The organism is Ruegeria sp. N4, from assembly GCF_056531425.1.
Genome location: NZ_JBQFLT010000012.1, coordinates 1 through 111,611 on the forward strand (window position 1 = coordinate 1; position 111,611 = coordinate 111,611).

At 59.9% G+C, this 111,611-nt stretch carries 111 protein-coding genes and 1 tRNA gene (2 of these 112 only partly in view); 57 read left to right on the forward strand and 55 right to left on the reverse strand.

The features are described from left to right. Positions 1-130: 130 nt before the first annotated feature. Both ACR0LW_RS16610 and ACR0LW_RS16615 read right to left on the reverse strand, forming a co-directional pair. Complete coding sequence (locus ACR0LW_RS16610; protein ID WP_480883392.1) at positions 131-1,051, reverse strand: manganese-dependent inorganic pyrophosphatase; 921 nt, start codon at positions 1,049-1,051, stop codon at positions 131-133. 106 nt (positions 1,052-1,157) lie between these two features. Further along, the gene (locus tag ACR0LW_RS16615) at positions 1,158-2,099 is read right to left on the reverse strand and encodes a TraB/GumN family protein (RefSeq protein ID WP_480883394.1); all 942 of its coding nucleotides are present in this window, start codon (positions 2,097-2,099) and stop codon (positions 1,158-1,160) included. Between the two features lie 152 nt (positions 2,100-2,251). Between ACR0LW_RS16615 and ACR0LW_RS16620 the strand changes: the two genes are divergently transcribed. From ACR0LW_RS16620 to ACR0LW_RS16645, 6 genes are all read left to right on the forward strand, one after another. Next, complete coding sequence (locus ACR0LW_RS16620) at positions 2,252-2,926, forward strand: DUF2161 domain-containing phosphodiesterase (protein WP_480582635.1); 675 nt, start codon at positions 2,252-2,254, stop codon at positions 2,924-2,926. Positions 2,927-3,078: 152 nt separating this feature from the next. Next, entirely contained in the window at positions 3,079-3,366 is a 288-nt protein-coding gene (gene groES, locus ACR0LW_RS16625) for a co-chaperone GroES (protein ID WP_170352338.1), read from the forward strand. Between the two features lie 55 nt (positions 3,367-3,421). Then, complete coding sequence (groL, locus tag ACR0LW_RS16630; protein ID WP_170452676.1) at positions 3,422-5,065, forward strand: chaperonin GroEL; 1,644 nt, start codon at positions 3,422-3,424, stop codon at positions 5,063-5,065. A 176-nt stretch (positions 5,066-5,241) separates the two neighbouring features. Beyond that, a complete protein-coding gene (locus ACR0LW_RS16635; protein ID WP_480582633.1) occupies positions 5,242-6,084 on the forward strand; it encodes a DMT family transporter in 843 nt (280 codons plus the stop codon). A 38-nt stretch (positions 6,085-6,122) separates the two neighbouring features. After that, positions 6,123-6,896, forward strand: coding sequence for an alpha/beta fold hydrolase (locus tag ACR0LW_RS16640; RefSeq protein ID WP_480883397.1), 774 nt, complete (start codon positions 6,123-6,125; stop codon positions 6,894-6,896). Further along, positions 6,893-8,044, forward strand: a complete 1,152-nt coding sequence (locus ACR0LW_RS16645) for an alpha-D-ribose 1-methylphosphonate 5-triphosphate diphosphatase (RefSeq protein ID WP_480883399.1) — start codon at positions 6,893-6,895, stop codon at positions 8,042-8,044. Before ACR0LW_RS16640 ends, ACR0LW_RS16645 begins: the two co-directional genes overlap by 4 nt. A gap of 64 nt (positions 8,045-8,108) precedes the next feature. On the opposite strand, the gene ACR0LW_RS16650 is transcribed toward ACR0LW_RS16645, so the two are convergent. The 4 genes from ACR0LW_RS16650 to ACR0LW_RS16665 form a co-directional block, all read right to left on the reverse strand. Beyond that, complete coding sequence (locus ACR0LW_RS16650; RefSeq protein ID WP_480883401.1) at positions 8,109-9,179, reverse strand: 5-(carboxyamino)imidazole ribonucleotide synthase; 1,071 nt, start codon at positions 9,177-9,179, stop codon at positions 8,109-8,111. Positions 9,180-9,181: 2 nt separating this feature from the next. Then, positions 9,182-9,937, reverse strand: a complete 756-nt coding sequence (locus tag ACR0LW_RS16655; protein WP_170736464.1) for an NAD(P)-binding domain-containing protein — start codon at positions 9,935-9,937, stop codon at positions 9,182-9,184. Beyond that, positions 9,934-10,419, reverse strand: coding sequence for a 5-(carboxyamino)imidazole ribonucleotide mutase (purE, locus tag ACR0LW_RS16660; RefSeq protein WP_170452665.1), 486 nt, complete (start codon positions 10,417-10,419; stop codon positions 9,934-9,936). Before purE ends, ACR0LW_RS16655 begins: the two co-directional genes overlap by 4 nt. A 64-nt stretch (positions 10,420-10,483) precedes the next feature. Beyond that, positions 10,484-10,708 (reverse strand): DUF465 domain-containing protein, encoded by a 225-nt coding sequence (locus tag ACR0LW_RS16665; protein ID WP_170453145.1) that lies wholly within the window; start codon positions 10,706-10,708, stop codon positions 10,484-10,486. A gap of 163 nt (positions 10,709-10,871) precedes the next feature. Here ACR0LW_RS16665 and ACR0LW_RS16670 point away from each other — a divergent pair, with 163 nt between their 5' ends. From ACR0LW_RS16670 to ACR0LW_RS16680, 3 genes are all read left to right on the forward strand, one after another. After that, complete coding sequence (locus ACR0LW_RS16670) at positions 10,872-11,285, forward strand: Hsp20 family protein (protein ID WP_058275530.1); 414 nt, start codon at positions 10,872-10,874, stop codon at positions 11,283-11,285. Between the two features lie 5 nt (positions 11,286-11,290). Beyond that, positions 11,291-11,515: a DUF1150 family protein gene (locus tag ACR0LW_RS16675; protein WP_050604806.1), complete on the forward strand. Its 225-nt coding sequence runs from the start codon at positions 11,291-11,293 to the stop codon at positions 11,513-11,515. A 102-nt stretch (positions 11,516-11,617) separates the two neighbouring features. After that, positions 11,618-12,493, forward strand: a complete 876-nt coding sequence (locus ACR0LW_RS16680; protein WP_480582627.1) for a PhzF family phenazine biosynthesis protein — start codon at positions 11,618-11,620, stop codon at positions 12,491-12,493. An 86-nt stretch (positions 12,494-12,579) separates the two neighbouring features. Here ACR0LW_RS16680 and ACR0LW_RS16685 read toward each other — a convergent pair whose 3' ends face one another. The 3 genes from ACR0LW_RS16685 to trxB form a co-directional block, all read right to left on the reverse strand. Continuing rightward, positions 12,580-14,298, reverse strand: coding sequence for a bifunctional sulfate adenylyltransferase/adenylylsulfate kinase (locus tag ACR0LW_RS16685; RefSeq protein ID WP_170736461.1), 1,719 nt, complete (start codon positions 14,296-14,298; stop codon positions 12,580-12,582). Positions 14,299-14,494: 196 nt separating this feature from the next. Next, positions 14,495-16,186, reverse strand: coding sequence for an adenylate/guanylate cyclase domain-containing protein (locus tag ACR0LW_RS16690; protein WP_480883405.1), 1,692 nt, complete (start codon positions 16,184-16,186; stop codon positions 14,495-14,497). A gap of 129 nt (positions 16,187-16,315) precedes the next feature. Continuing rightward, positions 16,316-17,257, reverse strand: coding sequence for a thioredoxin-disulfide reductase (gene trxB / locus ACR0LW_RS16695; RefSeq protein WP_480883406.1), 942 nt, complete (start codon positions 17,255-17,257; stop codon positions 16,316-16,318). 215 nt (positions 17,258-17,472) lie between these two features. On the opposite strand from trxB, the gene ACR0LW_RS16700 reads away from it, so the two are divergent. After that, positions 17,473-17,973: an Lrp/AsnC family transcriptional regulator gene (locus ACR0LW_RS16700; protein WP_170452655.1), complete on the forward strand. Its 501-nt coding sequence runs from the start codon at positions 17,473-17,475 to the stop codon at positions 17,971-17,973. Between the two features lie 116 nt (positions 17,974-18,089). Here ACR0LW_RS16700 and ACR0LW_RS16705 read toward each other — a convergent pair whose 3' ends face one another. From ACR0LW_RS16705 to lgt, 4 genes are all read right to left on the reverse strand, one after another. Continuing rightward, positions 18,090-18,872: a Hint domain-containing protein gene (locus tag ACR0LW_RS16705; protein WP_480883409.1), complete on the reverse strand. Its 783-nt coding sequence runs from the start codon at positions 18,870-18,872 to the stop codon at positions 18,090-18,092. Between the two features lie 729 nt (positions 18,873-19,601). Then, the gene (gene pgeF / locus ACR0LW_RS16710; RefSeq protein ID WP_170452652.1) at positions 19,602-20,360 is read right to left on the reverse strand and encodes a peptidoglycan editing factor PgeF; all 759 of its coding nucleotides are present in this window, start codon (positions 20,358-20,360) and stop codon (positions 19,602-19,604) included. Further along, the gene (locus tag ACR0LW_RS16715; protein WP_480883411.1) at positions 20,357-21,424 is read right to left on the reverse strand and encodes a class I SAM-dependent methyltransferase; all 1,068 of its coding nucleotides are present in this window, start codon (positions 21,422-21,424) and stop codon (positions 20,357-20,359) included. The genes pgeF and ACR0LW_RS16715 overlap by 4 nt, the downstream gene beginning before the upstream one ends. Further along, entirely contained in the window at positions 21,421-22,308 is an 888-nt protein-coding gene (gene lgt / locus ACR0LW_RS16720; protein WP_480883413.1) for a prolipoprotein diacylglyceryl transferase, read from the reverse strand. The genes ACR0LW_RS16715 and lgt overlap by 4 nt, the downstream gene beginning before the upstream one ends. A 96-nt stretch (positions 22,309-22,404) precedes the next feature. On the opposite strand from lgt, the gene ACR0LW_RS16725 reads away from it, so the two are divergent. The 5 genes from ACR0LW_RS16725 to ACR0LW_RS16745 all read left to right on the forward strand — a co-directional run bounded on the left by ACR0LW_RS16725 (position 22,405) and on the right by ACR0LW_RS16745 (position 25,600). Continuing rightward, a complete protein-coding gene (locus ACR0LW_RS16725; protein ID WP_050604795.1) occupies positions 22,405-22,653 on the forward strand; it encodes an accessory factor UbiK family protein in 249 nt (82 codons plus the stop codon). Positions 22,654-22,963: 310 nt separating this feature from the next. Further along, positions 22,964-23,464, forward strand: coding sequence for a YbjN domain-containing protein (locus ACR0LW_RS16730; RefSeq protein ID WP_170452647.1), 501 nt, complete (start codon positions 22,964-22,966; stop codon positions 23,462-23,464). A gap of 39 nt (positions 23,465-23,503) precedes the next feature. Further along, positions 23,504-24,319 carry a pyrroline-5-carboxylate reductase gene (gene proC / locus ACR0LW_RS16735; protein ID WP_480626350.1) on the forward strand — a complete coding sequence of 272 codons (816 nt, stop codon included), beginning with the start codon at positions 23,504-23,506 and terminating at the stop codon, positions 24,317-24,319. Beyond that, positions 24,312-24,650: a tRNA-binding protein gene (locus tag ACR0LW_RS16740; RefSeq protein WP_170521714.1), complete on the forward strand. Its 339-nt coding sequence runs from the start codon at positions 24,312-24,314 to the stop codon at positions 24,648-24,650. The genes proC and ACR0LW_RS16740 overlap by 8 nt, the downstream gene beginning before the upstream one ends. Then, positions 24,650-25,600 (forward strand): 2-hydroxyacid dehydrogenase, encoded by a 951-nt coding sequence (locus ACR0LW_RS16745; RefSeq protein WP_480883416.1) that lies wholly within the window; start codon positions 24,650-24,652, stop codon positions 25,598-25,600. The genes ACR0LW_RS16740 and ACR0LW_RS16745 overlap by 1 nt, the downstream gene beginning before the upstream one ends. Here the strand turns inward: ACR0LW_RS16745 and ACR0LW_RS16750 are convergent. After that, the gene (locus tag ACR0LW_RS16750; RefSeq protein ID WP_170452639.1) at positions 25,597-26,175 is read right to left on the reverse strand and encodes a thymidine kinase; all 579 of its coding nucleotides are present in this window, start codon (positions 26,173-26,175) and stop codon (positions 25,597-25,599) included. The two genes, ACR0LW_RS16745 and ACR0LW_RS16750, sit on opposite strands and share 4 nt — an antisense overlap. Positions 26,176-26,534: 359 nt before the next feature. Here ACR0LW_RS16750 and ACR0LW_RS16755 point away from each other — a divergent pair, with 359 nt between their 5' ends. Further along, positions 26,535-26,996, forward strand: a complete 462-nt coding sequence (locus ACR0LW_RS16755; protein ID WP_170452637.1) for a hypothetical protein — start codon at positions 26,535-26,537, stop codon at positions 26,994-26,996. A 136-nt stretch (positions 26,997-27,132) separates the two neighbouring features. Here ACR0LW_RS16755 and ACR0LW_RS16760 read toward each other — a convergent pair whose 3' ends face one another. Further along, a complete protein-coding gene (locus ACR0LW_RS16760) occupies positions 27,133-28,257 on the reverse strand; it encodes a beta-ketoacyl-ACP synthase III (RefSeq protein ID WP_480883418.1) in 1,125 nt (374 codons plus the stop codon). 165 nt (positions 28,258-28,422) lie between these two features. Here ACR0LW_RS16760 and ACR0LW_RS16765 point away from each other — a divergent pair, with 165 nt between their 5' ends. Genes ACR0LW_RS16765 through ACR0LW_RS16775 form a run of 3 tightly spaced genes read left to right on the forward strand, consistent with a single transcriptional unit; the run spans position 28,423 to position 32,986 of the window. Further along, positions 28,423-28,890: a MarR family winged helix-turn-helix transcriptional regulator gene (locus ACR0LW_RS16765; protein WP_480883420.1), complete on the forward strand. Its 468-nt coding sequence runs from the start codon at positions 28,423-28,425 to the stop codon at positions 28,888-28,890. Next, positions 28,887-29,924 carry an efflux RND transporter periplasmic adaptor subunit gene (locus ACR0LW_RS16770; protein ID WP_480883422.1) on the forward strand — a complete coding sequence of 346 codons (1,038 nt, stop codon included), beginning with the start codon at positions 28,887-28,889 and terminating at the stop codon, positions 29,922-29,924. The genes ACR0LW_RS16765 and ACR0LW_RS16770 overlap by 4 nt, the downstream gene beginning before the upstream one ends. Positions 29,925-29,935: 11 nt before the next feature. Next, entirely contained in the window at positions 29,936-32,986 is a 3,051-nt protein-coding gene (locus ACR0LW_RS16775) for an efflux RND transporter permease subunit (protein ID WP_480883424.1), read from the forward strand. A gap of 58 nt (positions 32,987-33,044) precedes the next feature. Here ACR0LW_RS16775 and carB read toward each other — a convergent pair whose 3' ends face one another. After that, positions 33,045-36,389, reverse strand: a complete 3,345-nt coding sequence (gene carB / locus ACR0LW_RS16780) for a carbamoyl-phosphate synthase large subunit (protein ID WP_480883426.1) — start codon at positions 36,387-36,389, stop codon at positions 33,045-33,047. Positions 36,390-36,566: 177 nt separating this feature from the next. Here carB and ACR0LW_RS16785 point away from each other — a divergent pair, with 177 nt between their 5' ends. The 4 genes from ACR0LW_RS16785 to aspS all read left to right on the forward strand — a co-directional run bounded on the left by ACR0LW_RS16785 (position 36,567) and on the right by aspS (position 40,817). Then, entirely contained in the window at positions 36,567-37,694 is a 1,128-nt protein-coding gene (locus ACR0LW_RS16785; RefSeq protein WP_480883582.1) for an aminodeoxychorismate synthase component I, read from the forward strand. Then, a complete protein-coding gene (locus ACR0LW_RS16790) occupies positions 37,649-38,296 on the forward strand; it encodes an aminotransferase class IV family protein (RefSeq protein ID WP_480883428.1) in 648 nt (215 codons plus the stop codon). The genes ACR0LW_RS16785 and ACR0LW_RS16790 overlap by 46 nt, the downstream gene beginning before the upstream one ends. Further along, positions 38,293-38,964, forward strand: a complete 672-nt coding sequence (locus ACR0LW_RS16795) for a CPBP family intramembrane glutamic endopeptidase (protein WP_480707760.1) — start codon at positions 38,293-38,295, stop codon at positions 38,962-38,964. Before ACR0LW_RS16790 ends, ACR0LW_RS16795 begins: the two co-directional genes overlap by 4 nt. 77 nt (positions 38,965-39,041) lie before the next feature. Further along, positions 39,042-40,817 (forward strand): aspartate--tRNA ligase, encoded by a 1,776-nt coding sequence (gene aspS / locus ACR0LW_RS16800; protein ID WP_480883430.1) that lies wholly within the window; start codon positions 39,042-39,044, stop codon positions 40,815-40,817. Positions 40,818-41,089: 272 nt separating this feature from the next. Here aspS and ACR0LW_RS16805 read toward each other — a convergent pair whose 3' ends face one another. Beyond that, positions 41,090-41,809 (reverse strand): response regulator, encoded by a 720-nt coding sequence (locus tag ACR0LW_RS16805; protein ID WP_480883432.1) that lies wholly within the window; start codon positions 41,807-41,809, stop codon positions 41,090-41,092. A gap of 135 nt (positions 41,810-41,944) precedes the next feature. On the opposite strand from ACR0LW_RS16805, the gene mce reads away from it, so the two are divergent. Then, complete coding sequence (mce, locus tag ACR0LW_RS16810; RefSeq protein WP_170452613.1) at positions 41,945-42,349, forward strand: methylmalonyl-CoA epimerase; 405 nt, start codon at positions 41,945-41,947, stop codon at positions 42,347-42,349. Between the two features lie 24 nt (positions 42,350-42,373). After that, on the forward strand, positions 42,374-42,646 hold the full coding sequence (locus ACR0LW_RS16815) for a DUF1467 family protein (RefSeq protein ID WP_170452611.1): 273 nt from the start codon (positions 42,374-42,376) through the stop codon (positions 42,644-42,646). Positions 42,647-42,652: 6 nt separating this feature from the next. On the opposite strand, the gene ACR0LW_RS16820 is transcribed toward ACR0LW_RS16815, so the two are convergent. The 3 genes from ACR0LW_RS16820 to ACR0LW_RS16830 all read right to left on the reverse strand — a co-directional run bounded on the left by ACR0LW_RS16820 (position 42,653) and on the right by ACR0LW_RS16830 (position 44,394). Further along, entirely contained in the window at positions 42,653-43,363 is a 711-nt protein-coding gene (locus ACR0LW_RS16820; protein WP_480883434.1) for an EI24 domain-containing protein, read from the reverse strand. After that, positions 43,348-43,926, reverse strand: a complete 579-nt coding sequence (locus ACR0LW_RS16825; protein WP_170521736.1) for a nitroreductase family protein — start codon at positions 43,924-43,926, stop codon at positions 43,348-43,350. Before ACR0LW_RS16825 ends, ACR0LW_RS16820 begins: the two co-directional genes overlap by 16 nt. 219 nt (positions 43,927-44,145) lie before the next feature. Next, positions 44,146-44,394 (reverse strand): hypothetical protein, encoded by a 249-nt coding sequence (locus ACR0LW_RS16830; RefSeq protein WP_170452608.1) that lies wholly within the window; start codon positions 44,392-44,394, stop codon positions 44,146-44,148. Between the two features lie 121 nt (positions 44,395-44,515). Between ACR0LW_RS16830 and ACR0LW_RS16835 the strand changes: the two genes are divergently transcribed. The 5 genes from ACR0LW_RS16835 (at position 44,516) to ACR0LW_RS16855 (ending at position 46,470) form a co-directional block, all read left to right on the forward strand. Then, a complete protein-coding gene (locus ACR0LW_RS16835) occupies positions 44,516-45,223 on the forward strand; it encodes a M48 family metallopeptidase (RefSeq protein WP_480883436.1) in 708 nt (235 codons plus the stop codon). Further along, the gene (locus tag ACR0LW_RS16840; protein WP_480883438.1) at positions 45,220-45,588 is read left to right on the forward strand and encodes a YigZ family protein; all 369 of its coding nucleotides are present in this window, start codon (positions 45,220-45,222) and stop codon (positions 45,586-45,588) included. Before ACR0LW_RS16835 ends, ACR0LW_RS16840 begins: the two co-directional genes overlap by 4 nt. 69 nt (positions 45,589-45,657) lie before the next feature. Then, the gene (locus ACR0LW_RS16845; RefSeq protein WP_170452601.1) at positions 45,658-45,909 is read left to right on the forward strand and encodes a DUF6455 family protein; all 252 of its coding nucleotides are present in this window, start codon (positions 45,658-45,660) and stop codon (positions 45,907-45,909) included. A gap of 13 nt (positions 45,910-45,922) precedes the next feature. Next, positions 45,923-46,192: a DUF6455 family protein gene (locus ACR0LW_RS16850; RefSeq protein WP_480582581.1), complete on the forward strand. Its 270-nt coding sequence runs from the start codon at positions 45,923-45,925 to the stop codon at positions 46,190-46,192. Then, positions 46,192-46,470, forward strand: a complete 279-nt coding sequence (locus tag ACR0LW_RS16855) for a DUF6455 family protein (protein ID WP_170521744.1) — start codon at positions 46,192-46,194, stop codon at positions 46,468-46,470. The genes ACR0LW_RS16850 and ACR0LW_RS16855 overlap by 1 nt, the downstream gene beginning before the upstream one ends. Here ACR0LW_RS16855 and ACR0LW_RS16860 read toward each other — a convergent pair. Further along, the gene (locus ACR0LW_RS16860; RefSeq protein ID WP_170452595.1) at positions 46,453-46,695 is read right to left on the reverse strand and encodes a CDGSH iron-sulfur domain-containing protein; all 243 of its coding nucleotides are present in this window, start codon (positions 46,693-46,695) and stop codon (positions 46,453-46,455) included. The two genes, ACR0LW_RS16855 and ACR0LW_RS16860, sit on opposite strands and share 18 nt — an antisense overlap. 229 nt (positions 46,696-46,924) lie before the next feature. Between ACR0LW_RS16860 and ACR0LW_RS16865 the strand changes: the two genes are divergently transcribed. Then, on the forward strand, positions 46,925-47,110 hold the full coding sequence (locus tag ACR0LW_RS16865; protein WP_170452593.1) for a hypothetical protein: 186 nt from the start codon (positions 46,925-46,927) through the stop codon (positions 47,108-47,110). 76 nt (positions 47,111-47,186) lie between these two features. Further along, positions 47,187-47,618, forward strand: a complete 432-nt coding sequence (locus ACR0LW_RS16870; protein ID WP_480883441.1) for a hypothetical protein — start codon at positions 47,187-47,189, stop codon at positions 47,616-47,618. Positions 47,619-47,695: 77 nt separating this feature from the next. On the opposite strand, the gene rimO is transcribed toward ACR0LW_RS16870, so the two are convergent. Further along, positions 47,696-49,084, reverse strand: a complete 1,389-nt coding sequence (gene rimO / locus ACR0LW_RS16875) for a 30S ribosomal protein S12 methylthiotransferase RimO (RefSeq protein WP_480883443.1) — start codon at positions 49,082-49,084, stop codon at positions 47,696-47,698. A 95-nt stretch (positions 49,085-49,179) separates the two neighbouring features. Between rimO and ACR0LW_RS16880 the strand changes: the two genes are divergently transcribed. Next, positions 49,180-51,132, forward strand: a complete 1,953-nt coding sequence (locus ACR0LW_RS16880) for an AsmA family protein (RefSeq protein ID WP_480883445.1) — start codon at positions 49,180-49,182, stop codon at positions 51,130-51,132. Between the two features lie 31 nt (positions 51,133-51,163). Here the strand turns inward: ACR0LW_RS16880 and ACR0LW_RS16885 are convergent, their stop codons facing one another. Genes ACR0LW_RS16885 through ACR0LW_RS16900 form a run of 4 tightly spaced genes read right to left on the reverse strand, consistent with a single transcriptional unit; the run spans position 51,164 to position 55,738 of the window. Further along, positions 51,164-52,660, reverse strand: a complete 1,497-nt coding sequence (locus tag ACR0LW_RS16885; protein ID WP_480883447.1) for a phosphomannomutase/phosphoglucomutase — start codon at positions 52,658-52,660, stop codon at positions 51,164-51,166. A 15-nt stretch (positions 52,661-52,675) separates the two neighbouring features. Next, complete coding sequence (kdsA, locus tag ACR0LW_RS16890; protein WP_480883449.1) at positions 52,676-53,509, reverse strand: 3-deoxy-8-phosphooctulonate synthase; 834 nt, start codon at positions 53,507-53,509, stop codon at positions 52,676-52,678. 5 nt (positions 53,510-53,514) lie between these two features. Continuing rightward, positions 53,515-55,101, reverse strand: a complete 1,587-nt coding sequence (locus ACR0LW_RS16895; protein WP_170521756.1) for a capsule biosynthesis protein — start codon at positions 55,099-55,101, stop codon at positions 53,515-53,517. Further along, on the reverse strand, positions 55,079-55,738 hold the full coding sequence (locus ACR0LW_RS16900) for an ATP-binding cassette domain-containing protein (RefSeq protein ID WP_170452578.1): 660 nt from the start codon (positions 55,736-55,738) through the stop codon (positions 55,079-55,081). Before ACR0LW_RS16900 ends, ACR0LW_RS16895 begins: the two co-directional genes overlap by 23 nt. A 151-nt stretch (positions 55,739-55,889) precedes the next feature. Here ACR0LW_RS16900 and ACR0LW_RS16905 point away from each other — a divergent pair, with 151 nt between their 5' ends. Together ACR0LW_RS16905 and ACR0LW_RS16910 are read left to right on the forward strand one after the other, a co-directional pair. Then, the gene (locus ACR0LW_RS16905) at positions 55,890-56,477 is read left to right on the forward strand and encodes a uracil-DNA glycosylase family protein (protein WP_480780181.1); all 588 of its coding nucleotides are present in this window, start codon (positions 55,890-55,892) and stop codon (positions 56,475-56,477) included. Further along, positions 56,470-57,258: an SseB family protein gene (locus ACR0LW_RS16910; RefSeq protein ID WP_480883452.1), complete on the forward strand. Its 789-nt coding sequence runs from the start codon at positions 56,470-56,472 to the stop codon at positions 57,256-57,258. Before ACR0LW_RS16905 ends, ACR0LW_RS16910 begins: the two co-directional genes overlap by 8 nt. 57 nt (positions 57,259-57,315) lie before the next feature. On the opposite strand, the gene yghU is transcribed toward ACR0LW_RS16910, so the two are convergent. After that, positions 57,316-58,194 (reverse strand): glutathione-dependent disulfide-bond oxidoreductase, encoded by an 879-nt coding sequence (gene yghU, locus ACR0LW_RS16915; protein ID WP_170452572.1) that lies wholly within the window; start codon positions 58,192-58,194, stop codon positions 57,316-57,318. 239 nt (positions 58,195-58,433) lie between these two features. Between yghU and ACR0LW_RS16920 the strand changes: the two genes are divergently transcribed. Beyond that, positions 58,434-58,952: a YHS domain-containing (seleno)protein gene (locus tag ACR0LW_RS16920; RefSeq protein ID WP_170622905.1), complete on the forward strand. Its 519-nt coding sequence runs from the start codon at positions 58,434-58,436 to the stop codon at positions 58,950-58,952. A 60-nt stretch (positions 58,953-59,012) separates the two neighbouring features. On the opposite strand, the gene ACR0LW_RS16925 is transcribed toward ACR0LW_RS16920, so the two are convergent. Continuing rightward, positions 59,013-59,663: a J domain-containing protein gene (locus ACR0LW_RS16925; RefSeq protein WP_480883455.1), complete on the reverse strand. Its 651-nt coding sequence runs from the start codon at positions 59,661-59,663 to the stop codon at positions 59,013-59,015. Positions 59,664-59,897: 234 nt separating this feature from the next. Beyond that, positions 59,898-60,764: a methylenetetrahydrofolate reductase [NAD(P)H] gene (metF, locus tag ACR0LW_RS16930; RefSeq protein ID WP_170622907.1), complete on the reverse strand. Its 867-nt coding sequence runs from the start codon at positions 60,762-60,764 to the stop codon at positions 59,898-59,900. A gap of 94 nt (positions 60,765-60,858) precedes the next feature. Between metF and ACR0LW_RS16935 the strand changes: the two genes are divergently transcribed. Together ACR0LW_RS16935 and ACR0LW_RS16940 are read left to right on the forward strand one after the other, a co-directional pair. Continuing rightward, on the forward strand, positions 60,859-61,764 hold the full coding sequence (locus ACR0LW_RS16935; RefSeq protein ID WP_480883457.1) for a LysR family transcriptional regulator: 906 nt from the start codon (positions 60,859-60,861) through the stop codon (positions 61,762-61,764). 98 nt (positions 61,765-61,862) lie between these two features. Then, positions 61,863-62,648, forward strand: a complete 786-nt coding sequence (locus tag ACR0LW_RS16940; protein ID WP_170622909.1) for an inositol monophosphatase family protein — start codon at positions 61,863-61,865, stop codon at positions 62,646-62,648. A 7-nt stretch (positions 62,649-62,655) separates the two neighbouring features. Here the strand turns inward: ACR0LW_RS16940 and ACR0LW_RS16945 are convergent, their stop codons facing one another. Then, positions 62,656-63,399, reverse strand: a complete 744-nt coding sequence (locus tag ACR0LW_RS16945) for a rhomboid family intramembrane serine protease (protein WP_170521763.1) — start codon at positions 63,397-63,399, stop codon at positions 62,656-62,658. A gap of 42 nt (positions 63,400-63,441) precedes the next feature. Next, positions 63,442-66,840 carry a bifunctional proline dehydrogenase/L-glutamate gamma-semialdehyde dehydrogenase PutA gene (gene putA, locus ACR0LW_RS16950; RefSeq protein ID WP_480883459.1) on the reverse strand — a complete coding sequence of 1,133 codons (3,399 nt, stop codon included), beginning with the start codon at positions 66,838-66,840 and terminating at the stop codon, positions 63,442-63,444. Positions 66,841-66,943: 103 nt separating this feature from the next. Here putA and ACR0LW_RS16955 point away from each other — a divergent pair, with 103 nt between their 5' ends. Both ACR0LW_RS16955 and ACR0LW_RS16960 read left to right on the forward strand, forming a co-directional pair. Beyond that, entirely contained in the window at positions 66,944-67,429 is a 486-nt protein-coding gene (locus ACR0LW_RS16955; protein WP_480883461.1) for an Lrp/AsnC family transcriptional regulator, read from the forward strand. A 30-nt stretch (positions 67,430-67,459) separates the two neighbouring features. Further along, positions 67,460-68,026, forward strand: coding sequence for a tetratricopeptide repeat protein (locus tag ACR0LW_RS16960; protein WP_480883463.1), 567 nt, complete (start codon positions 67,460-67,462; stop codon positions 68,024-68,026). On the opposite strand, the gene ACR0LW_RS16965 is transcribed toward ACR0LW_RS16960, so the two are convergent. Together ACR0LW_RS16965 and ACR0LW_RS16970 are read right to left on the reverse strand one after the other, a co-directional pair. Continuing rightward, the gene (locus ACR0LW_RS16965) at positions 68,023-68,847 is read right to left on the reverse strand and encodes an IclR family transcriptional regulator (RefSeq protein ID WP_480883465.1); all 825 of its coding nucleotides are present in this window, start codon (positions 68,845-68,847) and stop codon (positions 68,023-68,025) included. The genes ACR0LW_RS16960 and ACR0LW_RS16965 overlap by 4 nt on opposite strands. 111 nt (positions 68,848-68,958) lie before the next feature. Next, positions 68,959-69,732, reverse strand: a complete 774-nt coding sequence (locus ACR0LW_RS16970) for a FadR/GntR family transcriptional regulator (protein WP_170452553.1) — start codon at positions 69,730-69,732, stop codon at positions 68,959-68,961. A gap of 335 nt (positions 69,733-70,067) precedes the next feature. Here ACR0LW_RS16970 and ACR0LW_RS16975 point away from each other — a divergent pair, with 335 nt between their 5' ends. The 4 genes from ACR0LW_RS16975 to dld all read left to right on the forward strand — a co-directional run bounded on the left by ACR0LW_RS16975 (position 70,068) and on the right by dld (position 76,191). After that, the gene (locus ACR0LW_RS16975; RefSeq protein ID WP_170521774.1) at positions 70,068-71,117 is read left to right on the forward strand and encodes a TRAP transporter substrate-binding protein; all 1,050 of its coding nucleotides are present in this window, start codon (positions 70,068-70,070) and stop codon (positions 71,115-71,117) included. 118 nt (positions 71,118-71,235) lie between these two features. Then, the gene (locus tag ACR0LW_RS16980) at positions 71,236-73,299 is read left to right on the forward strand and encodes a TRAP transporter large permease subunit (RefSeq protein ID WP_480883468.1); all 2,064 of its coding nucleotides are present in this window, start codon (positions 71,236-71,238) and stop codon (positions 73,297-73,299) included. A 12-nt stretch (positions 73,300-73,311) separates the two neighbouring features. Further along, positions 73,312-74,463 (forward strand): alpha-hydroxy acid oxidase, encoded by a 1,152-nt coding sequence (locus ACR0LW_RS16985; RefSeq protein ID WP_480883470.1) that lies wholly within the window; start codon positions 73,312-73,314, stop codon positions 74,461-74,463. Positions 74,464-74,481: 18 nt separating this feature from the next. After that, complete coding sequence (gene dld, locus ACR0LW_RS16990; RefSeq protein ID WP_480883472.1) at positions 74,482-76,191, forward strand: D-lactate dehydrogenase; 1,710 nt, start codon at positions 74,482-74,484, stop codon at positions 76,189-76,191. Between the two features lie 269 nt (positions 76,192-76,460). On the opposite strand, the gene gph is transcribed toward dld, so the two are convergent. After that, entirely contained in the window at positions 76,461-77,123 is a 663-nt protein-coding gene (gene gph / locus ACR0LW_RS16995; RefSeq protein ID WP_480883474.1) for a phosphoglycolate phosphatase, read from the reverse strand. Positions 77,124-77,347: 224 nt separating this feature from the next. Between gph and hemP the strand changes: the two genes are divergently transcribed. Together hemP and ACR0LW_RS17005 are read left to right on the forward strand one after the other, a co-directional pair. After that, on the forward strand, positions 77,348-77,515 hold the full coding sequence (hemP, locus tag ACR0LW_RS17000) for a hemin uptake protein HemP (RefSeq protein WP_170736394.1): 168 nt from the start codon (positions 77,348-77,350) through the stop codon (positions 77,513-77,515). Next, on the forward strand, positions 77,512-77,988 hold the full coding sequence (locus ACR0LW_RS17005) for a hypothetical protein (RefSeq protein WP_170521784.1): 477 nt from the start codon (positions 77,512-77,514) through the stop codon (positions 77,986-77,988). The genes hemP and ACR0LW_RS17005 overlap by 4 nt, the downstream gene beginning before the upstream one ends. 41 nt (positions 77,989-78,029) lie before the next feature. Here ACR0LW_RS17005 and ACR0LW_RS17010 read toward each other — a convergent pair whose 3' ends face one another. From ACR0LW_RS17010 to ACR0LW_RS17040, 7 genes are all read right to left on the reverse strand, one after another. Continuing rightward, positions 78,030-81,128 carry an aminotransferase class III-fold pyridoxal phosphate-dependent enzyme gene (locus ACR0LW_RS17010; RefSeq protein ID WP_480883476.1) on the reverse strand — a complete coding sequence of 1,033 codons (3,099 nt, stop codon included), beginning with the start codon at positions 81,126-81,128 and terminating at the stop codon, positions 78,030-78,032. A 69-nt stretch (positions 81,129-81,197) separates the two neighbouring features. Continuing rightward, positions 81,198-82,070, reverse strand: a complete 873-nt coding sequence (locus tag ACR0LW_RS17015; RefSeq protein ID WP_480883478.1) for an NAD(P)-dependent oxidoreductase — start codon at positions 82,068-82,070, stop codon at positions 81,198-81,200. Between the two features lie 96 nt (positions 82,071-82,166). Continuing rightward, complete coding sequence (cueR, locus tag ACR0LW_RS17020; RefSeq protein WP_170452536.1) at positions 82,167-82,556, reverse strand: Cu(I)-responsive transcriptional regulator; 390 nt, start codon at positions 82,554-82,556, stop codon at positions 82,167-82,169. Continuing rightward, the gene (locus tag ACR0LW_RS17025; protein ID WP_480883480.1) at positions 82,553-85,024 is read right to left on the reverse strand and encodes a heavy metal translocating P-type ATPase; all 2,472 of its coding nucleotides are present in this window, start codon (positions 85,022-85,024) and stop codon (positions 82,553-82,555) included. The genes cueR and ACR0LW_RS17025 overlap by 4 nt, the downstream gene beginning before the upstream one ends. Positions 85,025-85,165: 141 nt before the next feature. Then, entirely contained in the window at positions 85,166-85,312 is a 147-nt protein-coding gene (locus tag ACR0LW_RS17030; RefSeq protein ID WP_480883482.1) for a hypothetical protein, read from the reverse strand. 63 nt (positions 85,313-85,375) lie between these two features. Further along, positions 85,376-85,996: a pyridoxamine 5'-phosphate oxidase family protein gene (locus tag ACR0LW_RS17035; protein ID WP_480883484.1), complete on the reverse strand. Its 621-nt coding sequence runs from the start codon at positions 85,994-85,996 to the stop codon at positions 85,376-85,378. Between the two features lie 11 nt (positions 85,997-86,007). Further along, the gene (locus ACR0LW_RS17040; RefSeq protein WP_170452529.1) at positions 86,008-86,472 is read right to left on the reverse strand and encodes a nuclear transport factor 2 family protein; all 465 of its coding nucleotides are present in this window, start codon (positions 86,470-86,472) and stop codon (positions 86,008-86,010) included. A gap of 303 nt (positions 86,473-86,775) precedes the next feature. Here ACR0LW_RS17040 and ACR0LW_RS17045 point away from each other — a divergent pair, with 303 nt between their 5' ends. The 3 genes from ACR0LW_RS17045 to ACR0LW_RS17055 all read left to right on the forward strand — a co-directional run bounded on the left by ACR0LW_RS17045 (position 86,776) and on the right by ACR0LW_RS17055 (position 90,097). Beyond that, a complete protein-coding gene (locus ACR0LW_RS17045) occupies positions 86,776-87,339 on the forward strand; it encodes a TetR/AcrR family transcriptional regulator (RefSeq protein WP_480883486.1) in 564 nt (187 codons plus the stop codon). 112 nt (positions 87,340-87,451) lie between these two features. Then, complete coding sequence (locus tag ACR0LW_RS17050) at positions 87,452-88,609, forward strand: acyl-CoA dehydrogenase family protein (RefSeq protein ID WP_480883488.1); 1,158 nt, start codon at positions 87,452-87,454, stop codon at positions 88,607-88,609. A gap of 216 nt (positions 88,610-88,825) precedes the next feature. Next, positions 88,826-90,097, forward strand: coding sequence for an NAD(P)/FAD-dependent oxidoreductase (locus ACR0LW_RS17055; RefSeq protein WP_480883490.1), 1,272 nt, complete (start codon positions 88,826-88,828; stop codon positions 90,095-90,097). A gap of 4 nt (positions 90,098-90,101) precedes the next feature. On the opposite strand, the gene ACR0LW_RS17060 is transcribed toward ACR0LW_RS17055, so the two are convergent. Continuing rightward, positions 90,102-90,806: an SDR family oxidoreductase gene (locus ACR0LW_RS17060; protein WP_170521802.1), complete on the reverse strand. Its 705-nt coding sequence runs from the start codon at positions 90,804-90,806 to the stop codon at positions 90,102-90,104. 104 nt (positions 90,807-90,910) lie between these two features. Here ACR0LW_RS17060 and ACR0LW_RS17065 point away from each other — a divergent pair, with 104 nt between their 5' ends. From ACR0LW_RS17065 to ACR0LW_RS17085, 5 genes are all read left to right on the forward strand, one after another. After that, complete coding sequence (locus tag ACR0LW_RS17065) at positions 90,911-91,762, forward strand: LysR substrate-binding domain-containing protein (RefSeq protein WP_480883492.1); 852 nt, start codon at positions 90,911-90,913, stop codon at positions 91,760-91,762. 162 nt (positions 91,763-91,924) lie between these two features. Further along, positions 91,925-92,791, forward strand: coding sequence for an FAD binding domain-containing protein (locus ACR0LW_RS17070; protein WP_480582526.1), 867 nt, complete (start codon positions 91,925-91,927; stop codon positions 92,789-92,791). After that, complete coding sequence (locus tag ACR0LW_RS17075; RefSeq protein WP_170452503.1) at positions 92,788-93,267, forward strand: (2Fe-2S)-binding protein; 480 nt, start codon at positions 92,788-92,790, stop codon at positions 93,265-93,267. The genes ACR0LW_RS17070 and ACR0LW_RS17075 overlap by 4 nt, the downstream gene beginning before the upstream one ends. Beyond that, the gene (locus tag ACR0LW_RS17080; protein ID WP_480883494.1) at positions 93,267-95,522 is read left to right on the forward strand and encodes a xanthine dehydrogenase family protein molybdopterin-binding subunit; all 2,256 of its coding nucleotides are present in this window, start codon (positions 93,267-93,269) and stop codon (positions 95,520-95,522) included. The genes ACR0LW_RS17075 and ACR0LW_RS17080 overlap by 1 nt, the downstream gene beginning before the upstream one ends. Further along, positions 95,515-95,760 (forward strand): MoaD/ThiS family protein, encoded by a 246-nt coding sequence (locus ACR0LW_RS17085; protein ID WP_170521810.1) that lies wholly within the window; start codon positions 95,515-95,517, stop codon positions 95,758-95,760. Before ACR0LW_RS17080 ends, ACR0LW_RS17085 begins: the two co-directional genes overlap by 8 nt. Here the strand turns inward: ACR0LW_RS17085 and ACR0LW_RS17090 are convergent. Next, on the reverse strand, positions 95,757-96,464 hold the full coding sequence (locus tag ACR0LW_RS17090; protein ID WP_170521813.1) for a DUF374 domain-containing protein: 708 nt from the start codon (positions 96,462-96,464) through the stop codon (positions 95,757-95,759). The genes ACR0LW_RS17085 and ACR0LW_RS17090 overlap by 4 nt on opposite strands. A gap of 142 nt (positions 96,465-96,606) precedes the next feature. On the opposite strand from ACR0LW_RS17090, the gene ACR0LW_RS17095 reads away from it, so the two are divergent. Then, a tRNA-Trp gene (locus ACR0LW_RS17095) sits at positions 96,607-96,682 on the forward strand. A 484-nt stretch (positions 96,683-97,166) separates the two neighbouring features. Here ACR0LW_RS17095 and ACR0LW_RS17100 read toward each other — a convergent pair. Together ACR0LW_RS17100 and ACR0LW_RS17105 are read right to left on the reverse strand one after the other, a co-directional pair. Continuing rightward, positions 97,167-97,631, reverse strand: a complete 465-nt coding sequence (locus ACR0LW_RS17100; protein ID WP_170521815.1) for a hypothetical protein — start codon at positions 97,629-97,631, stop codon at positions 97,167-97,169. Positions 97,632-97,982: 351 nt separating this feature from the next. Next, the gene (locus tag ACR0LW_RS17105; protein ID WP_480883497.1) at positions 97,983-99,167 is read right to left on the reverse strand and encodes a hypothetical protein; all 1,185 of its coding nucleotides are present in this window, start codon (positions 99,165-99,167) and stop codon (positions 97,983-97,985) included. 397 nt (positions 99,168-99,564) lie between these two features. On the opposite strand from ACR0LW_RS17105, the gene lptF reads away from it, so the two are divergent. After that, entirely contained in the window at positions 99,565-100,704 is a 1,140-nt protein-coding gene (lptF, locus tag ACR0LW_RS17110) for an LPS export ABC transporter permease LptF (RefSeq protein ID WP_170521817.1), read from the forward strand. A gap of 2 nt (positions 100,705-100,706) precedes the next feature. Here the strand turns inward: lptF and ACR0LW_RS17115 are convergent, their stop codons facing one another. Next, entirely contained in the window at positions 100,707-101,534 is an 828-nt protein-coding gene (locus ACR0LW_RS17115) for a LysR family transcriptional regulator (protein ID WP_480883499.1), read from the reverse strand. 100 nt (positions 101,535-101,634) lie between these two features. Between ACR0LW_RS17115 and ACR0LW_RS17120 the strand changes: the two genes are divergently transcribed. Next, entirely contained in the window at positions 101,635-102,225 is a 591-nt protein-coding gene (locus ACR0LW_RS17120) for an HD domain-containing protein (RefSeq protein ID WP_480583144.1), read from the forward strand. Here ACR0LW_RS17120 and speB read toward each other — a convergent pair. Next, positions 102,222-103,064, reverse strand: coding sequence for an agmatinase (gene speB / locus ACR0LW_RS17125; RefSeq protein ID WP_480883501.1), 843 nt, complete (start codon positions 103,062-103,064; stop codon positions 102,222-102,224). The two genes, ACR0LW_RS17120 and speB, sit on opposite strands and share 4 nt — an antisense overlap. Next, positions 103,061-104,230 carry a carboxynorspermidine decarboxylase gene (gene nspC, locus ACR0LW_RS17130; RefSeq protein ID WP_480883503.1) on the reverse strand — a complete coding sequence of 390 codons (1,170 nt, stop codon included), beginning with the start codon at positions 104,228-104,230 and terminating at the stop codon, positions 103,061-103,063. Before nspC ends, speB begins: the two co-directional genes overlap by 4 nt. Before the next feature lie 76 nt (positions 104,231-104,306). Continuing rightward, the gene (locus tag ACR0LW_RS17135; RefSeq protein WP_480883505.1) at positions 104,307-105,518 is read right to left on the reverse strand and encodes a saccharopine dehydrogenase family protein; all 1,212 of its coding nucleotides are present in this window, start codon (positions 105,516-105,518) and stop codon (positions 104,307-104,309) included. Positions 105,519-105,537: 19 nt separating this feature from the next. Next, positions 105,538-107,427 carry a biosynthetic arginine decarboxylase gene (gene speA / locus ACR0LW_RS17140; RefSeq protein WP_480883507.1) on the reverse strand — a complete coding sequence of 630 codons (1,890 nt, stop codon included), beginning with the start codon at positions 107,425-107,427 and terminating at the stop codon, positions 105,538-105,540. Positions 107,428-107,528: 101 nt separating this feature from the next. Next, complete coding sequence (locus ACR0LW_RS17145; RefSeq protein WP_480883509.1) at positions 107,529-108,614, reverse strand: DUF1513 domain-containing protein; 1,086 nt, start codon at positions 108,612-108,614, stop codon at positions 107,529-107,531. A gap of 3 nt (positions 108,615-108,617) precedes the next feature. After that, complete coding sequence (locus ACR0LW_RS17150; RefSeq protein WP_480582509.1) at positions 108,618-109,631, reverse strand: imelysin family protein; 1,014 nt, start codon at positions 109,629-109,631, stop codon at positions 108,618-108,620. Position 109,632: 1 nt separating this feature from the next. Beyond that, complete coding sequence (locus tag ACR0LW_RS17155; RefSeq protein ID WP_480883511.1) at positions 109,633-111,138, reverse strand: di-heme oxidoreductase family protein; 1,506 nt, start codon at positions 111,136-111,138, stop codon at positions 109,633-109,635. 16 nt (positions 111,139-111,154) lie between these two features. Next, positions 111,155-111,611: the 3' portion of a bacterioferritin gene (bfr, locus tag ACR0LW_RS17160; RefSeq protein ID WP_170452473.1), read on the reverse strand. 29 nt of this gene lie beyond the right edge of the window; the window shows 457 of its 486 coding nt (coding positions 30-486); its start codon lies off the right edge, out of view — the gene reads right to left on this strand; it ends in the stop codon at positions 111,155-111,157. Next, a protein-coding gene (locus ACR0LW_RS17165; protein WP_170452471.1) for a (2Fe-2S)-binding protein crosses the window boundary here: on the reverse strand, positions 111,588-111,611 show its 3' portion. 270 nt of this gene lie beyond the right edge of the window; only the last 24 of its 294 coding nucleotides appear in the window; its start codon lies off the right edge, out of view — the gene reads right to left on this strand; its stop codon occupies positions 111,588-111,590. The genes bfr and ACR0LW_RS17165 overlap by 53 nt, the downstream gene beginning before the upstream one ends.

The following is a 111,611-nucleotide window of genomic DNA, read 5'->3' on the forward strand; positions in this document are numbered from 1 at the left end:
TATTTAGTGCCAGCCGAAGCAAGGGATCCTTTATTCATCTGGCCAAAAATATCCCGGAGCGTGAGGCAGAGCCTCGCAAAAAGAAAAAGGCGCCCGGTTCGGGCGCCTTTCACACGGGTATGGCAGAAGATCAGACCTTCAGGTTCGGGATGATCTGTTTCTTGCGGCTCATGATGCCGGGCAGGACGACGGCGTCGCCATCGACCGATGCACCAAAGCTTTTCTCGGCGACGGTTTTGACCAGATCGTTCGGGACCAGCAAGGTGGCCTCTTCGTTCAGGATGTCCACGACGAACAAAAGCACCTGATCAACACCGTCTTCCTTTGCCACATCGACCATGGATGCAGCCAGGCTGTCTTTTCGGTCCAGCACAACGCCCGGCGCGGTGGTTTCCAGAACAGAAACGCGGAACTTGGTGCCGTCGACTTCGTATTCCTTGCTGTCCATGCGGATCAATTCGGCGTCCGAGAACGAGGACACATCCGACTTCGCCGCGAACATGTCAGCCGCATAGGCCGAGACGTCCAGACCCAGTTCAGCCGCCAGTTTCTCGGCCACGGCGCGGTCATGCGCGGTGGTGGTGGGTGAGCGGAATTCCAGCGTGTCCGACAGGATGCAGGTCAGCGCCGCGCCTTTGACGGCCTCGGGCATCTTGGCGGCATCGTCGCCCATCAGGTCAACCATGATGGTTGCAGTGCAGGCCAGCGGGCGCACGGTGATGTCGATCGGGCCTTTGGTTTCCAGGCCACCGACCAGCTTGTGGTGGTCGATGATGGCGCGGATGTCGGCGCTGTTGACGCTGGCGGGAAGTTCCGCCGGGTTGTTGGTGTCCACGATAACAACCGGCGCGTCGGCCTCGACATCGTCGATGATACGCGGCTTGGGCAGGTCCCAGCGTTGCAGCATAAAGGCCGCTTCGGTGTTGGGTTCGCCCAGCAGAACGGGCTCGGCCTGTTCGCCTTTCACTTCGTTCAGGTACCACGACCACAGGATCGGAGAGCCGGTCGAGTCTGTGTCGGGAGATTTGTGGCCAAATACGAGGGTTGTCATGTCAGCTATCCTGAGGATTGGAAATTTGCGCGCCTTATAGGGCGCAAGGCACCGCTTGTCACCCGGTTGCGGCCTGCTGCGACTGTTGGTCTGCTATGCGTCTGGGTCAGAACGGCGCGCGGGTCAGCGAATACCCTTCCTGTTCCAGCAAAGCGAGAAGACCGAAATCATGGCTGAGATGCCCGGCACCCACGGCGATGACGGCGGTTTGATTCTGAATGGCCAGAATATGCCTCATCCAATTCGCGTTGCGGGTCACCAGCAGTTTCTGTTCGAACTGGTCCCATTCCGCGTTGTATTCGGTTTCCGACAGGCCCGAGGCCTCAAGCCCCTGCAACCGCGCCAGTTGCAGGATCTGGGCGTGCTGTTCCTCCAGATAGGCATTGGCCATGGTGGTCAGATGATTGGCGTCGCTTTGCATCGCCCCGGCCAGTCGCACCAACGAGTCCACCTGCTGATCCAGCGGCAGATCGTCGAACATGGTCATCAGGTCTTCGATCTGTTCCAGCGAGTGCTGGGGGATGCCGTTGGCCTCGGCCAGATCTGTCAGACGCGCGTCCATGCCGTATTTCGCATCGGGGTTCTGCATCAGGCAGGGCGGAATGCCCAGCATCATGCTCAGAAACCAGGGCCGCATCTTGGCGGCCATCCAGCTTGGAATGCCCCGTTCCGTCAGCGACCCTGACAGGGCGGCCCAATCCTCGGCACTCATCAGCTCAATCAATGTGGGCCCCGAAGTGATCATTACCGGGCTCAGGTCCTTGGCCAAGCCCTGCTCAAACGTGTTCATCTCGGCCTGAGTGACCTCGAAATAAAAGGCGTCGGCCCGGCTCAAGGTTGGCGCCAACCTCTCGACCACCGCATCCATGCGCGCGTCGTTTGTGTGCAACGTGCCGATCAGATGCAGCGTGGTGTCGCCCTTGCGGGCGATCCAGTGGTTGCCTTCCGGATAGGGGATGTCAGCCAGTGCCTGATGCAATTCCGAGCGGTCCGCTTCGGACATAAGCGGGCGCAGATCATGCCCCTCGCAGGCGGCGCTGGCCGTCATGGGGAGTAGCAGAAAACCGAGCAGGGCCAACAGACGCATGGATGAACCTCAGAGATTTGTCAGGCGGGACGACCAAGGATGTAGTCATGCAAATGCAGCATATTCAAGGCAACCCGTCTGGCATTTCAGCCCAAAACGCATAGCATGGGCGCATGGAGCGCGAGCAGGATCTTTACCCCCCGATCAAGGCAATGTTGGAGGGGCAGGGCTATACCGTCAAAGGTGAGGTCGGTGCAGCCGATATTGTCGCCATGCGCGACGAGTCCGAGCCGGTGATCGTCGAGTTGAAACTGCGGTTCTCACTGGCCTTGTTCCATCAGGCTGTCGCGCGGCTGCGGATCAGCGATCAGGTGTATCTGGGCGTCAGTAAGCCCACGGGGCGCACGGCCCGGCGTGCCTTGCGGGACAATCTGGCCCTGTGCCGCAGGTTGGGGCTGGGCTTGATCACCGTGCGAAACGACGGGGTTGTCGAGGTTCAGTGCGATCCCGGCCCTTACGCTCCGCGCAAGAACAAAGCCAAGGCCGCGCGGATGTTGCGCGAATTTGACCGGTTGGAAGGGGATCCAAACGCGGGCGGCGCAACCCGCCACGGGATCGTTACGGCCTATCGGCAGGATGCGCTGAAATGCGCCGCCCATCTGGCGGAACATGGTGCCACCAAGGGGGCCGAGGTTGCATCGGCCACCGGCGTGCCCGCTGCCACCCGTTTGATGCGCGAAAACCATTACGGCTGGTTCGACAAGGTCGAAAAAGGCATCTATGCATTGTCGGATGCAGGGTCCGAGGGCCTGAAACACTGGGCTTACAGTTGGGAACAGGCCGACTGATCCCTTGTGGCAAAAAATCCGTATCCGCTTGTTGACTCGGGGTTTCAGACCCCCTAGCTATGCGTCGTTATCACTCACACACCCCGAGTGCTAACGCCTCACCAGCCGGTGAGGGGAGGATAGATAAACTTTGAGCCCAAGGAGCTGCAAAGATGGCATTGAAACCGCTTCATGACCGTGTGCTGGTTCGCCGTACAGAAAGCGAAGAGAAAACCGCAGGCGGCCTGATCATTCCTGACAGCGCAAAAGAAAAGCCCAGCGAAGGCGAAGTCGTCGCAACCGGCGAAGGCGCGCGCAAGGACAGCGGCGAGCTGATCGCAATGGCTGTGAAAGCTGGCGACAAGATCCTGTTCGGCAAATGGTCGGGCACCGAGGTTCAGGTCGACGGCGAAGAGCTGCTGATGATGAAAGAAAGCGACATCATGGGGATCATCGAGTAAGCCCAAGCGCTTTCTCTGATCTTCATTTCCAACTTATTTCTCAAGGAGAAACGACATGGCTGCAAAGGACGTCAAGTTCGACACCGATGCCCGTAACCGCATGCTGGCAGGTGTGAACATCCTGGCCGACGCTGTCAAAGTGACCCTGGGCCCCAAAGGCCGCAACGTGGTTCTGGACAAATCCTTCGGCGCACCGCGCATCACCAAAGACGGCGTTTCGGTTGCCAAGGAAATCGAACTGGAAGACAAGTTCGAAAACATGGGCGCGCAGATGGTGAAAGAAGTCGCCAGCCGCACCAATGACGAAGCCGGCGACGGCACCACCACCGCAACTGTTCTGGCACAGGCCATCGTTCGCGAAGGTCTCAAGCAGGTTGCAGCTGGCCTGAACCCGATGGACCTGAAGCGCGGCATCGACCTGGCAACTGCCAAGGTTGTTGCGGGCATCAAAGACGCATCGCGTGAAGTCAAAGACTCGGCCGAAGTTGCTCAGGTTGGCACCATCTCGGCCAACGGCGAAGCCGAGATTGGCCAGCAGATCGCGGATGCGATGCAGAAGGTTGGCAACGAAGGCGTTATCACCGTCGAAGAAAACAAAGGTCTGGAAACCGAGACCGATGTTGTCGAAGGTATGCAGTTCGACCGCGGCTACCTGTCGCCCTACTTCGTCACCAACGCAGACAAGATGATCGCAGAGCTCGACGACTGCATGATCCTGCTGCACGAAAAGAAACTGTCCTCGCTGCAGCCGATGGTTCCGCTGCTGGAGCAGGTGATCCAGTCGCAGAAGCCGCTGCTGATCATCGCAGAAGACGTTGAAGGCGAAGCGCTGGCGACTCTGGTTGTCAACAAACTGCGCGGCGGCCTGAAAATTGCTGCTGTCAAAGCACCGGGCTTCGGCGATCGCCGCAAGGCCATGCTGCAAGACATCGCGATCCTGACCGGCGGTCAGGTCATCAGCGAAGATCTGGGCATGAAGCTCGAGTCCGTCACCATGGACATGCTGGGCACCGCCAAGAAGATCGAAATCACCAAAGACGAAACCACCATCGTCGACGGTGCTGGCGAGAAAGCCGAGATCGAAGCCCGCGTTGGCCAGATCCGCACTCAGATCGAAGAAACCACCAGCGACTACGACCGTGAGAAGCTGCAAGAGCGTGTTGCCAAACTGGCAGGCGGTGTTGCCGTGATCCGTGTCGGCGGCATGACCGAAGTCGAAGTGAAAGAGCGTAAGGACCGTGTGGACGATGCTCTGAACGCGACCCGCGCTGCTGTGCAGGAAGGCGTTGTCGTAGGCGGTGGTGTTGCTCTGGTTCAGGCCGGTAAAGCACTGGAAGCTCTGGAAGGCGCAAACGCTGACCAGAACGCAGGTATCAACATCGTTCGCAAGGCCATCGAAGCGCCGCTGCGCCAGATCGCTGAAAACGCAGGTGTTGACGGTGCGGTTGTTGCTGGCAAGGTCCGTGAATCGTCGGACGCTGCATTTGGCTTCAACGCTCAGACCGAAGAATATGGCGACATGTTCTCGTTCGGCGTGATCGACCCGGCCAAAGTTGTCCGCACCGCTCTGGAAGATGCGGCATCGGTTGCTGGCCTGCTGGTCACCACCGAAGCAATGGTTGCCGACAAGCCTGCCAAAGAAGGCGCAGCACCCGGTGGCGGCATGCCCGACATGGGCGGCATGGGCGGCATGATGTAAGACGTCGTCTTTTTGGAAGACTGAGTTATGGGGTCGCCTTTGGGCGGCCCCGTTTCGTTTTGAATAGCCGCTGCGCGGCTATGCCTCCGGCGGAGGTATTTTTGAACAGAAGAAGATTTGGGTCGGCTGAGACAATGTGAGTGTGCAAACCCAGCGGAACCAGCTATGCGGTTGGAATGAGACTGCTTCTGTTGACTGCCCTGACCATGTGCGCCTTTGCGGCGAACTCGATCCTGAACCGGCTGGCGATTGACAGCGGCGCCAGTGACCCGGCCAGCTTCGCGGTGTTTCGCGTTCTATCTGGGGCTGCAGTTTTGTGGGTGCTGGTACTGCTGCGCGGCGCCGCAATGCCGCTGCGGTCGCGCAGGCGGATTGTGGGGGCTGGATCGTTGTTCCTTTATATGATCGGGTTTTCGCTGGCCTATTTGACCCTCGACGCGGGTCTGGGCGCGTTGATCCTGTTTGCGGTGGTGCAGATCGCCATGTTTGCCGTCGGCGCAATCATGGGGGCGGCGCCGACCGTTCGGCAGGTTGCAGGGGCCGGGATCGCGTTGGCGGGACTGACCTTTGTGCTTTGGCCCAGTGGTTCGGTTCAGGTCGATGCGCTGGGCGCGGGGCTGATGGTTGCGGCCGGGTTGGGCTGGGCCATGTACTCCTTGGCGGGACGGTCCGAACCGGACGCGCTGGCAAGCACGGCTGCGAACTTTGTGGTTGCCTTGCCGATCACAGGTCTGGTGCTGGTCGGTATGGGTGGCAATTGGCAAATGAGCGGTTTGGGCTACCTGCTGGCCGCGCTGTCTGGGGGCGTAACATCGGGCCTGGGCTATGCGCTTTGGTACCGTGTGCTGCCGCAGCTGTCCCCGTCGGTCGCGGCGGTGGTTCAACTCAGCGTGCCGGTGATCGCCATCGTCGGAGGTGTTGTCTTGTTGGGCGAGGTTGCTGGCCCGCGCCTGATGGCGGGGACAGCATTGGTTCTGGGCGGAATCGCCCTGGCCGTTCTGCGCCGGACCCGAGGGTAGGTCTTTCCACAGCTTCAGATCGGCGCTATTGGGCGGGTATGAGACTTCTGTGCGCCCTGATTTTCCTGTGTCTGCCTGCCGCCGCCAGCGCGAAATGCGTGATCCTGTTGCATGGGCTGGCACGGACCGAGGCGTCGTTTTCAGTTATGGAGCAGCTGTTCAAGGCCCATGACTATACGGTCGTTCGGCCCGGATACCCGTCGACCGATATGGGTATCCCCGAACTGGCCGAACAAACCCTGCTGGACGCGTTTGCGGCCTGTGGCGAGGACAAGGCAAACGTTGTGGCGCATTCGATGGGCGGCATCCTGTTGCGCTATTGGCTACAGGACAACCATCCCGAAAACATGGGTCGCGCAGTCATGCTGGGCCCGCCCAATCAGGGCAGCCAACTGGTCGATGAACTCAGTGCATGGGAAGTGTTCGGCTATCTGAACGGCCCTGCCGGATTGCAACTGGGAACGGGGCCGGAAGGCATCCCGCGCAAGCTGCCTGCCGTGGATTTCGATCTGGGCGTGATCGCGGGTGAGAATTCTCTGAACCCTCTGTTCTCATCACTGATCGACGGCCCCGATGATGGCAAAGTGTCGGTTGAGACAACGAAGGTCGATGGCATGGCAGATCACATCGTTTTGCCGGTCACGCATACCTTCATGATGAACAACCCACGCGTCATGGCGCAGGCGCTGCATTTCATCGAATTCGGACAGTTTGATCCGCAAATCACGTGGCTCGACAGCGTGCTCGACGTCATCGAAGAAATCTGCATCGGCGAAGACTGTTCCGAGCCTGACTCGGAACCGACACGATGACCCGACTAAACCTTACGCTGACCGGCGCAGAGGTGCTGTTGCCGCAAGAGAGCCTGTCTCGCGCGCCGCTTTCGATCGCCGATGGGCAGGTGCAGGAAACGCAGGTTGGGCGCGAAGTTGACCTGTCCGGCTATGTCGTTTTGCCGGGGATCATCGACCTTCACGGCGACGGATTCGAACGCCACATCGCCCCGCGTCGTGGTGCGATGAAGCAGATGAACGAAGGCATCCTGTCCGTCGAGGCCGAACTGGCCGCAAACGGGATCACGACCGCCGTGCTGGCCCAGTTCTACAGCTGGGAAGGCGGTGTGCGGGGGCCGGAGTTCGCGGGGCAGGTGTTTGAGGCGATCCGGGCCGTCAAAACCGACACGGTCACCGATCTGATCCCGCAATTGCGGTTCGAGACCAATATGCTCGACGATTACGCTGGTATGGCCCGGCGCATCGCCGATTGGCAGGTCCCTTACGTGGTGTTCAACGACCACTTGCCACATGACCGGCTGGCCCAAGGCAAAAAGCCGCCGCGCCTGACCGGGCAGGCGTTGAAAGCCGGACGCAATCCTGACGCGCATTTCGAACTGCTTCTCGACATGCACGCGCGCCGGGGTGACGTTCCCGCAGCGGTTGAGGCGCTCAGCGCCGAGCTCTCGGAAATGGGTGTTCGTCTGGGCAGCCATGACGACGCAACCGCCGAGACCCGTGCCTGGTGGCGGGATCAGGGTGCCCTGATCGCCGAGTTTCCGGAAACGCTGGAGGCGGCCGAGGCCGCGCGCCTGGCCGGTGATCACGTCATACTCGGGTCGCCGAACGTTGTGCGCGGTGCGTCACACAAAGGGAATGCAAGCGCGGTCGAACTTGTCGCGATGGGCCTTTGCGACGCTCTGGCGTCGGACTACCACTATCCCAGCCCCCGCCGTGCCGCGCTGATGCTGGCCAAGTCTGGCGTTCTGGATTTGGCAGGCGCGTGGGGCCTGATCTCGTCCGGTCCCGCAAGTGTTCTTGACCTGACGGATCGCGGCACGCTTGAACCGGGCAAACGCGCCGATCTGGTCATTCTGGACGCGCAAACCTACCGTGTCTCCGCGACGCTGGCGGCAGGGCGCGTCAGCTACATGTCCGGAGATATCGCGGCCCGGTTCATCACCTGATCCCGGCCCGCCTTCTTCTGTTCAAAAATACCTCCGCCGGAGGCATCGCGCGTCAGCGCGATTTTCAGCCCCGAACGATCCGGTTGAAATGACCCATCTTGCGGCCCGGCTTGACCTCGGCCTTGCCATACAGATGCAGGGCGACATCCCGTTCCTGCGCCAATTCAGGTACGCGGTCCATGTCGTCACCAATCAGGTTCTCCATCACCACGTCCGAATGACGTTGGCCATCACCCAGAGGCCAGCCAGCTACTGCCCGGATATGCTGTTCGAACTGATCCACGACGCAGCCATTCTGCGTCCAGTGGCCCGAGTTGTGGACGCGCGGGGCGATTTCATTCACGATCAGGCCCTCTGGCGTCACAAACAGCTCGACACCCATCACGCCGACATAGTCCAACGCGTTCAGAATATTGGCCGCCAGCAGGATCGCGTCGCTGCGTTGCGCAGGCCGCAGTCGGGCAGGGATGGTCGTTGTACGCAGAATGCCATCGCGATGGACATTTTCGCCGGGATCGAAACAGGCCACCTGACCGTCCAGACCGCGCGCCGCGATGATTGATACCTCGTGGCTGAAATTGACGAAGCCTTCCAGAATCGCAGGTGCTCCGGCCATGTCGGCCAAAGCCGTCTCGGCATCCTCGGGCGTGCTCAGGCGCGCCTGTCCTTTGCCGTCATAGCCAAAGCGGCGGGTTTTCAGGATGGCAGGCGCGCCGATCTGGTCAATCGCGGCCTCAAGGCTGGCCATATCGGTGATGTCCGCAAAGGGCGCAGTGTTCAGTCCCAGATCCTGAAGAAATGTCTTTTCGGTCAGGCGGTCCTGACTGACCCGCAGTGCCTCGCGTCCGGGGCGAATGGGGCGGTGGGCTTCCAGAATGTCCAGCGCCTCGGTGGGGATGTTTTCGAATTCATAGGTGATGACATCGACCGATTCCGCGAAGGCTTTCAGCGCCTCGGCATCGTCATAGGCCGCCGTTGTCACCCGATCTGCGACCTGTCCCGCAGGCGGGTTTGCGCCGGGCTCGTAGATATGGCTGACAAAGCCCAGCCGTGCCGCCGCAACCGATAGCATCCGGCCCAATTGACCGCCGCCCAGAATTCCAATCGTTGCGCCGGGGGCGAGCATCTTTGTCATCATCAGGTCTCCAACCGTTTGCCAATCGCCGCCAGAGCCGCGTTCAGCGCGTCATGTGCTTTGCCCGACCGCAAACTCTCGGTCATTTGCAGGCTTAGCGTTCCATCGGTGGCCAGCGCATCTCGTTCGGCCGCCAGTCGCCCCGCTTTGCCCTTTTCCATCGCGGAAAGAAAGCCCGAGAACAGCTGTGTCGCATAAAATTCCGCACCGTCTGCGTCGCCTGTCTGCCCGGCCAGCCATTCCGACCCGGTTGCCATCAGATCCAGCAGGCCCGGCACCATGGCGCAAATCGCGAAATGGGCATTCAGGGCGGCCTCACTCTCGACCCTGATCACGGGGTTTTCCGGCTCGAACAGATCGGCCAGAAGGCGATCATTGCCCAATGCGGCCAGAGGGCACCCGCCGGTTTCCAGAAAGCCCAGAGGAATGGTTTGAACAAAATCCTTCGCAGGTGCGCAAAGCTCGGCCAGTTGATCCGAAGGGACTGCAGCCATGACCGACACGATTTGCTGATCGGCGCGGAACGTCAGCGGGGTCAGAATGTCGGCGGCCACATGAGGGCGCAGGCACAGAAAGACGATCTCAGAGGCGTCAATCACGGTTTGCGGGTCCGTGACTGTCACGCCGAGTTCCGATTTCAGTTGCGAGGACACCTCGGCGTTGCGCTGGGTGACGCAGATGTCATGCCCCTTGGCCGCCAGAAAACGCACCATCGGCGCTGCGATGTGCCCGGTTCCGACAAAGCCGATGCGGCTCATCCCTCGGGCTCTTGAGCGATTGAGGCTGACAGGGCCGCGCGCCACGCATCCAGCCGTTCGGCCAAAGCGTCATCCTGCAGGGCCAGAATACCGGCAGCCATCAGCCCCGCATTTGCGCCGCCCGCCGATCCGATCGCCATGGTAGCAACAGGAAACCCCTTGGGCATCTGCACGATGGAATAAAGCGAATCGACCCCCGACAAGGCCCGTGTCTGCACCGGAACTCCGATCACCGGCACGCGGGTTTTCGACGCCATCATGCCCGGCAGATGCGCTGCACCGCCTGCACCGGCAATAATCACGCTCAGACCACGTTCAACAGCGGTTTTGCCATAGTCCCAAAGACGGTCCGGTGTGCGATGGGCCGACACGATGCGCTTTTCATAAGCCACACCCAACTCGTCCAGAATATCTGCGGCTTCTTTCATCGTGGGCCAGTCCGACTGGCTGCCCATGATGATCCCGACCTTGACGTTACCCATCCGCTAAATCCCCGCCCGTTTGCAGAGCGCGCACTATATCCAAATCCGCCTTCGTGGCAATGCGTTAGGCGATGATGTCCGGGGTCAAGCGATCCTCGATCAGACGGATAATGTCTTTCAGCCGCAATTTCTGCTTTTTCAACCGTTTGATCGTCAGTTGATCCGCCGTTCCGGTGGATTGCAGCGCCTCGATAGCTTCGTCCAGATCGCGGTGCTGTCGTCGGAAAACCTCAAGCTCAACCCGCAGAACGTCATCTGTTTTCATCGAAAGGTCGGTGGGCGCGTTCATTGGCGACTCGGGCTGGTTGTGGTGCGTCATCAACAAGATAGTGTGTCAGACGTTATCGCGCCAGACCTTGTGGACATCCTGGTTTCTTCCCATATTCTATTATGCGCGGTTGCCGGAACGGGGCCGCACAACACGTCGCTTTGGCAATAAAGGACGAGAAAACGTGTCAAAACTTACTCTTGGCTCTTACCCGCATCTTTTGGGGTTCGAGCAGTTGGAACGCCTTCTGGAACGGTCTGCAAAGGCTGGTAATGAAGGGTATCCGCCCTACAACATCGAACAGACCTCGGACTTTTCGTACCGCATCACTCTGGCGGTGGCCGGGTTCGCGGAAGAGGATCTGTCGATCACGATCGAGGATCGCCAGCTGGTGATCCGGGGCCGTCAACGCGACGACAGCGAGGGGCGCATATTCCTGCACCGTGGCATCGCGGCGCGTCAGTTTCAGCGCATGTTCGTGCTGGCGGACGGTGTCGAGGTCGGTGAGGCGATTATGGAAAACGGTCTGCTGCATGTGGATCTGACCCGCGCCGTGCCGGAAACCGTGGTTCAGACAATCAACATACGGAAGGGGTAAGAGCAATGAATACACCGATTGAGATCAACACCGAAGGCGACCGTATCGTTTATGTCAAAACGGTCGAGGTGGCCGATCTGCCGCGTGATCTGCGCGATCAGGCAGGCGATCTGGATCAGCTTTATGCGGTACACGACTCGGATGGCCAGCAATTGGCGCTGGTGGCCGACCGCAAGCTGGCCTTTGTGCTGGCCCGACAGCATGACCTGTCCCCGGTGGCCGTTCACTGAACGGCCCCTTCACACCGGATAGGGCGTGACATTCCCAGCGACACGCGCGACACATGACCACAGGCGGACGCCGCCGCATCATCTGTGTCAGGGAGTTTTCGCATGAGCTGGTTTGACTTCGATTGGGTAGACGCGTTCAGCGACCGGGCCTTTGGCGGTAACGGCTGTGCCGTGGTGCACGAAGGCGCGGAACTGCCCGAGAATGTGTGCATGGCCTATGTCCGGGAAACCTCGCTGGTAGAATGCACCTTTACCGGCCCGTCCGAGGTGGCCGATATTCGCGTCCGGTACTTTCTGGCCAGCCGTGAGATTCCCTTTGCCGGGCATCCGACAATTGCGACAGTTGCCGCGATGCGGTCGCGCGGGATGATTTCGGGCGATGCGCTGACCTTGGAAACCGGGGCCGGGATTGTGTCGATCCGGTTGATCGGGGACCAGATCGAAATGACGCAAGTCGCGCCGCAGTTCGGCGTACATGTTCCAGCGGAATTGGTGGCCTCGGCCATCAGCCTGCCGGAAAGTGCCATTATCTCGCCGCCGCAACTGGTTTCCACCGGGTTGCCGTTCTGTATCACGGTCCTGCGCGATCACGATGCCCTGCGCGCGGCACGGCTGGATGAAGGGCCATTGCGAGAAGTAGCCGCCGCCGCTGGCTATTCGGGCTCGGATATGGCGGAACCGTTTCTGGTGACGCTGCAAGGCGCGACATCTGCGGGGGACACGTTCTCGCGCCTGTTGCTGGCACCGCCCAGCCCGCCCGAGGATCCGTTCACCGGATCAGCAACCGGCGCGATGGCGGCATATCTGTGGAAATACGCCTTGATGGACAAGGACAGTTTCATTGCCGAGCAGGGCCACGATATGGGCCGCCCCGGTCAGGCGACCGTCACCCGCGTCGGGTCGCGTGATGCCATGACCGGGATCAAGGTGGCAGGCTGCGGTCATATCCTGATGCGCGGACAGGTCGATTTGGGCTAAGGCTCAACGAAACTTGGCTCGGTGACAGTTTGGAAACAAAAAAGCCCCCGGCGAACCGGGGGCTTTTCATTCAGTATGCCTTTAGATCATGTTGCGGCGATCAGGCCCATGCTTTCCAGCTTCAACAAAACCTGATGGGCGCAGTTGTCCACATCCACATTCTCGGTCTCGACCGTCAGCTCGGGGTTCTGGGGCACGTCGTAGGGGTCTGAAATGCCGGTGAATTCCTTGATCTTGCCCTCACGCGCCAGTTTATACAGGCCCTTGCGGTCGCGCCGTTCGCATTCCTCGATGCTGGTGGCCACGTGAACCTCGCAGAAGGCACCGAACTGCTCGACATCTTCGCGCACCGCGCGACGGGTGGTGGCGTAGGGCGCAATCGGAGCACAAATGGCGATACCACCGTTCTTGGTGATCTCGGACGCGACATAGCCGATGCGGCGGATGTTCAGGTCGCGATGCTCTTTCGAGAAACCAAGCTCGGATGACAGGTTCTTACGAACGATGTCCCCATCCAGCAGCGTGACCGGGCGGCCACCCATCTCCATCAGCTTGACCATAAGCGCGTTGGCGATGGTGGATTTGCCCGAGCCCGAAAAGCCGGTGAAGAACACGGTAAAGCCCTGCTGGCTGCGCGGCGGCTTGGTCTTGCGCAGCTCGGCCACAACCTCGGGGAAGCTGAACCATTCCGGAATTTCCAGCCCTTCAGCCAGACGGCGGCGCAGTTCGGTGCCCGAGATGTTCAGGATCGTGACGTTATCCTTGTCGGCGATCTCGTCATTCGGTTCGTACTGGGCGCGTTCCTGCACATAGACCATGTGTTTGAAGTCGACCATTTCGACGCCGATTTCATCCTGGAACTGACGGAACAGGTCCTGTGCATCATAGGGACCATAGAAATCCTCACCGGCGGAATTCTTGCCGGGGCCAGCGTGGTCGCGGCCGACGATGAAATGGGTGCAGCCGTGGTTGGCGCGGATCAGGCCGTGCCAGACCGCCTCGCGCGGGCCAGCCATGCGCATCGCCAGATTCAGCAGCGACATCGAGGTGGTGGATGCGGGATATTTGTCCAGCACCGCCTCATAGCAGCGGACGCGGGTAAAGTGGTCCACATCGCCCGGTTTGGTCATGCCGACCACGGGGTGAATCAACAGGTTGGCCTGCGCTTCCTTGGCGGCGCGGAAGGTCAGTTCCTGATGCGCGCGGTGCAGCGGGTTGCGGGTTTGGAACGCGACGATGCGGCGCCAGCCCAGCTTGCGGAAATAGGCGCGCAACTCATTCGGCGTGTCGCGGCGGGCGCGGAAATCATAGTGTACCGGCTGCTGGATGCCGACAACGGGGCCACCCAGATAGACCTTGCCGGCCACGTTGTGCAGATAGTTCACCGCAGGGTGCGCGTCGTCATCGGCGCCAAACACCTTTTCAGCCTCGCGTGCCTTGTCCGGGGTCCAGCGGTCGGTCACGGTCATGGTGCCCAGAATGACGCCTTCCTGATCGCGCAGGGCAATATCCTGACCCAGCTCGATGCTGTCTGCAAAATCCTCGCTGACGTCCAGCGTGATCGGCATCGGCCACAGGGTGCCATCGGCCAGACGCATGTTTTCGACGACGTTGTCGTAATCGGCCTCGGACAGGAAGCCTTTGAGCGGGTTGAACCCGCCATTCATCAGCAGTTCCAGATCGCAGATTTGGCGCGGGCTCAGATCCCAGCTGGTCAGATCGGCGGCGTCGACCTTCAGTTTCTGTGCCGACTCGTAGGACACATACAATTCAGGGATCGGGGCCAGATTACTTAACATCGTCATCAGAATACTCTTGTCGCAGTGTTGGATTGCCGGTGATTCTCGGTCTTTTGAGGGGCGTTTGCCCCGACTTTTGCCCGAAGTCCACAAGCGGTTGTGAAACAAAGGACGATATGCGCTGATTTCCTCCGAAATGGAAGGATTTTCCATATGCTACGTCGGATTGCGACCGCGGTTCCGGGCCGAATGCGATTTCGGGTCAGCCAGAGTATGCCTGTTCTTGTGTCACCGATGCCTCGCGCAGGTCGGCGGCACGGATGACCGGCAGCGCCGGTACGGGTTGGCTGACGCCGCGCAATTGGAACAGGCGGATGCGATCGGGGTTGATTGTCAGATCAGCCGCTTGCAGCAACTCGTCCGACACCAACAACTCGACACCCAGCGCCTTGGTTTCGCTTTCCAGGCGGCTGGCGACGTTGACCGCATCGCCGATAATCGTTTGCGAGGCATGGCCCGCTGCGCCGATCTCACCCAACACCAGATCGCCCAGATGCAAGCCCATGCCGATGCGGATGCCGGGGCTGCCTTCAGCCTCGAGCCGTTGATTGAAGCTGTCCAGCGCCAGGCTGATCTCTATCGCCGCCCGCAACCCGGCCTTCGCTGACGCCGTTGCGTCGGGCTTGTTGAACACCGCAAGCAGGCCATCGCCCATGTATTTGTCGACAATGCCGCCTGCGTCGGTAATGGCTGGAACGATTGCATCGAAAAACCGGTTCAACAGAAAGACGATGTCATAGGGCAATTGGCCGGTCGTGCGGGCCGTGAACCCGCGCATGTCCAAAAACAGAACGGCCAGTTGCCGTTCCTGCCCTTGGCTTGCATGGCCCCGATTGCGCCCGCCATCGGGGCGAAACACGCGAAAGACGGTCAGCGGCTCGGTCGGGCGAATCTGGCACGCCAGCCGTGTTTGCGCAGAGGCCCCGACCGCTGCCAGACTGCGGGCCTCGACATCGCTGGGGGCCTCAAGCTGGGTGCCGCCCTCTTCGACAATGACGCGACAGGTAGTGCACCGCCCCTTGCCGCCACACAGCGCGGTGTGGGGAATGCCATTGGCTTGTGAAATTTCCAGCAAGGTCATGCCCTTTTCTGCGACGACCTCGGGCCCACGTGCATATTTGATGCGAACCGAATGCCTGCGACGCCAAAGCTTGCGCCCGACAAAGATGGCCCCGCAAGCGCCCAGAGTGATCAGAAAGGCCAGAACCGCGTTATCCTTGACCGTGAACATGGTCTGGAAGGCTTCGGGTGAGGGCCAGTTGTAATGCTCGATATATTGCTGTCGCAGAAACTCATCCGCGAAATCCGCCCAGATGCGCCTGCCCTCGGTCAGAACGCCCGCCAGCGCAAACGACGGAACAAAGACCGCAACGCCGATCAGGTAGGGTACGGTCTTCGACCACCACGATGTCAGGCGCAGCCACATGTGCAACCCGATACAACCATGGACCCATACAATCAACAGCAGCAGGCTTTGCATCCAGACTGCCGTGCTGGGCCACATCAGGATGATGATATAGCCCATCTCATCATTGACGCCGTAAATCTCGTGGGCGACACGCGTGTGAATGATGTGGGAAATCAGTTGCAGCGGGATCAGCAGGCCCAGCACGATCTGCAACGCTGTGCTGAGCGGCATCCTGAGCGTTCTGCGCTGCGCGATCGAGGCCAGCGACAACCCCGCATGCACGATCAGCGCGGCATAGAGCAAGACGCTGACGACATCATGCCGTGTGACCGCTTTTCGGCCATCCTGCATTCCGTGCAGATAGTCGGTGTGAAACAGGCCCAGACCGATATTGATGAAATGGAAGAAGGCAAAGACAAACAGGACCAGACCGCTGCCGATCCTGAGCCGGGTTGCCCACCCGCCGCGCCAGAGTGCGTTGTCCAATGCCAGTACCCGCAGATGCTTCGTCAGGGCCGAGTGTGCGGGGCCGCCCGGCAAGGGTCAAGCCGACCTGCATAGGTGCGGGAAAAACGGCCAGGGGTGTGGGGTTAAGCCACACCCTTGGCCCCGGACTTATTCCTGTTCCGCCAGAAAACGTTCCGCATCCAGCGCGGCCATGCAGCCCATTCCGGCGCTGGTCACGGCCTGACGATAGATGTGGTCGGTCAGGTCGCCCGCCGCAAACACGCCCGGCACGGACGTTTCGGTTGAGCCCGGCTTGGTCACGACATAGCCGCCCATATGGGTGTCCAACGTGTCCTTGACCAACTCGTTCGCGGGCGCGTGGCCGATGGCGACGAAGACGCCTTTGCAGGGGATCTCGGTGATCTCGCCGGTCTTGACGTTTTTCACGCGGACACCCTCGACGCCTAAAGGTGCATCGGTGCCAACCACTTCTTCCAGTTGGTGGAACCACAGCGGCTCGATCTTTTCGTTCTTTAACAGGCGATCCTGCAGGATCTTTTCGGCCCGCAATTCGTCACGGCGGTGGATCAGCGTCACCTTGCTGGCGAAGTTGGTCAGGAACAGCGCCTCTTCCACGGCGGTGTTGCCGCCGCCGATCACAACGATCTCTTGCCCGCGATAGAAGAACCCGTCGCAGGTGGCGCAGGCCGAGACGCCGAATCCTTTGAATTTCTCTTCCGACGGCAGGCCCAGCCATTTGGCGCGCGCGCCGGTTGCCAGAATGACAGCGTCGGCTGTGTATGTGGTGCCGCTGTCACCCTTGGCGGTGAAGGGGCGCTGGCTGAGGTCCAGATCGCTGATGATGTCACCGATCACCTCGCAGCCCATCGCCTTGGCGTGGTCCTGCATGCGCACCATCAGATCGGGGCCCTGAACCTCGGTATCGCCGGGCCAGTTTTCAACCTCGGTCGTGGTGGTCAACTGCCCGCCGGGCTCGATTCCCTGCACCAGAATGGGTTCCAGCATCGCCCGGCTGGCATAGACGCCTGCGGTATATCCTGCCGGTCCAGATCCGATGATCAGAACCTTGGTGTGTCGTGTGTCGGCCATTGTACCCCCGCTCGAACTGCCTGAATTGGGCCGTTTGCCCGTCGCCCCGATATAGCGACGCGGGGGCAGGGCTTAAAGCCCTTTCCTGTCCGGGCTTATTTTCCCAGACGCGGGCAAATTCGCGACCCGTCACCGAATAATATTGCGCCCCTGCGAAACATTATTGCGCACTCGGTGGGTGCTGATATAAGAACCGAAAAAATCAGGAGCATTTTATGGTCACGACGCGGCTGGATGAGATTGATCGTAAGATTCTGGCAGAGTTGCAGGCAGACGGTCGCATGACCAATGTCGAACTGGCCAAACGCGTCGGGATTTCGGCCCCGCCCTGTTTGCGCCGTGTGCGCACGCTGGAGGAATCCGGCTATATCACCGGATACCACGCCGAAGTCAGCGCGCGCGAACTGGGGTTCGAAGTGCAGGTTTTTGCAATGGTCGGTCTGGACAGTCAGGCCGAAGCCGAGCTGCGCGCCTTTGAAGACCGGTGCCGTGAATGGCCATTGGTCCGCGAATGCCACATGCTGAACGGCGAGGTAGATTTCATTCTGAAATGCGTGGCCCCCGATCTCAGCAACTTTCAGCAGTTCCTGACCGGAGAGTTGCTGACCACGCCGAACGTGGCCAGCGTTAAAACGTCGCTTGTTATCCGCGGCGCAAAAGACGAACCAGGCGTGCCATTCGACGTTCTGGAAGAACGCATGAACCGGACGGCGTGAACCGCATCTGATTCTGATGTGTTTGACAGGGCGGCAGCATTGCTGCGACCGCCAAGGATACAATCCAACTTAGTAATATCTGCATAATGCCCCCAGGATGCAGTAATCGTTAACGTTTACGCAGTGATCGCGTCCACCTCTCCGTCTCCGGCGCGCGGCATCAGCAGCGGGCCAAAATCGCTCAGCGATTCGATATGCGCGAACAGGTTCAGATAAATCGACCGCAAGGAATGATTGATCATCCGAACCGCGTTTACTCCTGGGTGATAGGTTTCGAACTGTAAACCATCAACCCGAATGACCGAATGTTTTCTGAGGCAAATGTGAAACAGTTCCACCGGAGTCGGCGGCATTGTTTCAATCACGCTCATCCCATCCTGAAATTCCGCAACGGGCGTCAAAACCGGCGCGTCGCCATGCAGGTGTCGCAAATGCGCAGGTGTCCCCAGCAAACGCGCCGCCGGGCCTGCGATAACGCCTGACATCGGCTTTTGCATTCCAAACGTGTCGGCCATGATTCGCGTCAGGGGTCGTGTGCGCCCCCGCGAATCCTCGCGTCCGGGGATCAGAGTAACTGACCCTTTCCAAACGATGGTTTCCGATGTGCCATCCTGCGTCAGGACCGTATCCCCCGGCAACAGATCTTCGATTGCCATCGGTCCTTGTTCTGTCTCGACCAGCGAGCCGCGCGAAAAGGCGCAAAACGCGTCTTCGAACATGGGCAGAGCTGGTGCGATGTGGCGTGTCTGCGCGATATCCCCGTTATCGAGCAGCGTGCAAACCTCGTATCGGCGCAGTTGCGCCTTGGGTTTGGCGGTTGTTCTTGGAGCCTCGCGCAGTAAAGCCGACGTTTCGACGGCATTTCTGGCTGCGCGGGCCAGTGAATTAGGAATAGTCATTAATATTCCTTCCCCTCTAATCTCCGAACAGACGGGGCGTACCCCCGTGCAGGCCCGCCTGACGGAACAGTTCTTTGCCTTGAAATGAATGAGAGACCTTTGGGCACCCGTAATCGCAGTGCACAGCGAGAAAAACGTCGCATTCCATTGGTCAACACATTGACCCCCCAGACAAACTCGTACTTTGCAGGCTGAAATTGCCCGCACACACACCCCTGAACCAAAGGCCGCATAGCGTTATGCGACCGAACGCACATCAGGTCGGAGCATCCCTGACACGCGTTTCCCAGAAGGACCGGCAGCTTGGTCCCGAGGGCTTCTTTTTCAGCGACGCGCTGCCAACCGGCGGGCGACCCTGACAGAATTGCTAAAAACTCGTTTCCACGGCATTTCCAGTTTCTGGTCCTGCGCGGCCGCAACAACCGCGCTGAGAAAACGAGACTTCGATTTCATTTCTGATCCTGCTCTGATGCGGGGTCTGACGCCCCTTTTTCCTTTTGTAACCCTTATGTGACGCAGATTTGCGGCAGTGATGTGACGTATCCGGGAAAATATCAGGACAGAAGGTGAAGTTTGACAGTTCCTCCGTGTTGAGGTGCCAGAATTCACATGTCTGAAAGTCAGATAACCATCTGAGTACTGGCAAAAAATTACGCTACGATTCTGCCTTCAGGTAAACACAATGAATGTGGCGGAAAGGTGGCGGAATTGCCTTAATCGAGGCCAATTCTACAATCTGATCGCAGAAATCAGACGTCCGTAATCGGCTTCTTTTGCATGCGTCGCACGGCGGTAGGAATAAAAGCGATCCGGGTCGGAATAGGTGCAGTGACGGGTCCATTCGGCGTGCCCGACACCGGCCTGTCGCAGCCGGTGCAGGCCGAACGCGGGCAGGTCGAACTGCAGCCTGTCTTCGTGACCATTGGCGAAAAACCGGCTGTTTTCGGGGGAATCGGCCAGAAAGTCGTCCAGAAACTCGGGCCCGACTTCATAGGCGCGCTGCGAGATTGACGGCCCGATGACAGCACGGGTGTTTTCGCGTGTCGCGCCGAGTGATTCCATGGCTTCCAGAGTGGCTTCGAGCACACCATCCAGCGCGCCGCGCCACCCGGCATGGGCGGCCCCGATCACATTGGCGTCAGGATCGGCAAACAGCACCGGTTGGCAATCTGCGGTCAGAATCGTCAGGGCAAGGTTTGGCGTTGCGGTGACGACCGCATCGGCCTTGGGTTTCTCGCCTTTTATCGGGGCGTCGATGGTCAGAACGGTTGGGGAATGCACCTGATGAACGCCGACCAGTTCGTCAGGCGTCACCTCCATGGCTTCGGCCACACGTCTGCGATTCAGCGCGACCACTTCGGTTTGGTCCGACGACCCATGGCCGCAATTCAAACCCGAAAAGATCCCGGACGACGCACCGCCCCTGCGGGTAAAGAAGCCGTGGCGCACGGGCGCGAGCATTTCAGAGGTCAGAATTTCCAGTGTCATGGCTCCAGTCCCGGCGGTGGCGCTGAATGTGATGGATACAGGCCCAGCACTTTGAACAGGTTTCCCATTTCATCGGGATGCGTCAACCGGCGATGTGCAGCAATCACCTGTTCTTGCGTTGAACCGTCCACGGCTTTCGTCAGGGCCTTCGCCCGGGCCGTGATTCCCAACCGTTCAAGGAAGACGCCCTGAGGGGTCAGCCGCGTATGCGCGCAACCTGCCGCGCGTGTGGCAACGGCCAGCGGTTCAAAATCCACATGCGCCGTCAGATCGCACTGCCCCGGATCGGTCAACGGATCAGACCGTTCATGCGCCTTCAACGCCTGCAACGTGTCGCCCAGTGAATGCCAATCGCCATAGTCAATGATCAAAGCGGCCCCGCCATGAGTTGCGACGCGACTGGCGAGGACCGTCATGATCGGGATTGCAGCCGCGCAGAGTTCGACAAGATCGCCGTCTTTGGTGTCGCCTAGCCTGTCCTTTAACGCGACCTGAGGCGCATTCGGGCCCAGACCAAAGGCAAGCGCGTCATCCGCCTCTCCGATCAGTCGTTCGCGCCAGCCGTCGCCGTCACGGATGAACTGACGAACGGGAAGGGCGTCGAAAAACTCGTTGGCGATCAGGAATAAGGGCTGTTCAGGCAGGTCGGCGGTGTTTTCAATCCATTCGGGCGTGTACTGGTACAGCGTTTCGGCCTGAACTTGCCGCAATGCAGGCGACGCTTCCAGCAGGCAGACCTTAGCCGCTGCATGGAATCCGGGGACTTGCCGCGTTGCGCGCAGCGCGTCGGCCATCAGCGTGCCGCGTCCGGGGCCAAGTTCGGCAAGGGTAAAAGGCGCGGGGCGTCCCTGATCGATCCAGCTTTGAGCCAGCGACAACCCGATCAGTTCACCAAACATCTGGCTGATCTCGGGGGCGGTGATGAAATCCCCCTGCGCCCCAAGCGGGTCGCGGGTGCTGTAATAGCCCAGCTTGGGATGCAACAGGCAGTCGGTCATGTATTCAGCCACGCTGATCGGGCCATCCTGACGGATGCGCGCGATCAGGTGGTCCGACAGACTCATGCCGAGCGCCGCGCGCGAAGGACGAACCATAGGCCCAGCGCGATCATGGGCAGGCACAGCAACTGCCCCATGGTCAGGCCATAGCCGCCGACATGCCAGGCCAGACCCAGCGGATTGCCGGGCGAGACAAATTGTGCGTCCGGTTGCCGAAAGAACTCAACGATAAAGCGGGAAGCGCCGTACCCGGCCAGAAACACCCCCATGATCCGGCCCGGTGCGTGAAAGGCCCCGCGACGGTAGACCAGCCACAGCAGGACCGCGCCCAGCAAAACGCCCTCAAGCGCGGCCTCATAAAGCTGCGAGGGGTGGCGGGCGCACATTCCCGCGACGACGCCGGGGCAATCCTGCGCGGCCATGCCGGGGAAGATCACGGCCCATGGCAACTCACTGGGTCGGCCCCAAAGCTCGGCATTGACGAAATTGGCCAGCCGCCCCAGCAGCAGGCCGGGCGGAACCGTGTAGGCGACCAGATCGCCCAGCGACAGGATCGGGATTTTGTGACGCCGACCGTATAGATAAGACGCAAGGATGACGCCCAGCAATCCGCCGTGAAAGGCCATACCGCCTTGCCAGACCTTCAGAATCTCGGCCGGGTGCGACAGGTAGTAAGCCGGTTGATAAAACAGCACAAACCCAAGCCGACCGCCAAGGATGACACCGACAATGATCCATGTCAGCAGGTCGTCCAGCTGTTCGGGCTTCATCGGCGGCGTGTCATTGGGCCACAGCGCGGGACGGCGCAGGGCGACAACGGCCAGCCGCCAGGCAATCAGAATACCCGCGATATAGGCCAGCGCGTACCATCTTAAGGCGAACTCCATCCCAAAGAGTGAGATCGAGAACAATTCGGGTGACAGATCGGGGAAATTCAGAACAGCCTGCATGTGCGTCTCATTGCCCGGGGTTTACGGGGCAAGTCAACCTTGAGCCTGCGCCAATCATTCCCCATATAGGGAAAAGCCCGCAATCGGAGAATAGCCATGCAGACCCGCAACAAGATCCTCGACGATGTTTCCCAGCTGATGACCAACGCCATGGGTGTGGCGCAGGGCGCGCGGGAAGAGGCCGAGAATGCGATGAAGTCCATGATCGACCGCTGGCTGGCCGACCGCGACTTTGTTACCCGTGAAGAATTTGATGCCGTGCGCGCCATGGCCCAGAAGGCCCGGGAAGAGAACGCAGCACTTGAGGCGCGCATCGCCGCGCTTGAGGCGAAACTGGACAAGTAACGTCCAAATCGAAGTTTTTCAGACAAAGCGAAAGCCGCGCAATCCAACTCCGGATTGGGCGGTGGTGTGTATCTTGCCGTCTTGCAGGAATTAATCAAGACAAAGCTGGCGCAAGTGCCAATATTTTGTTCGCCGTTGCTGACTGTCCACAACTTATTGCTGTTATCCCCAAGAAATAGGGTTGCCAGATTCCATCCAGCGGCGCACCATATTTAGTACAGGCCCATGGGGGAAGCCCGGCTTGTAGAGCAGGCAACTAGCGCTGGGGCGCTGCCAGCCCCGAAATGCTAGAGATTAGTGAGGTGGCATTATGGCCCTTTCCGAGCAGTTTCTCGAAGAAGACCTTCATCCGATCGATATTGTTGAACATCTGGCCGAACATCACGACTGGGATTTTGACCGCATCGGCGACGATCAGATCGCCATGGCTGTTGAGGGGCAGTGGCGGACGTATTCCATTACTCTGGCGTGGTCCAACTATGATGAAACGCTGCGCATGGTCTGCTCGTTCGAGATGGAACCACCGTCCGAGCGTGAGAGCGAGCTGTATGAGCTGCTGAACAGGATGAATGATCAGTGCTGGGCGGGGGCGTTCACATATTGGGCGAACCAGAAGCTGATGGTTTACCGCTACGGATTGGTGCTGGCCGGTGGCCAGATGGCAAGCCCGGATCAGATCGATACGATGATCACCGCCGCCGTCATGAGCGCCGAACGCTACTACCCGGCGATCCAGCTGGTGACATGGGGCAATCGCGACCCGGAAGATGCGATGCAGGTTGCCATTGCAGAGGCTTACGGCCGGGCGTAAAGCTTTGCCCCGAACCGTTACGTCAGGGAAGGGGCAATCATGGACATGTCGCGCGTGGCCGAACACGGCCTGGTGCTGTTGGGATGCGGAAAGATGGGGTCCGCGATGTTGGCGGGTTGGCTGGAACACGGCCTGCCCGCCTCATCCGTTTGGGTGATCGATCCGTACCCGTCAGAATGGCTGAAGGCGCAGGGCGTCCATATCAACACCACATTGCCGGAAGCACCCGCCGTGGTTCTGGTGGCCGTCAAGCCGCAGATGATGGGCGACGCATTGCCCGCCATACAGGCGCTGGGCGGGGGCGGCAGCCTGTTCGTGTCTGTCGCGGCAGGTACATCGATTGCCACGTTCGAGGATGTGCTGGGTGCAGGCACCCCGATTGTGCGGGCGATGCCAAACACGCCTGCCGCGATCCGTCAGGGTATTACGGCGATGATCGGCAACACCCATGCATCCGAAGATGATGTGGCGCTGGCAGAAAACCTGCTCTCGGCCATCGGTGAGACTGTGCGCCTGTCGGCCGAAGCGCAGATTGATGCGGTGACCGGCGTCAGCGGTTCGGGGCCGGCTTATGTCTTCCACCTGATCGAAACGCTGGCCGCCGCGGGTCAGGAGCAGGGCCTGCCGCATGATCTGGCGATGAAACTGGCCAAATCCACCGTGGCCGGGGCAGGGGCCTTGGCGATGGCGGCGGAAGAGGACCCTTCGCAACTGAGGGTCAATGTGACATCACCCAACGGCACCACGCAGGCCGCGCTTGAGGTTCTGATGCACGAGAAGGAAGGGTTCCCCGATCTGCTGCACCGCGCGGTCAAGGCTGCGACCGACCGATCCAGGGAACTGTCCGGTGAGTGAGATTTCCTTCGACGACTTCATGAAAGTCGATATCCGCGTTGGCGAGGTCATCCGGGCCGAGCCCTACCCCGAAGCCCGCAAGCCCGCGATCAAGATGTGGATCGATTTCGGCGATGAGATTGGCGAGCGTAAGACCTCGGCCCAGATCACCGCGCATTACGATCCGGCAACTCTGGTCGGCAAGCAGGTCATGGCGGTGGTCAACTTCCCTCCGCGCCAGATTGGCAAGTTCATGTCCGAGGTGCTGGTCTTGGGCCTGCCCGACGAAAACGGCGAGATCGTGTTGATCGGACCGGACGGAAAGGTCCCGCTGGGCGGACGGATGCACTGATGAAACTGTGGATCACCCGTCCCATGACGCCAGCAGTTGAGGCGCGGGCAAAGGCCGAGTTTGAGGTCGACATCCGCAGCTCCTCCTCGCCGCTGTCACAGGATGAGATGAAGCGGGCGTTGGAAGACTACGACGTGGTGGTGCCAACTTTGGGCGACCAATTCTCTGCCGCCGTGTTTGCGGATGTGCCTGCGCCACGCTGCAAGCTGTTGGCCAATTTCGGTGTGGGCTACAACCATATCGACGTCGAAGCGGCGAACGCGGCGGGGGTCACGGTCACGAACACGCCGGGCGCCGTCACCGATGCCACCGCAGACATCGCGATGACTCTGCTGCTGTCCACCGCACGCCGCGCGGGTGAGGGGGAACGTCTGGTCCGGTCTGACGCGTGGCAGGGCTGGCATCCCACTCAGATGCTGGGGCATCACGTTACCGGCAAGCGCGTCGGTATCGTGGGTATGGGGCGCATCGGTCAGGCCATTGCCCGACGGTGTCATTTCGGGTTCGGGATGCAGATTGCCTACCAGTCCCGGAGCGCCAAGCAGTTGGATTTCGATGCAGAATACTTTGCGGATTTGGCTGCTTTGGCCGCGTCGGTCGATTTTCTGGTTCTGGCCGTGCCCGGTGGGGCCGAAACCCGCCATTTGATCAACGCGACGGTGCTGGAGGCCATGAACCCGGCAGCCATTCTGGTGAACATCGCGCGCGGAGAGGTGGTGGACGAAGCCGCCCTGATCGCTGCCCTTCAGGCGGGTCAGATCGCCGGGGCGGGGCTGGACGTCTACGAATTCGAACCTGCGGTCCCTCAGGCCTTGCGCGATATGGAGAACGTCACCCTGTTGCCCCATCTGGGCACCGCGACCGAAGAGGTTCGGACCAGCATGGGGCACATGGCGCTGGATAACGTGGCGGCGTTTGTTGCGGGCCGGGACCTGCCCAATCGCGTCTAGTCGCCGACGGCTTCGCGCCAGTGTTTGCGGCAGAGTGAAACATAGGTCTCGTTCCCGCCGATCTGAACCTGTGCGCCTTCGGTGATGGCCCTGCCGTTCTCATCCTGACGAATCACCATCGTGGCTTTGCGCCCGCATTTGCAGATGGTGCGGACTTCGCGCATCTCATCGGCCAGCGCCAGCAAAGCGGCGGATCCGGGGAACAGTTTGCCCTGAAAATCCACCCGAAGCCCGTAGGCCAGAACCGGGACGCGCAGGTCGTCAACGGCGCGCGCCAACTGCCAGACCTGATCTTCCGACAGAAACTGCGCCTCATCGACAAAAACGCAGGCGACAGAGCCTTGTTTCAGCCGGGCATCGATCATGGAAAACACATCTGTGTCAGGCCGGAACGTGTCGGCCTGTTCGGAAATGCCGATACGTGACGCGATGCGACCTGTTCCCGCGCGCCCGTCAACAGCGGCAGTCATCAGGTAGGTGTCCATGCCGCGCTCGCGATAATTGTGCGAGGCCTGCAGCAACACGGTCGATTTGCCCGCGTTCATAGTAGAGTAGTTGAAATACAGCTTTGCCATGCGCCGGGTCTAAAACGCATCCGCCAAACGGACAAGGGTTCAAAATGCCTGAAAAGAATCGACGTCGCCATTGCAGTTGCGAAGGCCGAGCACATGCTCTTTGGGGATGGAACCACCACTCTCACAACAGCGACGCCGTCGGCCAACATGCGGCCTTAACGGTGTGAGGCTAAACAATCCTGCCCCACGATCACTCATTACCGGCAGGAACTGCCGCCACTCACTCACAAAATCCCTCGCATATCTGAGGGATAGCCAATGTATGACATTTCAATTATGACTCTGTTATGGGAAATTTCCCGAGGCTTTCCCCCAACAACAGGGGTGGAACAGCGCGTGCAGGTAACAAAGGTAAAACAATGGCAGAGATCGGGGCTTATCTGAAGAAACACACCGAGGCGCTTGTCAAAGACGTCGGAATCGAAGCGGCGTGCGAGATTACGGGTAAATCAAAGGCGACTCTGGGCCGGTATTATTCTGACAATGCGGAACATGCCGACAGGTTCATGCCAGTTGACGCCGTGGCCCGGCTAGAGAATGCGGCGGCCTATCCGCATGTGACCTCGGCTTTGGCTGATCTCAAAAATATCACCCTGTCCTATGATGGGCGCAACACAGACAAGCCACGAACCGGCGGCGTGAATTCGGATGTCATTGCCCTGAGCCAGCGCTTTGCGATGCTGATGACCGAATATCAGGCCGCGATCGAAGACGGCATCATCACGGTGAACGAAGCCAAGCGTTTGCTGAAAGAAACCAGCCTGCTGCAACAGGTTCTGATCGAGATGAAACTGCATCTCGAGGAAGAAAGCGTCAGCTAAGAACGGATGAAGTCCTTGACGCGTCTCGTGCGCGCTGGGTGCTGGGCAGATTAACTCAACGACGCGCGGAAACGTTTTGGACGCAATGCGTTGCCCCCGGATCGCAAAGCGGGTCAGGCGGGTGTTGCAAGGCCCATCAATCGTGCCGCTTCACGATCACCGATCCGACCGAATAGCCAGCCCCGAAGGAACAGATCAGCCCGACGTCTCCGTCCTGCAAGTCATCCGAATACTTGGAGAACGCGATGATCGATCCGGCGGATGAGGTGTTGGCATAGTCCTGCAGGATGTTCGGCTGCTCACCGGCTTCCGGCTCGCGGCCCAGCACTTTCTTGCCAATGAAATCATTCATCGTCTTGTTGGCCTGATGCAGCCAAAGGCGTTTCAGGTCATCGCTGCTGACGCCTTCGGCGTCCATGTGGTCGCCGATATGCTTGCTGACCATCGGCAGCACTTCTTTGAACACTTTCCGCCCGTTCTGCATAAACTGCATATCCCGACGGTCCACCATGCCTGCCGGGCGTGACCGGCGCAGGAAGCCGTTGTTGTTGCGGATATTGTTCGAGAAGGCCGTGGCGCAACGGGTCGACAGGACCTCGAAATGCGGGCCTTGGGCGTCTTCAATCCGTTCGATCAGCGTGGCGGTGGCAACGTCGCCGAAGATAAAGTGGCAATCGCGGTCGCGCCATTCCAGATGGCCCGAGCAGATCTCGGGGTTGACCACCAGCGCCGCCCGGACCGAGCCGGACCGCACCATGTCCGCCGCCGCCTGAATGCCGAAAGTGGCCGAGGAACAGGCCACATTCATGTCAAACCCGAACCCGTCAATGCCCAGGGCCTGCTGAATCTCGATCGCAATCGCCGGATAGGCGCGTTCGTGGTTCGACGCGGCACAGATGACCAGATCCACATCCGCTGCCGTACGACCGGCCTGCGCCAGCGCCTTGTTGCAGGCATCCACTGCCATCTCGGTCATAATCCCCGGCTCGTCATCGCTGCGCTGGCGCAGGGCGGGGTACATCATGTCCGGATCCAGAACGCCGGTCTTGTCCATCACATAGCGGTTTTGAATGCCCGAGGCCTTGACGATGAACTCTTCCGAGGAATGCTGCATCGGTTCCATCTGACCGGCGGCGATGGCCTCGGCGTTTTCGGCATTCTGCTTATCGGCATAGGCGTTGAATGCTTCCACAAGCTCAGCGTTTGTGATGACGTTTTCTGGCGTGAAAACACCGGTACCGGTGATGGCGGGCGTATACATGACGGGTCCTGAAGGTTTCGAATCCGCCTAAAATGCAGTCACAGCGGCATTTGATCAAGAGTTGTTAACCTAAGGGAATACACTCTGAAGGGTCGATTTCAACTTCATATCTTGAATAGTTCAAATTTTGAAGTATATGGCCAGCAATCACGCAGGAGACGCACCGTGCAGGACGACATTAGCACAAGGTTGGGCCGCCTTAGCCCCGAGATACAGGCGATCATGGGCGTCTATGCGCTGTACTGGAAACTCGAAGAAGTTTTCGATTCGATGGAGACCGATCTGAGCCATCCGGAATGCCATATGCTGATCAAACTGGATCGGCCCAAGCGCATGGGGGTGCTGGCCACGGACATGCTGACCGTGCCCTCGACCATTACGGCGACGGCGGACGGTCTGGAAAAGGCGGGGTATCTGACACGCGAACGTGACCCGCAGGATCGGCGGGCCTGGTTGCTGGTGCTGACCCGGCAGGGTGAAGATGCCCGCAATATGCTTGTGGCCGAAGCGGGGGCGCTGTTTCACCGCGCGTCCGGCCTGAACGAAGAAGAAACCGCTCAATTCGCGCATCTGGCGTGTAAGATACGTGACACCATTCTGAAAACGGGAATTCCCGAGGGATTGAAGAAATGAAACTGCTGACTTCTTTGGGCCTTGCGGTGGCGGTTCTGGCATCGCCAATCGCCGCGCAAGAGATTGCAAAACCGGTCAAACTGATGCTTGTGCAGGAAACCACGCCGGGGTTTTCGCGCCAGTTCTTTGGCCGAGTAGCGGCGCGGCAGACGGTTGATCTGGCGTTTCAGGTGTCAGGCCAGATTATCGAAATGCCTGTCACCGAAGGCTTTGTGATCCCCAAAGGCGGGCTGATCGCCCAGCTTGATTCCGAGCCGTTCCAGCTGCGTCTGGACCGGGCGCGCCTGCAAAAGGAACAGGCAGACCGGACCGAGGCGCGCCTGTCGCGGCTGCGGGGCACCACGGCCAGCCAGGTCGCCGTCGACGACGCCGAGACCGAGGCGCAACTGGCCGCTATCGCCGTGCGCGATGCAGAATACGAACTCGAACACGCCACGCTGACCGCTCCGTTCGATGCGCTGGTCTCCAGCCGCACGGTCGAGGCGTTTACGACCGTCTCTGCAGGCACACCAATCGTGCGAATCCACGATATGTCCGAGTTGCGGATCGAAGTGGATGTTCCTGAGATTTTGTTCCAACGCACCGGCCAGCAGGACGACATCACGATCACTGCCAAGTTCCCCGCCAGTGATGAGGTCTTTCCGCTGGAAATCCGAGAATTCGATGCTGAAACCTCCAGCGTGGGTCAGACCTTCCGAATCCAGTTCGGCCTGACCCCGCCAGAAGGGTTGCAGATTCTGCCAGGATCCTCCGTCACCGTGAATGTTCAGGTTCAGGACCAGCGCGTTGGCATCATCGTACCCACCACCGCCATCGTCGCAGATGCGAGCGGAGAGTTGGGCGTCATGGTCTATTCACCGGTTGGCGCGGAAGAAGGAACCGTTCGCCGCGCCCCCGTGACCATCGAGCCGACCCAGTTGGGTGGTGTTCGGGTGCTGACCGGCCTGTCTGGCGGGGAAGAGATTGTTGTCGCAGGTGGCGCCGCCTTGGCCGACGGTCAAACCGTGCGCCGGTTTTCCGGCTTTGGGAACTAAGGGGCTGAGATATGAACATCGCGCGCGCCTCGATCGACAGGCCACTCTATACGTGGTTGATCATCCTGATTGCCTTGTTTGGCGGTATCTGGGGCTTTCTGTCTCTGGGTCGTCTCGAAGACCCTGCATTCACCATCAAGAACGCCGTCATCATCACCCAATATCCCGGCGCAACAGCTGAGCAAGTGGCGCTTGAGGTCTCGGAACCGCTTGAATCCGCCATCCAGCAAATGGGCGAGGTGGACACGATCACCTCGGTCAACCAACCCGGTCGGTCGCTGATCGAGGTCGAGATCAAGTCCACCTATGACGGTGACGAACTGCCCGCCATCTGGACCCGTTTGCGCGCCCAGATCCGCGATGCGGCGCGCGGCCTGCCCTCGGGCGTCGGCCAGCCTTACGTGAATGACGGCTTCGGTGACGTCTTTGGCCTGTTCTACGCGGTGACGGCCAAGGGGTATTCGGACGCGGAAAAACACGAACTGGCTACGTTTCTTCGGCGTGAGCTGCTGACCGTCAGCGGCGTCGCCGATGTCGAGGTTCAGGGCCTGCCGCAAGAGGCGATCTTTATCGAGCCCGACCTTGCCATCTCGGTGAATCAGAACGTGCCGATTCAGGCAATTAACGAGGCGATCTCGAACGCGGATTCGGTGAATTCATCCGGCTCGCTGCGGTCTGCTGATGATCGAACCACAATCCTGACCGCCGAAGGTTCGGACAGTGTGTCCGCCATTGCCGGGCTTTCGGTCGGCTCTCAGGGGCAGGTGATCAACCTGTTCGATATGTCCAACGTCTACCGCGCGCGCCAGACCGACCCGGACATCATGATCCGCTTTGACGGGGTCGAGGCGTTTACCCTGGGCATCGCCGGATTGTCCAGCGAGAACATTGTCGAAGTCGGCAAGCGCGTGGATGCCAAGTTTGACGAGTTGGACACCGCGATCCCCTTTGGCGTCGAAATCCTGCCGATCTACCAGCAGCATGTGGTGGTGGAACAAGCCTCGACCGACTTTCTGGTCAACCTTGCCATGTCCGTGGCCATCGTGGTCGCGGTGCTGGGCCTTTTCATGGGCTGGCGTGCGGCGGTTGTCGTGGGTTCGACGCTGCTGATGACGGTGGTCGGAACGCTGCTGTTCATGGCGATGTTTTCGATTGAGATGGAGCGGATCTCGCTTGGTGCACTGATCATCGCCATGGGGATGCTGGTCGATAATGCCATCGTCGTGGCCGAGGGGATGCAGATCGCCATGCTGCGCGGCAAATCCTCGCGCGATGCGGCGGAAGATGTGGCTGCGAAAACGCAAATTCCCCTGCTGGGGGCCACGGTGATCGGCATCATGGCTTTTGCGGGCATCGGTCTCAGCCCCGATGCAACTGGCGAGTTTCTGTTCTCGCTGTTTGCGGTGATCGGCATCTCGCTGCTGCTGAGCTGGGTGTTGGCCATCACGGTCACGCCGATGCTGGGGCACTACTTCTTCAAACAGGGCAAGGAAGGCGAAGTGGACGCTTATAGCGGCATTCTGTTCCGCATCTACGGCTCGGTTCTGCGCGGTGCGTTGCGGTTTCGCTGGCTGGTGGTCGTGGGGCTGGCTGCGGTTACGGTGGTTTGCTACGCGGGCTTCGGGCTGATGAAGCAGCAGTTCTTCCCGGATTCGAACACGCCCCTGTTCTTTGTGCACTACAAGCTGCCGCAGGGCACCACCATCGCCCGCACCGCCCAAGATATGGCCGTGTTTGAAGAGTGGCTGAATGACCGTGACGACGTTGTGTCCGTCACCACCTTCGTGGGGCAGGGGGCCACCCGCTTCATGCTGACCTATGCCGCCGAAGATCCGAACCCAAGCTATGGCCATATGATCATCCGCACCGAAACGCTGGACGATATCCCTGCTTTGCAGGCGGATCTTGAGGCGTTCGGCTCGGTGCAGTTTCCCGAAAGCGAGTTCCGCACCAGGCGCTTGGTCTTTGGCCCCGGCGGCGGCGATCCGATCCAGGCTCGGTTCTCGGGCAGCGACCCGGAAGTTCTGCGGCGATTGGCGGATGAGGCGGTCCGGCGCATGGCCGCCGCCTCGCCCAACGCGCTGCATGTCCATCACGACTGGCGTGAAAAGGAACTGGCGGTGCAGCCAATCTATGCGACCGAACGCGCCCAGACCGCTGGCGTGTCCCGCGAAGATATTGCTGCCACGCTGCAATTCTCGACCGATGGGATCACCGGCGGGGTCCTGCGCGAGCGTGACCGCCTGATCCCGATCATCCTGCGCCGCCCGGCGGACGGGGATTATTCAATCGTCGATCAGGTCGTCTATTCGGATCAATCGCAACGTTTCGTGCCCATCGAACAGATGGTGGACGGGTTTGAATACCAGGCCCTGAACACGCTGGTCCACCGGCGCGACCGGGTTCTGACCATCACGGTCGGAGCCGACATCCCGGCGGGCTTTACCGCCGCTCAGGTCCATACCGAAGTGCGCGCCGCGATTGAGGCAATCGATCTGCCGCCCGGCTACAAGATGGAGTGGGGGGGCGAGTTCGAAAACTCGCGCGACGCGCAGGAAAGTCTGGGCAGGCAATTGCCGCTAAGCTTACTGATCATGGTGCTGATCTCGGTCCTGCTGTTCAATGCGATCCGTCAGCCGATCATCATCTGGCTGCTGGTGCCGATGTCGGTCAACGGTGTGGTGATTGGCCTGCTGGGAACCGGCTTGCCGTTCACCTTCACCGCCCTGCTGGGCCTGCTGAGCCTGTCGGGGATGTTGATCAAGAACGGCATTGTTCTAGTCGAGGAAATCGATCTGGTCCGGGCCACCGGTAAACCCCTGCAAGAGTCGATCATCGAAGCCTCGGTCTCGCGTCTGCGCCCGGTCATGCTGGCCGCGATCACCACGATCCTTGGGATGGCCCCGCTGCTGACAGACGCGTTCTTCGTCTCGATGGCCGTGACGATCATGGGCGGTCTGGCCTTTGCCACAGTCCTGACCATGGTCGCCGCGCCAGTGTTCTACCTGCTGTTCTTCAGGCGGGAGGAGGCAAGGCAAATGGCCGCGCAATCCGCTGTTTAATTGAAAAACCCCCGGTCACGGACCGGGGGTTTTGCTTTGTTCCCTTTGGTGTGAAGGATCACCCCTGCAGCGACATCACCTCAACATCCCCTTCGGCCTGCGCCTTGATGGCCAGCGCGGCGGCGTGGCTGGCGGCGGCGGTGGTGAAGTAGGGGATCTTGTCATAGAGCGCGATGGAGCGGATGACCTTGCTGTCTTCGACCGCCTGCGCGCCTTCGGTGGTGTTCATCACCAGCTGCACCTGACCGTCTTTCAGCATGTCGGCCACATCCGGGCGGCCTTCGTAGACCTTGTTGACCAGATCGCAGGCAACGCCTTGTTCGGCCAGCCAGCTTTGTGTGCCACGGGTTGCCACAAGGACAAAGCCCTGCGCGGCCAGAACCTGTGCGGCCTCAAGCATCGCGGGGGTCTTGTCGGCATCTTTGATCGAGATGAACGCACGACCCGAGGACGGCAGGACCATACCCGCGCCCATCTGCGCCTTGAGGAAGGCGCGCGGGAAGTCGCGGTCCCAGCCCATGACCTCGCCGGTCGAACGCATTTCCGGGCCCAGGATCGTGTCGACGCCGGGGAAGCGGGCAAAGGGCAGGACCGCCTCTTTCACCGAGAACCACGGCATGTTCGGGTCGGCCAGCGTCATCTGGTCGGCAATTTTTGTATCCTGACCTTCCTGATAGGGCGGGCGCATCGGGAAGTTCGACAGCTTCTCACCCGCCATGACACGCGCGGCGATGGAGGCAATCGCGCTGTCGGTCGCTTTGGCCACGAAGGGCACGGTGCGGCTGGCGCGCGGGTTCACCTCGATCAGGTAGATCTCATCATCCTTGATGGCGAACTGCACGTTCATCAGGCCGACGACGTTTAGCGCTTTGGCCAGTTTGAACGCCTGATCCTTGATCTGTTCCAGAATCTCATCCGACAGCGAATAGGGCGGCAGCGAACAGGCCGAGTCGCCCGAGTGCACGCCCGCCTCTTCGATATGCTGCATGATGCCCGCAACGTGAACATCGGTGCCATCACACAGCGCATCCACGTCCAGTTCCACCGCACCGGCCAGATAGCTGTCCAGCAGAACCGGGCTGTCGCCCGAGACCACCACGGCCTCGTTGATGTAGCGCCGCAGCTGATCCATATCGCGCACGATTTCCATCGCTCGGCCACCCAGAACGTAAGAGGGGCGGATCACCAGCGGGAAGCCGATCTCGTCGGCAATCTCCAACGCTTGCGCGTCGGTCGAGGCGATGCCGTTTTTGGGCTGTTTCAGACCCAGATCATTGACCAGCGCCTGGAACCGCTCACGGTCTTCGGCCAGGTCGATGGCGTCGGGCGTGGTGCCGAGGATCGGGATGCCTTCGGCCTCCAGCGCGTTGGCCAGTTTCAGTGGGGTTTGACCGCCGAACTGCACGATCACACCATGCAGCGTGCCGTTTTCCTGCTCTTTCGTCAGGATTTCCATGACGTGCTCAAAGGTCAGCGGCTCGAAATACAGCCGGTCCGAGGTGTCATAGTCGGTCGAGACTGTCTCGGGGTTGCAGTTGACCATAATGGTCTCATAGCCCGCTTCGGTCAGCGCGAAACAGGCGTGGCAGCAGCAATAGTCAAACTCGATGCCCTGACCGATCCGGTTCGGGCCACCGCCAAGGATGACGACCTTTTTGCGGTCGCTTGGGCGGGCTTCGCATTCGACCTCGCCCATCATCGGGGCTTCGTAGGTCGAGTACATATAGGGCGTCTGCGCCTCGAATTCGGCCGCGCAGGTGTCGATGCGTTTGAAGACAGCATTGACGCCCAAATTGCGGCGAGCGCGGCGGACGTTGTCTTCGTCGCGGCCAGTCAGATTGCCCAGACGCGCATCGGTGAAGCCCAGCATTTTCAGCTTGCGGATGCCATCCTCGGTCACGGGCAGGCCGTCTTTACGGACCTGACGTTCCGCATCGATGATCTCGCGGATGCGGGCCAGGAACCACGGGTCGAACTTGGTGACACCGAAGATTTCGTCGTCACTCAGACCGTGGCGCATGGCTTGCGCGATGGTGCGCAGGCGGTCGGGCGTTTGTTTGCTGATCGCCTTGATCACTGCGGCCTTGTCGGTGGCCTCGTCCCAGACACCGACATTCAGGCCGGGGATTTCGACCACGTCAAAACCGGTCAGCCCGGATTCCATCGAAGCCAGCGCCTTTTGCATCGATTCGTGGATGGTGCGGCCGATGGACATGGCTTCACCCACCGACTTCATCGCGGTGGTCAGGTAAGGTTCCGAGCCCGGGAATTTCTCGAACGCGAATTTCGGGATCTTGGTGACGACGTAGTCGATGGTCGGCTCGAACGAGGCGGGCGTGACCTTGGTGATGTCGTTGTCCAGCTCGTCCAGCGTGTAGCCCACTGCCAGCTTGGCCGCGATCTTGGCAATCGGGAAACCGGTCGCCTTGGACGCCAGCGCCGAAGAGCGCGACACGCGGGGGTTCATCTCGATCACAACCATGCGACCATCGACCGGGTTGATCGCCCATTGCACGTTCGAGCCGCCAGTTTCCACGCCGATCTCGCGCAGCACGGCAATCGAGTGATTGCGCATGATCTGGTATTCTTTGTCGGTCAGCGTCAGGGCTGGGGCCACGGTGATCGAGTCGCCCGTATGTACGCCCATTGGATCGACGTTTTCGATGGAACAGACGATGATGGCGTTGTCGGCAGTGTCGCGCACCACCTCCATCTCGTATTCTTTCCAGCCCAGCAGGCTTTCGTCGATCAGGATCTGACCCACGGGGCTGGCATCCATGCCCGAGCGGCAAATATGGATATAATCCTCGCGGTTATAGGCCACACCACCGCCGGTGCCGCCCAGCGTAAAGGCAGGGCGGATGATCGCGGGCAGACCCACCGTTTCCAGGGTTTCCAGCGCCAAGGCGACAGCGGCATCCAGGTCTTTCTTGCCGTCTTCGTCCTTGGGGGCGGTCACGATCTCGGCCTTGGGGTTTTCGATCCCCAGCCGGTCCATCGCCTCGCGGAACAGGGCGCGGTCCTCGGCCATTTCGATGGCGTCGCGCTTGGCGCCGATCATCTCAACCCCGAACTTCTCAAGCACGCCCATCTCTTCCAGCGCCAGCGAGGTGTTCAGGCCGGTCTGTCCGCCCATCGTGGGCAGCAGGGCGTCGGGGCGTTCTTTCTCGATGATCTTGGCGACAACCTCGGGCGTGATCGGCTCGATATAGGTGGCATCCGCCAGACCGGGATCGGTCATGATCGTCGCGGGGTTCGAGTTCACCAGAATGACCCGATAACCTTCCTCGCGCAGCGCCTTGCAGGCCTGAGCGCCGGAATAGTCGAATTCGCACGCCTGCCCGATGACAATGGGGCCCGCCCCGATGATCATGATCGACTGGATGTCGGTTCTTCTCGGCATGGCCTTGTTCCTTCGATTGTCCGCGAGTCAGGGCACCGCCCCAGCGCCCAAATTGTCCTGCGTTATAGGGACCGCGCGAAAAGGTGCAAGAGGTATCGGAAACAGGTGCGAAATTGCCGCTTTCCCCTCTTTCCCTTGGCGGCGTATTCTCTATATCGCGCAGCACGGCTTATGAGGATGCACTTGCGTATTCGTTTCGATCAGGGGCCAGCCGGTCCGGGAACCCGGTTCGACCGGCCATCCCACATCATCCGCGCGGACACGGCGGACGAGGTGCCCCAGGCGCTGGCGGCATTGGATGAGGCGCGCGCAGCAGGTGGTTGGCTGGCGGGGTATGCCTGTTACGAGCTTGGATATGCGTTGGAGCCGCGCCTGTTGTCCCGTCTGCCGGGCGACCGGACACTGCCGTTGCTGTGTTTCGGGGTCTATGACCAACCGGATCAAAGCGATCTGCCCAAAGCGTCGGGCGGCATTGCCCAGTTCCAGCCGCGCTGGGATGAGGCACGATACAGCCGGGCGTTCCGGGCCGTGCATGACGCCATCGGGGCCGGGGACATTTATCAGGCCAATCTGACCTTCCCAATCGATCTGACGGTTGAAGGGGACAGCGCGGCGCTTTACGCGGCCCTGACATCTGGGCAACCCGTTGGCCACGGCGCTTTGATTCAGCAAGAGGGGTTGCCCGACCTGCTCAGCCGCTCGCCCGAACTGTTTTTCCGCACGGATGAGACCGGGCGCATCGAGACCCGGCCGATGAAGGGCACTCAGCCTCGCAGTGAGGATATGGCCGAGGATGCCCGTCGCCGCAACTTCCTGTCCAGCGATGAAAAGAACCGGGCCGAAAACCTGATGATCGTCGATCTGCTGCGCAACGATATCAGCCGCGTGGCCTTGCCCGGATCGGTTCATGTGCCCGAACTGTTCAAGGTCGAAACCTATGCCACCGTGCATCAGATGGTGTCGCTTGTGCGGGCGCAGCTGCAGATCGGGGCCGGGTTATCCGACATTCTGACCGCTTTGTTCCCCTGCGGATCCATCACCGGAGCGCCCAAGATCCGCGCGATGGAGATCCTGTCCGACCTAGAACCCTGGCCCCGCGACATCTATTGCGGCACGATCGGCTGGGCTGCGCCGGACGGACGGTCCGAGTTCAACGTTGCCATCCGCACGCTGATGGTGGACGGTGCCGCTGCAACGCTGAATGTCGGCGGTGGGGTGGTCTGGGACAGCACGGCCCCGTCTGAATACGAGGAAGCCCTATGGAAAGCCCGCTTTGCCCGCCAGTTGAGCCTGATTTCCGCCTGATCGAAACTCTGGGCTTCAGGCCCGGGCAGGGGTTTGTCCGACAGGACCGGCATCTGAACCGAATGGCGCGCACTGCCAAGACCTTGGACCTGCCCTTCGACCGATCTGCCGCTGTGGCGATGTTGTCCGAAGGGGCCAGTGAGGCCCCCTTGCGCTGTCGTCTGACCATGGATGTTTCGGGTCAGTTCGACCTGACCACCGCCCCGCTGGCGGAAAACCCGCCGCTCTGGCGGTTGGGGGTGTCGGAGACCCGCCTGACCTCGGGCGACATATGGCTGCGCCACAAAACCACCCGGCGTGATCTCTATGACACCGCCCGCGCTGCGATGCCTAAGGGTGTCGATGAATTATTGTTCCTGAACGAACGGGATGAGCTGTGCGAGGGCTCCATCACCAACCTGTTTATCGAAACGCGCGAAGGGCAACGGCTGACTCCGCCCCTGTCCAGCGGGCTTTTGCCGGGTATCCTGCGCGAAGAATTGCTGGAACAAGAAGAGTTTTCCGAGGCGGTTCTGACCTTGAATGATCTGAAAGAGGCCCAATCTGTTTTCATGGGAAATTCGTTACGCGGCCTGATACCGGTGGAGTTGGTGAACCTGTGAGCAAAGACAGCACGATGGTCGCCCCGCCGGTCGCGGCAGCGCGATTACGGATTGAGTTTGGCCTGTTTTTCATCATTGCTCCGCTGGTGATCGCGGTGCTTTTTCCACCCAACTGGATGTTCCCGGCGCTGTTTGCCTTTACCGGTTTGGGCATCGTTCTGCTGCATGCAACGCCCGGCTTTCAGTGGGCAGAACTGCGATACGAATGGGCAAACTGGTCATTTCGCGAACTGGCGGTATTCACACTGGTGACTGCTGCATTCTGTACCGCGCTGATCTACCTGACCCGGCCAGATGCGGCCTTTTTTCTGCTGAGAAACCGGCCCGAGATGCTGGCCTTCATCTGGATCGGCTATCCGCTTCTGTCTGCCCTGCCACAAGAGTTGCTATTCCGCCCGCTGTTTTTCCGCCGCTACCACGCCATCCTGCCGGACGGGCGCAGGGCCGACCTGCTGAACGCGGCTATCTTCGCCTTCGCGCATTTGATGTATTGGAGCTGGATTGTCGCCATCATGACCTTTGTTGGCGGGTTGCTGTTCAGCTGGGCCTATCGCAAGCGCGGCTCGTTCTTTTACGCCGTTCTGCTGCACGCGATTGCGGGGAACATCATCTTTGCCGTGGGGCTGGGTGTTTATTTCTATTCAGGCAATGTGCAAAGGCCGTTTTGACGGCGCGACCTGCCTTGACTTTCCGGGCCTGACAGGGTGTATCGGCGCGACGAATTCTGCGCCCGAAGGGATATTCCATGCACGCCTATCGCAGCCACACCTGCGCCGCTCTGACCGCCGCCAATGTCGGTGAAACCGTTCGCCTGTCCGGTTGGGTGCATCGGGTCCGAGATCACGGCGGCGTGCTGTTCATCGATCTGCGCGACCATTTCGGAGTAACACAGGTATTGTGTGACGGCGACAGCGCGGCCTTTGCCGAGCTCGAGAAGGTGCGTTCGGAATGGTGCATCCGCATCGACGGCACCGTCAAAGCGCGTGACGCGGATCTTGTGAACCCCAAGCTGCCCACCGGCGAGATCGAGGTTTACGTGCGTGAACTGGAAGTGTTGGGTGCCGCCGACGAACTGCCGCTGATGGTGTTCGGCGATCAGGAATACCCCGAGGAAACCCGCCTGCGCTATCGCTATCTGGACCTGCGCCGCGAGGCGATGCAGCGCAACATGACACTGCGCTCGGACGTTGTGGCCTCAATGCGCAAACGAATGTGGGATCAGGGCTTTCGCGAGTATCAGACGCCGATCATCACGGCATCCTCGCCCGAAGGCGCGCGCGACTTTCTGGTGCCCTCGCGCCTGCATCCGGGCAAATTCTACGCCCTGCCGCAGGCCCCTCAGCAGTTCAAGCAGTTGATCATGGTCTCGGGCTTCGACAAATATTTCCAGATCGCGCCCTGCTTCCGCGACGAAGACCCGCGCGCCGACCGCTCGCCCACCGATTTCTACCAGCTTGACCTTGAGATGTCGTTTGTCGAGCAGCAGGACGTGTTCGACACCATCCAGCCCGTTCTGACCGGCGTGTTCGAAGAGTTCGGAGGTGGCCGGAAGGTTGACCAAGAGTGGCCGCAGATTTCCTACAAGGACGCGGCCTTGTGGTATGGCACCGACAAGCCCGACCTGCGCAATCCTATCAAAATGCAAGTGGTCTCCGACCACTTCCGCGATAGTGGCTTTGCGATTTTCGCGAAGCTGTTGGAGCAGGACGGCACCGAAATCCGCGCCATCCCTGCGCCGACCGGCGGCAGCCGCAAGTTCTGCGACCGCATGAATGCATTCGCCCAGAAAGAGGGTCTGCCCGGTATGGGCTATATCTTCTGGCGCGATCAGGGGCAGGGGATGGAGGCTGCCGGTCCGCTGGCCAAAAACATCGGTCCCGAACGCACCGAGGCGATCCGTCAGCAACTGGGACTGGGTGTCGGTGATGCGGCGTTTTTCCTGGGCGGCAAGCCGAAAGCCTTTGAAAAGGTCGCAGGCAAGGCGCGCGATGTGATTGGTGACGAACTTGGCCTCACCGAAAAAGACCGCTTTGCCTTTGCCTGGATCGTGGATTTCCCGATCTATGAACAGGACGAAGAAACCGGCGCGATCGATTTCGAACACAACCCGTTCTCGATGCCGCAAGGCGGTATGGAGGCGCTGCAGGGCAATCCGCTGGACGTGCGCGGCTATCAGTACGATCTGGCCTGTAACGGGTACGAGCTGGTCTCGGGCGCGATCCGGAACCACAAGCCCGAGATCATGCTGAAAGCCTTTGAACTGGCGGGTTACGGCGCGGATGAGGTCAAATCTCGCTTTGGTGCCCTGTTCAACGCGTTCCACTATGGCGCGCCGCCGCACGGAGGCTGCGCGGCTGGCATCGACCGGATCGTGATGCTGCTGGCCGATGAGGCGAACATTCGCGAAGTCATGATGTTCCCGATGAACCAGCGCGCCGAAGACCTGATGATGGACGCGCCGTCCGATCCGACCTCGGATCAGTTGATGGAACTGGGTCTGCGGATCATTCCGCAGGATTAAGCCCGTCGGTCGCGGCTTGCCGTTTGTCTGGTGATGAGCGCACGTATTGCGCGGCGCAAACCGTATGACGACTGAACCGTCCGCTACGCGCGGGCGGTTTGCGTTTGTCACCTGTGTCTAAGGCAGACCGGCAAACGCAACGTCAAGGGATTCAATCAATCCCTTTGCCCAGCTTCTGCCGGTTCACGCGAATGGATCGGGCGCTCTGCCGGGTTTGCCGGTACATCCACCCGAACACCAGGGATGCGGTGATGAAATAGGCGGTGGCCATGTCAGATCGCCTCCCGCTGTTCCAGCCGGTTTTGAACTAGCCCGGCAACCTGCGCGGCCTGAGCGGTGATCGGATTGCCTTGCGCCCGGGAGAGTGATAGTTTCCGCGCCGCATCCGCCAACACCGTATCGTTGGCCTCACGCGCAACGCCGTGAAGAAACTGGGCAGCATAATCCAGCATGCGCGGATCGGTCGGCCCTGCCAGAACGTCCGCGATATGGGCCATGTCGTCCTGATAGGCCAGTGGATCGGGGTGAATGACTTCGTCCCGAACGGCGTGCAACCCGCTGGGTCGACGGTCCTCGGGGAGGCGTTCCAGAATGGCTTTTTGAAAATAAGACATGGATTTTAGGGGTTTGGGCAAAAAACCGTCAGCCCCGGCCCCAAGGGCCGCAGACTCGGTGCATGTATCACCGGACATCGCCAGAATGACACTGATCCGGGGCGAGGCCTGGGTCAGCTCAGCAATCAGATCGGCCCCGGACCCGTCAGGCAGACCCATATCCACAAGAATGACCGAGGGGCGATAGATCTGAAGGTGACGCCGTGCGGATTTCAGGCAATCGGCACGTCGGATCCTTGCCCCGCTGTGCAGGCACATCAGGCGGATCGCGTCGCAGGCATAACGGCTGTCCTCGACAACCAGAATGGTCTGTCCCAGCAAAGGCCGCGTCGCCGTGGGCGTAGCGATAGTTGTGGCGAAAGGAACCGAATCGTCCATGTCAGATCTCCTATCCAGCAGATGCCTCACGCTAGAAACTTCTGGCTAACACAGGGTTAACGGGCGATTTGGCGCACTTGTCCTTTGCCGGAACTGCCCCCATAACCCACCCAATGCAGAACAGAGGAGTTTACTATGATCGGACGACTGAACCACGTCGCCATCGCCGTGCCGGATCTTGAGGCCGCATCCGAGCAGTATCGCAGCGCGCTGGGCGCCAAAGTGGGCGCGCCGCAGGACGAGCCGGATCATGGTGTGACGGTGGTGTTCATCGAACTGCCCAACACGAAGATCGAGCTTCTGTACCCGCTGGGCGATGACAGCCCGATCAATGGCTTCCTTGAGAAAAACCCGGCCGGTGGCATCCACCATGTGTGCTATGAAGTCGAAGACATCATCGCGGCCCGCGACCACCTGAAAGAAAGTGGCGCACGTGTGCTGGGTAGCGGAGAACCCAAGATCGGCGCGCATGGCAAGCCCGTTCTGTTCCTGCACCCCAAGGATTTCAATGGCTGCCTGGTCGAACTGGAACAGGTGTAACCCCACAAGCCCGGAGGGCCCGAAATGACCATCACTGCCGCATTGGTGCTGTTTGCAGTCATCTGGTTTCTGACCCTGCTGATCGTTCTGCCCATTCGCATCAAGACTCAGGGCGATCTGGGCGAGATCGTTCCGGGCACCCATGCGGGTGCGCCAGAGGTGCATCACATGAAGAAGAAGATGTGGATCACCACGGGCATTTCGATCGTCTTATGGGCCATCATCGCCGGGATTATCCTGTCCGGGGTGATCTCGGTTCGGGATTTCGACTGGCTGAACCAGCTTGAGCCGCGCTGAGCCGTGTCAGGCCGCGCGGCCTGACACATTATGATAGATATGGGTGAAGGTGGCGACACCGATGATCGGGATCACCAGATTCACCAGCGGCACTGAAAGCGGGATCGCCATCAGCGTCCCGGCAAGCCAGATAGTTGCCGTGTGTTTCGCACGCAGCTGGCGCGCACCCTCACGCCCCAATCTGCGCATCGCGGCCAGCGTGAAATATTCCCGGCCCAGCAGAAATCCGTTCATGCCCCAGAAGATAAACAGCGCAAGGGGCGTGAAGATCGCATACAGGATCAGCGCCAGCAGGTTTGCCACGATCAGAACGCCCATAAAGCTGAGACCATCCTGAATGGACTCGCCAAGCGGGATTTTGGGGGCCGGGGGCAGATGCGCGTAGTTTTTGTCTTCGACCGCCTGCGCAACCTCTTCCAAAAAGATCGACGTGATTGCCGAGGCGACGGGCACCATCAGGAACACCGGCAACACCAGAACCAGCAGGATGCCGGAATAGTTCAGCACATCGTTCAGCCACGACACTGTTCCAACAAAGGGCAGTGAAATCTCGTCGCCAGACAGCGCGTTGATGAACCAGATCGCGGCAGCACAGGCAAGGATCAGCAACAGGATCGTCAGACCGATGCCGCGAAACAGGACTGAGCGGAACTTGGGGTCTCCGATCTGACCAAGGGCCGCGAAGAACGCGTTCAGAATGATCATTCCGTGAGCCATTCAGTCAGGGCGGCAACGTCCGGCCGGGGGCGTTCTGGCGGGGCGGTCCCTTCGGTTGCGATATGGATCACGCCGGCCAGTCGTTCGTTTTCGGCCAACCCAAAGGCGGATTTGCAGAAATCCCGGTCATGCGATTGCCAGCCGGACAGCCAGTTCGCGCCCCATCCGGCGGCGAGGGCCGCGTTCAGCAGGGCCAGACAGACGGCACCGGCAGAGTAGGTTTGTTCAATCGCCGGGATCTTTTCCGACGGTTTCTGAACCTCGATCACGGCCACGGCCAGATGTCCCATGTCGAACTGGCTGCGGGCCTTGGCGATGTCTTCCGGCGATTTGTTCAGCGCCTTGCCACAGGCTTCGGTCAGGTCGGCAAGACGCGCCATCGCGCCCTTTTCGATCACGATAAACCGCCAGGGTTCCAGTTTGCCATGATCCGGGCTGCGGGCGGCGGCGGTCAGCAAAGGCAAAAGCTCGTCCCGTGTCGGAGCCGGAGCAATCAGTGTTTTGGCCGGTCTGGACCGGCGCGACTGTAAAAACTCCAGGGCGGCAGGGTTTTTCAGGGACATATGTTAACTTCCTTTACATCAGCCATCTGTATCTTGGGCGGTACGGCTGGCGATTCAAGGGCGGGCCGTTGGATTTTGGGGATCATTTTCATTCCGGCACGCCGGGTGCAAGCGCAATGACGCTAGAAGGGGGGATTGGCGGCTTATGACAACTTAAAACCCAACGGTCACGGATTTTGGACTCCGCGTCGTCTGGCCGGAACCGCCACAGGTCGAAGCCTACGAGCCCTGATCCTGCGTTTCGCGAATCTGATAGACTCCTTCTGGCAAATCCAGCGCTGCAGCCAGATCGCGGACCTGTTCGGGCGACAGGGTGATCTTCTGGATCTGATCCGTACGAGGGTCCATTTGTTCCAGCGTCACGCACTCGGCGAAGCTGTTGATCACCACATCCTCTTGCAAAGGCTTGGGGCCTTCATCCACGAGGGTAATGACTGTCGAGTCGAATTCATGCTCAATCGAAAACATGGGGCCAGAGTGCAGGTCACCGCCCGCCAATGCAACCCGTCACAGGCCGAAACCGCGGTGGTACTGCCCGGTTGGTCCGGCTATGTTGGGAACAACGCCTGATCGGCTAATAGGACCCTTGATGCGCCTTCTCTTATTTCTGGTTTTTTCCCTGCTTCTGTCGGCCTGTGCAACAGACAGGTTGCGCGTGATTCCCGCAGAAGACTGGCGTGGGCTCACGGCAGAAGAAGGCACCAGCGCCGCAGCTTTTCGCAAGGTCAGCCGCGAGGTCGGGGGCGAGGCGCGGGCCCAGTGTCTGAGGTCTTCCAAACCGCAAAGCTGCGATTTCAGAATTCTGGTCGACCTGAACCCGACCGCGCCCGCAAATGCCTTTCAGACTCTGGATGACAAGAAACAGCCCGCGATCATCTTCACGCGATCCATGATCCGCTCGACCCGGAATGCGGATGAATTGGCCTTTGTGATGGGGCACGAGGTGGCGCATCACGTTTTGGATCACATCGGGCGGCAAAGCGAAAACGCTCGTGTTGGCGCAGCCAAGTTCGGAGAGGCCGAGCGGCAGCGCGGCAAAAGCGACGCCGCTGTTGAAAAGGCACAGAAGATAGGGGCAAAGGTGGCCGTGCAAGCCTATGCAAAAGACTTTGAGCTTGAGGCGGATCAGTTGGGAACGCTCATCACCTATTATGCCGGATACAACCCGCTGATCGGTGCGAAGTATTTTGCCCGCATTCCCGATCCGGGTGACCAGTTCCTGGGATCGCACCCACCCAACGCGCAGCGGGTCGAAATTGTACAGCAAACCGCGCGAAAGCTGGGTGTCACAGAATGACTGAACTGGTGCGGCTGGGCGTGATTCTGACCGATCGCGGATCGAAATACGCGGTGTCTGGGGCAACTGTGACATCGCGGGATCAGATTGACGCGGTGCTTGCCGAGCTGAAGACGGATAAAGCCTATGCAAAGGCCACGCACAATACCTGGGCGGCGACGTTGCCAACCGGGGCGCTCAAGGCCGACGATGGAGAAAGCGGGGCGGGCATGGTCATCCTTCGCATGATGGAGCGTGAGGGGTTAGAGAACCACGTCATCATCGTTACGCGCTGGTATGGCGGCAAAAAGCTGGGCGGGGACCGTTTTCGCCGCGTTCAGGACGCAACGCGTGCTTATCTCGACCAAATTGGGGCCTCTGCTTGACCTGAATCAAGGATTCCCCCTGTCCACCAACTACGCTCTGACCAAAGCGCGACAGGGAAAGGACAGGACATGCCCAGCCGAGAGACTTTGCGATTGCACGCCGGTTTGGTCGATGACATGGCGCGGATGCTGGATATCGATTTGCAGGAATCCGCCATCGAGGGTGCCGTATCAATCGACCAGATTTCAGACGCCGTGGTCCGGTGCACAGATTGCCCGAACCCCGGACATTGCCAATCCCTGTTGAAAGAAGCGTCTGCGCTTAGCCGCGCCCCGGAGTACTGCCGCAACTACACTTTGCTGGAAAAACTCAGACCGTAAACGCGAGGGGCCTATGCCACGTCTCGGAGATATCATGACCCATATGCGTCTGGTTCTGCGAATGGGTCAGGCGACGGGCGCGGATATCGTTGCAGCACATCACGCTTGCCACCTGAGCCAGGAAGACTGGGCCGAGATGGTGCAGTTCTGTCGTGGTTGCGCATGGGCAAAGGACTGTCCCGAATGGCTGGATCAGCATCAGGCTATCGCAAATGCGCCTGAAACCTGCCCGAATCGGGCGCGATTCGCGGCCCTGAAATCCGCTCAGGTCGGGGGCGGTTGATGCCACAGGTCGCCCTTGGAGAGATCGAAAAACACTTTTGGCTGACGCGTTCAGTGGCCCGTTGCCTGGGTATTTCGCTGACCGAGGCAATGGCCGAGGGGCAACTTTCCGCCGAAGGCTATGCCGAACTCGTCACCCGATGCCGGGCGTCAAATTGCTGTGGGCAATGTGCGATCTGGTTGTCCCAGCAACAACAACTTGCCGATGCTGCCCCCGAGTTTTGCGCCAATGCCCAAGCCTTGAACCGGCTTCGCCGCCCGTCAAATTCGCGCGTGTGATCCGTCGCATAACGGCGCCTTGCCGGTGTGCTTGCAGCAGCAGAAGAACACTTTTTTACTTGCTTCAGCCGTGTATTTTAAGGGTTCAAAGTCGGTGCCTTTGTGCGATCCGTCACAAAACGGCTGCTTCTTGGATCGGCCGCAAGCGCACCAGAAATAACTCTTTCCTTCGACAACTTCGACCGCCATGGGCTCTTTCTGGGCGATGATCGGGGCGTCGGACATATGGCTTCTCCGTTCTTGGCTGATGTCAGGTCACGAGTTTAGGGCAATGCGCCAAAAAAGGTAGCGCGCGTCGTTGACGGTGTTGCGATCCAGGGCGTCCCAAGCGTGGTTTCGCCTTCGTTCACAAGGATGTGATCGATTCTGTTGCCAGATTGCCGATCAACCCGTATCCTGAACCCGGCCCCGAAAAACTGGGCAATATCAGAAAAGTAATAGAGGATTGACGGACATGAAAATCAAACTCGCTGCTGTTGGAGCCTTTGCGCTGATCCTGACTGCCTGCGCGCAGCCGGAACCCACCCCTGTTTATATTTCGCCCAGCTATGACAAAGCCGGTACCCCAAGCTGTGCCGCCGGGTATGAACTGGCGACCACCGAAGCAGGCGAGACTGTCTGTAACCCGGTTGCGGGATAAACCCTTTGCAGGCGGTCCTGATTTGGACCGCCTGCCCAAGATTTGAGAATGTGATGCCGCCCTAGGGGCGGTTTTTTTGATCGCCGGACGCGTTGCGTCGAACGACTACCAATTGGTCCGCCGATTAGTGCTTTCTAAAGCGAAACCCGTGCCTGTGTTTGAAGGCGTGATGCCTGTGCCCGCGGTAGGATCGATGCGGGTGGTACCTGTAAACCTTGCGCTTGTGACCCGCGTGGACGTGCGGTTTGTGCGCCCTTTTGCGGTGTTTCTTGATGTGATGCCCGGATTTGGGCGCAAAATAGGGGCGGTGATGCGGGTGAACACTTCGGACATGGAAATTGAATTTCTTGCCGCCGACATAGACGATTTCAGCCGACGACCGGCCAAAACCTTCAGCGATGGCAGGGGTCGAAAGCATCATGGCCGACAGGGCGACCACCATGCTGCGTTTGGCAAAATGAGTTACTCGAAACATGAAAACCTCCGTTTGGCTTCATGTTCAAGGTGAGAGCGGGGGCGCACGTTCTCCAATAAACTCGGGTCACGCTTTACCGATGGGCCGTGTTCCGGCACGGCCCGAAGCGGTCAGGCAAGCTGTCCCCATAGGTCGTACTCACCGGCTTCGTCCACGGTGACCGAAACGATATCGCCGGGTTTAAGCCCCTCGAATCCTTCGTCAATGAACAGGTTTCCGTCGATCTCGGGCGCGTCTGCCTTGGTGCGGCAGGTGGCGGCCTCATCGTCAATTTCGTCAACAATGACGTCAATCGTCTGTCCGACTTTAGCCTGCAGCTTCGCCTCGGAAATCGCCTGCGCTTTTTCCATGAAACGATCCCAGCGCTCTTGCTTGACCTCGGCGGGCACATGATCCGGCAAGTCGTTCGAGCGTGCGCCATCCACGTTTTCGTATTGAAAACAGCCGACACGGTCCAGTTGCGCCTCGTCCATCCAGTCCAACAGGGTCTGGAACTCGGCCTCGGTCTCGCCTGGATAACCCACGATGAAGGTCGACCGCAGGGTGATGTCCGGGCACACCGCGCGCCAGGCGCGGATTTCATCCAATGTTTTGGCGGCAGCGGCTGGCCGAGCCATGCGTTTCAGAACGTCCGGGTGCGCGTGCTGGAAGGGGATGTCGAGATAGGGCAGAATGTTGCACCCGGAATCCGCCATCAACGGGATCAGATCGCGCACATGCGGGTAGGGGTAGACATAGTGCAGGCGCACCCAGGCCTCCAATTGCCCCAGCTCACGCGCCAGATCGGTGATGTGGCTGCGCACCTCGCGGTCTTTCCACGGGTTCACATCGTATTTCCGGTCCAGCCCATAGGCCGAGGTATCCTGCGAGATCACCAGCAACTCACGCACCCCGTTATCGACCAGCCTTTCGGCCTCGCGCAGAACTGCATGGGCCGGACGGCTGGCCAGTTTCCCGCGCATATCGGGAATGATGCAGAACTTGCACTTGTGGTTACAGCCTTCCGAGATTTTCAGGTAGCTGTAGTGGCGCGGGGTCAGTTGAACGCTGCTGGCGGGCAGCAGATCGACAAACGGGTCCGGGTCCGGTGGCACCGCCGTATGCACCGCATCCAAGACCTGTTCGTATTGGTGGGGCCCGGTCACCGCCATGATGCGGGGGTGGTGTTCACGGATGTAATCCGGCTCGGCCCCCAGACAGCCGGTCACGATCACCTTGCCGTTTTCAACCAGAGCTTCACCAATTGCATCCAGCGACTCGGCCTTGGCGCTGTCCAGAAACCCGCAGGTGTTCACAATCACGGCATCGGCCCCGGAATAGTCGGGCGAAATGCCGTATCCTTCTGCCCGCAGGCGGGTCAGGATACGCTCACTATCGACCAAAGCTTTCGGGCAGCCCAGCGAGACCATGCCGATGGTCGGCTGGTTTGAACGGGACGTCTCGGGCATCCGGGCGGCGGGCGCCAGGTCGGGGCGGAGATTTGGCGGGTTCGTGGTCATGGCGCGGCATATAGTGGGGAACGCTTCCCCTTGCAAATGTCTCGGTGCGTTTGGATGATGATTTCAATCAAGCCAAAAAGGCGGAGAGCAGACAGATGAAATGGCTGATACGCATTCTGTTCATTGTGGTGGCCGTGGTCGGGCTGGTCATTGGGGCGTTGCTGCTGATGCCCGGGGACAAGCTGGCCGCGATCCTGTCTGAGCAGGTCAAGGCCAACACGGGGCGCGAGCTGACGCTGTCGGGGGACGTCAACCTGTCCTTCTGGCCGGTTTTGGGCATGGAAACCGGGCCCGTGACGTTCGGCAACGCACCATGGGCCGGGCCTGAGCCGATGCTTAGCGCGGACAGTCTGGCTGTTGGTGTGGATGCTGCCGCACTGCTGGCGGGCGATCTGAAGATCAAGCGGGTCTTTGCGCAAAACCCGGTTCTGCGGCTGGAATTGTCACAGGGTCGCGGAAACTGGGTCATGGGCGCGGCTGAGACCACGCCGTCCGCGGGCGCTGTAGGCAGCGCGCCCTCGGGCGAAACTGGTGCCGTGACGCTGGAGCGGTTGGAACTGACGGATGCGCGGCTGATCTACGTCGAAAACGGCGTGACGCAGATGGATTTTGCGGGTGTGACCCTGTCCGCCAGTTGGCCGGACGTCTCCGCGCCCATGGTGATGCAGGCCAGTATGGCCGTGCCGGGCGGTGCAGTGCAGGTGGATCTGAAAATGCCCGATTTGCCCGCCTTTTCGTCGGGCGCTGTGACGCCGCTGGACGTGGCGCTGACCGCCCCGGGCGGAGAGATCGGGTTCAACGGCAATGTCAATCTGTCGGGCGAGATGGATGGCAAGATGCAAGTCATCACGCAAAGCACGGAAAAGATGTTGACCGCGTTTGGGCAAGGCGGTGTGGCGGTTCCCCACGGTTTGGGCCGCACGGCAAATATCTCGGGTCAGATGACCTATACCAAGGATGGCCGTGTGTCCCTGCGCAATATGGTGGCGCAGCTTGATGACAATCGGCTGGCCGGAGAGGCCGACATCACAATCGCCGATCCCCCTCAGATCGTGGCGCGCCTGAATACAGATGCACTGGACCTGTCGCGCGTGACCGATGCCGAGCCCGGATCGGGCGGCGGGGCAGGGGCCACGTCATCTGCGTCGGACGGGTGGTCAAAGGCACCGATTGATGCGTCGCCGCTGTCACTGGCCAACGGCAAAATCCGCCTGACAGCCAAGTCCATCGCGGTTCCGGGGATGCAGTTCGGCGCCTCTGACCTGACGCTTGGTCTGGATCGGTCGCGTGCGGTGCTGGAAATGCACCCTGCGACGCTGTTCTCCGGCCAGCTCAACGGTCAGGTGGTTGCGAATAACCGCAACGGATTGTCGGTGGGCGGCGATCTGAAAGCCAGCGGCATCAACCTGAAACAGGCGTTATCGACCCTAGCAGATGTAGACCGTCTGTCCGGCACCACATCCGGCGCGTTTCAGTTTCTGGGCGTCGGGCAGAGTGAAGACCAGATCATGCGCTCGCTCAGCGGCAAGGGGAATGTGGATGTCGGGACCGGGGTTATTTCGGGCTTCGATCTGGATCGGCTGATGGGCCGGGGAACCGGGTCGGGCGGTACGACGGTGTTTGACAGCCTGACCGCAAGCTTCTCGATCGACAAAGGCGTGTTGACCAACTCTGACCTGCTGATGTCCCTGAAAAACTTCCGCGCCGATGGTGCGGGCAAGGTCAATCTGGGTGCGCGTACGTTGGACTATCTGTTCACGCCAACCGCGCTACGGGCCAATGCGGGGCAGGGGATTTCAGTGCCCGTGCGCATCCATGGACCGTGGAGCAGCCCGTCGATCACACCCGACCTGACCAAAGTCATCGAGGCGGCGGCGGAAGGCAAAGTCAAAGAGCTTGAAGATGATGCCAAGCAGAAGGTGCTGGACAAGGTCGGCAATGAGTTGGACACGACCATAACCGACAGCGATCAAATCGAAGACGCGCTGAAGAAAAAGCTTGAGGATGAGGCGAAGAAGGGTCTGCTGAAACTGTTTGGTGGCGATTGATAAAAGGGGCGTCCAGCGACGCCCCCTTGGATCAAATCGTCTGATCGTAATCGCCAACACCCGGTTCGGTGCGGATAACGGCGTCGATATCGGCAAAGATCGCGCGCATTTCCGCCTCGCTTTCACTGCTTTCGCACACCACCACAAGGTTCGGCGTGTTCGAGGAGGCGCGCACCAGACCCCAGCTGCCATTGTCCAGAATGACCCGCGCGCCATTGACAGTGACCACCTCTTTGATGGTGCGACCGGCAAAGCTTTCTCCTGCGTCCGCCTTGGCCACCAGTTTGTCGACCAGTCGCTGGAGGATATCGTATTTCTCGGTATCAGCCGCGTAGGGCGACATGGTCGGGGTGGACCAGGTCTTGGGCAGGGCCTTGCGCAGATCAGACATGCTTTGACCGGGGTTGCGGTCCATCAGCTTGCAGATCTCAACCGCGACCCGCATGCCGCAGTCATAGCCACGCCCGACCGGCTCGGCCAGGAAGTAGTGGCCCGATTTCTCGAACCCGGCCAGCGCGCCGATTTCCTTCACGCGCCGCTTCATGTGGCTGTGACCGGTTTTCCAATAGTCCGCTTTGACGCCGAGGGATTGCAGTTCAGGGTCGCTGGCGAACAGACCGGTTGATTTCACGTCTGCCACAAAGGTCGAGCCCGGGTGCAGCTTGGCCAGATCGCGGGCCATGATGACGCCAACCTTGTCGGCGAAAATCTCCTCACCTTCGTCATCCACAACACCACAGCGGTCGCCATCCCCATCAAACCCAAGCGCCAGATCCGCGCCGCAGGAATTCACGCTGTCCGACATGTCTTGCAGCATTTCCATGGCTTCGGGGTTGGGGTTGTAGTTGGGGAAAGTGTAATCCAACCGGTTGTGGCTGGGTACGACTTCAACCCCGATCCGTTCGAAAATCTCGGGCGCAAACGCCGAGGCGGTTCCGTTCCCCGTGGCGCAGACCACTTTCAACGGGCGGGACATTTTGAAATCACCGACCAGATCGTCGATATAGGCCTCTTTCACGCCATCGACGAATTCATAGGACCCGCCTTGATGCGGCTGGCCTTCGCCGTTCAGGACGATATCGCGCAGTTCGGACATCTCGTCCGGGCCGTGTGTCAGCGGGCGCTCAAAGCCCATTTTCACTCCGGTCCAGCCATTTGGATTGTGGCTGGCCGTCACCATCGCCACGGCGGGAACGTTCAGATGAAACTGCGCGAAATAGGCCATCGGGCTAAGCGCGGGGCCGATATCCTTGACCTGAATCCCGGCCTGCATCAGCCCCAGGATCAGGGCGTTCTTGATCGACAGGGAATAGTCGCGATAGTCGTTGCCCACTGCGATGACCGGGTCAATCCCGCGCCGCCGCATCTGAGTGCCCAAACCCAGACCAAGTGCGGTCATGCCGGGCAGGTTGATCTCGTCGGGGTACTTCCAGCGTGCATCATATTCGCGAAAGCCCGTGGGCTTGATCATTGCGTCACGCAAAAAGCTCCAGGTGTTTGGCGTCACCTCGGGGAATGGTTTGGTCATAACAAGTCTCAATCGTTAAATCTGAATCGGATTCGCTTTCGCAAGCGCATCAAAACGCATCAATGTGTCAACAAGTTGGGGCATCTGGTCCAGCGGAATCATATTGGGCCCATCGGACGGGGCCGTATCTGGATCCTGATGTGTCTCGATGAAAACCGCTCCGACCCCCAGTGAGACCGCAGCGCGGGCCATGACAGGCGCGAATTCACGTTGGCCGCCGGAAGACCCGCCCTTGCCGCCGGGCTGTTGCACGGAATGCGTCGCATCCATGACGACAGGGTAGCCTGTTTTGGCCATCTGCGGCAGGCCGCGCATATCCGCCACCAAAGTGTTGTAGCCAAATGACGTCCCGCGTTCGGTCAGCAAGATGTTCTGGTTTCCGGTGCTCTCGACCTTGTCGACGATATTGCCCATTTCCCACGGCGCGAGAAATTGGCCTTTCTTGACGTTAACGGCCTTTCCGGTCGCCCCGGCAGCCAGCAGCATATCCGTCTGACGGCACAGGAAAGCGGGGATTTGCAGTACATCAACAGCCTCAGCCGCGATGGCGCACTGGGCCTCGGTATGCACGTCGGTCAGAACCGGAACGCCGATGGTCTTGCGAATGTCGTCCAGAACCTTCAGCCCCGCATCGATTCCCATGCCGCGTTTACCGGACAGAGAGGTGCGGTTGGCCTTGTCATAGGAGGCCTTGAACACATACTGCGCGCCCGCAGCATCGCAGGCTTCTTTCATGGTGCCCGCAATCATCTGGGCGTGGTCCGCTGTTTCAAGCTGGCAGGGGCCAGCAATGATGGTCAGCGGAAGATCGTTGCCGACGGTAATGTCGGAGATTTTTACATGTTTCATGGGTCTTATGAGGATACCTGTTCACGAAGGACCGACGCGGTAAGCGAGATCATCAGGTAGATACCAGCAAACAACAGGAAAGCCAAAATCGTATTTTCGAACTTGCGCGGATAGGACGGATCCTGGCTGGGAACCGGGTTCACCGAGACGGTCAGATACCGCACCTGCCTGTTGGCCTCGGTGCGCGTGGTTTCCATGTATTGCATAGCGTTTTGCAGCATCATGTCCCGCGCGACCAGATCGGCCTGCGCCATCTGAATCCGCACGCTCAACCGCGCCAGCGAGTTTTCGCCTGCCGAGACATCCAGCATCTCGGCATTCAGGTTGTCCAGCACCACTTCCAGCCGTGCGATATCGGCTGTGACCCCGTCGACCTTGGCCTTGTTGGGCCGCAGATTGTCAAGAAGGGCCGCCAGTTCCAGGTTTTTGTCCTGCAACAGAATTTCGATTTCGTTGATCCGCCCGCGTAGCCCGGCAATCACATTTTCGGGGTCCAGAATCGCGCCCTGAAGCTGCAACTCGATCAGGTCTTCCTGCGCCTGACGGCGCGCTTGTTGCGCGGATTCAAAGCTTTCCAGCGCGTCGCGCATCTGGTCGTCGCGCTTTTCACCGGACAGTTTGTTCACCCGGCCTTCGGCGTAAGAGATCAAGCGATCGGAAAACTCGGCCGAGGTTTGCGGGTCGGGGGCAATCACCTCCATCCGGATGATCCCGTCCGTGGGGTCATAGCCGATCGTGACGATGCGGCTGTATAGCTTATAGGCTTCCTCAAGCGTGGCGTCGGCTGCCAGCCTTTGGATCGGATCAATCCAATCCTGTTGGAACACTTCGGTAAAGCTTGCGTCGTTGTCCAGCAGCAGCAACGCCTCTTTCGATTCCAGAAAATCCTGAACCGATACCGAATCCTGTGCCGTGGCAAATTGCGTACCGGACAGCAGGCCGCCGACGGCCCCACCCGCACTATCTGCCTGCAGGATCGAGAAGGACGAATTGCTGGCATACATCGGGGTCGCGATTCGATAGAAATAGAACCCCACAACAAAGGTGGGTAGCAGTACAAACGCTGCCAGCCGGGCGAACAGCGCAAACAGCTTGACGCGCCGCCTGCGCGCGATGTCCTTCTGGATTTGACCGATTTCAAGGTTTCGGCGTTCTGCCGGGCTCATCTCGGGGCCTGGCGGGCTGAATTCCTTGTGCTGGACGGTTTGCGGCAGCTGTATCCTGACCTTGTCTTTGGGCTTTTTCGACGTTGTGCTGCCTTGGGAGGTTTTGGCGGCGGCAAGGTCCAGCAGGTTTGTCCGCTCGAACGGATCGATCCCCTTTTTCCGCAACAGACGAACGGCATCATAATCGGACGAGGCCGCAAGCCCGTGTTTCTGCGCCAGCCGACGGGCAATGCGTAGCTGCCGACCGGTCAGCCCCTCACGCTTGATGTCGTCCAGTTCGGTTCCGGGCTGCGGGGCGTTTGCGGCAGATGGTCCTTCGGTCGCGCTGCGAATGCGCGAGATCGCATCGGCGCGCGCCTCGGCCGATCCTTCGACCGGCTGCTTGCGGCGCAAGTTGTATTTTCTAACCTTGGGTTTCGTAGTCATATAACTGTTTTGCCTCTTCCAAGGTTTCAAACATGTAAAGCTGCCCGTCCAAAAGAACCGCGGCTTGCTGTGCAAATTTTTCCAGCGTCGATGGGCTGTGCGACACGATCACAAGGGTCGTCGTGCGCAGCCTTTCCCGCAGGATGTCACCGGCCTTCTTGTTGAATTCAACATCCGTGGACGAGGGCATCCCCTCATCAATCAGGTACATGTCGAAATCCAGCGCCAGCATCAGCGAGAAGGTGAAACGCGAGCGCATGCCGGAAGAATAGGTCGACAGGGGCTGGTTGAAATATTCGCCCAGATTGCACAGCCAGCTGCAATACGCCTCGACATAGTCAGGATCCATGCCGTAGATTTTTGCAATATAGCGCGCGTTTTCCAGCGCGGACATCTTGCTGGAAACGCCACCCGTGAAACCCATCGGGAAAGACACCCGGCAATCGCGGCGAATGACGCCTTCATCGGGCTTCTCCAACCCGGCCATCATGTTGATAAGCGTGGTTTTTCCCGTGCCATTGGGCGCAAGAATGCCAAGGGATGTGCCCAGCTCGACCCGGAACGAGACCCGGTCCAGGATCACCTTGCGGCGCGTCCCGGTCCAAAAGGATTTGCTGACATTCTCGAACTCAAGCATAGGTGGCCTGCTGCTCAATCCAGTTTTCGTGTCGCTCTTGTCGGGCGATGAGGGAGGGTGTTCCCTATTGGCCCATGTTGGCTACATTATGTCGAATTATGAAACAAATCATCAATATGCGCCAGCGGCAGGAAGGCTTACGTAACATTCCATGACCAGCCTGATGGAAGATATTCGGTCCTGTCGCCTGTGCGCCAATCAGTTTGCACAGACGGCAACAGCACATGCGCCGCGCCCTGTGGTCTGGTTTCAACCGGGCACGCCGATTCTGGTCGCGGGGCAGGCACCGGGGGCGCGGGTTCATGCCTCGGGGCGGCCGTTTACCGATCCATCCGGGGATCGCCTGCGCGACTGGCTGGGGATAGATGAGACCGTGTTCTACGACCGGGCCAAGCTGTCCATCGTGCCCATGGCCTTTTGCTTTCCGGGTTATGACGAAAAGAACGCGGACCTGCCGCCGCCGGCCCTTTGCCGGAAGACCTGGCATGATCGCGTCATGCAGGCCCTGGGGCAGGTGCCGTTGACCGTTCTGGTCGGCGGTCACGCGCATAAATACCACCTTGGTGTTCGCAGTTCCGTCACCGAGACGGTCAAAGACTGGAAAACTCACGCCCCGCGCGTCTTTGCCTTGCCTCATCCGTCGTGGCGCAATACGGCATGGCTGAAGAAAAACCCGTGGTTCGAGGCCGATCTGCTGCCGGTTCTGCGCGCGCGGGTGCAAGAGGTGTTGAATGACTGAGACAACCGCGCTGGATACAGCCCATGCCGCAATGCAGGCCGCCCCGCAGGACGACACCGCCCGGCTGAGGTTTTTCGAACGTCTGGCGGATAGTGAGCTGTTCCTGATGCTGACCGAAGAAGCACAGGGCGAGAACATCTCGCCCGAGGTGTTTGATGTGGCCCATGGGCAATTCGTATTGGCCTTTGATCGCGAGGACCGGCTGGCGCAGTTTGCGAGCCGTCCGGTGCCCTATGTGGCGCTGTCCGGTCGGGTGCTGTCATCCATGCTTGCGGGGCAGGGTATTGGCTTGGGTCTGAACCTCGAAGTTGCACCTTCGTCGATGCTGATCCCGTCCGAGGCGCTGGGGTGGTTGGCGACAACCCTTCAACACGCCCCCGAAGAAGTGCACGAGAAGCTGGCCGAGTTTCTACCACCTGCGGGCCTGCCGGATATGCTGTTGACCGCGCTGGACGCCAAGCTGGCCACCGCCGGGGGGCTGGCACAAGCGGCCTATCTGGTGGCGACCAAATCGCAAAGCGGTGCGTCAGGTCACTTGCTGGGATTTGTCGGGGCGGTTGAGGGCGCAGAACCTGCGCTGGCCAAGGCCGCGTCCGAGGCGCTGACCTTTTCGGGGATCGAGGCCGGGGCGATGGATGTGGGCTTTTTTGCCATGGACGACGTGGCGGCAGGATTGCTGGCCAAAATCGGACTGAGGTTCGATCTGCCGCAGCCCGAGATGCCCGAGACTGTCCGGCCCATACCGGGAAGTGACCCGGCCAAACCTCCGATCCTGAAATAGGCCCCGCCCAAAAGGAAAACGCGGCGCAAGCCAGCGCCGCGCCGCCTTTTTTGTCGGTTATTCGGCAGCAGGTTCCAATTTGTCCTGCGTGCGGGTCTCGAAATCGCTGGCCTCGTGCCGTTCATGAAGCTGCATATGCGGCTCGCCAAACGGGCGGTTGACCATGCGTCCCCGCAGAACAGCCGGGCGTTCGTCGATGGCCTTGGCCCAGCGCATGACGTTCTTGTAGGATTCGACATCCAGAAACTCGGCGGCGTCGTACAGACGACCCAGCACAAGCTGACCGTACCAGGGCCATATCGCCATATCGGCAATCGAATAATCCTCACCCGCGATAAAGGTTTTCTTGGCCAGCTCCCGATCCAGAACGTCCAACTGGCGCTTCGCCTCCATGGCAAAGCGGTTGATCGGATATTCCCATTTTTCAGGTGCATAGGCGTAGAAATGACCGAATCCGCCGCCCAGATAGGGTGCGCTGCCCATCTGCCAGAAAACCCAATTCATCACCTCGGTTCGCTCGGGGCCTGATTTGGGCAGGAAGGCGTCAAATTTCTCGGCCAGATGGAATAGGATCGAGGCGCTTTCGAACACGCGCACAGGCTCATCCCCGGACCGGTCCCACAGCGCGGGAATTTTCGAGTTCGGATTGGCACCGACAAAGCCGGAACTGAACTGGTCGCCTTCGCCGATATTGACCAGCCAGGCATTGTATTCAGCCTCTTCATGGCCCAGGGCCAACAGCTCTTCCAGCATGATCGTGACCTTGACGCCATTGGGCGTGGCCAGCGAATACAGTTGCAGGGGATGGCGACCTACGGGCAGATCCTTGTCGTGGGTGGCACCTGCAATCGGCCGGTTGATATTGGCAAACCGCCCGCCGCTTTCGCTGTCCCAGGTCCAGACTTTCGGAGGGGTGTAAGTGGATTGATCGCTCATCTCGTGCCTTTCTGTCCAATGCCGGGGGGCCGCGCACCCAATCGTCTAACAGCTAATGTTGCAGTATCCAGAGTCCAACCCCGTGTTGTTGTAATAAATTCAGACAAACCTCTCACGTTTTCTCGTTCTTGGTCACAGCGGCGCGAGGGGGACTACGCAGCGCCAAAAAATAGCATATTGTCTCGACAGTCCCGCCAACACGGCACCCTTGGGCAGATGAATTGAAAAGGATTGACCACATGAAACGCTTTGCTTTGACCTTTGCCGCGGCCATGGCCCTGGCAGTTCCAGCTTTCGCTGGCCCGCAATATGTCGACGGCACCGGTTTTGCTGTCTCTGGGTATGACGTTGTTGCCTATCGCAGCCTGGATCAGGTTGCCATCGGTCAGTCGCAACCCGAAGGTGTGCGCGGAAATGCAGACATCACCGCCGAATATAACGGTGCCACCTGGGCTTTCGCGACCGAAGAAAACCGCGACAAGTTCCTGGAAAATCCGGCTTATTACGCACCGCAATATGATGGCCACTGTGCGTATGGCGTGTCCAAGGGCGGTAAGGTTCCGGCCAACCCGAATCTGTGGCGCATCGTCGATGACAAGCTGTACCTGAACATCACCGATGTTGTTGTCGGTTTCTGGGAAGAAGATGTTCCGGGCAACATCAACATCGCCGAAGGCAACTGGCCGGGTATCGAAGGGGGTGACGCATCCACCAGCGTCATTCCGAAGTTCACTTCGGAAGGCCCGATCACAAACTAAGGCCACTCACGACCCCTCAGCCCGGCTCTCACCCCCTCAAGAGCCGGGCTTTCCGCGCGGTTAACTCGCCAGCCAGTATTCGTTGCGAATGGCCTGATCGGCCTCAAACCGGATGCGCACACTTTTCGCCCCCGGAAATTTGCGTTCGCAGATTGTGTCCGGGATCACGACCTCTCCGGCCCCTTTGTCATTTGACTGGAAGCTCAGAACTTCGGTCTCGGTATTGCGCGAAGCGCTGAGGACAGAGGTCGGCAGAGCGACCCGATTGGCCCCCTGGCAGACAGGCGTTGTGACGAAATACGTCAGATGACGCCCATAACATCCAACCGCATCCGGAACGTGGTCGGACGCGACATAGTTGGACTCATCCCGCTGCGACATATGCGGCAGAGCGCGACCGGGATCCAGCATCGCCTGACAGGTTGCGATATCTTCGGGCGCAAGCTCGATGATGCGCTTTCTCAGGCGTGGCCGTTTCGGCTTGCGCGGTCCGGTATCGGCCTCTTTCGCGGTGTAGCCCTTTTTGCGCAGATAATCATAGGCCGCCTTGGCCCGCGCGAAATTTGTTGAATCCCCCCCTGTGTGATCAGGATGGGCATGAAAGGCGATCCGCCGCCATGCGTCTCGGATGTCTTCTGAATCGGCGTCCGGGTCCAGTCCCAGATCCGCCAAAGCGTCCTTGCGCGCCTTGAGCTCGTCGACGTGCTCCATACTCATTTCACTCTTTACAACCACACATCCTCAGTTTCCCGAGTGTCGTGTTTTTGTCAATTTTTACAGAGTATTGAATTAGGTTGAGGTGACAATGCGAAGTCAGAATGCGGATTGTTCCTGATTTCGGGCGAACCTTTGGGTGCAGTGTCAGCACCAACTTTCCGGCGGTTTGCGAACACAAAAACGCCCGGGCCAGTTTTGGACCCGGGCAAGACGCAATGAATGGGTGAATTAGGCGACGTTCTGCAATTCGGCCTTGGGTGTGATGCCCAGCGCAAAACAGACGTCACGCGTCAGTTCCGGGCGGTTCAGCGTGTAGAAATGCAGCTTGTCCACGCCGCCTTCGATCAGGTCAGAGCATAGCTCGGTGCACAGCGCGGTGGCCAGAAGATCCTCACGATCATCGCGAATGGCTTTCTCGAACGCCTGATCGATCCAATCGGGAACGTGGGTGCCGCAGCGCTGGGCAAAGCTGCGCGCGCCCTTCCAGTTTTCGATCGGCAGAATGCCGGGGACGATGGGCTTGTCGATACCCGCTTTCTCGCAGGCGTCGCGGAACCGGAAAAAGGTCTCGGCTTCGAAAAAGAACTGGGTCAGCGCCTCGTCAGCACCGGCGTCCAGCTTGGCTTTCAGCCAGTCCACATCCGCTTGCGTATTGCGGGCTTCGGGATGTTTGTCGGGATAAGCACCCACACGAATGCTGAACATCTCGGTCTCGGCCAGTGCCTCGATCAGTTCCACGGAATGCGCAAAGCCGTCGGGGTGGGGGATGAACTTGTCCTGACCTTTCGGCGGATCGCCACGCAGTGCAACGATGTTCTCGACACCGGCGCGGGCGAACTTGTCCGCGATCTCAAGCGTTTCCTGACGCGAGGCATCGACGCAGGTCAGATGCGCCGCAACCGGCAGGCCGGACGATTTGTGCAGCGTTGCAACCGCATCCCGCGTCAACTCGCGCGTGGTGCCGCCTGCGCCATAGGTGACCGAAACAAACCGGGGTTCCAGCGGGGCCAGTGTTTGCACCGTGTCCCAAAGGCGGAATGAGGCCTCAAGCGTTTTGGGCGGAAAGAACTCGAACGAAATTTCAGGTTTGGTCATCATGGCCTCACAGGATCAATTGAGCCTCTTGTGCCATGTGGGGCGATGTGAGACAAACTCATATTCTTCAAGAACAACATGAGGTGCGCGACATATGCACATCGAATTCCGGCACCTGCGAACCATCAAGGCCATCCATGAATGCGGCGGGCTGGCGCGTGCGGCGGATCAGCTGAACATCACCCAATCCGCGCTGAGCCATCAGATCAAGGGGCTTGAGGATCAGGCCGGGGTCGAACTGTTCCTGCGCCGGTCCAAACCGATGAAACTGTCCGCTGCCGGATTGCGTTTGCTGCGCCTTGCGGAACAGATCCTGCCTCAGGTCGAGGCCGCACAGCAGGAGTTCACCTCGCTACGTGACGGACGCACGGGCCGGATGCATATCGCTATCGAGTGTCACGCCTGTTTCGAATGGCTGTTCCCGGTGCTTGAATCCTTCCGGAAATCCTGGGGTGACGTAGATGTCGACATTCGCCCCGGCCTGGCTTTTGACGCCTTGCCCGCCTTGCAGAAGGAAGAGGTTGATCTGGTCGTCTCATCCGATCCCGAAGATCTGCCGGGTGTCGAGTTTGTCGAACTGTTCGACTACAACGCCGTGTTTGTCGCCGCGTCATCCCATCCGCTGGCCGAGAAGGATTATATCGAGGCAGAGGATTTTCGTGGTCAGACCCTGATCACCTATCCGGTCGAACGCACGCGCCTGGATGTTTTCAGCCAGTTGCTGATCCCGGCGCGGGTCGAACCGGCCGCCATCCGGCAGGTGGAACTGACGGCTGTGATCCTGTTGCTGGTTGCCTCGAACCGGGGCATCTCGGTTCTGCCGGACTGGGTCGTGCGCGAGGTCAAATACAACTCGGATTATGTCACCCGCCCGCTGACGAGTGAGGGGGTCACCCGCCGTCTATATGCCGCTGTCCGCTCGGAAGATCTGGAAAAACCCTTTGTACAGGAACTGGTCAAACTGGCCCGCGACGAGGCGCGCAAGCTGCAGGCACAGTAGCGGCGTTTTGCGCGGGGCTGCTATGCGCATCATTCCTCTTGGCAAGGGCGCATTGCATCAGTATACGCGCGGTTTGACCGGACAGGAGCCTTTTCACAATGGTTGGCAGTGCAAATCTCAACATCATGATCAAAGCCGCGCGCAAGGCGGGGCGGTCTCTGGTCAAGGATTTCCGTGAAGTCGAGAACCTGCAGGTGTCGATGAAGGGCGCTGGTGACTTTGTGTCCAAGGCCGATATCGCCGCCGAGGCCATCCTGAAAGAAGAACTGCTGGGCGCGCGCCCGACCTATGGCTGGCTGGCTGAAGAGGGCGGTTCGATTGACGGCGAGGACCCGACCCGCCGCTGGATCGTCGATCCGCTGGACGGCACCACCAACTTCCTGCATGGTTTGCCGCATTGGGCGGTGTCCATCGCGCTGGAACACAAGGGTAAGATCGTGTCCGGTGTGATCTACGACCCTGCCAAGGACGAGATGTTCTTTGCCGAAAAGGGCGAAGGCGCATGGATGAACGATATGCGTATCCGCGTGTCCGGTCGTCACCGCATGATTGAATCGATCTTCTCGACCGGTCTGCCCTTTGGTGGCCGTTCCGATCTGCCTGCAACCCTGCAAGACCTTGCGCGCCTGATGCCTGCCTGCGCCGGTGTGCGTCGCTGGGGCGCTGCCGCCCTGGATATGGCCTATGTGGCGGCTGGCCGTTACGAAGGGTTCTGGGAACGTCGCCTGAACGCTTGGGATCTGGCCGCTGGTATGATCATCGTGAAAGAAGCGGGTGGCTTTGTGCAGCCTTTGAACCCCGAAGGCAGCGTGCTGGAAGACGGCGAGGTTATCTGCGCCAACGAGCCAATCTTTGACAGTTTTGCCAAAGTGATCCGGGGCTAAGGCACGCCTACTTGCGCGGCACGCGCGGGATGCGCGTTTGCGAGAGTTTGTATTTCGTCTCGGGGTGTGGCGGATGGCCATGGGTGCGATCCCAGAACGCTGTGCCGCCGCGTTTCAGCCATAGCGGGATACACAGGATCAGCCCGACGACGAACCCTCCGGTATGGGCCCAATAGGCCACGCCGCCTTCGTCGGGGTTGCTGTTCAGGCTGCCGTAGAACTGCATCACCAGCCAGACGCCCAGCATCACAAAAGCCGGGATCGAAAAGACCCTGAAATAGACGATCAGGATCAGCAGAATATCGACGCGGGCCTTTGGGAACAGCAAAAGATAGCCGCCCATCACCCCGGCAATTGCGCCCGAGGCTCCGATTGTCGGCACCACCGAATCCGGCGCAGTAATGACGTGGATCAGCCCGGCCCCTAATCCGGCGACGAGATAGAATAGCAAAAAGGGCAGGTGGCCCATTTCATCTTCCAGATTGTCCCCGAAGATCCAAAGAAACAGCATGTTCCCGGCCAGATGCATCCAGCCGCCATGCAGGAACATGGACGTCACGAATGTCTCGAACGCATAGCCATCCGCGATGCGCGCGGGAATGATCGCGTAGTCGAAATAGAACCGCTGGATCAATTGCGGGTTATCCATGATCCCCACATAGCTGAGGAAGATCAGGATATTCGCCGCCATCAGCGTGTAAACGACATAGGGCGTGCGCCCCGAGGGGTTATGGTCGCGGATCGGAAACATGGCGCGACGCTGGGCTTTTCAGGGCCCAGCGTCAAGGTCAGCTTATGCCGCACCGCCCAACAACGCGGCGTTACCGCCTGCGGCTGTGGTATCGACGCAGACATGCCGTTCGCCCAACACGCGGGCGCGGTCCGGCAGGCCGGGGATCAGCGGCAGGATCGGACCGTCGCGACGGGCCAGATGCTGTTCGATCTGGCGTGCGGTATCCTCACCACCCCACCACAGAACGCCCGAAATGCCGGTCAGGTTCTCCAAGCGATGCAGATCAAGCGCTCCGGTAGCCTCAATCGCGGTTCCACCCAAGGCCAGAACCGCATCGGCCTGTGCACGTGATGCCGTCGAACCGGGGCCAAGGCACAGAACCGGTGGCCGTGCAAACTCGGACAACCGGTTCGATTCCCCTGTCGGTCCGGGCAGGGTTTGCGTTTGCACCGGGGCAGGCTGGCCTTTTGGCGCGGGCAACTCTGCCGATGCGCTCCAGGTCTCAGATGCCGTCTGGCGATCCGGTGCGCAGAACCGGGCCATATAGTTGGGGCCGCCCGCCTTGGGCCCGGTGCCCGATAGCCCCTCGCCACCGAAGGGCTGAGAGCCGACGATGGCCCCGATCTGGTTGCGGTTGACATAGACGTTGCCCGCGTGGATCGCCTCGATCACGTGCTGGACGCGGTCGTCAATGCGGGTGTGCAGGCCGAAGGTCAGGCCATACCCTGTGGCGTTGATGTCCGCGATCACCTGATCGATCTCTTGCGCCTTAAAGCGGGCCACGTGCAGAACCGGGCCAAAAATCTCACGCTCAAGATCGGCGATGCCGCTGATTTCGATCAGGGTCGGGGCGATAAACACCCCCTCGGGCGGGGTGCCGAGTTCTTTGAGAACGCGCCCCTCGGCCCGCGCTTTGGAGACATGATCCGCAATGCCCTGACGCGCGGTTTCGTCGATCACCGGGCCGCAATCGGTTGAAATCAGCCACGGGTCGCCGACGCGAAGTGCGTCCATCGCGCCTTTCAGCATCGTCAAGACGTCGTCGGCAATGTCCTCTTGCAGATACAGGCAACGCAGGGCCGAGCATCGCTGGCCAGCGGACTGAAACGCGCTTTCGATGATCGATTGCACGGCCTGTTCCGGCAGCGCGGTGCTGTCGACGATCATCGCATTCAGACCGCCGGTTTCAGCGATCAACGGCGTGCCGGGCCGCATGTTCTGTGCCATGGCCGAGCGGATTTTCAGCGCCGTTGCCGTCGATCCCGTGAAGGCCACGCCCGAGATGCGCGCGTCCGAAGTCAGCGCCGCGCCCACCTCTGGCCCGCCGGGAAGCAGTTGCAGCGCATCACGGGGCACCCCGGCCTCGTGCAGCAACTGAATGGCGCGATGCGCGATCAGCGGGGTTTGCGGTGCGGGTTTTGCCAGAACCGCATTGCCGGTTGCCAGCGCTGCGGAAATCTGACCGGTGAAGATCGCCAGCGGGAAGTTCCACGGGCTGATGCAGGTGAAAATCCCGGCAGGCTTGGCCGCAGGGATGTTGGCCGCATAGTAGCGCAGGAAATCCACCGCTTCGCGTAACTCCGCGACCGCATCGAGCAGCGATTTCCCGGCTTCGCGGGCCAAAAGGGCAAACAGCTCACCGAAATGGGCCTCGTACAGATCAGCGGCCTTGTTCAGAACCTCAGTGCGTTGCGCGGCAGGGGCCTGCCATGGGCTGGCCGAGGCCAAAGCCAGTTCGACATCTGCGGTGCTGGCGGGGGCAACCGCGCCGGGCTTGTCCTGAGGGTGCGCCGGGTTGATGACAGGTTGATCCGCCGCGGGTTTGGCCTGTTCGGACAGCAGGGGCTGCGCATACCAGTGATGCGCCCGGAACCGGTCCCGCGCCGCATCGATCTTATCGAGCGTCGGTGTATGCCGCAGGTCAAACCCCTTGGAATTCGGGCGTTCCGGAAGAAACAGTTCCGGCCCGGTCGGAAGCGGTGTCGAGGCCGCCTGAACAGCGGTGAACGGGTCGGCGGCAACCTCTTCCGGCGGCACGGCCTCATCCACGATCTGGTTCACGAAGGACGAGTTCGCACCGTTTTCCAGCAAGCGCCGGACCAGATAGGCCAGAAGGTCACGATGCGCCCCGACGGGAGCATAGATGCGGCAGCGGGTCTTGTGCTTCTCCATGACCAGTTGATGCAGCGTCTCACCCATGCCGTGCAGGCGTTGGAATTCGAACGGCTGGTCCTCGGCCATATGCAGGATGGCGCTGACGGTGTGGGCGTTGTGGGTCGCGAATTGCGGATAGATTCGGTCGGTCATGCCCAGCAACTTGCGCGCATTGGCGACATAGGACACATCGGTTGCGGCCTTGTGGGTAAAGACAGGGAACCCATCGACCCCTTCGACCTGCGCACGCTTGATCTCGGTATCCCAATAGGCGCCTTTGACCAGACGGACCATCAGCTTGCGGTCATGGCGCTGCGCCATGTCATAGAGCGTATCCAGCACCAATCCCGCACGCGGCCCGTAAGCCTGCACAACGATGCCAAAGCCATCCCATCCGGCCAGCGCAGGCTCGGCCATGACCTCTTCGATCACTTGCAACGACAGTGACAGGCGGTCGGCCTCTTCGGCGTCCACGTTCAAACCCATGCCAGCGGCTTTGGCCAAAAGGGCCAGTGCGCGCAGGCGCGGCACTAGCTCATCCATGACACGCTCTTCCTGTGCCAATTCATAGCGAGGGTGCAGAGCGGACAGCTTGACCGAGATGCCGGGGTTTGCGCGGATGTCGTCATGGGTGCACGCCTCGGCAATGGCGGCGATGGCGCGGGAATAGGATAGGTGATAGCGGGCGGCATCTGCCTCGGTGCGCGCGGCCTCGCCCAGCATGTCATAGGAATAGGTGTAGCCCTTGGCCTCCATCCCGCTGGCGCGGCCCATGGCGGATTGAATGGTCTCTCCCAGAACGAACTGCCGGCCCATTTCCTTCATGGCGCGGCCAACGGCCGTGCGAATGACCGGCTCACCCAGCCGTTTGATCGCCCCGCGCAGGGCGCTGACGGGGGACGCCTTGCCCTCATCCAGCACCTTGCCGGTCAGCATCAAAGCCCAGGTCGAGGCATTGACCAGCGAGGATGAGGACTGACCCAGATGCTTGCCCCAGTCCGAGGGCGCAATCTTGTCTTCGATCAGCGCGTCGATCGTGTCTGCATCCGGCACGCGCAACAGCGCCTCGGCCAGACACATCAGGGCCACGCCTTCGTCGGTCGACAGGCCGTATTCGGCCAGAAACACCTCCATCATCCCCGGCGAGGTGCTTGACCGGATGTCGCGGACAAGCTGGGCGGCGGCGGCGCAAATGACGGTGCGATCTGCGTCGGTCAGGTTTGCCGTGTCGATCAGGGACTGCAGCACAGATGACTGGTCCGCATAGGTTTGAGTGTCGATTAGGGTGCGCAGGCTGTGTGACATGAATCCTCCGGGCGTTTTTAGTAGTATATTCGTAAAAAATCAGGACAATCGCTTGAAGATTGAGGTGTCATGGGCCATTCGCCTGAAAATTGGGGTTTGAACGATGCAAATGCACTTTCCCGAACTGGATCGGTTCGACCGGTCCATCCTGCAAGTACTGGCCGAGGATGGGCGTATCTCGGTCGCGGATCTGGCCCGGCGGATCGGGTTGTCCAAATCTCCGACACAGGCGCGGTTGAAACGGCTTGAGGCGGATGGGGTCATCAAAGGCTACCGCGCGATGCTGGATCCGATCCGGCTGGGCCTGGATCACGTGGCGTTTGTCGAGGTACGCATGACGGACACGCGGGAAAAGGCGCTGGCCGAATTCAACGCCGCGGTTCGTAAGATCGCCGAGATTGAACAGGCCCATATGATCGCGTCGAATTTCGACTATCTGCTGAAGGTCAGGACCGGTTCCATGTCGGAATACCGGGCTGTTTTGGCCGAAAAGATCTCATCCCTGCCGCATGTGGCCAGCACATCGACCTTTGTCGCGATGGAGGCTGTAAAGGAAACCGGAATGCTGGGCGCACTGGACGCAACTTGACAGAACCTCATCCCGCGCCATCCTTGGATTATGCGACATCTACTCCAGGCAGCGATCATTGGGTGTGCGGTAGCGTCTGCGGCGACAGCGCAGTCTTGCCCGGACGCCCCGGATCACATCGACGGCGTCGGTGACTTGATTGCGCAGACCCAAAAGGCCCGGTCCGAGACTGAGGCGCGCGTATTCTCCAGCCAGATGTGGGAGCTTTGGACCGATGCGCCCGATGCCAAATCCCAGACTATGCTGGATCGGGGCATGGCGCGGCGCGAGGCTTGGGACCTGATCGGGGCTTTGGACGAGTTGAACGCGCTAGTCGACTACTGCCCGCAATATGCGGAAGGGTACAATCAGCGGGCCTTTGTCAATTACCTGCGGCAGGATTACGGATCGGCGCTGCGCGACCTCGACATCGCGATTGAGCTGTCTCCGAACCATGTTGCGGCGATCAGCGGGCGGGCCTTGTCGCTGCTGGGCCTGAACCGGCTGGACGAGGCAAGAACGGCGCTGAAAGACGCGCTGGACCTTAATCCCTGGCTGTCGGAACGGGCCCTGCTGGCCCCCGGCGGACCGTTGGACCCGCCCGGACAGGACATCTAATAAGGGTGCTTCGGCCGTCCTCCAACGGCGCGCGTGATTTCACGTGCAGCGGCTGAGACCAGATCGCCGAACCGATCAACCGTTTCAGAATTGAACCGCGCGGTTGGCCCGGACACGGACACTCCGGCGCAGGGCAGGTTTTGTTCGTTGAATATCACCGCACCGATACAGGACATCCCGAGATAACGTTCCTCGACATCATACGACCAGCCACGCTGCCGGATAACATGCAAATCCGCCTCAAGAGAGGTGACATCGTTGTGCGTGTGTTCAGTGAAGGCTTCGAGCGTTGATGAAGACAGCAGTTTCCGCACGCCATCGGGCTCCATCGCGGCCAGAATCGCCTTGCCCGTGCCCGAGGCGTACATGGGCGTCCGCGCACCCGGCGGGAAAAAGGCGCGGATCGGGTTCTTCGTCTCGATCTGGCCGACAAAAACCACGTCTCCGGCGTCTGGTACGGCCAGATTTGCGGTCTCGCCTGTCTCCTGCATCAGCCTGTGCATGATGGGTCGCGAGATTTCGACCACGTTGTTGCGTTTCAGAAAGGCGGCCCCGGCGCGATACGCCTCGATCCCGACCATCCATTCCTGCCGGTCTTCGTCAAAGCGCACAAAGCCGCGATTGGCGAGCGTGGCCAGTATGCGATGGGTGGTTGCGGTCGGCACGCCGGTCTCGCGGCTCAGATCCGTCAGAGTGCAGCGTTCCAGCCGGGCAACGGCGCTGAGGGTGCCAAGGGCGCGGTCCAGAGATTGCAGCGTCCCGGCCGAGCTTTCCTTGAACAGGGATTTCGGCCTGCCGCGCGGTCGTTTCGGTGTGTCCAATCCAGCCCCCTTATTGCGTTTCGGCAAAATCATAGGGGGCAGGTCGTATTTTTCATATAGTGGAAAATATTTTTATTTTTTGGTCGTTGAGGCGATCTTGGTCTCACTCAGTCACGTTGAGAGTATCCGCCGCTTTTCAGCCATCACCTCGCGCCGCTGTTGTTCGATGCCCAGCCGGAACGAGTCTTCCACGAAATCGATATGATCGAACGCCGCCTGTTCAGCGCGCTGCTCGTCCCCATCTATGACGGACTGACCGAGTTCCAGATGTTGGTCGAGCAGCTTCTTGCCCGAACCATCAATCGATTTCAAAAAGCTGCGGTTGTAGAAAACGCCCTGTTTGGTCAACTCGTAGATCGAGGCCATCATATGGATCAACGTGGCGTTCTGGCTGGCATCGACAATTGCGGCATGCAGCGCAAAATCTGCCTCGCGCGATGCCTTTGCGTCATTCTCCTGCCAGGCACGTTCGTTTTCGGCCAGAATCTCGGCAATACGTTCCTTATCGGCCTTGGTCGCACGACGCGCGGCGAGACGGGCGGCAAAGCCTTCCTGCTCGCGCCGGTATTCCAGATAGTCGAAAAACGCAGGCTCGTGCCGTTCGTAAAGGGCCAAAAGGGCTGGCAGCATCGCTTGGCCGGTCAAAGCGGCAACAAAGGTGCCTTCGCCGTGTTGCGTGGTCACAAGGCCGCGTTCTTCCAGAACCGACAATGCCTCGCGCAGTTTCGGGCGTGACACGCGCAGCATCTCGGCCAGATCGCGTTCCGACGGCAGTTTGCGCCCCTGTTTCAGGATGCCCGAAGCAATCAGATCCTCGATCTGCGCAACCACTGCGTCAGCCAGCGATTCGTGTCCGACTGGTTCGAAAATCGCTTTGGTGGACATGGGTGTCGCCTCGCTTTGGGTGTAAAGAACGGGTCTATTGGTAAATAAATATAACCATCTGTTGGAAAAACTCAAGAAAACACGCTGTGCCTGATTTTTGGGCACAATTCATTCATTTAAATGCGATTTTCGGCGTGGCGGACGCTGAGGGAGCGCCCGTCGTCGATCAAATTAAATTGGGAAAGCTCCTGTAATTGCCTTGATGATCTTACCCACTGGTAAACAAAATTGTTGACTGGTTTGTAATGGTAAAGTTAGTTTACCACCGGAGAGGCGCTGGAAGAGCCTGCGCCGCTGATCGAGGCACTTGCCCGACCTACCCTGGAGGAGATTTCATGAAGAAGACCCTGACGAGCCTGGCCGTTGCTGCCAGCGTTCTGGCCGCACCAGCGATTGCCGCTGACAAGCTGTTGCTGAAAACCCCGATTGCCTTCTCGACCGAATTGCCGGGCCTGGGCTCGCCGATTCCGCGCGTGGCCGAGCAGTTGGACCTGATGTCGGGCGGTACGCTGAAAATGAAGGTGTATGAGCCGGGCAAGCTGGTTCCGCCGTTCGAAATTCTGGACGCTGTGTCCACCGGCAAGATCAACTCGGGCTACACCACTGCCGGGTATTGGGCCGGTAAAATCCCCGCCGCGCCGCTGTTCTCGGCCGTGCCTTTTGGCCCCGAAGCGGGCGAATACATGGCGTGGCTGTATTACGGCAACGGCATGAGCCTGTATCAGGAGATGTACGATCAGGCCGGCTACAACGTCCACGTCATCCCTTGCGCGGTTATTGCCCCCGAAACCTCGGGCTGGTTCGCGACCGAGATCAACTCGCCCGAAGACCTGAACGGCCTGAAAATGCGCTTCTTCGGTCTGGGTGGTAAAGTCATGCAGAAACTGGGCGTCGCAACCTCGCTGCTGCCGGGTGGTGAGATTTTCCCCGCGCTGGAAAAAGGCGCCATCGACGCGACCGAGTTCTCGATGCCCGCGATTGATGCGCGTCTGGGTTTCCACAAGCTGGTCAAGTTCAACTATTTCCCTGGCTGGCACCAGCAGGCGACCGTGTTTGAGCTGATGATCAACAAGGATGTCTGGAACGAGACCAGCGATCAGCACAAGGCGATCATCGAAAACGCCTGCAAGGCATCGATGGCCGACAGCTTTGCCGAGGGTGAAGCGATCCAGCACGCAGCGCTGATCGACAATGTCGAAAACAACGGTGTCACCATCAAGCAATGGTCGCCCGAGATGCTGGATACCTTCCGCGCGACCTGGGAAGAGGTTGCTGCTGAGGAAGCCGCAAACGACGCCTTCTTTGCCAAAGTCCTGGCCGATATGAACGAATTCCGTGACGGCTATGACCTGTGGAAGACCAACGCCTTCCTCCCGCGTCAGTAACCTTCCTGACTGACGCAACCGGGGCGGCGGCAACCGTCGCTCCGGTTCTTTGTTTCTGAATTTCGGACTTTCTAACCTTTCACCGCCCGCGCGCCGGGCTGCTGAGCGAGGAATGACCATGGCCACGCAAAAGAACCTCAACGATCCGGTCGAAGCCTATGAAGGCATCCTGGAACATCCCGAGACTGACCGCCAGAAAATCGCCGTCGCCATCGACAGCAGCGTCAAGGCCGTAGGTCACGTGGTCATGTGGGCGAACGTCCTGCTGATGGCGGCGATCTTTTCTCAGGTCTCGCTGCGCTATCTGTTCAGCCAGAACTATCCCAAGCTGGATGAGATCCAGTGGCACTTTTACGGCATCGTCACGATGATCGGCATTTCCTATGCCCTGATCACCGACAGTCATGTGCGTGTGGACGTCCTGCATATGCAGCTGTCTCGCCGTGCGCAGCGGATCATCGAAGTGATCGGCATCCTGACCCTGCTGACCCCGTTCATCTATCTGATGATCGATCAGGGGTACGACTATTTCTACGAAAGCTTCCGCGTCAATGAACGGTCTGACAGCCCCACCGGTCTGCCTGCTCGTTGGGCGTTCAAGGCGGTCATTCCGATCAGTTTCATCCTGCTGGCTTTGGCGGCGCTGGCGCGGTTGATCCACGATGGGCACGCGTTGCTATACGGACCGGTCTCGGAACGCGAAGGCGCGCCGCTGCGCCGTATCCTGCTGGTGCTGGCTGTCTTTGCCGCCGTTTGTGTGGGCCTGACCTTCCTTGTTGAGACGACCGAGGAAAAACTGGTCATCGCGATGTTCCTGACCTTCATCGCGCTGCTGTTTACCGGCTACCCGGTGGCTTGGGTTCTGGCCGGTGTCGGTGTGGCCTACTGTGGTCTGGCCTACCTGTTCGACAATGATCTGATGCTGTGGACGGGCCTTGAAAGCACATTTACGGGGCTCGATTACCTGACCCTCGGCGCGGTGGTGAACCGGGTTTATGCGACCATGTCCAACGCGGTTCTCGTGGCCTTGCCGATGTTTATCTTCATGGGCCTGATGCTGGACGAATCCGGTGTGGCCGAGCGTCTGATGTCCTCGATGCAGCGCCTGTTCGGGACGGTGCGCGGGGGGCTGGCGATCACCGTGACCCTGATCGGGATCATTCTGGCTGCCTCGACCGGCATCATTGGTGCGTCGGTTGTTCTGCTGGGTGTGCTGTCGCTGCCTTCGATGATGCAGCAGAAATACCAGCCGACACTAGCGGCGGGTGTGGTTTCAGCCTCGGGCACGCTGGGCATTCTGATCCCGCCGTCGATCATGCTGGTGATCATGGCCGACCAGATGGCCCTGTCTGTCGGAGACCTGTTCATGGCCGCCGTCTTTCCGGGCGTGATCATCGGTGGTCTGTACCTGACCTATATCTTCATCCTCGCGCTGGTGAAACCCGACGCAGCCCCGGTGCCCGAGGGCGCAAAGGCCCCCGACTGGGCCGCCGTCAAGGACGTGCTGATCGCGGTCATCCCGACGCTGATGCTGATCCTCGCGGTTCTGGGGTCGATCTTTGCTGGTCTGACCACTCCAACCGAGGCCTCAGGTATCGGTGCGTTGGGTGCGACGCTGCTGGCGCTTGGCTATCGCAAGCTGACCTTCGCGAAACTGTGGAACGTGCTGGTCTCGACCTTCAACACCACCGCCTATATCTTCGCGATCTTCCTTGGCGCGACCGTTTTCTCCTACGTCCTGCGGGAACTGGGTGGGGACGAGCTGATCGAACACGTCGTCCAATCAACCGGGTTCGGTGCCAACGGCACGATCCTATTCATCCTGTTCATCGTCTTCCTCCTGGGCTTTGTGCTGGACTGGATCGAGATCACGCTGATCGTGCTGCCCCTGATGCGCCCCATCGTGAACGGGTTGGGCATCGACATTCCCGGTTTTGGCGTTCTGGATGAACCGGCGCTGGTGTGGTTTGTCATCCTTGTCGCGGTGACGCTGCAAACCAGCTTCCTGACACCGCCGGTTGGATTCGCCCTGTTCTATCTGAAAGGCGTCTGCCCGCCCGAGATCAAGCTGACCCACATCTACAAAGGCATCATCCCCTTTGTCCTGTTGCAGCTGACCGGTCTGGCGCTGGTCTTCCTGTGGCCCACATTGGCCACCTGGCTGCCCTCGGTCGCCTATTAAGGAGCCTCAACAATGCGCCTGACCCAATGTCATAACTTCCACGATTTCCGGCGGTTGGCCAAACAGCGGCTGCCGGGACCGATCTTCAACTACATCGACGGTGGCGCGGATGATGAGGTGACGTATCGCGAAAATACCAACGCGTTCGACCGTTGCGACCTGTTGCCCTCGGTCCTGCGCGGCGTGAAGGACGTGGATATGTCGGTGACGGTGATGGGGCAAAAGCTGGATATGCCGGTCTATTGCTCACCCACCGCCCTGCAGCGCCTGTTCCACCATCAGGGGGAACGCGCGGTGGCGGCGGCGGCTGAGAAATACGGGACGATGTTCGGGGTCTCGTCACTGGGGACGGTGTCGCTGGAAGAACTGCGCCAGAAACACAAGAACCCACAGGTCTATCAGTTTTACTTCCACAAGGATCGCGGGTTGAACTCGGCCATGATGCAGCGCGCTAAAGAGGCTGGTGTCGAGGTGATGATGCTGACCGTTGACAGCATCACCGGCGGCAACCGCGAACGCGACCTGCGCACCGGGTTCTCGATCCCGTTCCGCCTGACGCTGGGCGGCATGATCCAGTTCGCAATCAAGCCGATGTGGGGGATCAACTATGTCACGCATGAGAAATTTCGCCTGCCGCAGCTAGAGGAGCATGTGGATATGGGCGGTGGGGCCAGCTCCATCGGTGGGTATTTCACCGACATGCTGGATCCGTCGATGAACTGGGATGACGTGGCGCAGATGGTGCGCGACTGGGACGGTCAGTTCTGCCTCAAGGGCGTCATGACCGTCGAGGACGCCAAACGCGCGGCTGAGATCGGCTGCACCGGCATCATCCTGTCGAACCACGGCGGGCGGCAACTGGACGGATCGCGCACGCCGTTCGATCAACTGTCCGAGATTGTCGATGCGGTGGGTGACAAGCTGGACGTGATGATGGACAGTGGCATCCAACGTGGCACGCATGTGCTGAAGGCACTGTCGATAGGGGCCAAAGCTGTGGGCGTCGGACGGCACTATCTGTACCCGCTGGCCGCTGCAGGGCAGGCGGGGGTCGAACGCTCCCTTGGCTTGATGCGGGCCGAGATTGAACGCGACATGAAACTGATGGGCGTCACCAGCATCGATCAACTGAGCCGCGAGAACATCCGTTTTCGCAACGTATAGAACGGGCCGGAGGCTGCCATGACCAATGACGCGCTGATCAAACATTTCCGTTCCATCGTCGGATCGCGCCATGTCCTGACAGGCGAACGCGCGACCGAACGGTTCCGGCGCGGCTTCCGCTCGGGCGAGGGGGAGGCGCTGTGCGTCATTCAACCCGGTTCTTTGTTGGAACAGTGGAAGGTGCTGCAAGCCTGCGTTGCCGCCGACAAGATCGTCATTATGCAGGCGGCCAATACCGGACTGACCGAGGGGTCGACCCCTTCGGGCAGTTATGATCGCGATGTGGTGCTGATCAACACGCGGCGGATGGATGCTCTGGTGCCCCTGAATGATGGCGCGCAGATCGTCAGCTTTCCGGGCGCCACCCTGTTTGCATTGGAGAAACTGCTGGCCCCGCTTGGGCGCGAGCCGCATTCGGTGATCGGATCATCCTGTATCGGCGCGTCGATTGTGGGTGGCGTCTGCAACAACTCGGGCGGTTCGCTGGTTGAACGCGGGCCGGTTTATACGGAACTGTCCGTCTATGCCCGGATCACCGAACAGGGCGAGTTGGAACTGGTCAACCATCTGGGCATCGATCTGGGCGAAACGCCCGAGGAAATCCTTGCCAATCTCGATGCAGGACAGTTCGAGCGCAATCCGGGGGCGACGAACAAGCGCGCCTCGGCCAGCGACTATGCGCAGATCGTACGGGACGTGGATGCCGAAACACCTGCGCGGTTCAACGCGGACAAGGCCAAACTGTTCGAATCCGCCGGATCCGCCGGAAAATTGGCGGTGTTTGCCGTGCGTCTTGATACCTTCCCCAAGAACAAGGCCGAACAGGTCTTCTATATCGGAACCAACGACCCCGAGGATCTGGCAGACTTGCGTCGACATATCCTGTCCGAGTTCCAGTCTCTGCCGGTATCCGCCGAATACATGCAGCGTGAGGTATTCGACATCACCGCGAAATACGGCAAGGACACGGTGGTGATGATCGACAAGCTGGGCACAGATCGGCTGCCATTCTTCTTTGCCATAAAGGGGGCCGTGGATGCCCGTTTGCGCCGCGTTCCGTTCCTCAGCAGTTTTACCGACAGGTTCATGCAAATGGCGGTGTCTTTGTGGCCCCGCGTACTGCCTAAACGAATGACGCAGTTCCGGGACAAGTACGAACACCACCTGATCCTGAAGATGAAAGAGGGTGGCATCGCCGAGGCCGCCAGTTGGTTGCCGGAATTTCTGAAAGACCGTGATGCGGATTTCTTCGAATGCGACGCGCGCGAGGCCAAGATTGCCGGTCTGCACCGGTTTGCCGCCGCGGGTGCCGCCGTGCGCTATATGGCCATCCATGCCAATGAGGTTGAAGACATCATCGCGCTGGATGTCGCCCTGCGCCGCAACGATAGGGAATGGTTGGAAAAACTGCCCCCCGAGATCGAGGATCAACTGGTCCACAAACTCTATTACGGCCACTTCATGTGCCACGTGATGCATCAGGATTACGTGGTCCGGAAGGGGGCAGATCCCAAGGCGCTCAAGGCTGCGATGCTGAAGCTGTTCGATCAGCGCGGGGCGGAATACCCGGCAGAACACAATGTTGGCCACCTGTATAAGGCCAAGCCCGATCTGGCGGCACATTACACATGCTGCGATCCGACCAACTCGTTCAATCCGGGTATCGGGAAAATGTCGAAGGCAAAACACTATCAGGATCAACGCGGTGTGAACTCTGCCGCACAATAGGACTAAGGCTCGCAGAAGTCGCGGAACGAGCGTGAACAGCATCCTGTTCGCCAGTTCGGTCTGATTGAAACTGCGGGACCGTCGCAGGTATCCAAAGCAGCCTTTTTCATTTTTTTTGTTTCTCTACGGGAAACCCCCAATTTCGCCGCGAAAAGGGATTCGTTAGAACGAACCCAACCACAAGTCGCGCGCGACCAAACAGTTTTTCCCCGATGAGGGGCTGGTCACTACCCCCTCGGCCGGCCCCTCAATAATCTTTGGGCGTGGGTTTACTGTGCCTCTTCCAGCATCCGGGATACCAACGCCGGCAATTCTGTTGCGCTGTCATAGGCAACGGTGTGCGGAATGTCCGCGACCGGCGATTTTCGGTAGCCTTGTGTAAACAGCAAAAACGGAATCCCCGCCCGGTCCGAGGTTTCTGCATCCACTTCGCTGTCCCCGACAAACAGGCGTGGCCCTGGGGCGCTGAGCGCGTCGAAGCTGGCGAACAGGTGGTTGGGGTCCGGTTTTCGAGTGTTCAGGCTGTCGCCGCCAAGGACCGCATCGAAGAAATGCGACAAGTTCAGCGCATCCAGCACGTGACGGGCCGGGACCTCAGGCTTGTTGGTACAGACGCCAAGGGTGCATCCCATGCGTTTGAGGTCGCCCAACGCCTCGGGAATTCCATCATAGGGCACGGTCGTTTTGCTGGCCCCGGCATTGTAATGGGCCAGCATCACGTTGGTCAGTTCGCCGTGACGGTCCATCGGCAGGTTGCGGTGCAGGATCACGCGCTCGACCAGCTTGGGCAGGCCGTTGCCGACGAATCGACCGATGACCTCTGGGGGCAGGGGCGGCAGGCCGACGTCGTCCAGCGTCCGGTTCGCTGCTGCCACGATATCGCCGAGGCTGTCGACCAAAGTTCCATCGAGGTCAAAAACAACCGCTGCCATCACTGAATACCTGCCTAATTGCTGAATTTGTCAAAGACTTATCGCGGCTTGGCGCTGGTCGCAAACCGGCAAATGCTCGCAAGTGCAAACAGGGCACTTGACATACCTTACTAAAATAATCAGATTAAGCGCAGGAACAGAGAGCCAGCCCTTTCTCGGGTCAGCCAGAGTAAAAAACCGCGAACAAACAAGGCCGTTTGCCTGAAAACTTCTGGAGTTGACCGATGAACGCGCAGACCCCGACCCCTACTCAATCCTATGCTGTGTCCATGCTGCCTTCGCACAAAGCCGAAGAGCTGACAAAGGGTGGCAACCTGGCCCATATCGAGCTGGGCGATCAAATGTATACCCTGCGCATCACTCGCGCGGGCAAATTGATTCTCACCAAATGAGCGCGCCGACGTCGCGGGGTGGGGCATCCGTTGGCCGGTTGTCCGACCTCGACCCGATCGAAGCAGGTGCTGTTATGTATCTGCGGCTTTGGGGCGATGGCCCCAAGGGCCGTGCCGATGCCGCAAGTGATTTCGACATTGCGCTGGGCGCGGATCAGGGCCGGGCGGCGATGCTGACGCTGGATCGACTGTGCTCGCTGTGTGCCCATCACGGTCGCCGACCGCTGGTGCGGCATGGGTTGGGATGCGGATGCCTGGGCGCGGATGAAAACTGTTTCGCGCAGATGATTGGCGCGGCAGCCGAAGGCGCGCGCGAGGATGCGATGATGATGGCATCCTTGATCGTGCGCCCGGATTTTGCTCCGGCTCTGGCATCACTGTCCGAGGAACTGGGCCTGACCCTGCGGCGCATGATGACGGCCATTCCGGTGCAGACCACCGGCCACCAGACCCCCTCGACCGTGTTGCATTAAGCGACGCGGTAAACCCCGGCTTAACGGCCGGGGTTACTTTGTCAACAGCAGCCACATGCCGCGTGATGGTGGTCGTGATCGCAAACCTGCGCCGGGGTGAAATCACCGACCTCTGACAACACATCCCTCAGCGCGAACAGAATCATATCCACATCCTCGGCCTCGATGGTCAGCGGCGGGCGGATTTTCAGGATATTGTCCTTTGGCCCCTCACTGCCAATCAGGATGCGATGGTCACGCATCCGGTTCTTGACGTATTTGCAGATTTCAGTGCCTTCTGAGCCGTCAGGGTTGATCAACTCCACCCCCAGAAACAGCCCCATCCCCCTTACGTCGCCGACACATCCGAAATCAGTCTCAATCTGACGCAACCCGTCGATCAGCCGCGCACCCATCAGGCGCGCATTCTCCTGCAGACCTTCGCCATCGACGATATCCAGCACCTCTTTGCCGATCCGGCACGACAGGGTCGAGCCGCCAAAGGTCGAGAAAAACTCGATCCCGTTGTCAAAGCTTTGGGCGATCTCTTTGGTGGTGACCACAACGCCCAGAGGGTGGCCGTTGCCGATGGGCTTGCCCAGCACAACGATGTCCGGCAGCGCGCCCTGATGCTCAAAACCGAAATAGTAGTCACCCAAACGACCCAGCCCGGTTTGCACCTCATCCGCGATGCAAACCCCCCCGGCGGTGCGAATTTTCTCATAAACAGCAGGCAGATAGCCCTTGGGTGGAATGATCTGCCCCCCGACCGAGGGGAAGGTTTCCGCGATAAACCCGGCAAGCCCATGGCCTTTGCCTTGCAACGCGGCAATCGCCGGATCGACGAAATCGGCGAACTTCTGGGCGCGGTCCGGATCGTCGCGCCGGAACGATCCGCGATAATCATCCGCGACCTCGACCAGTTCAACCCAATCCGCCTGACCAACCCCGCCGGGTTTGTTGAACTTATAGGCCGAGATTGCCACCGCCGCGTTGGTATTGCCGTGATAGCCATGGTCCGGCGTCACGATCCCCTTGGCCTCGGTATGGGCGCGGGCCAGCCGCAGGGCCAGTTCGTTGGCCTCGGTGCCGGAATTGACGAAGAAACAGACCTCAAGGTGATCGGGCAGTTTCGACAAGATCTTATCGGAAAACGCCGTCTGTGCCGGGTGCAGATACCGCGTGTTCGAGTTCATGCGCTTCAACTGATCCGCCGCAACGGCCTGAATGCGAGGATGCGCATGGCCCACATGGGGGACATTGTTATACGCGTCCAGATAGGGGCGGCCCCATTCGTCGAACAGATGGTGCTTCCATCCGCGCACCAGCATGACCGGATCATCATAGGTCAACGACAGGTTACCGCCGAAATGGTCGTGACGGCCTTGCAGAATGGTCTGCTTGTCGGTGGGTTGATAGAGCACCTTGTCATCCGGCAAGTTCAACAACGCGGCGGGGTTCGGGCAGACCGCGTGCCACAGGAACATCTCGTCCGGGTCGCCCACGCCGGGCCAGTCGGCCTCCATCCCAACCGTTGTCAGCGCCAATTGGAAATGCACATGCGGGGCCCAGCCGCCATTCTGGCGGGCATCGCCAAGCTGTGCGAAGGCCGCGCCCTGCGCCACGGGATCGCCCGGTTTCAGCCGATCACAGACCTCGGGGTCCAGATGGCCGTAGAGGGTGTAGAACGGATCGCCTTGGGGCGTTTCATGGCGCAGGATCACCACGCCGCCATAATCCAGATGGCTGTCCCGGTTTTCGACCACTTCGACCCGCCCACTGACAGGCGCGTGCAATGCGGTCCCTGCCGGGGCAAAGACATCCACCGCCAGATGCACTGTCCGCCGGTCGGACGCCTTCCACGGGCCTTTGCGAAACCCCGGTTCCGCATAAATCAGCCGCGGTTCGTTGTAATATCCCAGCCAGAGCCCGTCTCCGAACTCTTCCCCGACCCGCGCGGCTTCTTCTAAAGGCATGTGGAACGGGTTTTGCGGCCAGGTCGAGTTTTCCACCGACAGCGAGCCCATGGGAACCTCGCCAAGGTCTTGTCCGAACATCAGGGCAAAGTGACCGCGATGTGCCGCCAGATAAGCGTGAACACGCTCGGCCCCGTCGGTGACCGGCAGGTGACATGCGGCGCGCAGACGCGCTGGCATCAAGCCGCCATTGACCGCAGCGTTTTCCAGAAACCGCCACGCCGGAGCCTGTGAAATCGTCACATAGGGATCAACCGGGTTCTCCGCCGCCATCAGGGTCGAGTTCACCACGGACACAGCCAACCGCATCCGCAGAAGTGGCCAGATCAGATCAAGCTCCTGCGGGCTCAGGCGGTTCGCGGCGTGATAGCCGCGTACCAGTGCTGTCAGCGCACGTTCGGGTTTCGGGTGATCCAGCACGATATAGGCACCGGCAATGGCCAGGTCGCACACGCGGGGCGCAGCGCACATATCACCCAGATCGATCAAGCCCGTGACGGTTTGGCCCTGACCCAGCGCGCCCTCGATCAGAACATTGTAATCGTTGGCGTCGTTGTGAATGGCCTGTCTCGGCAGGCTCGTAAGCTTGTCCGAAATGGCGTCGAACCCGGCGACGATTTCGGCCAGTAATCTGCGCCGGTCTTCATCCTGAATGACACCCAGTTGATCCGCAATCCAACCGGCCTGCGTCAGATCCCACTTGAACCCTGCCCGATCCAACCCGTCATGCGCGAAGCCTTCCAACGCCCGATCCGTCGCGCCAAGAACACGCCCCAACCTCAGGATCAATTCCTCGCTTTTGGGCGCGGCTTGCGCGTAACACTCGCCTGGCAAGCACTCAAGCAGCCAGACCAAACGGGATGCACCGGTTTCGTCCTGAATCTCCGGCAAAACGTCGCCATTCAAATCCGCAAAGACCTTTGGGAAGGGCAGGCCCGGGGCCGTCGCGGCAATATGCTCCAACGCCTTGATCTGCAGATCCACCAAACCGCGCGCGCAGCCGGGGCGCATGACCTTGAGAATGTAATCCTGCCCGTTTTTCGCCTGCACCAGAAAGTTCAGATCATACTCACCATCCAGCCGCGTCAAACGCGCCTCAAGCCCCCAGTGCAGCCGCAGCGCGCTTGCCCAGAACACAGTCATATCGCTCATACCCTGTTCGTCCGACACCAGGATCCCCTTCATCTGGCTGAAAATATCTTCGGGGGGAGGCGCGCCTTCAGGCGCGGCGGGGGGCAGACAGCCCCCCTGACCTCAGTCCAGCGCGCGCAAACGCTTGAACAGCGAGGACGTGTCCCACCGACCGCCACCCAGCTTTTGCACATCCTTGTAGAACTGGTCGACCAAAGCCGTCACCGGCAAGGAGGCCCCGGTTTCATTCGCCGTCTCCAGACAGATCCCCAGATCCTTGCGCATCCAGTCCACCGCAAATCCATGATCGAAATGATCGTCCAGCATGGTTTCATAGCGGTTCGCCATCTGCCAGCTGCCGGCAGCACCCTGGCTGATCACCTCAACGACCGAGCGCCCATCCAGCCCGGCCTTTTCGGCAAAATGCAACGCTTCGCTCAGGCCTTGAACCAGACCGGCAATGGCAATCTGGTTGCACATCTTTGTCATCTGCCCCGCGCCGCTGTCACCGATCCTGCGGCAGATCTTGGAATAGACCTGCATGATCGGCTCTGCCGCGTCGTAAGCCACCTGATCGCCGCCGCACATGATCGACAATGCGCCATTTTCGGCACCCGCCTGACCGCCCGAGATCGGGGCGTCCACAAAGGCAATTCCCTTGCTTTGCGCCGCGGCATACAGCTCGCGTGTGACTTTGGCGGACACGGTGGTGTGATCAACGAATGTTGCCCCTTCGGCCATGCCGTGAAAGGCGCCGTCCTCGCCGGTGCAGACCATACGCAAATCGTCGTCATTGCCGACGCAGGCCATCACGAAATCTGCGCCCTGAGCAGCCTCTTGCGGGGTGATCGCCATCGCGCCGCCATGTTGGGCAACCCAGGCTTCGGCCTTTGCGGCCGTCCGATTGAAAACGGTCACCTCATGACCCGCCGCCTGCAAATGCCCGGCCATTGGATAGCCCATGACGCCCAAACCCAGAAACGCAACTTTTGCCACTTGGTGATCCTCTCTGCTGACCGGCCCCGTATCATTCAGCGGGCCGGAGTGTTGGTCAGAGACAAAGCAAAGCTGCGCCCAAAGGGCAACCCCGCGTCACGCCTTGCCGCCCAGATCCTGAAGGATTGGGCAGTCGGGGCGATCATCCCCTGCACAGGCGTCGATCAGGTGACTCAGCGTATCACGCATGGCCTTCAGGTCCGCGATCTTGGCATCGATCTGCGCCAGATGATCGCGGGCCACCCGTTTGACATCCGCACTGGCCCGCGTTTCGTCTTCGTACAGCGCCAGCAGAGTGCGGCAATCTTCGATGGTGAACCCCAAAGCGCGGGCGCGGCCCAGAAAGGTCAGCTTGTGCAGGTCCTGAGGGCGGAAGACCCGGTATCCATTGTCGTCGCGCAGGGGTTTGATCAGAGCAATCTCTTCGTAGTAGCGGATGGTTTTGGCGGGCAGGCCGGTTTGTGCAGCGACATCTCCGATATTCATGCGCGGGCCTCCTTGGATGTCGCCTTTGCCTTATCAGGCAGATCCGCGCGCACCCGCCGCAGGCGCAGCGCGTTCGAGACGACAAAAACACTGGACAAGGCCATCGCCCCTGCGGCCAAGGCCGGGGACAGCAAGTGACCCCCAAACGGATAGAGAACCCCCGCCGCGACCGGGATCAGAAGGATGTTATATCCAAAGGCCCAGCCCAGATTCTGCCGAATGTTACGCATTGTGCGGCGGCTTATTTCAACCGCATTTGCCACGCCGCGCAAATCGCCGGACATCAATACGACATCCGCGGTCTGGATCGCTACGTCGGTGCCGGTCCCGATGGCGACACCTATATCTGCCGCAGCAAGGGCAGGGGCATCGTTGATGCCGTCGCCCACAAAGGCCAGGGTGCCAAACCTGTTCCGCAAGGATTGGATTGCATCCCGTTTTCCGTCCGGCAGGACTTCTGCCGTGACGTGGTCGATGCCCAACCGGTTTGCCAGGGCCTGTGCCGTGCGGGCGTTGTCGCCGGTCACCATAGCCAGCGTCACACCTGTCTCGCGCAACCGCGCCAGCGCCTCGGGCGTGCCGGGTTTGATTGGGTCGGACACATACAGCGCTGCCGCCAGCCGCCCATCAATCGCCACAAAAAGCGGCGTTGCGCCTTCGGCGGCGCGGGCGTCGGACTCGGCTTGCAGCTCGCCAAGGTCAAGGCCCTGTCGCTGCATCAGCGTTTGAGACCCGATCAGAACGCGCCGACCTTCGACCACGCCCTGCACCCCGAGGCCCGTCAGGGATTGAACCTCGGACGCATCGGGCAAATCTGCGGGACCGGCGCGCGTGATTGCCGATGCGATCGGATGCTCTGAACGTGCTTCCAACGCCGCAGCCAAACGAAGCACCTCGGTCGGATCGAATCCGGTTGTCGGTGTAATGTTGTCGAATTCGGGACGGCCCAGTGTCAACGTACCGGTCTTGTCCAGTGCGATCACCTTTGCCTGTTGCAATTGCTGCAACGCATCGCCCTTGCGGATCAGCACGCCCAGCTCGGCTGCACGGCCGGTGCCGACCATGATCGAGGTCGGTGTTGCCAGACCCATGGCGCACGGGCAGGCGATGATCAACACCGAGACGCCGGCCACCAGCGCCAGCGGCAAAGAGGGCGCAGGCCCGAATAGCAACCACGCGAGGATGGTCAGAACAGCGACAGTGATGACCGCCGGAACAAAGCGATAGGTGATCCGGTCCACCAGCCCCTGGATTGGCAGTTTGGCCCCCTGCGCCTGTTCCACCAATCGAATGACCTGCGCCAGGACTGTATCGGCCCCGACACGCGTGGCCTGCACCCGCAGAGCACCGGTTCCGTTTACGGTGCCCCCAACAACCGGATCGCCGGGTGATTTGCCGACCGGAACGGGTTCGCCTGTGATCATGCTTTCATCCACAAACGTAGAGCCCTCCAACACCTGCCCATCGACCGCGATGCGTTCACCGGGTCGAATTTGCAGGATGTCGCCCACAGTGATGTCGGCAATGGGGCGGTCGACAGCAGCGCCGCCCTGTTCAACTCGCGCGGTTTTGGGTTGCAGCCCGATCAGCTTGCGAATGGCTGCGCCGGTTTTACCTTTGGCGCGCGCTTCCATCCAGCGGCCCAGAAGGATCAGAACCACGATGACAGCGGCGGCTTCGAAATACACATTTGCTGTGCCTTGCGGCAGCACGCCGGGCGCAAAGGTCGCGGTCACCGAATAGAGGTAGGCGGCACCGGTTCCCAACGCGACCAGCGCGTTCATATCCGGCGTTCCGCGCAGCAGGGACGGGATGCCTTTTCGATAAAACACCCGCCCGGGACCGATCAGCAAAACCGTTGTCAGCGCGAATTGAACCAATTGACTGGTTTGCGCGCCAATGGTGCCGTGCACCCAGTGGTGGAAGGCGGGGATCATGTGGCCGCCCATCTCAAGAATGAACACCGGTGCCGCAAGCAGCGCGGCCAGCAACGTGGTCTGCTTCAGCTTTTGCGCCTCATCATCCTGCGTCGCGGGGGCAGTGCCATTCTGCCCCTCAATCCGGGCCGGATAACCAAGATCGGCCGCGACCCGAGCCAGTGTCGCGGGCGTGGTGGCATCCTCAAGATAAGTCACCCGAGCCGCCCCGGTCGCCAGATTGACATCCGCAGTCAAAACACCTGCGGTCGCGGCAAGCGCGCGTTCGATTTTTGCCACGCAAGAGGCGCAGTTCATCCCGTTGAGCGCAAGGACAATCTGTTCGATAGCCGCAGGATAACCGGCATCGTCCAGCGCTGCGGTCAGCGCCGTAACCGGACCCGTGGTTACGACCTGCGCAGTGTGAGTTGCAAAGTTGACCGAGGCGGACTCGACGCCTGTAACACCGTTCAACGCAGCTTCGGCCCGCGCAACGCAGGAGGCGCAGTTCAGTCCGGTGATCTTGATCTGTATTGGTTCAGGCTGTGCCATGCGACTCGTCTCGGAATTATGTTTGCCCTCCATATGAGGATTCCAGTGACGGGAAGGTCAATGGGCGCGCCATGGATTTTTGCGGAAATCAGGCGTCAATGCAGTTGGGGCATTCGGAAGGGCGTCTGACGAGGTGCACCGTCAGTTTTGCAGCAAACGGTCCAGCAACAATGTCTGTTCACCCGTCGCAGGCTGTGTCCGGACCGCATTCGGGGAGGCAAAAAAACCATAGAGGACAACAAGCAAGGCGCACCCGAAACCTGCAAGCGCGATCAGCGCGATATTCATTGTTGAACGTAGCATGGTAGTCCGTCCTCCGTCAGCGAAGGTGATTTGAAGGGTCTCTGTGACCTAATCCGATTGGGCCAGTGCTTGTTTCAGCCGTTCATTTTCAGCCTGCAACTGCGCCAGTTGCTGTCCCAAAGCGTTCAGATGCGGGCGCAGTTCAGCCTCGGTATAGCGGGGCGTGATGTGGCTGGGGCAATTCCAGTCCAGCGCCTCGACCCGGATGATCACGGCGCGTTCGGCGCGTGTGGTGGCCCCGTCGGGATACAGGCTGGTTGTGGCCGCCTCGCCTTCGGTAAACTCCACACGCCCCAGAATCTTGAGACGGCGCTGATTGGCGTAATCCATCAGGATCATCGCAATTCGATCGTTCCCGTCCAGATTCCCGCGCGAGATATACTGTTTGTTGCCGGAAAAATCGGCATAGCCGATGGTCTGTGTCCCCAGCACCTTCAAGAACCCGACAGGGCCGCCGCGATACTGAACATAAGGCCATCCAGTCTCGGACACGGTGGCCTGATAGAACCCGTCCCGCGCTGTGATAAACGCTTTTTCCGCATCGCCGATCAGGTGGCCTTGCTGTGGGCCACCTTCGATAAACTTGGCATAGGTTTTTGCCGATCCCATCCGTTCCTGATGGGCGCGAACGGCTGGGGTGAAGGTCAGTTCGGAAAAGGCGCGCGGCATGGTTTGTCCTTTCACAGACCCAAGTCTGACAGCCCCGGATGGTCTTCCGGGCGTTCGCCCTGCGGCCAGTGAAACAGGCGGTCATCCTCGGTGATCGGCAAATCGTTTAACGAGGCGTGACGATGCGACATGCGCCCGTCCTCGGCAAATTCCCAATTCTCATTGCCATAAGACCGGAACCACTGACCGCTGTCATCGTGCCATTCATAGGCATAGCGCACCGCAATGCGATTGTCGGAAAAGGCCCAAAGCTCTTTTATCAGGCGATAGTCCAGTTCCTTGCGCCACTTGCGGGTCAGGAAGGCGTGGATGTCGGCGTGGCCGGACAGAAATTCGGCCCGGTTCCGCCATTGGCTGTGTTCGGTATAGGCCGGGGTCACGACATCTGCATCACGGGAATTCCAGGCGTTTTCTGCCATACGAACCTTTTGCGTGGCGGTTTCGACGGTGAAGGGCGGCAGCGGTGGTCGGGACATTTTCGGGTGCTCTTTCAGACGAGTGCAGCGGCGATCATCGCCAGGGTCAACAGGACCGGCAGATATTGTGGTGGAACAAGGTTGGCGTGTCGTTTCATCGGTCAAATCCTTGGGTGAACTGATCGGTAAGAATACCTCTAAGGTGTACCGATCTGTCAATAAACTCAAGTATTATTTTGCGACTTGATGTAATTCCTTAAGAAACGGGGCGAAAAGCTATGTATTTCAACGGGGTAGGCAAGGTGGATTGAACCGCGCGGCCAAGTTTAATATGTACAGGTCAGTACATGCAGGAGCGGGATCATGCGCCCAAACAAACGAGATGAGCTTGTTCGCAAGGCGATGCAGGTGTTCTATCGCGACGGGTTTCACGCGACTGGCATGGACAAGCTGGTGGTGGAAACGGGCGTGTCGAAAACCTCGATGTACAAGCATTTCCGCACCAAGGAAGAATTGATCCTGGCCGTCCTGCGCCTACGGGACGAAAGCTTTCGCGAGTGGGTTCTGGGACGTATGTCAGACAAGGCCAACACGCCGGCAGGGCAAATCCTGGCCAGTTTCGACGCCCTCAAGGAATGGTTCGAACAGGACGAATTTCGCGGCTGCATGTTCATTAAGGCGGGCGCCGAGTATCAGGAGGCCGATCATCCGATCCATGTTCAGGCCGCCAGGCACAAACAGGTGATGCTGGATCATTTCACCGGTCTGGCAGAAAAGGCCGGTACGGCCGAACCGGAAACGCTGGCGCGGCAGATTGTCTTGTTACAGGAAGGTGCGATCGTGTCCGCCGTTCTGTTGAAAAGCGGCGACCCTGCCGAAGACGCCAAAGAGGCTGCCGCATTACTGCTGAAAACCGCCCTGGCCTAACCCTCCGGGAAAGAACGTTGCGTTGTTCAGGGGCCCAACGCCACGTCACATGGATTGGCGGGAAGCGCTGGGCTAGGTAGCCTATAACAAACGCTTATCCGGAGATCTGAAGATGTCGCTTTTCACCTCGTCCGCCGCCTGGGTTACAGATGAACACCGCATGTTTGCCGATATGGCAGGCCGGTTCATGGATGATGAACTTTCCCCGAATGTTGAAACATGGGCCGACAGCGGCGTTGTCGACCGCGCGTTTTGGCACAAGGTCGGCGAAGCAGGGCTGATGGCGGGTTCGGTCGCCGAAGAATATGGCGGCGTTGGTGGCGGCATGGGATTTGATGCCGTAACGATCTACGAGCAGGCCGCGCGCGGTGATGCGGGTTGGGGGTACGGAATTCAGTCCATCGTGACCCACTACATCGCGACCTATGGCAGCGAAGACCAAAAGCAAAAATGGCTGCCCAAGCTGATCTCGGGCGAAATGGTTGGCGCGCTTGCAATGACCGAACCGGGCACCGGGTCCGACGTTCAGGCCGTGCGGACGACGGCCGAAAAGGATGGCAACTCTTACAAGCTCAACGGGTCCAAGATTTTCATCACCAACGGCCAGTCGGCGGACCTGATCGTTGTTGCGGCGAAAACGGATAAGTCCCTTGGGGCAAAGGGTGTCTCCCTGATCGCGGTCGAAACCGAAGGCGCGGATGGATTTCGCCGGGGTCGTAACCTCAAAAAGCTGGGCATGAAGGGCAACGACACCGCCGAGCTGTTCTTTGAGGATGTCAAAGTGCCTCTGACGAACCTGCTGGGCCCGGATGAGGGGCAGGGGTTTTATCAGTTGATGAAGCAATTGCCCTGGGAACGCCTGACCATCGGTCTGATGGCCCTTGGGGCAATCGATTTCGCGATCGCCGAGACGGTGAAATACGTGCAAGAGCGTAAGGCCTTCGGTCAGCGTGTCATGGACTTCCAGAACACGCGTTTCAAACTGGCCGAGTGCAAGACCAAGGCCGAAGTGCTGCGCAGTTTCGTGAACGACTGTATCGCCAAGCTGGAGGCCGGAGAACTGGACGCCGCGACAGCCTCGATGGTCAAATACTGGGGGTCCGAGGTGCAGAACGAGATTATGCACGAATGCCTGCAACTGTTTGGCGGCTATGGGTTCATGATGGAATACCCGATTGCCCGTCTTTACGCGGATGCACGCGTGCAGATGATCTATGGCGGCACCAACGAAGTGATGAAAGAGTTGATCGCGCGGTCACTCGACGTCTAGGGGGCTCCCGCCCATCTTCGTCGTTTCTGTCGAAAAGACTGTGCTGGTTGGGCCGGGCAGTTTGCAGAGGGCGGTTTGTTCAGGCCCAAGGGGCATATTCAGCGCTGCCATCGAAATTTGCGCCGACACGACCCTGACAACCACGTTCCGCTTTCCTCATCTTGAGTTGCCGCTGCCTTGCGCGCTAATGCTGCGTGCAAGGATGAAAGGTGACCCGTGACCAACCCTGAACACTCTCTGTGGCGCGAGACGTGCCGTGAAGACTTGAGCGCCGAGACGCTCTCAGCCCATGTGACGGTCGATCTGGCCGTGATCGGGGGCGGATACACCGGCTGTTCCGCCGCGCTACACGCTGCGAAATCCGGTGCGTCGGTCTGTCTGTTGGAGGCGCAGGGCATCGGCCATGGCGGCTCGGGGCGGAATGTCGGGTTGGTCAATGCGGGCCTTTGGTTGCCCCCCGACGACATTCGCAAGCACTTGGGTCAGGCAACTGGCGACCGCCTGATTGACCTTCTGTCCCAAGCACCGTCCGAGGTCTTTACCCTGATCGAAAAGCACCAGATCGATTGCGAGCCGGTGCGGAACGGAACACTTCACTGCGCGCATTCACCTGCCGGGTTGCGCGATCTGAAAACCCGCCACGCGCAGCTTAGCACGGCGGGCGCTCCGGTCGAGCTGTTGTCGGCCCGGACCGCAGCGCAAAGAACCGGTAGCGAGGCGTTTCATGGGGCGCTGTTTGATCCTCGGGCCGGTACGATCCAGCCACTGTCCTATGTGCAGGGTATGGCGCGAGTGGCGCGTGAGTTCGGCGCACAGATTTACACCAACAGTCCGGTTCGCAACCTGCGCCGGGAAGGTGAGGTTTGGGTTCTGGAAACCCCCGGCGGAACGGTGCGCGCAAGGGCGGTCATTCAAGCCACAAACGCCTATCACCAAGGCATCGAGGACACCGCGCCCGCCTATGTGCCGGTCTACTACTTTCAATATGCGACCGCGCCTTTGTCCCACAATCTGCGCAACAGCATTCTGCCGCAGGGCGAAGGATGCTGGGATACCGGCCTGATCATGACATCGTTCCGGCTGGATCAGGACGGGCGTATGATCATCGGCGGGATGGGGGACCTAAGCCATGCTGGCCACGCGGTGCATGCCGGATGGGTCAAACGCAAATTGGCCGAACTGTTCCCGCGATTGTCGGACCAACCACTGGTTCAGGGCTGGCACGGGCGCATTGCCATGACGTCGGATCACATCCCCAAGATCACCCAGATTGGCCCAAACGCGCTGTCCGCCCATGGGTTTTCCGGGCGCGGCATCGGGCCCGGCACGGTGTTCGGGCGGTTGATGGCTGAAAGCCTTTTGACGGGGGATTCCTCACACCTGCCAGTGCCAGCCGTGCCCGAGCACCGCGAAAGCTGGACGGGCCTGCGCCGGGCTTATTTCGAAACCGGCGCGGCGCTGACCCATCTGATCAAGGCGCGGTTCTGATACGTCAGACCGAGCGGGTGATGCCACCATCGACCCGGATGTTTTGTCCGGTGATATAGCCGCCTCCTTCAGAGGCCAGCAGAGAAATCACCGGCGCGATTTCGTCCGGACTGCTGCCGTAGCGCCCCATCGGAATCCTGTCGCGGAAGTCCTGTTTCTCGGGCAGGCTGTCGATAAAGCCGGGCAGCACGTTGTTCATGCGGATATTGTCCGCCGCGTATTTGTCCGCATAGAGCTTGGTGAAAGCCGCGAGACCAGCGCGAAAAACACCCGATGTCGGAAAGGCCGGGTCCGGCTCGAACGCCGCGAAGGTTGAGATATTGATGATCGACCCGCCGCCCTGGGCCTGCATGATCGGAGTCACCAGCCGGGTCGGGCGGACGGCGTTTAGAAAATACACCTCCATCCCCAGATGCCAGTCGTCATCCGACAGATCCAGCACCGCGCCTTTTGGGCCATGCCCGGCTGAATTGACCAGAACGTCGATCCGTCCCCAATGGGACATGGCCGCATCCACCAGCCGTTGCAGATCGTCGGTGGATTGGTTGGACCCGGTTATCCCGACGCCACCCAGTTCCCGGGCCAATGCCTCGCCCTTGCCAGAGGAAGACAGGATACCGGTTTTGAACCCGTCAGCGGCCAGCCGACGGGCCGCGTCGGCGCCCATCCCGCTGCCGCCGGCCGTTATCAGGGCAACTTTTTCTGTCATTTTCGCGCTCCAAACTGCATCTGTCCTTAGAATGAGCCTCGGCGCTGCGTTTGACCAATCAGTTCTTCTGCTCTAAGCCTGTAGAAAATCTACTGTGTGCGGATATGCCAGCCCTTCCACCTCTGAACGCTTTGCGTGCTTTTGAAGCTACGGCCAGACATCTGAACTTTCGCCTTGCAGCGGAAGAACTGGGCGTCACGCAAGGGGCTGTGGCGCAGCAGGTTCGGGGGCTTGAGGCGCGGTTGGGCGTTGCCCTGTTCGACCGGATGCCGCGCGGTCTGCACCTGACGGAAGAGGGCCGCAAGTTCAGCGCGCCGCTGGGACGCGCGTTTCGCCTGATCGAAAACGCGGTGGAAGAGGCGGCAGACCAGCGTCGGATCACGATATCCGTGACACCCAGTTTTGCGTCGAAATGGCTGGTGCCCAGGCTGTCGGATTTCACGGCGAAGCACCCGGATATTCAGGTTCAGATCGATGCACAGGAACATCTTGCCGAATTCGGCAAGGACGGGGCCGACATCGCTGTGCGCCACGGTCAATCGCATCTGACATCCGATCTGCGGGCCGAGCCCTTGTTTTCAACCGAGCTTATTGTGGTTTGCGCGCCAGATCTGGCCGGGCGCGTGTCTGATGTGCCGGATTTGTTGGGGCATACGTTGCTTAGCGATTCACATGGACTTTGGCCGCTGTTTCTGGAACATGCCGGGGTGGACGGAAGGCCGCGCATGATGACTTTCAACCACACCAGCCTTGCAATTGATGCGGCTGTGGCGGGGCAGGGGTTTGCCCTGGCAGATGCGGCGCTTGTCGGGTCCGAACTGACCTTAGGCCAGTTGGTCAAACCCTTCGAACAGGTGCTGAGCGGTGATCCGGGGTTTTACATCGTGACCCCGAGGAAGCCGCGCCAGCCCAAACTGGTCGAAGCGATGCGGCGTTGGTTGCTGTCACAGGTCTAAGCGTCCGTAGCGCGCTCGGCGGACCGAGCGTTTGCTGTTCCCCCGACCGTGCAAAATGGGACCGCGAAAATTTACCATTCCAGCCATAGACGCGGGCATTAGGCTCCTCTAACGTCGCCCCGATCCCCAGTGAACCCTGACAAACAGGCGCGAGGTAAATTCATGGATTATCACAGTCCTGCCAGCTTTGCCGAAGCATCGGCCCTGGCGGCAAACGCAACGGGCATAACGCGATTTCTGGCAGGCGGCACCGATGTATTGGTGCAGTTGCGCGCCGAACTGGTGACGCCCGACACGCTGATCGATGTCAAGAAAATCAACGGTGTGCATGACATCACCCGCAACGCGGACGGCAGTTGGACGCTAGGCGTGGCAACCACCGGCGCGGAAATGAGCGAGCATGCCGAACTCGGCCGCGACTGGCCCGGCGTGGTCGAGGCGATGGACCTGATCGGCTCGACTCAGGTTCAGGGGCGCGCGACTTTGACCGGCAATCTGTGCAACGGGTCGCCTGCGGCGGACTCGGTGCCTGCCATGGTGGCTGCGGGTGTGACGGTCACGGTCACCGGACCGGATGGCACCCGAGAGGTCGCGGTTGAGGATATTCCGACCGGACCGGGCAAAACCTCGCTGGCGAAGGGAGAGTTGGTGTCCGCCGTCAACATCCCCGCCCGTGGCGACAACGCAGGCGACGCCTATCTGCGGTTCATTCCGCGGACCGAGATGGACATTGCGGTTGTCGGCGTCGGGGTCAGCCTGCGTCTGGACGGCGATACCGTAACCGAAGCGCGTGTGTCTTTGGGTGCCGTGGCACCGACTGTTCTGCTGGTGGAAGACTGCGCCACGGCGATCATTGGCAGTACGCTGGACGATGCAGCGCTTGACGCGCTGGCCGCTGCGGCCTCTGCCGCCTGCAACCCGATTGACGACAAGCGTGGCACAATTGAATTCCGCACCGAGGTCGCAGGCGTTCTGGCCAAGCGCGCCGCAAAGATCGCCTATGCCCGTGCGAAGGGAGAAGATGTATGAGCAAGCTCCACGTATCCACAACCGTGAATGGGGACACGGTCGAATACCTGTGCGACCCGCGCGAAACACTGCTGGACTGTCTGCGCGACAAACTGAACCTGACCGGCGCGAAAGAGGGCTGCGGCACCGGAGACTGCGGGGCCTGTTCGGTCACAGTTGACGGTCGTCTGGTCTGTTCCTGCCTTGTGCTGGGGGTCGAAGCGGACGGCAAACAGATCGAAACCGTCGAGGGGATTGCAGACGGTGACGTGCTGCATCCATTGCAGCAGAAGTTCATCGAGCACGCTGCCCTGCAATGCGGCATCTGCACGCCCGGCATTCTGGTGGCGGCCAAATCGCTGCTGGAAAAGAACCCGGACCCCACCGAGGAAGAGGCGCGGTATTGGCTGGCAGGCAACCTCTGCCGCTGCACCGGGTACGACAAGATCATTCGCGCCGTGATGGAAACGGCAGCAGACCTGCGGGAGGCGTCATAATGGCTCTGGACGATCGCAAATCTGACTTCACCTTTGTGGGCACCCGCCCGAACCGCCCCGATGGTTTGGACAAGGTCACGGGCCGTGCCAAGTTCGGCGCGGATATGTCGGCCCCCGGCATGTTGCACGGCGCGGTTCTGCGCTCGCCCCATGCCCATGCGCGGATCGTGAAGATCGACACCTCGAAAGCCGAGGCGCACAAGGACGTCAAAGCCGTCGTGACACGCGCCGATTTCGCTGACGTGCCCTTTGCCCCCGGTCTGGCGGGCGAGTTCTGGAACGTGCTGGAAAACGTCATGGCCGGTGAAAAGGCGCTGTATGACGGTCACGCGGTCGCAGCGGTTGCCGCAAGTTCGGCTTTGGCGGCCCGCGATGCGCTCAAGCTGATCGAGGTTGAATACGAAGTTCTGCCCCATGTCACCGATGTAGACAAAGCGATGGCAGCGGACGCGCCGGTGATCCGCGAAGGGGCTGCGGATTACTCGGTGCCGCAAGGCATGCATCCGAACGTTGTCCGCTATCACGAAAGCGGCCATGGCGATGTCGAGGCTGGCTTTGCCGAGGCTGATCTGGTCATCGAAGACAGCTTTGTGACCGAGGCGACGCATCAGGGCTATATCGAACCGCATGCCTGTCTGGGTATGCTGGGCAATGACGGCAAGGGTGAGCTGTGGTGCACCACCCAGGGCCACTGGATCGCACAGAAAACCTGCGCCGCGCTGCTGGGCATTGAGACCTCGCAATTGCGCGTAACCGCGTCGGAAATCGGCGGAGGGTTCGGCGGCAAAACCACCGTTTTCATTGAACCCGTCGCACTGGCGCTGAGCCGCAAGGCCAACCGTCCGGTGAAAATCGTTATGTCGCGCTCCGAGGTGTTCCGGGCCACCGGTCCGACCTCATCCGCGTCGATGGATGTGAAAATCGGGATGAAGAAGGACGGCACGATTTCGGCGGCGCAGGGCGTGTTCCGCCTGCAAGGCGGGGCCTTCCCTGGTGCGCCGGGCGACATGACCGCCATGTGCGCCTTTGCGCCCTATAACCTGACCAACGTCAGGCAGATCGGTTATGACGTCATGGCCAACCGTCCGAAACAGGCGGCTTATCGCGCTCCGGGCGCGCCGATGGGGGCCTTCGCCGTCGAATCGGTGATCGATGAGCTGTGCAACAAGCTGGGCCTCGACCCGGTTGAGGTGCGCCTGAAAAACGCCGCGCATGAGGGCACAAGGGCCAGCTACGGCCCAACCTTCGAACGCATCGGCCTGGTTGAAACTCTGGAAGCCGCCAAGGCGCACCCCCATTACGCGGCCCCACTGAAACCGGGGCAGGGGCGTGGGATTTCCTGCGGGTTCTGGTTCAACCACGGCGGCGAAACCTCGGTATCGCTGGCGCTGTCCGAGGACGGCTCGGCCCAGTTGATGGTCGGAACGCCCGATATCGGCGGCTCGCGCGCGTCCATGGCGTTGATGGCGGCCGAAGTGTTGGGCATTCCGTACGAGAACATCCGCGTCACCATCGCCGACACGGCAACGCTGGGTTATAACGACGTCTCGCACGGAAGCCGCGTGACCTATGCCAGCGGTCTGGCGACCATCAAGGCGGCGAAACATGCGGTTGAAAAGCTGTGCGAACGCGCGGCGGCCAAATGGGGCATCCCTGTGGACGCGGTGAAATGGGAAAACGGCTGCGCGGTTCCTTCCGGGCCCAATGCGGGCGATTTCGATCCCTTACCGCTGGCCGATATCACGGCGAACATGGGTCGCACCGGCGGTCCGATCTCGGGGCATTTCGAGGCCACCCCCGAAGGCGCGGGCGTGTCCTTCGGCACCCATATCGTCGATGCCGAGGTCGATCCGGAAACCGGCAAAACCTCGATCACCCGCTACACGGTCATTCAGGACGCAGGCAAGGCGATCCACCCGGCATATGTCGAAGGCCAGTATCAGGGCGGGGCTGCACAAGGCATCGGCTGGGCGCTGAACGAGGAATACATCTATGGCGAGGATGGACGGTTGCAAAACTCGGTCTTCCTCGACTACCGCATCCCGGTCGCCAGCGACCTGCCGATGATTGACACAGTGATCGTCGAGGTTCCGAACCCCGGCCATCCGTTTGGTGTGCGTGGGGTCGGCGAGACAGGCATCGTGCCGCCCCTCGCTGCCATCGCCAATGCGGTGTCGAACGCGGCAGGGGTTCGGATGAAACAACTGCCCATGTCACCGCCGCGCATTCTGGCTGCGTTGAAGGACAATGATTGACGTCCACCTCTGGTCTAGCCTCCGGTCACTGACCGGGGGCAGGCAAGTGGTGACGGTCGAGGCCACCACCACCGGAGAGCTGTTGAGCGCCCTGGTGCGCGCCTACCCGCAATTGCAGGCCCCCATCGACGCGGGTGTGTCCATCGCCATCGACGGGCGCGTCATTGCAACCGGCCTGACCGAACCTATCCCGGAAGGCAGCGAAGTTTATCTGATGCAGAGGTTGCGGGGCGGTTAGCCCTTGGGCGTCCAAGGCGCGCGCCCGACCATACGGTCAGCCTCGGCTGTGATGTCGTTCATATGCGCCTCAAGGCTGAGGCGAAGGGTCTCAAGGGTGTCTTCGCTGGCCTTGCGCGGTACGGTTTCCGTCCACTCACGGCACAGAAACACGCCTTCGTTGCGCCACGGGCGCGGCATCAGCAACCGGTCCCAGGTTCCCGCCTCGCGCCCGTGTTTGGCGGAAAAGGTGATGCCGAACACGCGCTTGCCCGAGGTGCGCGCCCAAACCAGAGGCACGGTCGACAGAACCCGTTCCGGCCCGCGCGGACCGTCGGCGGCGATTCCGATGGAAATGCCTTGCTTCATTTTGCCGATCACCTCGCGCGACACGGCAATATTGTTGGAATTTTTGCTGGTCATGGCGATCGTGTCCATGCCGAACAGCTTCTGCACCCGACCCACCATGCTGCCTGCCCGCGCCGAGGACGTAATTGAACAGATGCGCCCTTTATCCAGCGGAAAGAAATAAGGGGATTGGGCCAGCCGCTGGTGCCAAAGGACGACAATGACCGGCTCACCCTGTTCGGCCAACTGGTCCAGTTCCTCATACCCGATGCGCTGCCAGCGCGTGTTGCGGTTCACCATCCGGATATAGCTGGCAATCCGCCGCGCGGTCCAGTTCAGTACGGCTTCGCTGTCTGCGATCTTCTTGCGGAGGCTCACACCGGGTTCCTTTTGCTGACCAGACCTTGTCTTACCCAACTGCACGGCCCGCGCAACTTGTTTGTCAGATCGCGAAGTATGAGAGATTGTAAAAAAGCCTCTTGAGTCCGCCGCGAGGCTGGCCTATTTGGGGCCTCACCATAGGGGTATAGCTCAGTTGGTAGAGCGACGGTCTCCAAAACCGTAGGTCGCGGGTTCGAACCCTGCTGCCCCTGCCATTTTCCAAATCAATCACTTAACTGTATCACCGCGCTCGTCACTGGACTCGGCGCGTTTTTTTGTGCGTTTGAAAGATCGTGTGAAGCAGGGTTCAAATCACGCCCGGCATCGTTTCCACATTATTAGGTGGTAGGCCAGGTTTCAGGGAGAACCTTTGCCGACAGCGAGCAGGACCCAGCAAAATGCGGGGTTTGTACACGTCATTGCGGAAAGAGTTGGGCCGCAACAATAGCAAGGGCAAAGAAACTGCTACTGCCATGTGGTCTGTAGGTCAGTGTAACATCCCGGGCTCTCGCTGTTAGACCCTGTTGTTTGCAGCGAAAGAGGGTTTGTAAACTTTGCCAACCCAGCCACAGCAATTGGGGTCGCAAATACTGACACCCCGGCAGACGTAGTACATAGGCCATAGGTCGACAAACAGGAAACTGCATTAACGCGCCTGACGAGCGCATTTAGGGCCGGTGCGGCGAAATGCCGAGCAAATTAATCGGCCAGACCTTCTTTCTTGGCGTCTGCCTCGAGGTCTTTCCAGAATTTCAGCGTGGACTTGAAAGTGGATTCCAGTTCTTTTTCGACGGCCTGCGCCGGTTTCGGTGGCAGTTTGGCCAAGGCTTTTTTGACACGTTGTTTGGCCTTCTGAATTTGACCCACCCTCTGTTTGATCCGCGCCTTTACTTCCTTTTTTGCCTTTTCCACTTTTGAGTCGGACATTGCTTTTTGCACTTCCTCCAGCCCTTCTTCAGCGCACATTTCCACGACCGCTTGCTCTACCTCGGCATAGGCTTTTTTCTCGGGTGCTGGCGCTTGTTTCACGGACCATTTCGCTTTTGCTAGGGCCGTTTCGGCACGTTTCTTCGCTTTTTTCGCGCTGTGTTTCACGGCTGCGGGTTTTTTCTTTTTGCAGAATGCGTTGACCTTCTTTTGCGTTTGAGGATCAAGTTTAGGCATGGGATACTCCATTGAACGGACTATGAAATTTGAGGTGGGCGCCTGGGCTTGAAATATCTGGGTATCGTTCAGGCGCGCCATATTTGAAATAATCTTAACTCGAGGCCGCATTCCGACAAAGGAACCAATTCACATAGGAAATACACGAAGACTAGAGAGGCCGGGTGAGCCCTTGCCTAGGCTTTGCCGTTGGGACGTAGGCCATGAGCAGCCTGCCACCGGATGGGGCGAGTTGCTTTCCTGCATTGAGGGAGGGGTGGGGCAAGATGTGCCGGGGGCCTAACCTTCGCGAACAGCACCTGCAACCACGTAAGGCACTGGTTTCGCTGAGTAGAGTTGCAGAAAGTCGCTCTAAAGCCGTTTGACGACTCTGTGGTACAACTTTTTCAATGGATGTCGCCGAAGGTTGGCAAGCTCTGTCTCCAACATACTTGTCTGTCTTGTTTCTGCCTCAAGGCGCTCTTCCAACTCCTTGCGACTCAACCTTGCATGCTTGGTGCCAGCTGGGTTCAATCCCGGGAAATCACTGCTGTTTTCATTTTCAACGTATCTAAAGAAGACGGCCATAATTCGCATTAGGGTTTGAGTTTCGTCTTCTTGGTTGTCCTGTTCTGCCGTTGGTTCGGTGAGTGGGCTTCCCTTGATTTGTTGATTAATAAGTGCCGTTTGTTTTGCAAATTTCTGATTGACGATAGCAATGTCTTCCGGAGATGGACCATGACTAAATTCGAGTTCCGGGGAAGCCTCGATCAGACGATCCGCAATCAGCGGATAAGTTGCATGATCAAATACGCCGTTTATCATTCGAAGAAACTGACTTTCGCGTTCAGTTAACGATCGATTGACCCTGAGAGGGCTCACTGTTGGCCAGTTCCCAGGTGGTAGGTTCAGAACCTTTTCCAAGAAGAAGCTGCATATGTCGCGTTTGGCATCGTCGTAGTTAAAGACATCAAAGGTCAAACCCAATCTTTGGGCGGCTAAAATCTCTTCCATAGTTGCGCCCATAGTGTCTTCTGCGGCTTCAATAAACTGACGAAAGTCACCGGTAAATCGACCGCGTTTGATGCCTTGCTGCCAGCTTGAAAATAATAGCTCACTGTAGTTTCTGGCAAAAAACACGATGTGAGTTGCAAAGCCCAAGTTTTGCAACTCCAACGCAAATTCTTTCAAACGCTTGCTGTCAAAAGCCTGCAGGAATTCGCTTGAGATCAGGACATGCGGCTCATTCCTTTGAAACACCGCCAAATTTCGAGCGACAAAGTCGCCTACCGTTTCTCGAACAGCCTCTTTTCTTTTGAAGATACTTGTTTCTTCGATGTCTTTTGCCAGGACGGAACCCAGGGGCGTACCGTTGCCGCCTGTGGCCTTTCCCTTGATAGCATCGGTCAAATCGACCAGAGGTGGATAGTAGATTCCCGCTTGAGATAGCTCTTCAGTGTGTCGGGCAAAAAACGTCTGAAGTGCGGACGTGCCTGTTTTGGCGTGCCCCACGTGCAAATAGACTATCTTCTTATTAGCTTCTTCCTGATTTGCCACGTCGCCCTCTGCTATGTGTTGAACCTTGTTCCCACGTGGAAATTTGGCCCTGCTTCTTGTGTTAGTGCCAATTGCGCGACCTAACCGCGCTTTCACCGCATTGTCGACAGTCAGATACCTGGCCAAGAATTCAACTTTGTTTAAACAGTGTCACACTTGGAAAGCCAAGCCAGTGAGGACTGCCACTGTTGGCTAGCCTCCGATCGGCCACATGGCTACTGCGACATGTTACAAGTCTATCGGTAAGCCCGAAGCGCGCAGATTGGGTGCGTGCCGCCGCGATTTTCCTCTAAACAGGTATCTTGGGCGTGGGCGTTCATCGCGTGCGGAACCCGGTTTCCTCTGGCGGGTGAATAGCCTAATGTCCCGGCAGAACAGAAACCGGAAAAGAGGGCCCATGTCGCGTTTCGATGGATATTTCCTGCGGCAATTGCTGATTCTGTTCGGCTTTTTCACTTTGGTTCTTGTCGGGGTCTTCTGGATTACCCGGTCTGTCAGCCTGTTTGACAGCGTGATCAGCGGCGGGCAGTCGGCGATGGTGTTTCTGGAATTCACCGCGCTGACCTTGCCAACTCTGATCCGCACCGTGATGCCAATGGCCGTGTTTGCGGCGGCGGTGTACGTCACCAACCGTCTGAGCCGGGAAAGCGAGTTGACGGTGATGCTGGCGACCGGGTCCAGCCCCTGGCGGTTGGCGCGGGCGGTGGTTCTGTTCGGCTTGATCACAGGTTTGATGATGGCGGTGATCAGCGTGTTTCTGCGCCCGGCCTCGGTCGAACAGCTTGAGATCAGACAGGCCGAGGTTGCCGGCGATGTGACCGCTCAGTTGCTGAACGAAGGCGAGTTCCTGCATCCGGCAGAAAATGTCACCGTCTATATCGGGCGCATCGATCTGGATGGCACGCTGAAAGAGGTTTTTGTCTCAGACCGGCGCGATCCAGACAATGCGGTCAGCTATTCCAGCGCGACCGCCTATCTGGTCAACAACAGCGCGGGCATCCATCTGGTCATGGTGGACGGGGTCGCGCTGCGCCTGAACCAAGAGGGTCGGACCCTGTCGTCGACTCTGTTTCAGGATGCGTCCTACGACATCTCGGACCTTACGCGATCCGGTGGCATGACTCGCCGCAGCCTCGAGGCGATTTCAACCGCCGAGCTGATCTATGACATGAAGTCGGTGCAAGAGGCCGAACGGCACAGCCGGGGCCATTTGGTCGAAGAGTTGCACCAACGATTCTCATGGATTGCCATCTGTATCGCGGTGTCGCTGGCAGGGTATTCAACGCTGATGCTGGGCAGCTTTTCCCGCTTTGGGCTTTGGCCACAGATACTGGGTGCCTTTACCATCCTGGTCCTGCTCGAAGGGGTTCGAGGTTTCGTGTCACCAGTTGTCATCGATGATCCAAGGCTGTGGGGCCTGCTCTACGTTCCTGCTGTTATCGGAGTGATTGTGTCGGCGCTGTTCCTGCTGATCGCGGGCAGGCCTTTGTTGCGCAAACGGACCCGAGACGGGACGCCATTGCCTTCGCCAGCCTGAGATCACTGTCGGAGGTCAGACAGGCATTGCAGGATGTTCTCGACCTCTTCATTGTCCGTGCGCACCACCAGGTACACCGGCAGCATCAAATCGCGCGCGCCCGTCACGCGCAATAACTCGCCCGAGTTCAAATGCTGCGTGATGACATAGTCGGGGAAATATCCATAGCCGCCGCGCTGTAGAAGATAGCGCAGGGCCATCAGGCAATTGCCCAGAAATATCGTCTGCCCGGATGCGCGGCGCGCGGTGGATCTGACGTGATCCTGATAGGCCTCGCCCAGTTCTATGTTGACGAAAACCTGATCGGATTCCGTGTTCGTCTTGCTTTCAACCAGACACAGGCGTTCTGGCGGAAGTTCGTGACAGATCACGCGCCGGTCCACGGGTCTTTCGTGGGTCAGGGCGGCATCCAGAACATGGGTTGCAACCGCATCGACCATGTTCAGGTCGTGGTCATAGTTCAAGGTCAGCAGCAATTGCCCGAACCGCTGTTCGAAGCGCACGGCCAAATCCACCAGCAACGGGTCCCACACGCTGAGTTGGGCACCAAGGCGCAGCGCCAGCCGGTTGTGAACCTGATCGGGCAGATCATTGGCTGCAAAGGACCACAGGGACAACATCTGCTCGGCATAGGGTTTGAACTGACGGCCATACTCGGTCAAAGCCGTCCCTCCGGCCCCGCGCGAGAACAGGGGTTTGCCCGCCGCCTCTTCAAGCGCGCGTATCCGGGCGCTGACGGCGGTTTGTGTGACGTTCAGCTTGCGGGCGGCAGCGTGAAATCCGCCGGTCTCTGCCACACATAGAAAAGTTTCCAGAGCTTTGGTTTGCATATCGAAAGTATTTTTTGATCGATCCGATAAAATCAATTCATTTTTTTGGATGGCCAGCGTGCAGTATTCTGATGCCAACACGCAAGCCAAAGGACATGTCATGCTGGACAAAAGCCACAAACCCACCTGGACCAGTTTCGAAGAGGCGACCAAAGCCGACTGGGACGCCGTTATGGAGTATGAAGAGGCGTATAACGCGGCCCTGCCGGATCGGATCCTGGATGCAATCCGGTCGCTGGACGAGGACTGGACGCCCTATCCGGTGAACCGTTATCAGCACAGCCTGCAGGCCGCCACGCGCGCTTATGAGGATGGGGCGGATGAGGAACTGGTGGTCGCCGCGCTGATCCATGACACGGGCGATATTCTGTCGCCGTACAATCACGGTGAACTGTCAGCGGCGATGATGAAACCCTATGTCAGCGAGAAAACCTATTGGATTCTCAAACATCATTGCGTGTTCCAAGGGTACTATTACAACCATCACCTTGGCGGCGACCGCAACGCGCGGGACAAGTATCGCGACAGCCCCCATTGGGAGGACTGCCGCTATTTCTGCCATGAATACGATCAGAAAGCGTTCGACCCGGACTATCCGACCAAACCGCTGGAATTCTTTGAACCCATGCTGCGCCGTGTCCTGAACAAGGGCGAAGGGCACATGGAACTGAACGAAACGGCCGAGGGTTAACAGGCCGCCATCAGGCGATAGACGATCTGCGCGGCGGTAAAGTCCCAGGCGGCATTGCCATCCGGGGCCAGTTCGACCACGTCGAAGCCCACGCATTTACGCCCTTTCAGGGCGTGTTCGACCAGTCGCAGCGCCTGATAATAGCCCAGGCCACCGGGGACGGGCGTGCCCGTCGCGGGCATCTGCGACGGGTCCAGACCGTCGACGTCGAAGCTGACATAGACCAGCTCGGGGAAATCCTCGGGCAGGTCGACCGCGTGGATGTTGCCGGTGACCAGTTCCTCGGCGTCTACGTGGAAGACGTGGTTCTTTAGGCGGCTTTGCGCCTCTTCGGTGGAAAAGGCACGCACGCCGAACTGGGCCAGCCGGACGCCTTCTTCGGCCAGCAGGTGCATGACCGAGGCGTGAGAGTGTTTTTCACCCTGATAGGCGTTGCGCAGGTCGGCATGGGCGTCGATCTGGACGATGCCGATGGGTTGACCCAACGCCCGCGCCACCCCCATCACCGCGCCGTAGCTGAGCGAGTGTTCTCCGCCCAGCGTCACCGGCACTTTGCCTGCACGAATGGCGGATTCGGTGCGCTGGGCGATGCGTTCCATGATTTCGGATAGGGCGGCGTCGCAATCGACGGGCTCTTCGGTAAAGATGCCCTCGACGCAGGGTTCGGCGTGGCCGGTGATGCGTTCCAGTTCGCTGCTGGCTTCGATGATCGCCTCGGGGCCTTTGGCGGTGCCTGACCCGTAGGAAACGGTGCGTTCCAGCGGCACCGGGATCACGCGGAACCGGGCGTCTTCGCTGCGCTCGGATGCGGTCAGTTCACTGTCGAGGAAAATGCTCATGAGAGGCGGTCCTTAAAGTCGTCATAGCCGAACTGTTTGATGATCTTCAGCGCGTCCGTTTCGCTGTTCCACAGGGCGATGGTGGGCAGCGGCACGCCGTTGAATGTGTTGGTCTTGACCATCGAGTAATGTGCCTGATCGAGGAAGGCAAAGCGCTGGCCGATCTCGAGCGGTTTGTCCCATGTGTAATCGCCGATCACGTCGCCCGCCAGACAGGATGGACCGCCGAGGCGGTAGGTGTGGCCTGTTTCGGCCTCGTCCATCAGGGCGGGGCGATAGGGGGCCTCGATCACGTCGGGCATGTGGCAGGTGGCCGAGATATCGGTGATCGCAAGCTTCATGCCATTGGTGGGCAGGTCGAGGATTTCACCCACCAGGATGCCCGCGTCCAACGCGACGGCCTCACCGGGTTCGAGATAGACGTCGATGCCGTATTTCTCGCGGATGGCCTGGATGAAAGCGACCAGCCCGTCGCGGTCATAATCGTCACGGGTGATGTGATGCCCGCCGCCGAAGTTCAGCCATTTGAGCTGGTCCATGAACGGGGCGAGTTTGGGTTCGACGGCGTCCCATGTGCGCTGTAACGGCTCGAAGCCCTGTTCGCAGAGCGTGTGCATGTGCAGGCCATCGACCCCGGTCAGGGTGGCGGCCGTCAGTTGGCTGACTGGCGTCCCAAGGCGCGAGCAGGGGGCGCAGGGGTCGTATTTGGGGATCTCGCCTTCGGAATGTTCCGGGTTGATGCGCAGGCCCACCTGCACATTGGCGGCCTGGGCTTTGGCGAGAAAGCGGTCTTTCTGGGCCGGGCTGTTGAAGATGATGTGGTCGGACAGCGACAGGATTTCATCCATGTCGGTGTCTTTGTATCCGGCGCAAAAGGTGGCGACTTCGCCGCCGTATTCTTCGCGGCCCAGACGGGCCTCATAGATGCCGGACGCGCAGGTGCCACCGAGGTGCTGGCGCACCAACGGGGCCAGCGAGAACATCGAAAACGCCTTGAGCGCGCTGAGGACATGCGCGCCGGACCGTGCGCCGATATCGGCGAGGATGGTCAGGTTGCGCTCGACGGCTTTTTCATCGACCACGAAGCAGGGCGTCGGAACGCGGGTGAGGTCGAAATTGCGGAAGGCGCCGGCGTCTCCGGCTTGTGTGGTCATCATGTCGGACATAACCGGCGTCTCCTGAATTGGAGAGGCCGGGGGGCCAGCCCCCCGGACCCCCCGGAGTATTTAGGAAAAGATGAAGTTAAAACTCGACCGGGCCGTCAAGCTCGTGGACCTGCCATGGCAGGCCGTGTTCGTTCAGCATGTCCATGAAGTTGTCCGGGTCCAGCTGTTCCATGTTCCACACGCCCGGCTCGCGCCAGTTGCCTTTCAGCACCTGTGCGGCACCGATCATGGCGGGGACGCCGGTGGTGTAGCTGACGGCCTGACTGCCGACCTCGGCATAGCATTCTTCGTGGTCGCAGATGTTGTAGATGTAGTAGGTCTTCTCGCCCGAGCCGTCCTTGGCCTGACCTGTGGCGATGTCGCCGATGCAGGCCTTGCCCTTGGTTTCCGCGCCCAGGTCGCCGGGATCGGGCAGCAGGGTTTTCAGGAACTGGATCGGGATGATTTCCTTGCCGTCATGCATCACCGGGTCGATGCGGGTCATGCCAACGTTTTCCAGCACCTTGGCGTGAGTGATGTAGGCGTCGCCGAAGGTCATCCAGAAGCGGGCGCGCTCGATCTCGGGGAAGTGGGTCGAGAGCGACTCCAGTTCCTCGTGATACATCAGGTACATGTTCTTGGGGCCGATGGCGGGAAAGTCAAACTCGACCTTGTGGGTCATCGCGGGAGAGTGTTTCCACTCGCCATTTTCCCAGTGGCGCACTTCGGCCAGCACTTCGCGCAGGTTGATCTCGGGGTTGAAATTGGTGGCAAACTCCTGATCGTTGCTGCCGCCATTGGCGTCTAGAACGTCAATCTGGCGGATGGTGTCCAGCTTGTGTTTCTTCAGCCATGTGGCAAAGACGGAGGTCACGCCCGGATCGAAACCCGAGCCGAGGATGGCTGTCAGGCCGGCCGCTTTGAACCGTTCCTGATAGGCCCATTGCCAGTGGTATTCGAACTTGGCCTCATCCTCGGGCTCATAATTCGCGGTGTCGAGATAGTGGATACCGGCCTCGAGGCACGCATCCATCAGCACCAGATCCTGATAGGGCAGGGCAAGGTTCACGAGGATTTCCGCCCCGGTTTCCTTGATCAGCCTGACCGTGTCCTCGACCTTATAGGCGTCCAGTTCGGCGGTTTTGATGTCCACGCCGACGCGGTCCTTGACGGCTGCGGCGATGGCGTCGCATTTCGATTTCGTGCGGCTGGCCAGAGTGATTTCGGTGAAGATGTCCGAATTCATCGCCATCTTGTGCACAGCAGCGTGGGATACGCCGCCTGCGCCGACAACCAGTGTTTTGCCCATGGTGTCCTCTCCTCTCGGGTTATTCGTAATAGGTGTAGCCGTTGATGCTGTCGCGGTAGGCGGCCATCAGGGTTTTGCGGTCTTTGGCCAGCAGAGTACCGGTCGAGATCGCCTCGTCCACCATTTTGCGGAAGGCGGCGACGCAGTCCTGCGGGTCGAACTCGACATAGGACAGGACTTGACTGATGGTGTCGCCCTCTTGTTCGTGCAGCAGGTCGAAACCGCCATCGGCGCGCAGGTCGATGGTGACGACATTGGTGTCGCCGAACAGGTTGTGCAGATCGCCCAGTGTTTCCTGATAGGCGCCGACAAAGAAGACGCCCATACAATATTCGCCATCCTCGGGCAGGGAATGCACCGGCAGGCTGGGCGAGACACCGTCGGCCAGAATGAAACGGTCGATCTTGCCGTCGCTGTCGCAGGTGATGTCGGACAGGACCGCGCGGCGGTCGGGGGTGTCGTTCAGCCCTTGCAGTGGCACGATCGGGTGCAGCTGATCGATGGCCCAGACGTCAGGCAGGGATTGAAACAGCGAGAAGTTGCAGTGGTAGATATCGGCCACTTTCTCAAGCTGGTCGTCTACATCCGTGTCCAGCTCGTCGCTTGCCGCCAGCGCCTTGAGGCGGGCCATCAGCGACAGATAGATGCGTTCGGCGCGGGCCATCTGGCGCAGGTCGACATAGCCGCGTCTGAACAGCGCGCGCAGTTCATTGCGATAGAAATTGGCGTCATTCCAGCATTCCTGCAGCCGGTCGCTGGACAGATAGCCATGCACGGCGGCAAGGTCCGAGACCATGTGATGGTCGTCGGGTTCAACCTCGGGGCCGTTGGGGGCGTCATAAAGCGTGCTTTCCAGCACGTTGAACACCAGCATGGACGATGTCGCAACCACCGCGCGGCCGCTTTCGGTGACCAGCGTGGGGTGGGGCACCTCGGCCTCGTCCAGCGCATAGGCAACGGTTTCGACGACGTTGGCGCAGTATTCCTCGACCGTGTAGTTGATCGAGTTTTCGGCAGCCTTCTTCTCGCCTGTATAGTCCACGCCCATGCCGCCGCCGAGGTCCAGATGGGTCAGCGGAACGCCCTCTCGGGTCAGTTCGGTGTAATAACGGCACGCCTCACCCACGGCGCGGCGCACGTCGTTGACGTCCTGCACCTGGCTGCCCAAATGCGAGTGCTGCAGTTTCAGGCAATGCAGCAGCCCGGCCTCCTTCAGCTTGTCCACGGTGGCCACCAACTGGTCGGTGTTCATGCCAAAGGCGGATCGGTCGCCCGAGCTTTCCTCCCATTTGCCGCTGATCTGGTTGGTCAGTTTCACCCGCGCGCCCAGCAGCGGTTCGATGCCCAACTCGTTATAGACCTCGACCACCGTGTCGGCCTCTTTCGGGCTTTCCAGCACGATCACCGTATTGAAGCCGATCTTGCGGCTGAGGATGGCAAGCTGGATGAACTCGGCATCCTTGACGCCGTTGCAAACGATCAGCGCGTCGCGCGACAGCCGATGCGCCAGGGCAATGACCAGTTCGGGTTTCGACCCGGCCTCGAGCCCATAATCGTATGTCTTGCCGAATTCGACGATCCGGTCGACCACCTGCGCCTGCTGGTTCACTTTGATCGGAAACACGCCGCGATAGGCCCCTTGGTAGCCGGTGCGGGCAATCGCATCGCGGAAGCTTTCGTTCAGATGCGCAATCTCGTGTTCCAGATAGGATGTCACGCGCAGCAGCATCGGGGCCTTGATGCCGCGGTCGTCCAGATCGGTCAGGATGCCGGGCAGGCTGATTGCGTCGGCCTCGGGGGCCATCGGATTGCGCAGACCGATCTCGCCCGCCTCCGTCACCTCGATGAGGCCCTTGCCCCATTTCTCAACCCCGTAGATGGAATGCGGTGCGTCGGGCGTGTGTTTCAATCAAGTCAGTCCTTGGGTCAGGGGTGCCGGTTTCGCGCCCGCCAATACGGCAGCAGTTTGATTCTTCCAAGTGTAAACTATGTGACAGGGATTGCCGAATTTTATGCGAAACTGCGGATCGGGATCAGATGGTTGTCCCATTGGCAATCAGACCGCGTCAGGATCTGTGTCCGCGGCCCGTCCAGCGTGCCGACAAGGCCGGTTCCTGCTGTGAAGACCAACCCGCCCGGACCGGCCCCGAGACCGCAGACATCGTTCAAGGCGAAGGCGTCCATGAAGGTTGCAGTCTGCACATCGAACCGGTGCAGAGCGTTGCCGCGCGGGCAGGTGATGGCGATGGCCGCCCCATCGGCTGAAAACGCGATACTGCCTGCATATCCCTGCAATTGGCTTTGATCCGCTTCGGGGGCTGAGATCAGGGTAACAGCCTCACCCCGGCGGTGCAGACCTACAAGCGGAGGATGCTCGGACGCGCTGCCCTGCCATTGCATCGCAAAACCGACAAGCCCATCATCGCGCACGGCCAGATGCCGGATCGAGTTCTTGTGCATGGCGCGCGGCAGTTCCACCTGTTCCAGCAGTGTTCCGGACAGATCGAGGTAACTCAGATTCGGGCGCATCACCGGCAGGTTCAGTTTGGTGCGCCCGGTGTCGGGATGGGTTTCAATCCCGCCATTGGCAATCACAATCGATTGCCCATCCGGCATCAGGCGCATGTCATGGGGGCCAATGCCGCCCGACGAGAACTCTCCCAATCGTTCAAAGCTGTCCGCGTCCCAAATGCTGACCTTGCCGGTACCGGCTTCATAGTCGTTTTCGGTGGCAAAGAAGTGCATGCCATCGGCCGAAAACGTGCCGTGACCATAGAAATGTCGCCCCTCCGGGGCTTCAAGCCGGACCAGTTCCGTGCCGTTGGCGCAATCGATCACAACGGCGAAAGTTCCGGGGCGGCGCGCGAAGGCGACAGCCTGCGCTTTGTTCGGATGTGCGGCGGCGGCGTGGCCGCGCGCGGGCAGGGGCAGGGCGAACAGGATATCTCCTTCGGCGGTCAACCCCGCCAGACGGAATGAACCGTCGGGGAACAGCCCTGCAGCCAGATAGTCTGGCGCGCCAACGGATGCCCATCCCCGGATCGGGGTGATGCTCGCCGCCGCCAACCCGGCAAGAAAACGCCTGCGACTGGTCAAGGCTCAGTCCCCGTCCAATGAGTTGAAGCCTGCGCTGATCCCAAGTGTCGGGCCAAGTTCGGTTGAGGCGATGGTGCGGATGTCGGTGATGGATTGTTGCAGGGCTTCGATCCGAAACCGCGCCGCAGGGTCCGCCACGCCGGCCAATGCCGGGTCATCAATCGATTGTGCAGTGTCTATCGCGCGGGCGAAGGCGGCGTCCAGATCCGCGGCGACCTCGGGGTGATCAGAGGACAACCGCGCCGCCAAATCGCGCAGCGCGATCAGCGACAGTTCCACATGCCGCAAGGATCGTTCAGAGCGTCGCGCCTCGGCTCGTTTGGGGCGCGGGCGGTCGAATGTTCCGAGCGGTCGCCCCAGCCGTGTTGCTGCGGTGAACTCAAGACCGGTCGAGAGCGCTTTGAACAACTCCTGCAGTGCCTCGTCCTGTGTTCGATAGCGGCTGTCATCGCCGGGTTGGGTCAGGCTGGGGGCGTAGGCCTGCCAGTCTTCGGCCATCGCATGGGCGTTGACGCCAATATCTGCCGCGATCACCTGAATCAGGGCGCAGCGGTAGTCGGCGCTGCCCTGATCGGCAAAGGCGGGGTCAAACAGCATTCGTTCCAAGGCAAAAAAACCACGCCCAGCCACCGAGGTTTCGGCGTAGACCTCAACGCTTTCAACGGCCGCGTCTTCGGCGGCGATGTGCTGCGACAGGGCTTTGGAGGTAAACCCTTTGGTGTCGGGCCAGAAGGCCATGGCAAAGGCGCGGTCATCCACCTCGGTCGGCCCAAAGCGTAAATGGCTGACGGAAATCCAGCCGTCAAATGCCGCGCTATAGGCCGCGCGCAAGGCGGGTGAGGTTGGTTCGCAGTCCTGCTGTGCAGTCTCGGCCAGCGCGTCAGCGGTATCCGCCAGTTCTGCGAATCGGGGCAGGATATGCGACTGGGTCGCATCCAGCAGGATTGCGGAACGATCCTGTGCCAAAGCGCTAACCGGTAGCATCAGTGATGCGGCGATGAGGGGCAGTATGCGCATGTCAAAGGCTCTCAAGGAAACGGATCAGCGCGTCCCGGTCGGCCTTGGGCATTGAGACGACGGCATCGCGCGTCGCCCGCGCTTCGCCCCCGTGCCACAGGATCGCCTCCAGCAGATTGCGGGCGCGCCCGTCATGCAGGAATTGCGTGTGGCCCGATACTCGTTCGGTCAGGCCAACGCCCCACAACGGAGGCGTGCGCCATTCGCGACCGGTTGCGCGGGCTTCGGGGCGGTTGTCGGCCAAACCTTCGCCCATGTCGTGCAGCAGCAGGTCGGTATAGGGCCAGATCAGTTGGAAGCTCTGTTCGGGCCGGTCGTCCATGCGGTGTGTCACATGGGACGGCGTGTGACATGCGGTGCAGCCCGTGGTGTAGAACACCTCTTTGCCGCGCAGAACCTCAGGGTTATCTACGTCGCGGCGGCCGGGCACACCCAGATTGCGGCTGTAGAAGGCCACAAGATCCATGCCGATCTGATCGATCTCAAACCCGCGCGTGTCGTCAGCGCCATGCGGCGCGTCCGTGCAGGTGGTCTGCGCGTCGGTACAATCCCCGTGCGGGGCCGGGAACAGTGGGCTTGAGATACCGATATCCCCGGCAAAGGCCGCCGCTGACTGCTCCATGATCGTTGGCATGCCCGCCTTGTGCCCAAACCGGCCCATCATGGGGACATCGTATTCTGCCGACCAGACGATGTTCGCCCGGCCCGAGATCCCATCGCCATCCGAATCTTCGGGGTCGGCTTTGGCCAGAAGATCAGCGACCGGGATCGCCTCCAGCAAACCAAGGCCGATCATCTGCGGCGCGACGCGGGGGCTGAGCATCGCATCCGGGTGCAACGGACCATAGCCCAGATCGGCGGCCCGATAGGTCGGGCGGCGCAACGACACGATTTCGCCGTCCGACAGCGCGACCGGGACCTCTTCGTAAGTGATGTCCAACTGGTATTCCGCCGGGTGTCCGGCCAGCGCGAAGTCTTGCATCTGGCCACCATATGTCGGCTCTGGCAGGGTCGCGATATAATCCTCGATCTCGGGAAAGCCGTCGTTTGGGCCGCCCGGTATGGAGACTCGCAGGAACATAGACACCGCATTGTCATCCGGCCCGTTCGGCGTGTGCCCGCGCCCGTCCTTGATGTGACACCGCTGGCAGGACCGCGCGTTGTAAAGCGGACCCAACCCGTCAGATGCCAGCGTCGATGACGGCGACGACACCCAGATTTTCTTGAACAGCCCGTTGCCGACCTTGAAATCAAGCTCTTGCTCAAAGCTTAGGTTGCCCGAGGGTTGGGAAAACGCATCCGCATCGTTGCGCACGCGAACCGTTGCGGCCCCGGCGGGCAGGTCTTCGAACCGCTGCGGCACGCTGAAGTCCTGCGGCGGTGCAGTGACCGCCTCAACGCGGGCGCGTTCGTCATCGGTGCGGGGGGTGATGTTCAGGTGAAGGTCCTGCAGGGGAAGGTTTTGGGTTTCAGCAGGCAGGGCCGGGGTGGCCGCCAGGGCGGCCACTGACAGGGCAAAAAGACTATTCGCCTTCGTCCATTTTCGATGCGTTGAGTTGCGCATAATTGGCTTCGCCGATCCTTTCGTACAGGTCGAGCTGCGTTTCCAGGAAGTCGATATGGCCTTCCTCATCTGCGATCAATCCTTCGAACAGCGTCATAGAGACGTAGTCCCCGGCTTCCCTACAATAGTCGCGCGCTTCGGCATAAAGGGCACGAGCGTCCAGTTCGGCGGCCAGATCACACTCCAACGTTTCCTTTGGGTTCTGACCGATACGCAGCGGGTCCAGCTTTTGCAGGTTCGGGTGACCTTCCAGAAAGATGATGCGCTCAATCAGCTTGTCCGCGTGCCCCATCTCCTCGATGCTTTCTTCGCGGCTTTTCTTGGCCATATGGCCAAGGCCCCAATCTTCCTGAAGCCTGTAGTGTAGCCAATACTGGCTGACCGCGGTCAGTTCATGCCGCAGGGATTTGTTGAGA

Excerpts from the sequence above, each read along its gene's own strand:
- ACR0LW_RS16610 (WP_480883392.1), bottom strand. The coding sequence starts at position 1,051 with ATGACAACCCTCGTATTTGGCCACAAATCTCCCGACACAGACTCGACC.
- ACR0LW_RS16615 (WP_480883394.1), bottom strand. The coding sequence starts at position 2,099 with ATGACGGCCAGCGCCGCCTGCGAGGGGCATGATCTGCGCCCGCTTATG.
- ACR0LW_RS16620 (WP_480582635.1), top strand. The coding sequence starts at position 2,252 with ATGGAGCGCGAGCAGGATCTTTACCCCCCGATCAAGGCAATGTTGGAG.
- groES (WP_170352338.1), top strand. The coding sequence starts at position 3,079 with ATGGCATTGAAACCGCTTCATGACCGTGTGCTGGTTCGCCGTACAGAA.
- groL (WP_170452676.1), top strand. The coding sequence starts at position 3,422 with ATGGCTGCAAAGGACGTCAAGTTCGACACCGATGCCCGTAACCGCATG.
- ACR0LW_RS16635 (WP_480582633.1), top strand. The coding sequence starts at position 5,242 with ATGAGACTGCTTCTGTTGACTGCCCTGACCATGTGCGCCTTTGCGGCG.
- ACR0LW_RS16640 (WP_480883397.1), top strand. The coding sequence starts at position 6,123 with ATGAGACTTCTGTGCGCCCTGATTTTCCTGTGTCTGCCTGCCGCCGCC.
- ACR0LW_RS16645 (WP_480883399.1), top strand. The coding sequence starts at position 6,893 with ATGACCCGACTAAACCTTACGCTGACCGGCGCAGAGGTGCTGTTGCCG.
- ACR0LW_RS16650 (WP_480883401.1), bottom strand. The coding sequence starts at position 9,179 with ATGACAAAGATGCTCGCCCCCGGCGCAACGATTGGAATTCTGGGCGGC.
- ACR0LW_RS16655 (WP_170736464.1), bottom strand. The coding sequence starts at position 9,937 with ATGAGCCGCATCGGCTTTGTCGGAACCGGGCACATCGCAGCGCCGATG.
- purE (WP_170452665.1), bottom strand. The coding sequence starts at position 10,419 with ATGGGTAACGTCAAGGTCGGGATCATCATGGGCAGCCAGTCGGACTGG.
- ACR0LW_RS16665 (WP_170453145.1), bottom strand. The coding sequence starts at position 10,708 with ATGAACGCGCCCACCGACCTTTCGATGAAAACAGATGACGTTCTGCGG.
- ACR0LW_RS16675 (WP_050604806.1), top strand. The coding sequence starts at position 11,291 with ATGAATACACCGATTGAGATCAACACCGAAGGCGACCGTATCGTTTAT.
- ACR0LW_RS16680 (WP_480582627.1), top strand. The coding sequence starts at position 11,618 with ATGAGCTGGTTTGACTTCGATTGGGTAGACGCGTTCAGCGACCGGGCC.
- ACR0LW_RS16685 (WP_170736461.1), bottom strand. The coding sequence starts at position 14,298 with ATGACGATGTTAAGTAATCTGGCCCCGATCCCTGAATTGTATGTGTCC.
- trxB (WP_480883406.1), bottom strand. The coding sequence starts at position 17,257 with ATGGCCGACACACGACACACCAAGGTTCTGATCATCGGATCTGGACCG.
- ACR0LW_RS16700 (WP_170452655.1), top strand. The coding sequence starts at position 17,473 with ATGGTCACGACGCGGCTGGATGAGATTGATCGTAAGATTCTGGCAGAG.
- ACR0LW_RS16705 (WP_480883409.1), bottom strand. The coding sequence starts at position 18,872 with ATGACTATTCCTAATTCACTGGCCCGCGCAGCCAGAAATGCCGTCGAA.
- pgeF (WP_170452652.1), bottom strand. The coding sequence starts at position 20,360 with ATGACACTGGAAATTCTGACCTCTGAAATGCTCGCGCCCGTGCGCCAC.
- ACR0LW_RS16715 (WP_480883411.1), bottom strand. The coding sequence starts at position 21,424 with ATGAGTCTGTCGGACCACCTGATCGCGCGCATCCGTCAGGATGGCCCG.
- lgt (WP_480883413.1), bottom strand. The coding sequence starts at position 22,308 with ATGCAGGCTGTTCTGAATTTCCCCGATCTGTCACCCGAATTGTTCTCG.
- ACR0LW_RS16725 (WP_050604795.1), top strand. The coding sequence starts at position 22,405 with ATGCAGACCCGCAACAAGATCCTCGACGATGTTTCCCAGCTGATGACC.
- ACR0LW_RS16730 (WP_170452647.1), top strand. The coding sequence starts at position 22,964 with ATGGCCCTTTCCGAGCAGTTTCTCGAAGAAGACCTTCATCCGATCGAT.
- proC (WP_480626350.1), top strand. The coding sequence starts at position 23,504 with ATGGACATGTCGCGCGTGGCCGAACACGGCCTGGTGCTGTTGGGATGC.
- ACR0LW_RS16745 (WP_480883416.1), top strand. The coding sequence starts at position 24,650 with ATGAAACTGTGGATCACCCGTCCCATGACGCCAGCAGTTGAGGCGCGG.
- ACR0LW_RS16750 (WP_170452639.1), bottom strand. The coding sequence starts at position 26,175 with ATGGCAAAGCTGTATTTCAACTACTCTACTATGAACGCGGGCAAATCG.
- ACR0LW_RS16755 (WP_170452637.1), top strand. The coding sequence starts at position 26,535 with ATGGCAGAGATCGGGGCTTATCTGAAGAAACACACCGAGGCGCTTGTC.
- ACR0LW_RS16760 (WP_480883418.1), bottom strand. The coding sequence starts at position 28,257 with ATGTATACGCCCGCCATCACCGGTACCGGTGTTTTCACGCCAGAAAAC.
- ACR0LW_RS16770 (WP_480883422.1), top strand. The coding sequence starts at position 28,887 with ATGAAACTGCTGACTTCTTTGGGCCTTGCGGTGGCGGTTCTGGCATCG.
- ACR0LW_RS16775 (WP_480883424.1), top strand. The coding sequence starts at position 29,936 with ATGAACATCGCGCGCGCCTCGATCGACAGGCCACTCTATACGTGGTTG.
- carB (WP_480883426.1), bottom strand. The coding sequence starts at position 36,389 with ATGCCGAGAAGAACCGACATCCAGTCGATCATGATCATCGGGGCGGGC.
- ACR0LW_RS16785 (WP_480883582.1), top strand. The coding sequence starts at position 36,567 with ATGCACTTGCGTATTCGTTTCGATCAGGGGCCAGCCGGTCCGGGAACC.
- ACR0LW_RS16790 (WP_480883428.1), top strand. The coding sequence starts at position 37,649 with ATGGAAAGCCCGCTTTGCCCGCCAGTTGAGCCTGATTTCCGCCTGATC.
- aspS (WP_480883430.1), top strand. The coding sequence starts at position 39,042 with ATGCACGCCTATCGCAGCCACACCTGCGCCGCTCTGACCGCCGCCAAT.
- ACR0LW_RS16805 (WP_480883432.1), bottom strand. The coding sequence starts at position 41,809 with ATGGACGATTCGGTTCCTTTCGCCACAACTATCGCTACGCCCACGGCG.
- mce (WP_170452613.1), top strand. The coding sequence starts at position 41,945 with ATGATCGGACGACTGAACCACGTCGCCATCGCCGTGCCGGATCTTGAG.
- ACR0LW_RS16815 (WP_170452611.1), top strand. The coding sequence starts at position 42,374 with ATGACCATCACTGCCGCATTGGTGCTGTTTGCAGTCATCTGGTTTCTG.
- ACR0LW_RS16820 (WP_480883434.1), bottom strand. The coding sequence starts at position 43,363 with ATGGCTCACGGAATGATCATTCTGAACGCGTTCTTCGCGGCCCTTGGT.
- ACR0LW_RS16825 (WP_170521736.1), bottom strand. The coding sequence starts at position 43,926 with ATGTCCCTGAAAAACCCTGCCGCCCTGGAGTTTTTACAGTCGCGCCGG.
- ACR0LW_RS16830 (WP_170452608.1), bottom strand. The coding sequence starts at position 44,394 with ATGTTTTCGATTGAGCATGAATTCGACTCGACAGTCATTACCCTCGTG.
- ACR0LW_RS16835 (WP_480883436.1), top strand. The coding sequence starts at position 44,516 with ATGCGCCTTCTCTTATTTCTGGTTTTTTCCCTGCTTCTGTCGGCCTGT.
- ACR0LW_RS16840 (WP_480883438.1), top strand. The coding sequence starts at position 45,220 with ATGACTGAACTGGTGCGGCTGGGCGTGATTCTGACCGATCGCGGATCG.
- ACR0LW_RS16845 (WP_170452601.1), top strand. The coding sequence starts at position 45,658 with ATGCCCAGCCGAGAGACTTTGCGATTGCACGCCGGTTTGGTCGATGAC.
- ACR0LW_RS16850 (WP_480582581.1), top strand. The coding sequence starts at position 45,923 with ATGCCACGTCTCGGAGATATCATGACCCATATGCGTCTGGTTCTGCGA.
- ACR0LW_RS16855 (WP_170521744.1), top strand. The coding sequence starts at position 46,192 with ATGCCACAGGTCGCCCTTGGAGAGATCGAAAAACACTTTTGGCTGACG.
- ACR0LW_RS16860 (WP_170452595.1), bottom strand. The coding sequence starts at position 46,695 with ATGTCCGACGCCCCGATCATCGCCCAGAAAGAGCCCATGGCGGTCGAA.
- ACR0LW_RS16865 (WP_170452593.1), top strand. The coding sequence starts at position 46,925 with ATGAAAATCAAACTCGCTGCTGTTGGAGCCTTTGCGCTGATCCTGACT.
- rimO (WP_480883443.1), bottom strand. The coding sequence starts at position 49,084 with ATGACCACGAACCCGCCAAATCTCCGCCCCGACCTGGCGCCCGCCGCC.
- ACR0LW_RS16880 (WP_480883445.1), top strand. The coding sequence starts at position 49,180 with ATGAAATGGCTGATACGCATTCTGTTCATTGTGGTGGCCGTGGTCGGG.
- ACR0LW_RS16885 (WP_480883447.1), bottom strand. The coding sequence starts at position 52,660 with ATGACCAAACCATTCCCCGAGGTGACGCCAAACACCTGGAGCTTTTTG.
- kdsA (WP_480883449.1), bottom strand. The coding sequence starts at position 53,509 with ATGAAACATGTAAAAATCTCCGACATTACCGTCGGCAACGATCTTCCG.
- ACR0LW_RS16895 (WP_170521756.1), bottom strand. The coding sequence starts at position 55,101 with ATGACTACGAAACCCAAGGTTAGAAAATACAACTTGCGCCGCAAGCAG.
- ACR0LW_RS16900 (WP_170452578.1), bottom strand. The coding sequence starts at position 55,738 with ATGCTTGAGTTCGAGAATGTCAGCAAATCCTTTTGGACCGGGACGCGC.
- ACR0LW_RS16905 (WP_480780181.1), top strand. The coding sequence starts at position 55,890 with ATGACCAGCCTGATGGAAGATATTCGGTCCTGTCGCCTGTGCGCCAAT.
- ACR0LW_RS16910 (WP_480883452.1), top strand. The coding sequence starts at position 56,470 with ATGACTGAGACAACCGCGCTGGATACAGCCCATGCCGCAATGCAGGCC.
- yghU (WP_170452572.1), bottom strand. The coding sequence starts at position 58,194 with ATGAGCGATCAATCCACTTACACCCCTCCGAAAGTCTGGACCTGGGAC.
- ACR0LW_RS16920 (WP_170622905.1), top strand. The coding sequence starts at position 58,434 with ATGAAACGCTTTGCTTTGACCTTTGCCGCGGCCATGGCCCTGGCAGTT.
- ACR0LW_RS16925 (WP_480883455.1), bottom strand. The coding sequence starts at position 59,663 with ATGGAGCACGTCGACGAGCTCAAGGCGCGCAAGGACGCTTTGGCGGAT.
- metF (WP_170622907.1), bottom strand. The coding sequence starts at position 60,764 with ATGACCAAACCTGAAATTTCGTTCGAGTTCTTTCCGCCCAAAACGCTT.
- ACR0LW_RS16935 (WP_480883457.1), top strand. The coding sequence starts at position 60,859 with ATGCACATCGAATTCCGGCACCTGCGAACCATCAAGGCCATCCATGAA.
- ACR0LW_RS16940 (WP_170622909.1), top strand. The coding sequence starts at position 61,863 with ATGGTTGGCAGTGCAAATCTCAACATCATGATCAAAGCCGCGCGCAAG.
- ACR0LW_RS16945 (WP_170521763.1), bottom strand. The coding sequence starts at position 63,399 with ATGTTTCCGATCCGCGACCATAACCCCTCGGGGCGCACGCCCTATGTC.
- putA (WP_480883459.1), bottom strand. The coding sequence starts at position 66,840 with ATGTCACACAGCCTGCGCACCCTAATCGACACTCAAACCTATGCGGAC.
- ACR0LW_RS16955 (WP_480883461.1), top strand. The coding sequence starts at position 66,944 with ATGCAAATGCACTTTCCCGAACTGGATCGGTTCGACCGGTCCATCCTG.
- ACR0LW_RS16960 (WP_480883463.1), top strand. The coding sequence starts at position 67,460 with ATGCGACATCTACTCCAGGCAGCGATCATTGGGTGTGCGGTAGCGTCT.
- ACR0LW_RS16970 (WP_170452553.1), bottom strand. The coding sequence starts at position 69,732 with ATGTCCACCAAAGCGATTTTCGAACCAGTCGGACACGAATCGCTGGCT.
- ACR0LW_RS16975 (WP_170521774.1), top strand. The coding sequence starts at position 70,068 with ATGAAGAAGACCCTGACGAGCCTGGCCGTTGCTGCCAGCGTTCTGGCC.
- ACR0LW_RS16980 (WP_480883468.1), top strand. The coding sequence starts at position 71,236 with ATGGCCACGCAAAAGAACCTCAACGATCCGGTCGAAGCCTATGAAGGC.
- ACR0LW_RS16985 (WP_480883470.1), top strand. The coding sequence starts at position 73,312 with ATGCGCCTGACCCAATGTCATAACTTCCACGATTTCCGGCGGTTGGCC.
- dld (WP_480883472.1), top strand. The coding sequence starts at position 74,482 with ATGACCAATGACGCGCTGATCAAACATTTCCGTTCCATCGTCGGATCG.
- gph (WP_480883474.1), bottom strand. The coding sequence starts at position 77,123 with ATGGCAGCGGTTGTTTTTGACCTCGATGGAACTTTGGTCGACAGCCTC.
- hemP (WP_170736394.1), top strand. The coding sequence starts at position 77,348 with ATGAACGCGCAGACCCCGACCCCTACTCAATCCTATGCTGTGTCCATG.
- ACR0LW_RS17005 (WP_170521784.1), top strand. The coding sequence starts at position 77,512 with ATGAGCGCGCCGACGTCGCGGGGTGGGGCATCCGTTGGCCGGTTGTCC.
- ACR0LW_RS17010 (WP_480883476.1), bottom strand. The coding sequence starts at position 81,128 with ATGAAGGGGATCCTGGTGTCGGACGAACAGGGTATGAGCGATATGACT.
- cueR (WP_170452536.1), bottom strand. The coding sequence starts at position 82,556 with ATGAATATCGGAGATGTCGCTGCACAAACCGGCCTGCCCGCCAAAACC.
- ACR0LW_RS17025 (WP_480883480.1), bottom strand. The coding sequence starts at position 85,024 with ATGGCACAGCCTGAACCAATACAGATCAAGATCACCGGACTGAACTGC.
- ACR0LW_RS17030 (WP_480883482.1), bottom strand. The coding sequence starts at position 85,312 with ATGAATATCGCGCTGATCGCGCTTGCAGGTTTCGGGTGCGCCTTGCTT.
- ACR0LW_RS17035 (WP_480883484.1), bottom strand. The coding sequence starts at position 85,996 with ATGCCGCGCGCCTTTTCCGAACTGACCTTCACCCCAGCCGTTCGCGCC.
- ACR0LW_RS17040 (WP_170452529.1), bottom strand. The coding sequence starts at position 86,472 with ATGTCCCGACCACCGCTGCCGCCCTTCACCGTCGAAACCGCCACGCAA.
- ACR0LW_RS17045 (WP_480883486.1), top strand. The coding sequence starts at position 86,776 with ATGCGCCCAAACAAACGAGATGAGCTTGTTCGCAAGGCGATGCAGGTG.
- ACR0LW_RS17050 (WP_480883488.1), top strand. The coding sequence starts at position 87,452 with ATGTCGCTTTTCACCTCGTCCGCCGCCTGGGTTACAGATGAACACCGC.
- ACR0LW_RS17060 (WP_170521802.1), bottom strand. The coding sequence starts at position 90,806 with ATGACAGAAAAAGTTGCCCTGATAACGGCCGGCGGCAGCGGGATGGGC.
- ACR0LW_RS17065 (WP_480883492.1), top strand. The coding sequence starts at position 90,911 with ATGCCAGCCCTTCCACCTCTGAACGCTTTGCGTGCTTTTGAAGCTACG.
- ACR0LW_RS17070 (WP_480582526.1), top strand. The coding sequence starts at position 91,925 with ATGGATTATCACAGTCCTGCCAGCTTTGCCGAAGCATCGGCCCTGGCG.
- ACR0LW_RS17075 (WP_170452503.1), top strand. The coding sequence starts at position 92,788 with ATGAGCAAGCTCCACGTATCCACAACCGTGAATGGGGACACGGTCGAA.
- ACR0LW_RS17080 (WP_480883494.1), top strand. The coding sequence starts at position 93,267 with ATGGCTCTGGACGATCGCAAATCTGACTTCACCTTTGTGGGCACCCGC.
- ACR0LW_RS17085 (WP_170521810.1), top strand. The coding sequence starts at position 95,515 with ATGATTGACGTCCACCTCTGGTCTAGCCTCCGGTCACTGACCGGGGGC.
- ACR0LW_RS17100 (WP_170521815.1), bottom strand. The coding sequence starts at position 97,631 with ATGCCTAAACTTGATCCTCAAACGCAAAAGAAGGTCAACGCATTCTGC.
- lptF (WP_170521817.1), top strand. The coding sequence starts at position 99,565 with ATGTCGCGTTTCGATGGATATTTCCTGCGGCAATTGCTGATTCTGTTC.
- ACR0LW_RS17115 (WP_480883499.1), bottom strand. The coding sequence starts at position 101,534 with ATGCAAACCAAAGCTCTGGAAACTTTTCTATGTGTGGCAGAGACCGGC.
- ACR0LW_RS17120 (WP_480583144.1), top strand. The coding sequence starts at position 101,635 with ATGCTGGACAAAAGCCACAAACCCACCTGGACCAGTTTCGAAGAGGCG.
- speB (WP_480883501.1), bottom strand. The coding sequence starts at position 103,064 with ATGAGCATTTTCCTCGACAGTGAACTGACCGCATCCGAGCGCAGCGAA.
- nspC (WP_480883503.1), bottom strand. The coding sequence starts at position 104,230 with ATGTCCGACATGATGACCACACAAGCCGGAGACGCCGGCGCCTTCCGC.
- ACR0LW_RS17135 (WP_480883505.1), bottom strand. The coding sequence starts at position 105,518 with ATGGGCAAAACACTGGTTGTCGGCGCAGGCGGCGTATCCCACGCTGCT.
- ACR0LW_RS17150 (WP_480582509.1), bottom strand. The coding sequence starts at position 109,631 with ATGCGCATACTGCCCCTCATCGCCGCATCACTGATGCTACCGGTTAGC.